Source organism: Caballeronia pedi, assembly GCF_001544915.2.
Taxonomy (GTDB): Bacteria; Pseudomonadota; Gammaproteobacteria; order Burkholderiales; family Burkholderiaceae; genus Caballeronia; species Caballeronia pedi.
The window spans coordinates 57,672-169,881 of the sequence record NZ_FCOE02000012.1 but is presented as its reverse complement, the minus strand read 5'-3'; the positions used below and the strand labels follow the sequence as shown (position 1 = coordinate 169,881).

Here is a 112,210-nt window from a genome sequence, read left to right as displayed (position 1 = left end):
AGCGTCTCCTCGGTGGCAGTTACGCGGGAACAGCCGTGCCGTACGGCACATCGCGGTTGCCGAAGCGGCGCACGCGGATGTTGGCTTGCTCGCCGTGCGCGATCATGCCTTCGATGGCGCACAGTCGCGAACAATACGAGCCGATCAGCGCGCTCGCTTCATCCGTCAGCACCTTCTGATACGTGCACGTCTTGATGAACTTGCCGACCCACAGACCACCCGTGTAGCGCGCGGCTTTGCCGGTCGGCAGGGTGTGATTCGTGCCGATGACCTTGTCGCCGTAGGCCACATTGGTGCGCGCGCCGAGGAAGAGCGCACCATAGTTCTTCATGTTCTTCAGGAAGTAATCCGGGTCGCGCGTCATCACCTGAACGTGCTCGGATGCAATGCGATCGGCTACCGCGACCATTTCTTCGAGCGTGTCCGCCACGATCACTTCGCCGTAGTCGCGCCACGAAACCCCTGCCGTGTTTGCCGTCGGCAGAATTTCGAGCAGGCGTTCGACTTCGGCGATGGTGTCCTTGGCCAATTGCAGCGAGTTCGTGAGGAGAACGGCAGGCGTGTTGAAACCGTGCTCCGCCTGACCCAGAAGGTCGGTCGCGCACAGTTCGGCATCGACGCTATCGTCGGCGATCACCAGTGTTTCAGACGGCCCTGCGATCAGATCAATGCCGATGCGACCGAACAATTGACGCTTCGCTTCCGCGACGAAGGCGTTGCCCGGTCCGACCACCATCGCGACCGGGTCGATCGTCTGCGTGCCGAGCGCCATCGCGGCGATGGCCTGGACACCGCCGAATGTGTAGATCTCGTCGGCGCCGCCGAGGTGCATGGCGGCGACCACAGCCGGATTCGGCTTGCCGCCGACCGGCGGCGATGCGGTGATGATGCGCGAAGCACCCGCCACCTTCGCCGTCACGACGCCCATGTGCGCCGATGCAACCAAGGGAAACTTTCCGCCGGGCACGTAACACGCGACGCTGTCGACCGGCATGTTCTTGTGGCCCAGCACCACGCCCGGCAATGTTTCGATTTCGACGTCACGAATCGACTCGCGTTGCGCCTGGGCGAAGTTGCGCACCTGAGCCTGCGCGAATTTGATGTCCTCGAGCTGGCCTGGAGACAGCGTGCGAACGCAGCTCGCGATTTCATCTTCCGACAGCCGGAAGCTTTCGGGCGACCAGTTGTCGAACTTCGCCGAGAGTTCTGCGACTGCTGCGTCGCCGCGTGATGCAACGTCGGCCAGGATGCCCGTTACCACGTCACGAACCTTGGCGGCGTCTTGCGACGATGCTTCTGCGCTACGACCATGCTTCAAGTATTGGATTGCCATTTGCATTTCCTTTTTGCGGGGTGACCGAGGAGCAGCGTGCGCCGGAAGTTGGAAGGCTTGCTGCGTTGGTGCAAATGTAGCGCAATTTTCTATGCAAAATTTGCGCAAATGCTCCACACTTACCCTAGACGGCCATATCCACGGCGTGAGGCATGCCTCGTCTGCACAACCTGACAATGCAAATTTATGCAAACCAATACCCGATCTGTAGTTCGCGCGAAGGCGTCGAAGGTTCGCCTTGAGGATGTCGCCGAGCGCCTCGGCATCTCGGTGTCCACGGTGTCCCGTTCACTGGCGGGACATCCGGCCATCAGTAGTGAGACCCGTAGCGCCGTGCAGGCGGTCGCTGCCGAATTGGGTTATCGAATGCCGTCACAGGGTCGGTCCACGCGCAAGTCAGCGACCAAGTTGATCGGCGTGGTCGTAGGCGCGCTGCATAACCGGTTCATGACCTTGTTGCTGACGCATCTCCATGACGCTCTACAGGAGTTCGACTACCAGATCACGCTGATGATCGACCCGATGAACGACTCGGAGAACCTGCTCGCATTTCGGCCCCTGATCGACGGCTATCTCGATGGGATGATCTTCGCCACCGCGACGCTCGACTCACCCGTGGTGGCGGAGATGCAAAGACGCGGTATTCCTCTTGTGCTCGTCGTTCGGTCTGTCGACGATGTGAGAGTCGATACGGTCGAGGTCGACAACGTTCACGCCGGCGCCCTCGCGGCCGAGCATCTTTATCAACTGGGCCATCGCCGGATCGGGCTGGTCATGGGTTCGCAGAACACGTCGACGAGCCGAGACCGCGTCAAAGGAGCCTTGCAGTGGCTCGAGGCAGCAGGCGTAGCGCCGGCATCGGTGCCATTGATTTACTGTGATTACACCAGCGAGGCGGGCTATTCCAGCGCCATCGCGATGTTGAGCGACCAGAACCGGGTCACGGGCATCGTCGCGGGAAACGACACGATCGCGCTTGGCGTGCTCGAAGCGGCCAAAAGGCAGAGTATCGCGGTGCCCCAACAGCTCTCGATCATCGGCTTCGATGACATGCCCCTGGCTGGATCGCCACTGGTCGGATTGACTTCGATCCGACAGCCCGTCGAAGCAATGGCGCGCACCGCCGCGCGCCGACTTGTCGAGCGCATTCGAGCAGGGGGGATGGGCGCACCCGTCCACGATGTGTTGCCCATCCAACTGGTCCGTCGCGATACGACGGGGCCGTTAAGCGGAAATTAATAAGCTATGCGAAAAGGCGTGCGTGCCGGTCCCTCACCGTTGCGCGTAGCGTGGAGCGGCCTTTGCATTGGCGAACCTGGGAGCCAGCGCGCGACGATCCGCTTCCCACTTTGTCCAGTCGTCGCCGTCGTGCAGCGTCGGAATGGTCACGAGTTCGCCCTGATCCAGACCGACGAGCGCGGCATCCACGAGATCGTCTGCCGTCATCGTGCTCGCGGCTTCCTTTTGCTTCGCGTAGCCCGCGACGTCCCAGAACTCGGTTGCCGTCGCTGCGGGCAGAACGGTCTGCACACGCACACCCTTGCCCGCGAGGTCGCGCTGCAGCGCATGGCCGAAGCTCAGCACGTACGACTTCGAGGCGCTGTAGACACCATTCAGCAATTCGACTGCAATGCCGACTACCGAACTGAGGTTGATGATGGTGCCCGAGCCTTTGGCGGCGAACGCGGGCGCGACCGCGTAGGTGAGGCGCGTCAACGCCGTGATATTCAGGTCGATCATCGATTCCATGGAATCGACATTGCCGTCCAGCACCGATGCCACCGAGCCGACGCCCGCATTGTTCACCAGCATCGTGATGCGCGGGTCTTCGCGCAGCATGCTTTCGATTTTCGCGAGCGCGGCCTTGTCGTTGAGATCCGCGGCAACGGTCTCGACGGAGCGGCCCGTTTCTTTCGTGAGACGCTCGGCGAGCGCGTTCAGTCGAGTCTGGTTACGCGCCACCAGAATGAGGTCGAAACCGCGCCTGGCGAGGCGGTCTGCGTAGATGGCGCCGATGCCCGCCGACGCACCCGTGACCAGCGCGAAACCTTTCGTAGAAGCAGTCATGATCGTTCCTTTGAGTGGGTTGAACCAACGGGGATGTCGGTTCATGGAGCGAATTCTGATCTTGGCTGCCTGAGACCTCAATGCCATATATGCAATGATTTAAGCCATGGCGGATGGACCGCGCGGTTGTCCGTTTCATGCTACCTTCAATGAATCAGGCCATCACACGCGTGAAATCATGCATACCGTCGGACTTCTCGTATATTCAAATTTCCAGTCGCTCGCGCTGGCCGTGGCGAGCGTCTTCGAATACGCCAACCTTCTGCGCGACGAAACTTCGTACCAGTTCAGCATCGTGTCCGAGCATGGCGGACCGATCGCTTCGTCCCAAGGGTTTTCGGTTCACAGCGAACCGCTTGCCAAAGACGGCTACGACACGATCATCGTCGCGGGCGACAACGAATGCCGCCTTCCTTCGGCCGCGTTGGTGGAATACCTTCGACAAACGCCGCGCCATTCACGACGTATTGCCTCGATCTGCACCGGAGCGTTCGTTCTGGCAGCTGCGGGTCTGCTGGAAGGCAAGCGGGCAACGACGCACTGGTTTCACGCACGTGCGTTCCAGACGCAGTATCCGAACATCCGGCTCGAAGAAGACCGCATCTACGTCGTCGACGGGCAGATGTGGACGTCGGCCGGTATGAGCGCGGGCGTGGATCTCGCCCTCGCGATCGTCGAAAACGATTTCGGGCTGGAAACCTCGCGCATGGTCGCGCGCAAACTCGTGCTTTATCAGCGACGCGGGGGCGGCCAGTCGCAGTTCTCTGCGCTGCTGGAGATGGGGGCGCGCTCGGACCGCGTGCAGATGGCGCTGACCTACGCGAGTGAAAACCTGGCGAGCGATTTGTCGGTCGAACGGTTGGCCGAAGCAGCACGGCTAAGCCCGCGTCAGTTCAGCCGTGTATTTCGTGAGGAAACGGGGCAATCGCCCGCCAAGGCGGTCGAGCGGCTTCGCGTTGAAGCCGCTCGACTGATGATGGAAACGACTCGTCATCCTATCGAGATCGTGGCGAGAGAGACCGGTTTTGGTGACCGGGAACGCATGCGTCAAGCCTTCCTGCGTGCATTCGGTCAGCCACCGCAAACCATACAGCGGGCGTCAGGTATCACGCCGCTTGCGCTTTAGGATGTCTCGCCTGGGTGCTCGCCAGGCGTCCATTCCGGGCTATAGCCCCCGAGCGCCGGGTGATACATTTCATCCCCGGAATGCTGGGTGAATTCGACGTTGAGCCGGTCTTCACGAAGGCCGAGAATTTCGATGCAATGCGCGCAAAGCGCCTTGGCCACCTTCATACGCATCGCGGGCGCCCTGCCCTTTCTGATGTCCAGCATCATGACCGCGACCGGCACGGGCGCTTCACCGGCTTCGGGAATCCGCCAGACACCTCCTTCACCCAGCTCTCGAATCGCGACGCTGATACGCCTGATGTCCACCGACATCATCCGCGCATAGGTCTCGCTCATCTTGAGTGCCAGACGTCGCTTGTCTTCCACTGAATAGTGGTCGCATACATCCAGTTGCAGGTAGGGCATGGTCGTCACACTCCTCGAAAGCCCCATTTTCGACCGGACGCGAGGCCGTTCCAATGTCACATGCGCAAGGTTTCCGGACGCTCGAGTGATCACTGTCTTCGCCAGATCGCGGGAGCGTGCGGCCTAAAATGGTGGCACCATCGTCAGCAATGTCTTCTACGATATCGAGGTAACGGGCGAAGCGAAACACAGGGGTAAGACTACCGGGCGCGTCGCAGCCGGAACTTGCGTGGCAAATCGAGCGGTAATGTGCCGTGTGGGGCCAGGAGCGGTCTGGAGCAGGTGTCGTTCCTTTGATCGATGACAACCGAGGAGAAGTCAATGGATGACGCGTATATCGGTGAAATTCGCATGTTCAGCTTCGGCTGGGCGCCCAAGGGCTGGATGCTGTGTCAAGGCCAGCCTCTGCAGATCGCGCATTTCCAGGCGCTGTTTGCATTGATTGGCAATTTCTACGGTGGCGACGGGACAAGCACGTTCCAGTTGCCGAATTTAACGCCGATGCCAGTGGCCGGAGGCGGGGCAAACGAAAAGCCCTACCCGCCGATGAACTTTGCAATCTGCATCAACGGCATTTTCCCGAGCAGGGACTAAACCTACGAGTGGCCGGCCTATGACCGGGGAAGCTCCCCAAGAGCTTCCGGTACGCTTCGAGCGATCGCCCCGACGGACGGCGGGAAGCAAGCTCAGAGGGCGGTCAGGCGGCGCTCCGGAGCATCGCCGTGATTCGCGCGGGCCGTTGCGGCGCGCGCGATCTCGAGTCGGTTGCCACCGCGCGACTTTGCGCTATAGAGCGCGCGGTCCGCGACTGCGAGAACTTTTGCCAGCGTGTCTTCCTCGGTCCCGAGGCGCGCCATCCCTATGCTCACCGTCGCCGCGATCTCCACGCCGGCAGCCGTGCGCGTGACCGTCTGCGAGAATCGACGAACAACGGCTTCGGCCAGGTCCTTCGCGCGGGCGCTTTCGTGCCCCGGCAACAGCGCGGCGAATTCTTCACCACCGATGCGCGCCAGGATCGCATCGCGTCCGAGCACGCTGCGCAGAGTCCTGGCGAACAACTTCAGCACTTCATCGCCGGCTTCGTGGCCGAAGCGGTCATTGATCGCCTTGAAGTGGTCGAGGTCGAGCGCGAGACAGGAAACCGGTGCAAAGGCGTTGCTCTCTCGGATGGCGCATGTGCCTTCTTCGAAGAACCATCGGCGGTTGCCCAAACCAGTGAGGTAATCGGTTTGCGATTCGCGTCGCAGATCGGCGTGGGCTTCATCGCGCGCGAGGCGCAGGAGCGTCATCGGCAGAATGACCGAATAGAGCACCCCTTCGTACATCGTCACCTGGCCGATGATCGCCAGCAAGTGCGGTCCGAACGATGCCGCCAGCCACGGCAGAATGGTGACCCTGAACGCGTAGAAGAGCGCGTGACCGCCCGTGACAGCCACGGCAATGTTGCGCGACTGCTTCCACTTGGAATCGCGCGTGCCGAGGAGTTCGCGCGCGGTCAGACCGCACACCACGGCGATGGGGATCGCGCTGAGGTACGCCCACATGACCGCTTCGCCACGCTTGCCCGCGATGACCCAGGCGAGCGCGAGCATCGACACGATGCTGAGGGAAATCCGGCCGTAACGGCGTCCGTTCAGGAGCGCGACGCCGTGCAGGTTCAGCAGATAGCCGGCGACGATGATGAGATTCGCCAGCGCGGCGCCCACGACGCCGGGAAGGCCGGGAACGTCATGCCGAATCGCGGCGGTGGCGCAGCCGAGCGCGAGCGTAGCGTAACCGGCCGCGAACACGCCGAGTTCGCGCCTGCGCCGTGGATATGACCGACGCTCCCAGAGCGTCAGGGCGCTGCTGGCGAGGAGCGTTCCGATTGCCAGCAGGTAAAGGGTGATGAGGTCGACACGCATGCGCTCGTTGAGCTTTCTCCCAGCCGAAGACGATCTGACATGACTCGTTTACGGCAGAGAAATCAGAAAATTGAGGAGCGCATGTCTGATTGGCGCTGACGCGTTCAACTCGATCAGGTTCGGATATTTTTTTCGCAATCGTCCCAGTAGCGCAGCGGGTCACGATGATCTGGATAACGTGAATCAAGCCAGGCTACGAGCTTGGTCCAGTCTGGATGGTTGGTACCCGTGCGCGCCGACCAGACGGAAGACCGCTCGAGGATTCGACCGTTCCCGCGATCGCGAACAAGCACGCTTCCCAACCCGTTCGAACCATTATTCTGTGACTCGATCAGATAACGCGGCAGGATCCTGAGCTCGGCATTCCTGGCCCAACCGAATAACGCCCGGACCACGCCGGATGCGTCTCGTAACTCGCAGGGGCCACTTCCAGGGCGAATCGCCGTCCAGCCTTCCGGAAATTCGGCGACAACCTCGTCCTTGCCCTCCCTCACCCACTTCACGCGCAAAGCCCGCGTCATCGCTTCGCGCATGCGAGACACCGAGTCATAGCCTTCAGGCAACTCGATCGCCACCGGGAGCGTGATCAGGTTGTCTTTCCAGAGCGCGGCTTCGCCTTCGACGCGCTTGACGACGTCGGACGCTTCCGGCCCGAAAGGATTCTCGGGACGGCTCGACGCCCTCGTGGTTGCTCCCGCAGGCAGGCCCTCGAAAAGGCGCTCAGCGTCCTGACGGGTCAGTTTCGGCTTTGCTTTGTTCATGGTCTCTTTGGGTCCTTGGCAGAAAGCGAACGCGGCTTGAGCGTGCCGCCACCGCTGCGCCCCTGGAAACGTCGTGAGCCGCCTATTTCGCGTGAGAACGATTTGCGAACTCGCGCGAGCCGCCCGCCCGGCTGTTCGACCGAACCGCCGGCCCCGTATCTTCGCCGATGGTCGAGATCGAGTGCTTGAAGATCATCTGGGATCCCGTCGTCGAATTGAGATACAGCATGTATGTATCGAATGATTGAATGTGTCCAACCAGTCTGATTCCGTTGACCAGATATATCGCGACACGCTTTCGTTCCTTTCTCAACGCATTGAGAAAGTCACCTTGTACTCCGGGTTGGTTCTGCGCCATATCAGTTTTGCCTTTGAGATTTTGATGAGTTCAAGCGCATCCGATCGTGCCCGATCTGCCAGCCCCGGCAAGCATCAGACAGCATCGGGGCCGTACCTGGCCTCTCGTTCGAGATGGATCGAAAGCAGGATCACGCGCGTGTCGGAACACGCGTACAGGATGAGATAGGCGGAGAGAACAGACTCCCGAAACTCAAACCACCGAGCCTGTGCAGCCAGCTGCTCAACTTGCCGCAGCCACGCCTGCGATGCGGCTGAAGTCACTGAATAGAATTCCGCTCGACGACCAATCTTGCGATTCTGCTCCAGGCACGCAATAAGCGAAACTATTTCGTCTTCAAGGTGCCCGGAACGTCGCGCGGCCGAAGCTTCGTCCTGAACGGACATGAACCCTTCGATGGCGTCGAGTGACTCGCCAAACGAGTCAGCGACGTCGACGATGATCATGTCTCGCCCTTGATGCGGCGCCTCTCGGCACGTTCCTGCAATGCGCGCCTGAAATCTTCGGCAGAGGAAGTCCGGCCGGCGAGTACGTCGTGCATGCCGCGTTCCGCGTCCGAGAGCATCAACAGACGGCCCCGCTCGTGGCGCTCGAGCTCATGATAATAATCGAGCTTCCTCGCGTCGACGATTGCAACGAAAGCGGAACCGTTTTTTGTCAAGACCTTCTCGGCGCCGGCGACGACGTCATCGGCCAATTCGGTCAGACGCGCCCGGGCCTCACTGATGGGCACCACATCCTGTGCGCGAATCGCCATTTTTCGTACATCCATTAACGAATTCGTTAACGCAACTTACGCGGCGCTTTTTTGCATGTCAAGCACGTTTCCCGTGAAACCAAAAGAGTGCGACCCTTAATAACATCGCGGTACGGTCGTCAGAACTTCATCGCGCAGAACGCGCCGCATCCGCCGTACAGGGCGGCGGTGCGGTCACCGCATCGTCGTGACGATGTCATTTCGCGTTCAGAGCAGACGCGGATCCTGCGCCTGAGGAACCGGCTGCCCAGGCCACGATACCGGAATGTGCAGATCCTTCAGGATCGCGGCGAGACCGGGCAGCGACGCCGGAATAGAGGGCGGCAATGGACCGGGGTTGCCGTTCGGCGGCAGAGTGATCGTGGCGATGCCGCCGCGAATGGAGGACATCGCGTCGCGATGCAGGGTGTCGGTGCGCGGCAGATCGTTGATGGTCAGCGTAGTCATGGCTGGTCTCCAAGCAAAAAAGTGAATGGCGTGAAATTCGCCACCCATTCTTCTGCATGAGGCGTGCCAATGATCTTGCAAGCCGCCGATTGCCGCTTTGCATCGAATTTATGAGCGGATACGGCGTATTTCGAAGCCGAATCCGCGCGTCTGTTCGCCTCACGCGATGGATGCGAACAACAGTCCGATCGTTCGATGTCGGCAAACGCCAGACATTTCGAGAGCCTCAGGAGAATCGTGCGCGCGTAGTGAGGCGCTCGCGAGGTCTAACGATCGTACGAATGCGCGCGACCAAAAGGCGCCGACGCGTGGCGCAGCGCATCGCGCAAGGCGACGCACTGCGTGATGCCCGAACTGCGCGCCTCTTCGAAACCGCCCTCCTCGGCGCTCACCGCGACGACGCGATGCGCGGGCGTCGCGAGCGTATGAAGCGCCATCGCATAACGCGACTCGCTTGCACCCGACGACAGAATCGATGAGAAATACGTAACACCTTCGTCGCCGAGCTTGTCGGCAATGGCGTCGTTCAGGCGCGCGGCATCGAGGTCGCTCACCAGAGCAAGCGGATAGCCGTCGTCACGCATGGTTTGCAGGAAGCGTTTGAGGGAGGCGTCATGCACGTAGTGCGCCGCCTGCTTCGTGTCCTCGCCGCCTGCGGTCCATACGGAGTCCATGTTCGCCACGATCGCGTCGATTGCCATTTGCTGTCTCCCAGATTCGTTGAATGCGTGGGTCGCCAGAGGCATGAGCGCTATTGACGACTTCGAGAGAAAAACTATAAGGTCTTGAAAATATTTGCGCTATTTAGCATTTATAACCGACCCATAAGTTTTCACTAATATGGAAGACGAGGAGCTTCCGTCAGGCGAGGTCGGAGCCACGCGACACGATGGCGTGGCGCAATTCCTGATAGCTGCGCAATCCGGCGACGCCGAGTTCGCGGCCGATACCGCTCAGGCCGAGTCCGCCCCAGCACACCTGCGGAAAGATCAGTTGCGGCGTGTTGATCCACACGAGGCCCGCGCGCAGCGCTCGGCGATAGCGGCGCGCGGCATCTTCGTCGCGCGTCGCCACGGTCGCGACGAGTCCGTACCGCGTGTCGTTGGCGAGCGCGATGGCTTCGTCGTCGGTGCGAAAGGATTTCACGCACGCGACCGGTCCGAACACCTCTTCGGTCCATAACACGTTCGCCGTATCCGGTTCCGCGATGACCACGGGCGCCATGAAAAAGCCTTCCGCGCAGGCATTTTCGAGCGCACCGCTGAACGCGATGGCCGCGCCGCCCGCGATACCCTGTTCGAGCAGCGCCTGAACGCGCTCACGCTGGGCGCGCGACACGAGCGGCCCCATCGCGACATTGCCGATGTGAGGCGGCGCGACCACGAGCGCACGCACGGCTGCTTCGAAAGCCGCGACGAACTTGCGATAGACATCGTCGTGCACGATGATGCGCGACGTGGCCGAGCACATTTGCCCCGCGTTCGTGAACGCGCCGCCTACCGCGAGCGCGACTGCATGTTCGATGTCCGCGTCGGCGCGCACGATCAGCGCGGACTTGCCGCCGAGTTCGAGCGTCAGCCGCTTCATGTCCTGCGCGGCGGCCTGCATGACCTTGCGGCCGACCGCCGTGCTGCCGGTGAACGAAATCTTGTCGACGAGCGGATGCGCCGCGAGCAGCGCGCCCACCTCGCCGCCGCCGTTCACGAGATTCACGACGCCGTCGGGCACGCCCGCCGCCGTGACGATCTCCGCGAGCCGATGCTCGACCGGTGACGTGAATTCGGACGGTTTCAGCACTGCCGTGCAGCCGGCTGCGAGCGCGGGCGCGATCTTCCACGCGGTCGTGACCATCGGGAAATTCCACGGCACGATCAGCGCGGCCACGCCGACCGCTTCGTAATGCCGTTCGCCTGTCACGGTGTCGTCGGGCAGCGCGAGCGTATCGGCGGCGAAGAGCGACGCGTCGGCGCACAGGTCCGCGTAGTAATCGAACGTGGCGATGGCGTCGCTCACATCGGTATCGGCTTCGAGCGGCGGCTTGCCGCTCACCTGCTGCTGCATCGAAGAGAGCTGCGCGCGGTTCGCCGCGAGCAGCTCGGCGATTCTGCGCAACACCTTGCCGCGCGCTACGGGCGGCTGGTTGCGCCATGCATCGAGCGCGCCGTGCGCGGCACGCACGGCGGCATCGACTTGTGCGGCATCGGCGTGTTCCTGCCAGCCGATGATCTCGCCCGTGGAAGCGTTGTGAATCGCGTTGCCTGCTTCCCGGTTCGACGCGTCGACGCGCATGCCCGCGATCGTCGCGGCGGGCAGCACGAATGAAGTGTGATTGGTCATGATCGTCCTCTCGTGGTTCATCGGTAGGCCACGCCCGGCATCACGCAGAGCATCTCGAAGGCGAGATTGGCGCCGACGAGCGCGGTCGTGCCGGCCTGATCGTAAGGCGGCGAGACCTCGACGAGATCCGCGCCCACGACGTTGAGCCCCTTCATGCCGCGCACGATTTCGAGGCCTTGCTGCACGGTCAGGCCGCCCACTTCGGGCGTGCCGGTGCCGGGTGCGAACGCGGGATCGAGCCCGTCGATATCGAAGCTCAGATACACGGGCGCGTCGCCCACGCGCGCGCGCACTTCTTCCATCAGCGGCGCGAGCGAGCGGTTCCAGCACGCTTCGGCCTGCACCACGGTGAAGCCCTGTTCGCGGCACCAGTCGAAGTCGTCGGCGTGATAGCCGGTGCCGCGCAAACCGATCTGCGTGACCTTGTCGCACTGGAGCAGGCCGTCTTCGACCGCGCGGCGAAACGGCGTGCCGTGCGCGATCTTCTCGCCGAACATCGTGTCGTTGACGTCGGCATGCGCGTCCACGTGCACCACGGCGACCTTGCCGTACTTCTTGTGCAACGCGCGCAGGATCGGCCACGCAATCGTGTGGTCGCCGCCGAGCGTAATCGGACGGCAGCCGTTCGCGACGATCGCCTCGTAAGCCGACTCGATGAGACGCATCGAGTCCTTCAGGTCATACGGGTTCGTGGCGACATCGCCCAGGTCGGCCACTTGCAGCGAATCGAAGGGCGCGGCGCGCGTCGCCATGTTGTAGGGACGCAGCAGAACGGATTCCGTGCGGATCTGGCGCGGCCCGAAGCGCGCGCCCGAGCGGTTCGACGTGCCGATATCGAGCGGCACGCCGACGAAACACGCGTCGAGGCCATCGGCGCTGGCCGCCTGCGGCAGACGCATCATCGTCGCGATGCCGCCGAAGCGCGGCATGTCGTTGCCGCCGAGCGGCTGGTTGAGTTCGCGCTGCATGGGCTTCCCGTCATCGTTATGTGGACGGGCCGATGTTAGGCGATGCCTGCGCCGCGCGAATCACGAAGTGGGAATGTTTACATCGAACCCGGTCTATGTGAATGGGCCTTCAGAGCGCCGCCAGACGGGAGCAAGTCTGGCCCCACGCGATCAGGTCGCGCTTGGTGCGCACGCCGAGTTTCGCGAACGCGCGCTTCACATACGACTCGGCCGTGCCGGTTCGCACGCCGATGATCTCCGCGGCTTCCGGCACCGTGCGGCCCGTGATGAGGTGCGCGCAGATTTCGTACTCGCGTTTGGACAGACGCACGTGGTCGGCGGCGATGCGCGCATCGAATTGCGCGAGCGGATGCAGGAACGAGGTGGGATGCGCGACACGTCGCGCGGCGCTCGTCGAGGCGTGCAGCTCCAGCAGCGGAAACAGAAATTCGCTCACCTTGCGAAAGCGGTTCATCTCGGCGAGTGTGAACGGCGGCGCATCGAGCGCGCGTTCGAGCGCGATCGAATCCTGCGCGTGCGGCGTGCCGCGCGCGAGCACGCATTCGTGCGCGATCAGCGCTTCGTCGAAGAGGCGCTGGCGAAATTCGCCGGGCGGTATCGCGCCGATGTCGCGCACCACGAGCAGCGTGCCGATCTTGCCGCGAATGCCCGCGAAGAGCGGATCGCTGTCGTAGAAGCGGTCGTAGTAGAGCGTCATGACTTCGGAGATCACGCCGCTGTCCATGCCCACGCCGCTGCTGCCGATCCATTCGCGGCGAAAGCCCGTGGGCCTGCTGTGATCGACACGCGAGCGCTCGATGTGCACGACATTGAGCGGCACGATGTCATTGAGAAACAGCGTGAGACGCGGCACGAAATCAGGTGTGCCGACCGCTTCGATCACTTGGCCGAGCGCCTTGAACGAAAGCGGAAAGTCGGCTGAATCGCGGTTGAGCGGGGGTACGTTGAGCAGCATGGCGCGCCCCAGAGAAAAGGCTGTCCGATTTTAGCCCATGCGCCGCAACGCCCGCCACACGGGGTTTCCAGCGAATATTTCGCGTGCGCTAGGTGTTTACCCCCGAATCAGGAAACACGTTTTGCCTCCCCTGAGGGGGGGCATACCGGGGCGTTCCGAGTCGGTAACTTTCCTCCACCGATTCAATTGAAAACCGACGCAATCAAGGACTCACATGAGCAAGCTGATTCAGGACATCGCGCCGCTAGGCGCAGGCATTGGCCAATTCACGAAGCTGGACTACGGCATGGACGAAAGCGACTGGCGCGCGGCGCAAGGCCAGAACGGCAACTACGTGATCGGCTGGTGGGAAGGCAAGGTCGGCGCTGTCGATTTCCCCGCGACGACCGCCGACGAAGCCGTGTGGCTCGTCGAAGGCAGGATCGCGCTGACCGACGTGAACGGCGGCCGCAAGGAGTTTGAAGCGGGACAGGGCTATCTTCTGCCGGCCGGTTTCGCGGGCCGCTGGGAAACCATCGAAGACGCGAAGAAGTTCTACATCGTGCTCGAACCGCAGCAATAACCGTCGTCGAACGCCGCCGCCCGCACGGCAGCCGAACAGGAGACCAGGCATGAACGACCGCGCCCAATTTCTCGAAGCGGAGGTGCCCGCGCCCACGCTGAGCGTCGAAGAAGCGCTCGCCCGCACGAAGCTCTTTCCCTACTGGCTCGACAATCCCGCAGAGCCGCCCGCCGAAGCCGCGCTCACGAGCGAGACGCGCGCCGATCTGCTGATCGTCGGCGGCGGCTTCACCGGCCTGTGGGCCGCGGTGCAGGCGAAGGAGCAGATGCCCGAACTCGATGTCGTGCTGATCGAAGCGGGACAGGTCGCGCATGGCGCGTCGGGACGTGCGGGCGGCATCATTTCGACCTCGGTGATGCATGGCCTGCCCAACGCCGTGCGGGTGTTTCCGAACGATATCGCCGAACTCGAGGAATTCGGGCAGCGCAATCTCGATGGCTTCGAGGAGACGCTCAGGCGCTACGACATCGACGCCGACATCGAATGGAACGGCGAGATGACGGTGGCGGTCGACCCCGATCACGTCGAGCATCTGCGGGCCGACTACGATCTGCACAAGTCCTACGGCCACGATGTCGAACTGCTCGACGCGGCGGCCACGCGCGCGCAGCTCGACTCGCCACTGTTCGCGGGTGCGCTCTGGTCGCGCAACCGCAGCGGCATCGTGCATCCGGCCAAGCTCGCGTGGGGGCTCAAGCGCGCGGCGCTCACGCTCGGCGTGCGGCTCTACGAAAACACCCCGCTGATGAGCGTGAGCGACGAAGGCGCGAGCGTCTTCGTGAAGACGCCTGCGGGCACGGTGCGCGCGACGCGCGTGCTGTTCGGTAGCGGCACCGCGAAGGTCGGCATTGCGGATATCAACCGGCGCGTGCTGCAGGTGCGCGATCACGTGCTCGCTACCGAGCCGCTCACCGACGAACAACTGTCGCGCATCGGCTGGGCGCAGCGTCAGGGCATTTACGACACGCGCACGCAGCTCAACTATTTCCGTCTCACGAAGAACAACAACATCATCTTCGGCGGCCTCGTAAGCTATCACTTCGATGGCGATCCCAATCCGCCGGGCGATCAGAACCGCGAAACGTACTACCGGCTCGCGCAGGCGTTCTACACGACCTTTCCGCAATTGAGCGACGTGCGCTTCTCGCATGCGTGGGGCGGCCCGATCGATTACTGTTCGCGCGGTTCGGTGTTCGCGAAGCGCTATCTCGGCGACAAGGCCGTGTTCGTCGCGGGCTACACGGGTTTCGGCGTGGCCGCGAGCCGCTTCGGCGCGTTCATGGGCCTGAACATCCTGTTCGATCGCGACAGCCCCGAGCGCGCGCTCGATATCGCCAGGCAAAGCCCCACGTACATTCCGCCCGAGCCGGTGCGCTGGCTGGCCGCGAAGGTGACCTTCCACGCGTTCGACGGCGCCGATGCCGAAGGCGGCTGGAAACGCGCGTGGATCAAGGGCATCAAGGCGATGGGTTTCCCCATGTGAACGCGGCGTTGCCGACGCGAGCCATCCGCATGTTTTCCAATACTTCCGATCTCGACCTGCGCCTCGTGCGCGTCTTTCTCGCCGTGGTCGACGCGCGCGGCATCACCGCCGCCGAAGCGACGCTCGGCGTGCGCCAGTCGACCATCAGCTCGCAGCTTTCCGCGCTGGAGGCGCGCATGGGCTTCAGGCTGTGCGAGCGCGGGCGCGGCGGCTTCCGGCTCACGTCGAAGGGCGAGCGCTTCGTCGCATCGGCGCGCGCGCTGATCGCCGCGACCTCGCAGTTCGTCGCGCAGGTGCGCGATATCGACCGCAAGCTCGTGGGCACCTTGTCGATCGGTCTGATCGGCCAGGCGTCGCACGTCGAGAACGCGCGGCTCGCCGAAGCGATCGGCGCGTTCCGCAAGCGCGATCAGGCCGTGCGCTTCGCGATGCACGTCGCGCCGCCGCAGGAACTCGAAGAGAGCCTCGTCAATGCGCAACTCGATCTCGCGATCGGTTACTTCTGGCATCGCGTCGCGGGGCTGTCGTACAGCCGCCTGTTCAGCGAACGGCAGGTGATCTGCTGCGGGCGCGGTCATCCGCTCTTTCATGGCGGACCGGATGTGACGCTCGACCAGTTGCGCGCGCACGACTGGATCTGGCGCAGCTATCCCGTGCCCGAGGAACTCGCGAGCATCGGCGAACGCAGGGTGACGGCCATCGCGGACAGCATCGATGCGGCCACCGTGCTGATCCTGTCGGGCAGTCATATCGGCTATCTGCCCGCGCATCACGCGCAAAGCTTCGAGCAGCGCGGCCTGATCCGCGTGCTCGGGCGTACCGCGTTCGGCTTCGACGTGCCGCTGCATCTCGCGATGAAGCGCGGCATGGCCGACCAACCGATCGTGCGCGCCTTCTGTGAAGACCTTTTCGGCGTCTATGGCACGCGGGCGCACGAGCGCGACGCCCGCGTGAAACAGCCTGAAATAGCAGTGGAAGCATGAGCATCGCCAGACATCGGCCATGCCCGATGTGAACGTTTATTCGAGTGCATCAGAGTGACCGCCACATAACGACAGTGCGGTAGCAGGCGCGACGCGCTTGACGACACCTAAAGGAGCGAGACAACATGGCTGACAGCACGAGCATCACGCAGATCGAAACCTTCGGTTTCGAGCGCATTCCCGACGCGTCGCGCTATGCGCGGCCCATCGATCTATTCCGGCTGCTGTTCGGCGGCTGCAACACGTTTTCGACATCGGTGCTCGGCAGCTTTCCGATCCTCGTCGGCCTCTCGTTCGAGGCGAGCCTGTGGGCGATCATCCTCGGCGTGCTCGCGGGCACCTGCATCCTCGCGCCGATGAGCCTGTTCGGGCCGCGCAACGGCACGAGCGATCCGGTTTCGTCGGGCGCGCACTTCGGCATTCACGGGCGGATCGTCGGCTCGTTTCTCGCGGTGCTGACCTCGGTCGCGTTCTTCTCGCTCGCGGTGTGGAGCTCGGGCGACGCGCTCGTGGGCGGCGCGCACGACATGGTGGGCCTGCCGGTCAATCCGTGGACGCTCGGCACGGCGTACATGGTGTTCGCCGTGCTCGTGCTGATCGTGTGCATCTATGGCTTTCGCTTCATGCTGTGGGTGAACAAGATCGCGGTATGGGCGGCGAGCCTCATGTTCGTGCTCGGCGCGCTCGCCTTCGCGAACGCCTTCGACATGCACTACGCGGGCACGCTCCAGCACGGCAGCGCGGGCTTCTGGGCCGCGTTCATCGGCGCGGCGCTGGTGGCGCTCAGCAATCCGGTGTCGTTCGCTTCGACGCTCGGCGACTGGGCGCGCTACATTCCGCCATCGACGCCGCGTCATCGCGTGATGGGCGCCGTGTTCGTCGCGCAGATCGCGACCTTCGTGCCGTTCTTCTTCGGCCTCGCCACCGCGACGATCATCGCGACGAAGGCGCCAAGCTACATCAGCGCGAACGACTACGTGGGCGGTCTGCTCGCCGTGTCGCCGCGCTGGTTCCTCTTGCCGATGTGCCTCATCGCGATCATCGGCGGGATGTCGACGGGCACGACCGCGCTCTACGGCACGGGCCTCGACATGTCGAGCATGTTTCCGCGCTTCCTCAACCGCGTGCGCGCGACGATGCTGATCGGCACGCTCGCTATCGGCTTCATTTTCGTCGGCCGCTTTGCGTTCAATCTCGTCGAAAGCGTGGCGACGTTCTCGACGCTCATCTGCACCTTCAGTTGCCCGTGGATGGCGATCATGGTGATCGGCTTCCTGCAGCGCCGCGGCTTCTATCTCGCCGACGATCTGCAGGTGTTCAACCGCGGCGGCCGCGGCGGCCATTACTGGTTCACGCATGGCTGGAACTGGCGCGCGATGGGCGCGTGGCTGCCGGCGGCGTTCGTCGGTCTCGCGTTCGTGAATCTGCCGGGGCAGTTCGTCGGGCCGCTCGGCGCGCTCGCGGGCGGCTGCGATCTGAGCGTGCCGGTGTCGTTCGCCGTCGGCGGCGTGCTCTATCTGGCGATGTTGTGGCGCTTTCCCGAACCCGACGCCGTGTACGGCCCGCAAGGACGCCGGTTCTTCGGCGCGCAGCAGCAGCGCGGGCGCAACGCCGCGCCGGTCGCCATGAGTTCGCGCGTGCATAACCTCGCGGGCAGTCGCGAGCAGGCCGAGTAACAGCGCAGTTCAAGACCGCAAGCGCGGCGCGCGAACGCTAAGCGCTCGCGCGTCTGCCATGCAGTCCGCCCCGTTGCGCCATAACGGCGCCAAGGCTTCGCGCCTGCTCCGCAATGATCGTGCAAAACGCGTCGGTGAAAGAACTCCCTGGCCGCAACGACGGGCGCAGCATCGCGATCGTGCGCGGCGGGATCAGTTCGATTGGTACGAACGCGAGCCCGCTCACATCGATCGACGCGGCCGTCAGACTCTCGACGATCGCACGGCCTCCAGTCGATTGAACCATGCGGCATGCCAGCGCGGAACTGGACACGCGCGCATGAATCATCGCTCCGGTGTCGGCCGATGCGAGCAGCGCCTGCAATTCAGGAATGCTTTCGAGCGCCCCCACGGTCGTCAGCGCAACGTCGTGAAGATCGGCAATGCGCAGCATGCGCCGCTTCGCGAGCGGATCATCGGAAGGCATTGCGCAGACGATTGTGGAATCGAGCAAGTGTTGCTCGATGACATTTCTCATCTCCCGGAACGGCGTGCAGATGCCCAGATCGACCTGCTGGCTCTCGACCAGATCCAGCATCTTCTCCGCGTTCTCGATGGCGACCTCCACGAAAACCTTGGGAAAGCGCGCCTGGAATGCCGCGATAGCTTCGGGCAGCAGACGTTCCGTGATCGCCGGATAGGCGCAGATGCTCAGGCGCCCGAGCGTGCCAGTGCGCAATCCGTCAGCAAGCTCGTTCAGGGCGCGCAAGCTGGCATTGGTGCGCTCGGTCTGCTCGAACAGCAGGATTGCCTCGGCCGTAGGCAGCAGCCGGCCCTTCTCGCGCTTGAACAGCCTCACGCCCAGGCTTTCTTCCAGCGCCTTGAGCTGCTTGGTCACGGCGGGCTGCGAGATGTGCATGTTCTGCGCGGCCGCGGTAAGCGTCCTGCACCGGACGACCTCATAGAGCAACTGGACCTGATGGTAGTTGAGCGTCTGCCTGGCCATGTCGTCTCCGGAATGCGCGCAATCCAAAAGCATAACCCACGGTTATGGACTCGCGTTCAAAGATGTATTGGCGCATAAGCCGATTTTTCGCTGAAATTGTATGCACACACGGATGACACGGGCTCGTCAGGAGCCGCGGAGACGACAATGCAAACGACAGCGATCGCGCAGGCCGAAAAGCCCACGAAATTCAGATGGTTCATGGTGTTCCTCGCGTTTCTCGCGATCGTCACCAATTACATGGATCGCGCGAATCTCGCGGTCGCCCTGCCGTACATGAACACGGAACTGCATCTGTCGTCGGGGCAGTCGGGGCTGATTCTCGGCGCGTTCTTCTGGACCTACGCAGCGTTTCAGATTCCGGCCGGCATGCTCGTCGACCGGTTGGGCGCAAAAGCCGTGTTCGCCGCCGCGGTCGTGTGGTGGTCGGTGTTCACGATGGCGACGGGTCTCGCGCGTGGCGCGGCCTCGCTGCTCGGTCTGCGGTTCCTGCTCGGCGTGGGCGAAGCCGGGGCCTTTCCGGCCGCCACGAAGTTCGTCGAACGCTGGTTTCCGCCGACCGAGCGCGGCCTCGCCTCCGGCATCTACGACTGCGGCGCGCGCGGCGGCACGCTCATCGCCCTGCCCATCTGCACCGCGATCATCACGGCCTACGGCTGGAAGGCGTCGTTCATCTTCACGGGCGCCGTTGGACTCGTGTGGGTCGTCGTGTGGCTCTTCGTGGCCAGCGAATTTCCCTCGCAAAGCCGCTTCGTCAACGAAGCCGAAGCAAAGCACATCGAAGAAGACGCGCCCGCCACGAAGAAGCCCGCCGTGCGCATCAAGTGGGGCCAACTTTTCACGTCCCGCGTCGTCTGGGCAATGTCGCTCGGCTTTGCCTGCCAGGGCTACGTGATCTACTTTTTCATCACCTGGTATCCCACCTACCTCGTCAAGGAGCGCGGCTTCACCCTGCTCCAGCTCGGTTTCTACGGCATCCTGCCGGGCCTCGCGGGACTCGTCGGCTCGTGGTTCGGCGGCTGGATCTCGGACCGCATCGCCGCGAGCCACTACGGCCTGAACTTCGCGCGCAAGGCCTGCATCGTCGTCGGCATGGCGTTGAGCGCGACGATCGGTCTCGCCGGAATCGTCACGCAGGCCTGGCTCGCGCTGCTGCTTCTGTCGATCGCGTTCTTTGGCGTCTCCGTCGCCACGTCGAGCATTCTCGCGCTGCCCGCCGACATCTCCACGCGCGGCGAGCGCTCCGTGGCCGGCACGGTTGCGGGTTTCCAGAACTGCGTCGCGAATCTCGCGGGCATCGCGAGTCCCGCCGTCATCGGCTTCCTGAAGGACGCGACCGGGTCGTTCACGCCGGGCCTCGTGTCGGCATCGATCGTCGCGATCATCGGGTGCCTCATCTATATCTTCGCGCTCGGGCCGATTCGCTCCGGCGTGCTGGAGCACGTCGTCGCCGACTGACGCACGGTTCGCGCATTCGTCTTTCTCATCGAGGTTTCCATGCTTTGCGATTCACCGAAAACTCCGTTTCTCGCCTTTCCCGCCGAGCCGGATCTGAGCAAGGTCGACGCGACCTTCGCCGTGCTCGGCGCGCCCTACGGCATTCCCTACGGCCCGGCGCTGCTTCATTGCGACGTCTCGAACGCGCCCGACAAGATCCGCGAGCGCAGCTTTCGTTACGGACGGCAAACCGGCCACTTCGATTTCGATCTGCAAGGCACGCTGTTCGGCGACTCGGGCGCGACGGGCGTCGACTGCGGTAACGTGCCCGGCACGCTCGACGTCGCACGCAACGCGGCGGCGGTGACATCGGCGGTCGCTGCGCTGCTCACGCGCGGCGCGATCCCGATCGTGCTCGGCGGTGACGATTCGATTCCGCCGCTCTGCGTGCGCGCCTATGAATCGCGCGGCCCGCTCAATGTGCTGCAGTTCGATGCGCACCTCGATTTCCGCGACGAAGTGAACGGCGAGCGGCACGGCTATTCGAGCCCGATCCGGCGCATCCGCGAAATGCCGTTCGTGAAACGCATCGTGCAAGTCGGCTTGCGCGGCAGCGGCAGCGCGCGTGCAAGCGATGTCGAGGACGCCTTGCGCTCGGGCAACGTGCTGGTGCCGGCGGAACTCGTGCACGACGAGGGCATCGGTGCCGTCACGAAGCATCTGGTGAACGATGCGCCGTGGTTCGTGACCTTCGATGTCGACGGGCTCGATCCGGCAATCGCGCCGGGCGTAATCGCGCCCTTGCCCGGCGGGCTGAGCTTTCATGAGGCGCGCGGCATTCTCAGGCATCTCTGCATGAAGGCGCAGTTCGCGGGCATCGATTTCGTCGAACATCATCCCGCGCTCGACGTACGGGACATGACCGCGCTGACAATCGTGCGTCTCCTGACCAACGTGATCGGACAGCACGCGCGCCGCATGGCTTCATGAGCACGACGCGGCGGCACCTCGCCGATGTTCCGGCGACACGATGGAAAAACGGCAAGGGCACGACACGCGAATTGCTCAGAGTTCCCGCGCAACATGATCCCGATGACTTCGTGCTACGCGTGAGCGTCGCCGATGTGAATGACGATGGTGCATTCTCGGTTTATCCCGGTATCGAAAGAATCCTGGCGATCCTGCGGGGTTCGGGCATGGACCTGATCGATCAATCGGACGGCGCTGTCTGGCACACGGTCGCCGGCCGGTTTTCGTCGCTCGCATTCGCGGGAGAACGACAACTACGCAACCGCCTGCTCGACGGACCGGTTCTGGATTTCAACGTCATGGTCAGACGCGATGGCGGCGTCGCGGAGCTGAGGATCGTCGATGGCTCCCGCATCGTGCCGGTTTCGACATGCCGCTTGCTCTTCGTGGCGCAGGGGTCCGCATGCGTCGTGCTCGATGACGGAAGTACGCTCGAAGTCGACGAGTCGCATTTCATCGAGCCGACTGGCGCGGCGTCCATCGCAACGACGAGCGGCTCGGTAGCGTTTCTCGTCGATTTCTCCCCGCTCGATTAAAAACGGCGCGGCGTGCCCGTCGCGGTCACGCCGAAAAATCGATTGTTCAGGCTTCGCCCCTCATCTCGCGCAGATGCTTGTAGACCGTCGCGCGTCCCATCCCCAGCACCTTGGCGACATAGTTGGCTGAGCTCTTGCCCTTGAACGCGCCCTGAGCGTGCAGCGCCTCGACGAGTTCGCGCCGGTGATCGCGCGTGAGCGAGTTGAGCGCAATCTGCCGCTCGCGGAGCCACCCGTGCAGGAAGGTGTTGATACGCTCTTGCCAATCGTCCTTGAAAAGCTCGACAGGCTGTGCCACGACGCCCGCACCGCGCAGGAAGAGATCGAGCGTGGAGCGGATGTCTTCGAAGGCTGCAATGTTGAAGTTGATGCACATCACGCCCGCCGCGTTGCCCGCATCGTCGAACAGCACCGTACTCATGCAGCGCATGCGGCGTCCGTCCCAGTTGAGCTTCTCATAGGGACCAACACGGCGTTCGCGCGCAGTTTCCTCGACTTCTTCCAGCGCCGAGTCATCGCCAATCTCGCGCTTGGAGAGATTGTTCGACAGATACGCGATCGTTTGGTCCGAGAGATCGTGAATCACCACTTCCGCATAGGGGAAGAAAAGCGTCGTGATGCTGTCCGCGATGTGCGCATAGCGCGCGAGCAGCGCTTCGCGTGCGGATTGAACGGGCGTGGGCGTCTTGCGTCGTGGCATGGAAGTAGAGATCAGTTCGGGGCCGGCGAAGGCCGATGATACCGCTAGGCCGCCGCGCGCCGCTTCATGAGATGGACATAGAGCACATGTGCGACCGCAATATCCTCGAGGCCGAGGCCGATCGAGCGGAAGAACACGGAACGCTCGTGCGAGGGCGTCGGACACGTGCCGCGCGCAAGCTCCGCAAGGTCCCCGACGACCGCATCCGGCGACCAGCCGTGACGTTCCCGGGCGATCACCATCTCGCCCGCGCTCGACGGCGTCGTCGGCCGATAGTCGCAGTAGACATCGAGCAGGCTCAGCATTGCCGGATCGATCTCGTGCGCGAGCGCGACGTTCGTGCTGATCGAGGTGACGAGCGCGGGTTTCGTGAGCGCATCGAGCGCGAGCACCGGAGTACCCGAGGATGTGCACAGCATCACGACATCCGCGTCGCGCACGCACTCGGCAGCCGAAGCCGCGACGCGCACCCGCGCGTCGAGCGCCTGCAGCGCACTCGCGCGCTCGCTGACAAGACGCGGCGAGTAGATGCGGATCTCCGACCATTCGCGTAACGGCGCGACATGCCGCAGATGCGCAAGCGCGACGCTCCCCGAGCCAATGATCGCAAGACGCTCGCTCGATACGCGCGCGAGGCGCTCGACCGCGAGCGCTGTCGTGCCCGCTGTGCGCTCGGTCGTGAGGCGAGCCGAATCGCACCACATCAGCGGCGCGCCGGTACGCATCGACATGAGCGTGGTCCAGGCAGTGACGATCGGCGCGCCCGGCTGCGCCAGATACGGCGAGAGCTTGGCGCCGAACACCTCGTGCTTCGCGAGCGCGCCGAGATAGGTGATGAAATCACCCGCGCTTTTCGGGAAAAGCGTAAGCGTCTGCGGCGGCTGCACGGCTTCGCCCTCGCCGAGCGCGGCGAACATGTCGTGGAGCGCGCCGCGGATGTCGAGCGAGGGCAACGCCAGCCGCACCTCGTCGTCGTCGACGATGAACGGCATCTGGGCGGCGCGCGCGCCATTCCCCGATTTTTCGAACAGAGAAGTCATTTGAAAGCCTCCGGTTCAGATCCGTCAGAACGGACAATTTTGTCTATTCTAGACTTTTATTTTATTTTTGTTCTATATTCCTGAAGAGCGCGTGGCGACACTCGCGCGCCTGACGCGACAGACGGTGGTTCACAAACGAACTTTGGTGACGACAATGAACTGGAAGATGATTTGCTTCGCTGGCGCGACGACCCTCGCGTTCACATTCGGTCTGGCGCATGCGCAGGCGCAGACCTTGCGATTCGGCGTCGAGGCCTCGTATCCGCCGTTCGAAAGCAAGACGCCGACGGGTCAGCTCGAGGGCTTCGACATCGATATCGGCAACGCGGTGTGCCAGCGCATCAAGATGAAGTGCGTGTGGGTGGAAAACAGCTTCGACGGGCTGATTCCCGCGTTGCAGGCGCGCAAGTTCGACGCGATCAATTCGGCGATGAACATAACGGCCAAGCGCAAGCAGGCGATCGACTTCACGCCGCCCATCTACGTCATGCCGATCCAGATGATCGCCAGGCGAGGCTCGAACCTGCTGCCGACGCCCGCAAGCCTGAAAGGCAAGTCGGTGGGCGTGTTGCAGGGTTCGACGCAGGAAGATTACGTGCGCAAGCACTGGGCGAGCGAGGGCGTGCAAATCGTGACGTATCAAAGCCAGGATCAGATCTTTGCGGATCTGTCGGCCGGGCGACTCGAAGGCGCCGTGCAGGAAGTGCAAACCGCGATCGACGGATTCCTCGCGAAGCCCGAAGGCAAGAACTTCGACTTCGCGGGCGGCGCGCTCACCGATCCTTCGACGCTTGGCGAAGGCACCGGCATCGGCTTGCGCAAGGACGATGCGGCGCTGAAGGCGAAAGTGGTCGCCGCGCTCGATTCATTGAAGAAGGACGGCACATTGAGTCAACTGTCGCAAAAGTACTTCAAACGCGACATCATTGCGAAGTAAGTACTTTATCGAGGCATCGGAATATGGCTCAGGACGCAATCGTGCTCGGTGCGGGCATCGTGGGGGTAAGCGTCGCGCTACATCTGCGGCAGCGCGGATGGCAGGTGACGCTCGTCGACCGCCAGGCGCCCGGCGAAGCAGCGAGCTTCGGTAACGCGGGGCTGATCGAGGCGTCGTCGGTCGTGCCTTATGCGTTTCCACGTGACTGGGGCACGGTGCTGAAATTCGCAATGAACCGCTCGACTGCGTTTCGTTACGACCTGCGCTCGTTGCCAGCGTACGCGCCGTGGCTCGCGCGGTTCTGGTGGGAATCGGCGCCCAAACGTCTCGCTGCCGCCGCGCACGACTTGCTCCCGCTCATCCGCAGAAGCGTGGCCGAGCACGAGGCGCTCGCCGCGCGGGCAGGTCACGCCGATCTCGTGCGGCCCACGGGCTGGCTCGAAGCTTATCGCTCGCGCGAGCAGTTCGAGCGGGAGGCGAGCGCCGCGAGACGGATCTCGACCGAATACCAGCTCGGCATGAAGGTGCTCGACGGAAGCGCGCTGCATGGACTGGAGGCGTCGCTCGAAGGCGCTTACGCGGGTGCGATTCACTGGACGGACCCACGCAGCGTGATCGATCCCGGCGCCCTGACGAAAGGCTATGCGGCGCTATTCGAGCGCGAGGGCGGACGCTTCCTGATCGGCGATGCCGCGACGCTCGAACCGTCGGGAAGTGGCTGGCGCGTGATGACCGCGAGCGGACCGGTTGAAGCGCAGTCGGCCGTGGTCGCGCTCGGCATCTGGTCCGGCGACGTGGTGCGCAAGTTCGGCTACCGAGTTCCGCTCATGGCCAAGCGCGGCTACCACATGCATTACGAGAGTAATGGACGCGCTGCGCTCGCGAGGCCGGTCGTCGACATCGAGAACGGCTATGTAGTGGCGCCGATGCGGCGTGGCCTGCGACTGACTACCGGCGTCGAGCTTGCCTGCCGGAACCGGCCACCTAACCCGCGGCAACTGGAACGCGCCGAGCGAATCGCGCGACCGGCGTTCGGCCTCGGGGCGCGCATCGACGAGTCGCCGTGGCTGGGCCTGCGGCCGTGTACGCCGGATATGCGCCCGGTGATCGGGCCTGCGGATCGCCACCCTGGGCTTTGGTTCGCGTTCGGGCACGCGCATCATGGACTTACGCTTGGTCCGGTGACGGGAAGGCTCGTCAGTGAGTTGATGAACGGGGAAGCGGGCTTCACCGATACGGCTCCCTATAGGCCAGGAAGGTTCTAGAAACCTTCCATCGACATCGGTCTGCGTGCAGCAAAGTCACTTCGCGATTCACGTCGGGCGCTTTCGTGCCCTTCGTTTCTGTGCTTGATTTCTTTTTAGATGACGCCTATCATCTAAAATATCCGATCACGCATCAAGTCGAATCATGAAGAGATCCCAGCTCGACACCGCGCAAACCCGCCGCCGCATCGTCGAAATTGCAGCCGGCGAATTCAGGACGAACGGCATCCACTCCACCGGCGTGGCCGATGTAATGGCTGCCGCCGGGCTTTCGCATGGCGGGTTCTATCGGCATTTCGGCTCGAAGGAGCATCTGGTCGCCGAAGCCTGTGAAGCGGCCATCGCGGACATCATCGGTGCGCTTGAGGCCGCAGCCGGGAAAGGCGCCGGCAAAAAAGGGTTCAAGGCTCTCGTCGATACCTACATGTCGACGTCCCACCGCGATCGTCCGGCCGGCGGCTGTCCCCTTGCGAGCATGGGCAGCGAACTCGCGCGTGCGGACGAATCCACGCGCGCGGCCGCATCTCGCGGCTTCGACGAGTTCGTCGACATGCTGGCAAAGCGCATCCGAAGTCCGGACGGAGAGACCAGCCGTTCGAAGGCTGCGTTTGCGCTATCGGCCATGATCGGCGCGCTCACCATGTCCCGAATCATTGCTGACCCCGAGGCGTCCGCATCGCTGCTGGAAGACGTCAGGCAACACATCGCTGCGATTTGAGCCTCGCGGGCAGTCTCAGACTGAAAAGTTCGCACCGAAATGTGCATATACACACTCTTGCATCGAGACCAAACCCGGATCGCGACGATACCGGCCACGGGGCAAACCGCTTTCCGCACTCTCGCGGGTGCATCCACTCATCGATTGGAGGCTTCGTCATGCAACAACGCAAATTCCTGATCACCGGTGCGACTGGAAAAACCGGCGTTCATACAGTCAACAACCTTCTCGCGGCCGGACATGCCGTGCGCGCGATGGTTCGCACGGAAGACGAGCGCAGCGCGGCGCTTCGTGCGGCGGGCGCCGAAGTCATCGTGGGCGATCTGCTCAAGCATGACGATCTGATTCGCGCCGCCTCGGGCGTGTCGGGCGCGTACCTCTGCTACCCGGTGCGTCCCGGATTCATTCAGGGAACGGCGTACTTTGCGGATGCGGCGCGGCGCGCCGGTCTGGAAGTCGTCGTGGAGATGTCGCAGATCTCCGCCCGTGAAGATTCGAAGAGCAACGCCGCCCGCGATCACTGGATCGCGGAACGCGTTCTCGACTGGTCGGGCGTGCCGACTGTGCATATCCGCCCGACGTTCTTCTCTGAATGGCTGGTTTTCCCGTGGGTGCGCGATACGATCGTCAAGGAAGGGAAGATCGCTCTTCCCTATGGCAACGGACGTCACGCTCCGATCGCAGCAGAGGATCAGGCTCGCTTCATCGCCGCGGTGCTGACGCAGCCGTCCGGCCACATTGGCAAGACTTACGAACTCTGCGGACCCGTGCAGCTCGACTATCACGAAATCGCGGACAGGATCAGCCAGGTCATCGACAGGAAAATCACGTATAGCCCGGACACGCTCGACGGATATCGCGAGCATCTGCGGAACTACGATCTTCCCGAGTTCACGATCCAGCATTTCATCGAAGTAGCCATCGACTACCGGAACGGCGTGTTCGAAGGCGTCGATGACGTCATCGAACGGATCACGGGAAAGGCGCCGCAGACCGTCGAGGAATTCGTTCGCGCGAACCGGCGAGTCTTCGGCGCTGGCATCGATTGACGACAGGCCCGGGACGCAGCACGTGCTCATGCGCCATCACAACTGAAAGCGGTCCCGTGTCGTCACGTAATCGCTCGCGCCGAAGCGACCTACCGGAAAGTAATGCTCCAGGCGGACGCGCCACGTATCGATATCGATGAGTTCGTCACGCGCATGCAGCGTCAGCACGCGGCCGATGAAGATGTGGCGGCTCGCCGTTTCGAGCGTCTCCCACAGCGCGCACTCGAACGCGACGGGCGCCTCTGCAATGCGCGGCGGCTTCACGCGCGTCGAGGCAAGCGCGCTCAAACCCACTTGTTCGAGCTCGGAAACATCCGCAGCGAAGCGTTCGCCGCAGCGATGCATCTGCTGCGCGATGGCTTCATCGGCGAGATGTACGACGAACTCCCTTTCACGCGGGACATTCACCGCAGTGTCTTTCAACGTGCCGTCGGCCAGCCGGTTGATGCTGATCATGACGATCGGCGGCTCTTCGCCCAGCATGTTGAACATCGAGAACGGCGCGGCGTTGACGGTCCCGTCCACGCCGAGCGTAGTGACGAGAGCAATGGGCCGTGGCACGATGAGACTCGCCATCAGCTTGTAACGCTTGTACTCAGTAATCCTTTCGAAATCGATTTCCATATCACTCCACTGCGGTTCGTCGTGTGGGATCGAGGCCGAGGAGATGCGCGAGCCCGTTTGCGCCCGGCATGCGCGATGTCTCGATGCGCGCCTCGAGGCTGTGCAGATGCGCCATCATGTGCGTGATCGCGCCCACGGCATCGCGCGTTTCGAGACAATCGAGGATGACAGTGTGCTCATCGTGCTCGCACGGCGCGTTGCCGACCGGCTCGTAAGCGCCGACGATCAGCGAGCAGCGAGAGATCAGTTCGCTGAGATAGCGCTCGAGGATCGCATTGCCCGCGAGCGCCGCGATACGCAGATGAAACGCGCTCGCAAGCCGCGCCCACGATGGCTGATCGAAGCGATGCATCGCCTCGTGTTCCTCGTCGAGCTGTCCGCGCAACGCGGCGATATCGGCGGCGCTCGCGCGCTGCGCCGCGAGTTCGACGAGCGCGCGCTCGACCGCACGCCGCGCCTCGAAGATCGCGCGCGTCTCCTCGCGGGTCGGCTGCGCGATCACCGCGCCCTTGTTCGGACGCAGCACGACGATGCCGTCGTAAGCGAGCCTTTCGAGCGCGCGCCGCACGACCGCGCGACCCACACCGAAGAGCGCGCATAGTTCGGGCTCGGGCAGTTTCGTGCCGGGCGTGAGCCTGCGATTCAGCACGCCTTCGAAGATCGACCGGTAGATGCGCGCGTCCGCGCTCTCCTTCCCGCTGTTCATGCGGCCTGCACCGGAACGGGCACGGCTTCGTCGGCATGACGCGCGATCGCGCCGGGCGTCGTCAGCCAGATGTCCTCGCGCGCCGCCGCGATATGCGCGAGCGCGCGTCGCAGATGCCGCAACCGATACGGTTGCCCGACGATATACGGATGCAGCGCAATGCCCATCACGAGCGCCTGCGGCGTGCGCGCGCGCTGCGTCTGTTCGAGCATCTCGTCGAACTGATCGATGATCATGTCCGCGAAGTCGCGCATGTCCATCTGACGCGCCATGATCATCGGCAGGTCGTTCAGCTCCTGCGGATAGGGAATCGACCAGAGCGGGCCGCCGCGCGTGTTCATGCGCACGGGCCGGTCGTCGTGACACCAGTTGAGCGTGTAACGGTAACCCGTCTCGGCGAGCAGGTCCGGCGTGCGATGCGATTCGGAGATCCACGGCGAGAGCCATCCCGAAGGCGCTGCGCCGGAACGTTCGAGGATGCGCGCGCGGCAGTGCGCGAGCAACGCGCGTTCGCCGTCCTCGTCGAGATCGCTCTGACGCCGCGCGTTCGTGTGACCGTGCGCGATGAGTTCGTCGCCGCGCGCGGCGCATGCTTCGACGAGCTCGGGACAGTGATCGTAGAGCGAGGTGTTGATGAGCGTTCCCGCGGGCAGGTCGAGTGCATCGAACAGTTCGATGCAGCGCCACGCGCCCACGCGATTGCCGTACTCGCGCCAGCTGAAATTGAGCACGTCGGGATGCGGCGACAGCGGCCCGAGCGCCGCGCCCAGCCCCTCGCCGAACACGAAGTGTTCGAGGTTGAAACCGAGATAGACCGCGAGGCCCGCGCCGTTTGGCCAGCGATAACCATCGCTTTCGTGGATCGGGCGATAGTCGAAACGTCCATGCGTCTTCAACGGATCGAAGTCGTTCATTGTCGAATGTGATGAACCGGTTTGGTTAGGTCATGCCCCATGGCGGACGTGATCCGCACCTCGATCGCACACGTCGAACACCTGCAAACGCAGACGATCGGGGTCCGCGATCGTGTGCAATATGCGCGCCAATTCGTCGGCACCTGCTGTCAGCGCACCGTGCAGCGTTCCTCATCGCGCGCCTCGAATGCGCGGCCGGGCACGAATGGCATATGTCTTGCAATGGCTTGCCCGCTGCATTCAATCAGCCTCCTCAACAGGACAAGCCTTCATGGTTCAACCGGCATCCACGGTGGTTCGAGCGAGCCCGGCCGATATCGAGCTCGTGCATGTTTCGAAGCGCTATGGCGATGCGCTCGCTGTCGACGCCATCGATCTGCGCATTCCCGGCGGAGCGTATTGCTGTCTGCTCGGGCCGTCCGGCTGCGGCAAGACGTCGACCCTGCGCATGATCGCGGGCCACGAGTGGGTATCCGAAGGCGATGTGCTGATCGGCGGGCGCAATGTCACGCGCGAGCAGCCGGTCGCGCGCGGCACGGCCATGGTGTTTCAGAGCTACGCGCTCTTCCCGCATCTCTCGGCGCTCGACAACGTCGCGTTCAGTCTCAAGGTGCGCGGCGTCGCGAAGGAAGCGCGCAGGAAGCGCGCGGGCGAACTGCTCGAACTCGTCGCGATGTCGTCCTACGCGAACCGCAAGCCTGCGCAGCTTTCGGGCGGACAGCAACAGCGCATCGCGCTTGCGCGCGCGCTGCTCAACGAGCCGCGCTGCCTGCTGCTCGACGAGCCGCTCTCCGCGCTCGATCCGTTCCTGCGCGTGCAGATGCGCGCCGAACTCAAGCGCTGGCAGAAGGAGCTCGGCATCACCTTCGTGCACGTCACGCATTCGCAGGAGGAAGCGATGGCGCTCGCGGATCTCGTCGTCGTGATGAGCCACGGTCATATCGAGCAGAGCGGCACGCCTTTCGACGTATTCAATCGGCCGCGCACGGAATTCGTCGCGCGCTTTCTGGGCGGCCATAACGTGCTCGGTTCCAGCGGGCGGCTTTTCACGGTGCGAGCCGATCATCTGCGCATCGCGCCGCAGGGCGTCGCGCCCGGCACGAGCGCCGGCGACAGCGGTCTTCTGCGCATCGGCGGACTCGCATGCACGGTGCGCGAAGCCGAGTATCAGGGCACGCATCTGCGCATGACGCTCGATCCGCTCGACGGTTCGTCCGAGCTCGTCTCGATGATCAGTGACGCCGACTACGATGCGCAACGCGCCGGCCCCGGCGCGCGCGTGACGGTATGGTGGGACGAGCAGAACGCGCATCCGCTCGCCGCGTGAACTCAGGCATTCACAACTTCAAATTCGAGGAGAGTCCATGAACGACGAACAAGCCAACGCACGCGATGCAGACACCACGAACGCAGGAATTTCACGCCGCACTTTCATCAAGGGCGCGGTCGCGGCGGCGGGCATCGCCGGGTTTCCCTACGTGCACGCGCAGGAGAAGATCACGCTGCGCTATCTCGGCACCGCGGTAAACCAGAGCGCGGAGATCGCGAAGAAGTTCAAGGAAGATACGGGCATCGAGATTCAATACATTCCGGTCACGACCGACGATGTGACCAAGCGCATCATCACGCAACCGAATTCGTTCGATATCGTCGATACCGAATACTTCTCGCTCAAGAAGCTGATTCCCGCCGGCACGCTCGCGGGCATGGACGCGAAGCGCATCAGGCTCGCTGACAAGATCACGCCCGTCTTGACCAAAGGAGAGGTGAACGGCAAGAAGATCGGCGATCAGGGCACCGCACCGAAGAAAGTGATGTTTCTCAAGGGCGCGCGCTCGACCGAATTCAGCACGACACCCACCGAATGGATGACGCTCATCCCCACGACGTACAACGCGGACACGCTCGGCATCCGCCCGGATCTGATCTCGCGGCCCGTGACGACATGGGCCGACCTGCTCAACCCGCAGTTCAAGGGAAAAGCGGCGCTGCTCAACATTCCGGCCATCGGCATCATGGATGCGGCCATGGCGATCGAGGCGACGGGTCAGGTCAAGTACGGCGACAAGGGCAACATGACGAAGGCGGAGATCGACCAGACCATCAGGATGCTGATCGAAGCGAAGCGCGCCGGACAGTTCCGTGCGTTCTGGCGCGACTTCAACGAGAGCGTGAACCTGATGGCCTCGGGCGAAGTGGTGATCCAGTCGATGTGGTCGCCCGCCGTCACCAAGGTCCGCACGATGGGCATCGCGTGCAAGTTCCAGCCGCTCAAGGAAGGCTATCGCTCGTGGGCCTCGGGCTTCGGCTTTCCGCGTTCGCTGCAGGGCAGGAAACTGGATGCCGCGTATGAATTCGTCAACTGGTTCCAGGACGGCTGGGCGGGCGCGTATCTGATGCGCCAGGGTTATTACCCCGGCGTGACCGAAACGGCCAAGTCGCACATGCAGGCTTACGAGTGGGACTACTGGATGGAAGGCAAGCCCGCCGCGCAGGACATCAAGGCGCCCGACGGCCAGCTGCTTGAGAAAGCCGGCAGCGTGCGCGACGGCGGCGCGTACAACCAGCGCATGGGGGCGATCGCCTGCTGGAACGCGGTGATGGACGAGAACATCTACATGGTCCAGAAATGGAACGAGTTCATCGCCGCATAAGGGAGCGCCGCTCACGATGGCTTCGGTCGAATATCTCCAGCAGGCGACGCAAACACCGGTGCGTCACCGGCGCGTGAGCGCGTGGCTGCAAGCGACGCCCCTCACGCTGACCTTCCTGCTGTTCTTCATCGTGCCGCTCGTGATCACGCTGATCGTGAGCTTCTGGGACTTCAACGAATATCAGATCATCCCGGCGTTCACGCTGAAGAACTATGCGGCAATATTGGACGGCTGCGGTTCGTTCACGGATGTCTGCGTAACCTTCAAGACCTACTGGTCGACACTCAGGTTCTGCGCGATCGTGTGGGCCGTGACGCTCGTGCTCGGCTTCACGATCGCGTACTTCCTCGCCTTTCATGTGCGCACCACCGCGATGCAGACCGTGCTGTTCCTCGTCTGCACGATTCCGTTCTGGACCTCGAACGTGATCCGCATGATCTCGTGGATTCCGCTTCTCGGGCGCAACGGACTGGTGAATCAGGCGCTGATGTCGGCGCATCTCGTCGACCGGCCGATCGAATGGCTGCTGTACTCGAACTTCTCGGTCGTGCTCGCGTTCGTGCATCTCTACACGTTCTTCATGATCGTGCCGATCTTCAACGCGATGATGCGCATCGACCGTGCGCTGCTCGAAGCGGCGCGCGACGCCGGCGCAAGCGGCTGGCAGGTCATCCGCGACGTGGTGCTGCCGCTGTCGAAGACGGGCATCGTGATCGGCTCGATCTTCGTCGTCACCATCGTAATGGGCGACTTTCTCACCGTCGGCGTGATGGGCGGACAGCAAATCGCCTCGGTGGGCAAGATCATCCAGGTGCAGACGGGCTATCTGCAGTTTCCCGCCGCCGCGGCCAACGCGATCATCCTGCTCGCCGTCGTGCTGATGATCGTATGGGCACTGACGCGCGCCGTCGATATCAGAAAGGAGTTGTGACATGGCGGGTGCAATCGCGCATCGGGAACATCGGCCCGCGAGCTTCTACTGGCTCGCGCTCATCTTCGGGCTGTTCGTGCTGTTCCTGTACGGGCCGGTCATCACGATCTTCATTCTGTCCTTCCAGGGTCCGGAAGGCGGTCTCACCTTCCCGATGCGCGGCGTCTCGCTGCACTGGTTCGCCGCCTTGCGCGACGGCGTCGGCGATATCGACATCTGGGCCGCGTTCGCACGCTCCGTCAAGCTCGCGCTCGCGGTGACGGTCCTGACGGTGCTGTTCTCACTGAGCGCGGGCCTTGCGTTCAGGCGGCGCTTTCGCGGCGATACCGCGGTGTTCTACGTTTCCGTGGCGAGCCTCATCATGCCGTCTATCATCGTATCGCTCGGTATTGGCCTCACCTTTCGCCTGCTCGACACGCTCATCAAATATCTGTCGAACGAATGGGGCTTTCAGTCGTTCGCGGATAGCTGGACCACGTCGATGGGTCTCTTCACCTCGGCGCTCGGCGCGCATCTCACGTGGACGCTGCCGTTCGGCCTGCTCGTGATGTTCGCGGTCTTCAACCGTTTCAATCCGGCGTACGAGGAAGCGGCGCGCGATCTCGGCGCTTCGCCGTGGCAGTCGTTCAGGCATGTGGTGCTGCCGATCATCGGGCCTTCGGTGATCGGCGTCGGCATGTTCGGCTTCACGCTGTCGTGGGACGAGATCGCGCGCACCTCGCAGGCGATAGGCGATCAGAACACGCTGCCGCTCGAATTGCAGGGCCTGACGACATCGGTGACGACGCCCGTCATCTACGCGCTCGGCACGGTGACGACGCTGATGTCGCTTGCGGTAATGGTCGCCGGCCTGCTGATCGTGAGATCGATTGCCAGGCGCCGAAAGCTCGTCAACTGAAGGGCCTACGTCAGTTCGAGCACACGCTCCCCGGCGAGGAACGCGCGCACCAGTTCATGCGCCTGCGCCTTGTGCGCGCATTGCCATGAAGGCGCGAGCATGTCGGTATCGAACATCCGCGAGATCGTGTACGCATTCGACTTATGAAAATAGGCGAGGCTCACGAGCGTCACGTACAGATGCAGCGGATCGATGCCGCGACGCAAGGTGCCCGCGGTCTCGCCGCGCCGGATCAGCGTGCGCAGCTTGTCGAGCACGGGCGATGACATCGCCTGGATCACTTTCGAGCGCTTCAGGAAACGTGCGCGATTCAGGTTCTCCCACGACAGCAGGCACAGCAATTCCGGATGCGCCGCGAAATGGCCTTCGGTGAAATCGTAGAGTTGCAGGATGCCGGCCGTGGGATCGACGGTACGCACGTCGAGCGTTACTGCGAGTTCCGCTTCGCGCAGCCGCGCGAGCACATGTTCGAGCACTTCGACATAAAGCGCTTCCTTGCCGCCGAAATAGTGATAGATCATGCGGATGTTCACCTTCGCGCGGTTCGCGATGGTCTCGACGCGCGCACCGCTGAAGCCCTTGTCGGCGAACTCCCTGATGGCGATCCTGAAGATGCGCTCGCGCGTCTTGGCGGCGAGCTGCTGGCGGCGTGTGGGCTCGTCTTTCTTGTTCTTCGCGGGAACAGCGGTACGTGGCATGAATTCGATCGATGAGTTGAACACGGCGCGACGAAACACGATGGTACTCCGTCGCATCGCCGCCGCTAGCGTTTGAACGGCTGCGTGAGCGCGGGCGGCGCGGTCTGCCGGCCGATCAGGCCTGCTACCGCCACCAGCGCGAGCAGGTACGGCAGCATGATGAGCAGCGCCGTCGGCACGTGCAGGCCGAACATCGGCAATTGGAACTGCATCGCAGTGGCCGCGCCGAACAACAGGCACGCAAGCGCCGTGCGGCCGATCTTCCAGTTGCCGAAGATGATCGCCGCGATCGCGAGATAGCCCGTCCCGTTCGTCATGCCTTCGGTGAACGTGTGAATGTCGCCGATGGAAATGAAGCAGCCCGCCGCCGCCGACATCACGCCCGAGAACAACACCGCGCCGTAGCGGATGCGCGCGACTGGCAGGCCCGACTGATCGACCGCACGCGGCGCGACGCCCGTTGCGTGCAGCGCAACGCCGAGCGCCGTGCGGCGCATGACGACCGAGGTGGCGAGCAGCACCGCGAGCCCCGCATACAGCAACCAGACCTGCCCGAACACGGGTTCACCGACCAGCGGCAATTGGCCCAGCACGGGAGGCGACCAGTGCGCGAGTCCCGGAATCGCGGCGCTCGATCGTTCACCGAAGATCTCGCGATAAGCGAGCGTCGTGCCGCCGAGCGCGAGAATGTTAATGCCGATGCCCGTCACGATCTGGTTCGCGCGCAAGGTCACGCTCAGGAAAGCCTGCAGCAGCGCGAGCGGAATCACGCCGAGCATGCCGCACAGCAGGCCGATCGACGGGCTGCCGGTGAGCCATGAAAACGTCGCGCCGAGAAATGCGCCGGTGAGCATCATGCCTTCGACGCTCATGTTGAGCACGCCCGCGCGCTCGCTCACGAGCTCGCCGGTTGCGGCAAGCAGCATCGGCGCGCAGAGACGAATGGATGCGCCCGCGAAGACCGCGAGAAGTTCAAGATTCATCGCCGTGTTTCTCCCCGGTCGAGCCACAACGCGCCGCCCGCGAGCGCGATCGTGACGATGCCCTGCACGATCAGCACGAGCGCCGAAGGCACCTGCGCGACCATCTCCATGTTGATGCCGCCCGAGCGCAGAAAGCCGAACAGCAGCGCCGCGGCGAACACGCCGGTGATCGATCCGCGCGCGAGCAGGCCGACCACGAGCCCGTCGAAGCCATAGCCCGACGAAAAACCCGCCTTGAGCGAGTATTGATCGCCTTGCAGCATCAGCGCGCCGGCGAGTCCGCTGAACGCGCCCGCGAGCGCGAGCGCACCGACCAGCGATGACGCGATCGGCAAGCCCGCGCGTTTCGCCGCGATGGCGTTCAGCCCGGCGGCACGCAGCGCGAGACCGAAGCGCGTACGCGTGAGCAGAATGGCCGATGCAACCGCGAGCACGATCGTCACCGGCAGGCCGATGTTCAGGCTCATGCCGCTCGCGGCGAGGATCGCGGGCAGCTTGGTTGGATCGGGGATTTCGAGCGATTCGGGCAGAGTGGCGCCGGTCGTCATCGGCTGGCGCAGCAGCGCTTCGCTCTGCACGCACCAGTAGAGCAGCCATACCGCGATGAACGAGAGCAGCAACGTGCTGATCACTTCGTTGGTGCCGGCCTTCGCCTTCAGCACGCCGGGCACGCCACCCCAGATCGCGCCCGCCGCAGCCGCGCACAGCATCGGCACCATGAACGCCAGGCCGAACGGCAGATGCGCGCAACCGCCATAGAGACTCATCGCGGTCGCAACCATGCCGCCGATCGCGAGTTGCCCTTCCCCGCCGACGTTCGTGAGCTTCGCTCGATTCGCGATCACGAAGCCCGTGCCGACGAGTGCGAACGCGAGGCTGCGATTGATCGACGCGCCGATCGCGTACGGCGAGCCCCATGCGCCATCGGCGAACGCGGCGAGCGCATCGGCGATGGAAACGTGCATCAGCGCGATCAACGCGAGCGCGGCGAACATCGCGAAAGCGACGGCCGCCGCGATCACGCATGCCACGCGCAATTGCGGCCAGCGCGCGCGCCAGCGTTGCGTGCCAGGCGTGGACGCGAGCGGTGTTTGCAGCTTCATGTGGGGATTCATGCAGTTTCTCCTGCGCCCGCCATCCACGCGCCGATGCGTCCGCGATTGCCCGCTTCGGGCGTGCACGTGCCCATGATGCGGCCGCGATACAGCACGACGATGCGATCGGCGACGCTCATCAGCTCGTCGAGTTCGGAGGAAATAAGCAGCACGCCCACGCCGCGATCGCGCGCCGCGCGGATGTGCGAATACACGGCGGCGACCGCGCCGACATCGAGACCGCGCGTCGGCTGCGCGGCGAGCAGAAAAATCAGCGGATCGAGCGTCAGTTCGCGCGCGAGCACCGCCTTTTGCTGATTGCCGCCCGAAAGGCCGCCGAACAGCGCATCGGGACTGCTCGCGCGCACGTCGAAACGCTGCATCAGTTCGAGCGCTGCGCTGCGCATCGCACGGCGCTTCAGAAAGCCTCCGCGCGTATAGCGATCGAGATGATTGAGCAGCAGATTGTCGGCGAGACTCATCCCGGTGACGCAGCCGACCGCGTGCCGATCCTCCGGCACGATGCCGACGCCCGCGTGCGTCAGTTCGCGCGGACTCGCCTGAGTCATGTCGCGGCCCGCGATGAAAAAGCGCCCCGCCGATGCGTTCGACATGCCCGCGAGCACCGCGCCGAGTTCGCTCTGACCATTGCCCTCCACACCCGCAATGCCGACGATCTCCCCGCGATTCACGACGAGCGTGCAGTCCGCGAGCCGTGTCACGCCTTCGGCATCGCGCGCGCTCAGGCCATCGATTTGCAGCACTTCGTCCTGCAGCGGGCGCGAATACGGCGAAGCGCTCTTGACGAGCGAGAGCCGCGCGGCGAGATCGTCGGGCGTGTCGTCGCCTTCGCGATGGATCATTGCGTGGACGAGCCTGTCGATCTCGGTCGCGGGCGACGCCGAACGCGCCACCACGCGCCCCGATTGCAGCACGGTCGCATGCGTGGCGATGCGGCTGATCTCCTTGAGCTTGTGCGTGACGAGCACGACGGCGCAGCCGCGTCTCGCCACGCGTTCGCATGTATCGAGCAGCGCGGCGATCTCGGCGGGCAACAGCACGGCGGTGGGTTCGTCGAGCAGCAATAGACGCGGCTCGCGCATCAGGCACTTCACGATCTCCACGCGCTGCCGCTCGCCGACCGACAGATCCGCGACCTTCGCATCGAGCGCCAGTTCGAGCCCGACGCTCGCGAGCACATCGCCCACACGCTGCGTCTCGCGCGGACGATTCAGCCATCCGCGCGCCTGCCCGAGCAGCAGATTGTCGAGCACGCTGGCATCGTCGACGAGACTGAAATGCTGATGCACCATCGCGATGCCGTGCGCGAGCGCCTCACGCGGATTGCGCGGACGGTACGGCGTGCCGTTCACGCGCATGGCACCGGAGTCCGGCTGATGCACGCCGAAGATCACGTTGCACAGCGTCGACTTGCCCGCGCCGTTTTCTCCGAGCAGGCAATGCACGTCGCCCGGCATCAGGTCCAGCGAGACGCCCTCGAGTGCGGTGAACGTGCCGAAGCGCTTGCCGATATCGTTCAGCGAGAGAATCGGCGCGGCTTCGGGCAGCGGAGAAGGCAGCGCGCTCATCCCTCGGACACCTTGATCTTGCCGCTCTGGATGTCGTCTTCGATCTGCTTGAGCTTCGCGTCCATCGCGGGCGTCGACTTGCAGACGACCATGCCCGACGCCTTCGGTCCCATCGCGAGGCCGAACGCCTTGTAGCCGGGCTGCCACTGCCCTTTCTCCAGTTGCTCGATCGCGTATTGCGCCTGATAACCCACGCCCGTGATGCTGTACGCGATATACAACGGATCGCTTCCGCAACGGTCCGTATAACTGCCGATGACGTGCGTATTCTTTTCCTTTGCCGCCTGTTCGAGCCCGCGCAGGCCGAGGTTCAGGATGTGATAGTGAACGTCGGCGCCTTGCGCGATGGCCGCGGCCGTCGCCTCGCGCGACTTCGCGACGTTGTCGAAGTCGCCGGTATAGCTCTCGAAGTACTTCACCTTCGGATTCACGTAGCGCGCGCCGTTGCCGAACTCCTTGCCCGCATTGACGATCGAAGGAATCTCCATGCCGCCGACATAACTCACCGCGCCGTTCTTCGACAGCATCGCGGCGGCGGCGCCCGCGACGAACGCGATCTCGGCCTGCTTCACGTCGTAGCCCGCGACGTTCGGCGGCATGTTTTCGCCCTTGTTGCCGCCGACGACCGAGAACTTCACGTTCGGAAAGCGCTTGGCGATCTTGAGCACGGCCGCCTGCGTCTGTCCGCCGATGCCGATCACGAGCTGATTCTTCGTCGCGAGATTCGTGAGCGCCTGCTCCATGTCCGCGTAGTTGATGTTCTCGATGATCTGCGTCTTGAGCTTCGGCCCGAACTCCTTCTGCGCCGCGAGCACGCCGTCGTAGCCCGATTCCATCCATCCCTTGTCCGTCTTCGATCCTGGAATCAGCACGCCGACACGCATCGCGTCATCGGCGGCGTAAGCATCGGAGAGAAAGAACGCGGGCGCGGCGAGCGCGACGACACCGGCCGTCACGACGAGGCGCGACACGAGACGACGGCGCAATTTTTCGTGAGAAGCCTGTTGCAAGCTCAACATCACTGGCACTCCTTTTGCGTTGACTTTCGGTAAGTAGGTTATTCATGACTGAAACGCTGATTGCAACTTCGATGCCAATTCGCCTTCAGTGCGATGAAGAACCGCTTCCTCGATGCCACGCAGAACGCCTACGGATGACGCGCTTGCGCCGCGTCTCCGATGCACTCGTACGCCATTGATCCAACGCTTCGGAGAACCCGATGGACCACGCTTCAAACCCAGACCGGACAAAGCCGGGCGGCCCGCTCGGCGCCTTTGCGCAGACCCGCTGGCACGCCACGGATGCGCTCGTCGACATGGCCGTGCAAGCGCCCGCGCCGCGCATTGCGATACTCGATTCGGAGCCACAGAAGGTACGCTTCGACATCGAAAAAGCGGCGCTCGTCATCATCGACATGCAGAACGACTTCTGCACCAAAGGCGGGTGGGTGGACCATATCGGGGGCGATTACGGTGCGGACCGCGCGCCGATTGCACCACTGCAGCGCCTGCTGCCGATCGCGCGAAAGAGCGGCGTGCCGGTGATCTGGGTCAACTGGGGCAACCGGCCTGATCTCGCCAACATGCCGCCGAACCAGCTTCATCTGTACAAGCCGAAAGGCACGGGCATCGGGCTCGGCGAACCGCTGCCGGAGCACGGCGCGCGCGTGCTCGAAAAGGACTCGTGGGCGGCCGCCGTCGTCGATGAACTAGAGATCGCGCCGCAGGACATTCGCGTGGACAAGTACCGCATCAGCGGCTTCTGGGACACACCGCTCGACAGCATCCTGCGCAATCTCGGCGCGCGCACGCTTTTCTTCGCGGGCGTGAACACCGATCAATGCGTGATGCACACGCTCACCGACGCCAACTTCCTCGGCTACGGCTGCGTGATGCTGACCGACTGCTGCGCGAGCTCATCGCCCGCGTTCTGCACCGAGGCGAGCATCTGGAACGTGAAGAAGTGCTATGGCTTCGTCGCGGACTCGCACCAGTTCGCCGATGCGCTGAGGGGAGCGAATCAATGAACGCCTTCGTTCCCGGCTCGCGCGTGCACGTCGCCGCAACTTCGGGCGGTGTGCTCGATGGCCTTCGCTTTGCCGTCAAGGATCTGATCGACGTGGCCGGCGTCACGACGGGCGGCGGCAATCCCGACTGGCTCGCCACGCACGAACCCGCCGCGCATCATGCGCCTTGTGTCGCGAAACTGCTGGCCGCCGGCGCGAGCGTGGACGGCAAGACCATCACCGATGAACTCGCCTACAGCCTCGAAGGCGTGAACGCGCATTACGGCACACCGGTCAATCCGCGCTGGCCGCATGCGTTGCCGGGTGGATCGTCGAGCGGTTCGGCATCGGCGGTCGCAAATGGCGATGTCGACTTCGCGCTCGGCACCGATACCGGCGGCTCGGTGCGCGTGCCCGCCGCGTTCTGCGGGCTATGGGGTATCCGCCCCACGCACGACGCCGCCGCGCTCGACGGCGTGCTGCCCTTCGCGCCCTGCTTCGATACGGTGGGCTGGTTCGCGCGTTCGGGCGAGCTGCTCGCGCGCGTCGCCGACACAATGCTCGATGACGTCGCCGCACTCGACGCGCCCGCATCGTTCGTGCTCTTCAAGGAAGCATTCGATACGCGCGCCGAACGCGAGCCGGACGATGCGCGACGCCTGCGCGAACTGTCGATGGTGCATGACGAGATCGATATCTTTTCAGGTGATCGCGCACGCTGGCTGCACGTGTATCAGCATTTGCAGGACGATGCCATTCGCGCCTCGCTCGGCGCGTGGATCGATGCACATGCACCGCGCTTCGGCGCGGACATCGCAACGCGTTTTGCGCGGATGAAGTCGCTCGACGACGCGGAAGTCGAACGCTGCCGCATCCTGCGCACGACGCTTGCCGCGCACGTCGAAAGCATCGTGAACCAGGCGCTCATCGTGCTGCCGACGACGCCACGCGCGCTGCTGGCCATCGATGAATCGCCCGAAGGCATCGGTGCGTTTTACCGCGATGCGCTCACGATGAACTCGGTCGCCGCGTTCGCCGGTCTGCCGCAGGTCACGGTACCCGTCGCGAACGAAGCCGGCGGGCCGCTCGCGTTGTCGTTCATCGGTCCGCGCGGGACCGATCGCGCGTTGATCGCGCGTGTGCGTCAACTCTTCCCCACTCTTTCGTGAGCATGAACGCCATGTCTTCTTCCCCCGACGCCGCGCTCGACGCCTACGCCGACGCCGCGCTCGCGCTGCATTTCCCTACACTTACCGATGAAGCCGCCGCGCGCGTGAAAGCGCAGTTCGCGCGCATCGCGCAGCTTGCCGCGCCCGTGCTGGCGTATTGCGTCGATGCGTGCGACGAACCCGCGCCGGTGTATCGCCCATGACCGCACACGCTCGTTTTCCGGATGACGCGCTGGCCATCGCCCGCGCCTATGCCGACGGCGCATTCAGCGCACGCGCACTGATCGAAGCGACGCTCGCGCGGATCGATGCACACGATGCGCAAGTCAATGCGTTCACGGCCGTTACGCGCGAACGTGCGCTCATCGCAGCCGACACGCTCGATGCACAGCGTGCGCGAGGCGACAGCTTGCCGCCGCTGGCGGGCGTGCCGTTTGCCGCCAAAAATCTCTTCGATATCGAAGGCATCGCGACGATCGCCGGATCGCGCGTGCTCGCGAACGCACCGCCCGCCACGCACGATGCGACGCTCGTCGCGCGCCTCGTCGCACAGGGCGCGATTCTCGTCGGCGCGCTCAACATGGACGAATTCGCGTATGGCTTCACGACCGAAAATCATCACGCGGGGCCGTGCCGCAATCCGCACGATTTGACGCGTTCGGCGGGCGGATCGTCGGGCGGCAGCGCGGCGGCGGTCGCGGCGGGCTTCGTGCCCGTCACACTCGGCACCGACACGAACGGTTCGGTGCGCGTGCCCGCGTCGCTGTGCGGCGTGTTCGGTGTGAAGCCGACCTATGGACGCCTGTCGCGGCACGGCACGTATCCGTTCGTCGCGAGCCTCGATCACATGGGCGCGTTCGCCCGCAATGTCGACGATCTTGCCGCCATCTACGATGCCTTGCAGTGCGCCGATCCGCTCGATCCGGCGTGCGCGCAGCGCCCGTTCGAAGCAGCGAATGCGATGCACGGCGCATTGCGCGTGGCGCGCCTGGGCGGCTATTTCGACGATCACGCAAACGACGATGCACGCGCGGCATCGCTTGCGGCGGCGGAGGCGCTGGGCGCGTCGCAGACGGTTCGCTATCCCGATGCCGAAGCGGCGCGCGGCGCGGCGTTTCTCATCACTGCAGCGGAAGGCGGCCAGTTGCACATGGAGAATCTGCGTACGCGTTACGACGAGCGCGAACCGCTGTCGCGCGACCGGCTGATTGCGGGCGCGCTTTTGCCGGCCGCGTGGATCGTGCAGGCGCAGCGCGTGCGCGCGGCTTTGCGAATGCGCGTGCTCGAACTGTTCGAACACTACGACGTGCTCGTCGCGCCCGCCACGCCGATGGTCGCGCCTCGTATCGGCGACGAGTTCATGGACATCAACGGTGAGCGCCTCGCCGTGCGGCCCAATCTCGGCTTGCTGACGCAGCCGGTGTCGTGCCTCGGCCTGCCGGTCGTCGCCGTGCCGATGCGTACGCAGAGCGGCCTGCCGATCGCCGTGCAACTGATCGCACCGCCGTGGCGTGAGGATCTGGCATTCGAAGCCGCGCGCAGACTCGAAGCGGCGCAGGTCGCGCATTGTCCGCCGCCGCCATCGTTCGACGAGGCGTTGCTTTCTTCAGGAGCGGATGCATGATCGAGATCAACCGGCCAGACGTGCTCGCCGAAGTCGACGCGGCCTTCGACGCCTACGAGCACGCGCTCGTCACCAACGACGTCGCCGTGCTCGATACGCTGTTCTTCGACTCGCCGCACACGCTGCGCTACGGCGCAACCGAAAACCTCTACGGCTACGACGCGATTCGCGCGTTTCGCGCCGCGCGGCCCGGCCAGGGCCTCGCGCGATTGATCACGGCGCGCGTCGTGACGACATACGGCGACGCTTTCGCCGTCGCCAATATCGAGTTCCGGCGCGATGGCGAACCGCGCATCGGCAGACAGAGCCAGACGTGGGTGAAGATGCCGGACGGCTGGCGCGTGGTAAGCGCGCATGTGAGCTGGATGGGCGCGTAGACGGTGTGCTGTCTGTTGAGAAGGTGCGCTGGTGGCTTGTCGAGGGCATCTTCAAGACGGAGCACCGAGCATTGCGAACGGCTGTTGCTCCTTCGGCTCATCCCTTGCCGAGCGGCGGCCGACTCGGGAAGCCGGCCACGTTGCTCAGCTGGGCCAGCTCATTGGCCGCCTCTCGCAGGAGAACCGAGTACGCGTGAATCTTCTCGACCGTCAGCCGCGCACGCGGACCCGCCAGGCTGATGACGCCGACACAACGCGAGCCGCTGACAACCGGCGTCGCGACCGCCGCCATGCGCGGCGCAAAGACCTCGTCGATCATCGCGTAGCCGCGTACACGCGCGGCGTGCAGGAAACCCAGCAGTGCCTTTAGTGTCGTCGGCGCATTGGGGCCGAACTCGTTCGGCTGTCCGAAGCCCTGCTTCAGGACGAGCGCGGCCGCTTGTTCATCGGTCATCGTCATGAGCCACGCGTGTCCGGTCGATGTGCAGGAAAGCCGTGCCGCCTGGCCCATGTCGGGATCGTAACGAAAGCCGGTGCGCTGTCCGTCCGCCTTGCCCACCCAGATGATCGCTTCACCGTCGACCAGCGACAGCCGCGCCAGCTCGCCCGTGCGCGCCGCGACGCGTTCGATGATCGGCTGGGCGATATCCGCGAGGCCGGTCAGACTCAAGAATTCCAGGCCGTTGGACGTCATGCGCATCGTCAGGATGTAGCGGCTGTGATCGGTCAATTGCCTCACGTAACCGCTCTCGACGAGCTCGGCGAGCACACGATGGCACGAGCTGCGCGGAATGCCCAAGGCATCCGCGATTTCGACCAGTCCCGCGCCTTCACCCTGAGACGCGAGGAAATCGAGCATTCTCAAGCCATTCTTGAGCGACATGATCGATCTAATTTCATGATATGAAATGCAGTTCCGGTGCGGAACGCCATGCGTTCGGAGCGCAAACAATAGCATCTGTTCGCCAAAAGACGCGAACGTTACGACATACCGAGATCCAGGAGACACCCATGTCAGTCATCGCTGACCCAAACCTTGCCGCGGGCGAACGATCCGCACAGGCTCACCAGATGGCGCGTCGCGCGGTGGCGGGCGCCACCGTCGGCACCGCGCTGGAATGGTTCGACTTCGCGTTGTACGGCGTCGTCGCTGCCACGATTTTCCCGAAGCTGTTCTTTCCGTCGCTCGATCCGACCGCCTCGCTGCTCGCGTCGCTGGCGAGTTTTTGGGCGGGGCTCGCCGCTCGTCCGCTCGGCGCGGTGATCTGCGGCATGCTCGGCGACCGCTGGGGACGCCGCAACCTGATGCTCGTTACGGTCTCGGTGATGGGCGCGTCGTCGTTCCTGATGGGGCTGCTTCCCACGTACCAGCAAGTCGGTATTCTTGCGCCGACGTTACTAGTCTCGCTGCGCATCATTCAGGGCTTCGCGCTCGGCGGGGAATCGACGGGCGCGCAACTGATGGCGGTCGAACACGCGTCCGCGACGAAACGCGGGCTGTATTCGGGCCTGCTCGGCATCTGCTCGCCGCTCAGCCAGATCCTCGCCAATTTCGCCCTCTTTGCGTTGTCCGGTCTGCTGTCGGCCGACGATTTCGAATCGTTCGGATGGAGAATCCCGTTCCTCGCGAGCTTCGTGCTCGTGCTGCTGGGCATCTATATCCGCATGAAAGTCAGCGAGACGCCGGCCTTCGAGGCGCTCAAGAAGAAAGGCGAAGGCGCGCGCGCAGCGAACCCGCTCGGCATCGTCTTCAAGTTTCACTGGCGCACCGCGCTGCGCCTGACGCTGTTCTTCTGCGGCCCGGCGGCGCTGTTCTACCTGATCGTGGTGTTCTCGCTCAGCTATCTGACCAAGAACCTCGGCGTGCCCAAACAGACCGGCTTCATGCTGTTGATGGTCGCCAATGTCTGCGCCATCGTCGGCGCGCTGGCAGGCGGCTATCTGAGCGACCGGATCGGGCGTAAGGGCGCACTGCTGATCGGCTCGTTCTGCACGCTGATCTGCTGCCTGATCTACTTTCCGATCCTTAACCAGCACTCGGTCGTCATGACGATGGCCGTGATGGGCGCCTTCCTCGGCTTCACGCAGTTCCAGAGCGGCATCCAGCCCGTGTGGTTCGCCGAGTCCTTCCCGACCGAGGCGCGTTACACGGGGTCCGCGCTGTCTTATTCGGGCGCCAACCTGCTCACCGGCGGGCCGATGCCGATCGTCGCCGTGGCGCTGCTCAACGCCTTTCATGGTTCACCGTGGGCGATCGTGGCGGTCTGCGGCTCGCTGAACCTGCTCTCCTTCCTCATGATCGCGACGTCGCGGGAAACCAGAGGCACGGCCCTCGAACGTAGCGCTACACATTAAGACCATGACTCGCAAACTCTACATTCTCAATGGCTCCAACCTGAACATGCTGGGTTTGAGGGAGCCTCACCTTTACGGCACCACCACGCTAAAGGATATCGAACAGAACTGTCTCACGCTGGCCGAGGATCTCAAGTTCGACTGCGTTTTCCGTCAGACCAACAGCGAGAGCCAACTGATCGACTGGATTCAGGAAGCGTTCCTGCAGGATGCGGCGCTGATCATCAACCCGGCCGGCTTTTCTTTTGGACGGATTCCCGTGCTCGACGCGGTCAAGCTGATCCGCCGTCCGGTGGTGGAAGTACACATCACGAACATTCACCGGCGCTCCGAGGAGTACCGTCACTCGACTATCTCGGTGGCCGCCACCGCGGTGATCTGCGGGGCTGGCGCGAACGGCTACTCGTTGGCGATTCGCTCGGTTGACGACCTCTGGAACAGTCAGAGTTAGCGGCGCGTCTCCCTCTCAGTGCGCTGCGTGCCTGACCTGAGCGGAGGCCTGTTCGAGGTCCGTCCACGCCGGCTGATCAGGCGCATATCGCGCCCGAATGTAGGCCGCGAGTTCGGCCATCTGTCTATCATCATAGACATCGCCGAAGCCGGGCATGTACCCAAGCTCGGCCGTGGCCGGACTGTCGATGCCATTGTGAAGCACATGCAGCAGGTTGTCGGGCCGGTTCTGCGCCACGCTGGTATTGAGGCCCATCAGCGGTCTCACGCCCAGATGCCCGACCCCGCCCGATGCCGCGTGGCAAACCGCGCATGCCGTCTCGAAGGTCTGCCGCCCGCGCTCCAGGCCCATGACGCTGACCACATCGGCGCCATCCGACTGCTTCTTTGCCGCGCTGGCGGCGGCCGCCTCGTCGACCTGCGGCGACAAAGACGTGATGTAGTGAGCGATCGCTCTTACATCGGACTCCGGAAGTTCGGACAGTCCGGTCACGACCGGACCCATCGGGCCCGCTGCCACACCATGCTCTTTCGAGAACCCCGTGCGAAGGTAGTCGAAGAGCGCCTTCTCGGTCCACGGAACGGGTCCGCGATGGCCCACCAAAGCCGGCGCATCCCAGCCTTCCGCCTCGCCGCCGGCCAGATACGCCAGACCGCCCTTCTCCGCGCCCAGCCGGTTGCGCGGTGTGTGACACGCGCCGCAATGCGCCGCGCCATCGACGAGATATTTGCCGCGATTCCACATCGCCGATTTCGATGCATCGGGCCTGAACGCGCTGTCGTCATGAAACAGCCAGTTCCATCCGGCGACGGTTGGGCGCAGGTTCATCGGAAAAGGCAGGCTCGTCTTCGGCGGTGCGTGCTTCACCGGCGGCTGCGACATCAGATATGCGTAGAGCGCCAGCATGTCCGGCTCGCTCATCTTCGCGAAAGCCGTATAGGGGAACGCGGGATAAAGATGCGTGCCGTCCCGCGCGATACCCTTGCGCATGGCGCGCTCGAACGCCGCATACGACCAGAGGCCGATGCCCGTCTCCGCGTCCGGCGTGATGTTGGTCGAGTAGATGGTGCCGAACGGCGTTTCGAGCGCGAAACCGCCGGCATTCTTCTGTCCGCCCGGCGCCGTATGACAGACCGCGCAGTCGCCGGCCAGGGCGATTTGCCGGCCTCGTTCGAGCGTCGCCGCGCTCCATGTCGACGCACCGACACTGCCCGGCGCGATAGGCGCAATCTCTGGCGGCCCCGGAATGATCGCGCACGCAAGACCGACGAGGCCCCCGATGAATCCGGCGATGCCGCCTCCGGCGAGCAGCTTTTTGATACGGCCGGGACGCGGCGCGGCCACGCCGTGATGAACGGGCTGCGGCGGCTGCGCGCCAGCCAGTTTCGCCTGAAGCTGCTGCGAATCGAACGGCGGTTGCCTGAAACGCACGCCGGTGGCATCGAAGATCGCGTTCGCGATGGCGGCGACCGCCGGCGCGGCGGCCCGCTGCGCGCCCGGTATCGGCAACGCATCCGGCTTGCCTTGCGCGCTCAAGGACGCCGGGCCGATAGCCGCCGCGATCTCGAACGACATCGGTGCGGACGCGGCAGCTTCGTCATGCGCGGGTCGCGCATTCGACGCGTGGCCGAGCGCCAGCGACACCGCGCTCTCGACGAGCGTATGCGGCACGCCGTGCAAAACCGGCAGGCTGGCGGAGCCTTCGCCATATCCGGCGACGACGCGGCGCACCGCGACATCCCCGGTCTGCCGATGCACATCGATATCCACGACCCACGCGGACCAGTTCGCCTCGCCTTCCCGCTCGCCGTCCATCGCGAAACCCCGGCCGCTGAGCCACTGCGAACCTGCGTCGGTGCGCGCCTTGCGTCCCCACGCGGCGCGTTCCGTGACCATCCGGACGACTTCGCGCGCGCCCGCATCCTCATCCCCGTCGAGATGACGCAGGCGCAATTCGACGGGATCGAGCGCAAGCTCGCTCGCCGTCTCGTCCATGAAGGACTCGCGCGCGAACACGTGCGCGTGCTCGGGAAGGGCGCGCGCCGGGCCGTCGAACATCAGCGAGGCGTGCGCGTGACGGTACAGCATGCTGTGCGGCGACGCGGGTTGCCAGTCCGGCTGGAACAGACCCTGTCCCGATGCGCCCGCCGACCCGTCCAGCGACACGCGGTATCGATAGCTTCGCAGCACGCCCGACGGTGTCGCATCGACGCTCACTTCCAGCGAGGCGAGACAGGCCTCCTGGCCGGCCGGCCAGCGATAGGTGTGCGTGCGGTGCGTCGTCGGCTCCTGGCCAGCGGTCCCGGCGTGCGGCGGCGCATCCGCGATGCCCACGCTATCGCTCGTTTTACTGTTCATCTTGCTGCTGAAGGTAGCGAGCGGCCCGGCGCACCGCGTTCATGATTTCGATGTGCGTTCCGCATCTGCACAGGTTGTAGCGCAACGCGTCGCGGATTTCGTCGTCGCCGGGAACGGCATTGCGTTCGAGCAGCACCTTGGTGCTCATGATCATGCCGTTCAGACAGTAGCCGCACTGGGCCGCCTGTTCCTCGATGAACGCGCGTTGAATGAAGTGCAGATTGTCCGGCGTCCCGAGTCCTTCGAGCGTCACGATATCGCGGCCGGTCGCGGCAACCGCGGGCACGACGCAGGCGCGCGTCGCGTGGCCATCGACGATCACCGTGCATGCGCCGCATTGCCCGAGCCCGCAGCCGAATTTCGGTCCGTTCAACTCGAAATCGTTGCGCAGGACCGTGAGCAACGGAGCATCCGACGCCACGAACGCGATGGTGCGCGTGTGCCCGTTCACGCGCAGCGTGACGGGACCATCGACCGGGCGTGGATGAGACATGACATGAACCCCGCAAAGGAAGCGGCGAACGCCAAAAGCAGCGCACGCCGGAAACATTCGATGCTAGCCCGCCCCGCCCCCGAAGGCGAGGCAGTCAAAAAACTCACGCCTCGGCGGGCACCGTGTCCTTCTGCGGCGAGACGAGCGGAATCTCGTACACGTCGTAGCCGAAGCACCAGGCCGGATCCTCGTTGGTGCGCAGCCAGGTGTTGTTGTGCGATACGAGCTGGACTTTCGAGGCGCGCGTGGACCGGTTGGCTTCGTAAAGCGCGAACGCATTCGTGTAGTCGGACACGCCGACTTCATCGAGACAGCGCGTGAGCATCGCCGCATCCTCGATCGCCATCGCGGCGCCCTGCGCCATGTGCGGCTTCATCGGATGGCAGGCATCGCCCAGCAGGACCATGCGGCCACGGCTCCAGAGCGGCAGCGGATCGCGTTCGAGCAGCGGCCACTTGGAGATGGACGGCGAGACATCGATCAGATGCTGGATGTCGGGATGCCAGCCCGCGAACGCTTCCTTCATCTCTTCGCGGCTGCTCTCCATGAACGGCACGCCCGCCGGCCATTCCTTCTGCGGCACGCCGGTCACGTAGTAATACTCGTCGTGCTGCTCGGTGACGTAGTAAACCATCATGTGACGGTCGCCCGACCACCACTTCACGCACGCGTCATACGGCTTGTTATTCAGCAACGACGCCGGAAACACCGCGCGATGCGCGACCCAGCCGGTGTACTTGGGCGGCTCCGCGCCCAGCAGATGATCGCGGATCTTCGAATTGACGCCATCCGCGCCGATCACGATGTCGGCCGTCTCCACGGAGCCATCGGCGAAAGTCATGCGCACTTCATTGCCGGTATCTTCGACCGAACTCAGCTTCTTGCCGAACCGCACGACGCCCGGGCTGCTCGCCTGCGTCAGCAGCGCGTGGAAGTCACCGCGATGCACGGTCAGATAGCTCGCGCCGTAGTTCTTCACGGCAAAGTCGCCCAGCGGAATCTGCGACATGATTTCCGACGTCTTGCCATCCCGGCTGTACCAGTAGTCGGGGTGCGATCCCATCTTGTTGAGCGCGTCTTCACAGCCGATACGGCGCATCACCTTCATCATGTTCGGCCCGACGTGGATGCCCGCGCCCAGCCGCGAGAATGCTTGCGCCTGCTCGTACAGGACGACGTCGTAGCCGCTCTTCTCCAGCAATGCGGCAGCGGTCGCGCCGCCGAGTCCAGCGCCGATGACGGCAATGCGGGCTTTGCTCATGGAAATCTCCTGATCGATGTGTGCCCGTGGTGTCACGCGATGACATCCAGCGAGCTGAGTGACGGTGTGATTTATAGCGTACACACTCAATATCACGAAAACAAGCGGAAATATTTCAGAGAACGCGAAACGCCCCTTCATAGGGCGAAAAGACCGTTATACATAGGGAAAATACTGACGCTATCGATGCACTAAGGTTTTTTCTCGGGTTGTCGTTTTATAACGTACACGCTAGACTTTGATGCAATTCCCCTCACCGGTCAGGAGTATCCATGTTCAAGACCTATCGCATCGGCCAGATCGTGCCGAGTTCCAACACGACGATGGAAACCGAGATTCCCGCGATGCTGCGCCTGCGCGAAGCCATCCGGCCCGAGCGCTTCACGTTCCATTCGAGCCGCATGCGCATGAAAAAGGTCGTCAAGGAGGAACTGGCCGCGATGGACGCCGAATCGGACCGCTGCGCGATCGAACTGTCGGATGCGCGCGTCGACGTGCTGGGTTACGCCTGCCTCGTCGCCATCATGGCGATGGGCCGCGGCTATCACCGCGTCTCGCAAGAGCGCCTGACGAAGCACACCACCGAGAACGGCGCTCACGCGCCCGTGCTCACCAGCGCAGGCGCACTCGTCGATGCACTGAAAGTGATCGGCGCGAAGCGGATCGTGGTCGTCGCTCCGTATATGAAGCCGCTGACGGAGCTCGTTGTGGATTACATCGGCAGCGAAGGCTACGAAGTCATCGACTGGCGGGCGCTCGAGATTCCCGACAACCTCGAAGTCGGGCGTCATGACCCGTCGCGGTTGCCGGACATCGTCTCGAAGATGAAGTATCAGGACGCCGATGCCATCGTGCTCTCGGCGTGCGTCCAGATGCCATCCCTGCCCGCGGTGGCAAAGGTCGAAGCGATGACCGGCAAGCCCGTCATCACGGCCGCCATCGCCACCACCTACGCGATGCTGCGTCATCTCGATCTGGAGCCCATCGTTCCCGGCGCGGGCGCGCTGCTGTCCGGCGCGTATTGAGCCGCCCGGCAACTTTTGCGGAGCCACACCATGTCATCCACGTTTCTTCACGGCGGCAATGTGTTCGCCAACGGCATTCGCCAGCATTACCTGCGCTATGGACCCGGCGCAAGCAGCGCGGGCGAGCGTTCGACGCGGCCGGCCATCGTCCTGATTCCGGGCATCACGAGTCCGGCGATCACCTGGGGCTTCGTCGGCGAAGTCCTCGGGAGCCGCTTCGATACCTATATTCTGGATGTGCGCGGGCGCGGCCTTTCATCGGCATCGGATACGCTCGACTACAGTCTCGACGCGCAAGCCGACGACGTCGTCGCGTTCGTCGAGGCGCTGGGCCTCGACGCCTTCAGTCTCCTCGGCCACTCGATGGGCGCACGCATCGCCGCGCGCGCGGCCGGACGCATCGAGCGCGGGCTCAGGATGGTCGTGCTGGTCGATCCGCCCGCGTCCGGTCCGGGGCGCCGTCCCTATCCTTCGCAGTTGCCGTGGTACGTCGATTCGATGGCGCTCGCGCGCAAGGGCATGGACGCGCAAGCCATGAGCCAGTTCTGTCCGACGTGGACCTTCGAGCAGCGCCAGTTGCGCGCGGAATGGCTGCATACGTGCGATGAACGCGCCGTGCTGGCATCGTTCAAGGGCTTTCATGAAGACGACTTCTTCGCCGATGCAGCGCGCCTGAACGTGCCGTCGCTTCTCGTCACCGCCGAGCGCGGCGATGTGGTCCGGCCGGAAGACGTCGCCGAATTGCAGCGCGCCACGCCTTCGATGCTGCACACGCGCGTGCCGGATGCGGGCCACATGATCCCGTGGGACAACGAAGCCGGCTTCTATGCGGCGCTGGGCGATTTCCTCGGCGCGCCCGTGTCCCTGAGCAAGCCTGCGTGAGCGCACCGCACATTCTTTGGAGATGACGATGGCTATCAGCGACTATCAACTCATCGAAGCGTGGAAGGAAGTGCTCACGCTCTCGAAGCTCGAACGCGGTCAGACGGTCACCATTCTGACGAGCGCCGGCACGCATCCTCAGACCTTGTCGTGCGCGCTCATCGCAACGCAGTCGATGGGCGCGATCGTGAACCGGCTGGACTTGCCGCCCATCAACGGCGAGAAGGGTTTCAGCCGCGATTCGCTCGCGTATCTCGGCACGACGCCGCTCACCGGCAATCAGGCGGCGATCGCCGCGCTCAAGAATAGCGATCTCGTGCTGGACCTGATGACCTTGTTGTTCTCGCCGGAGCAGCACGAAATCCTGCAGTCGGGCACGAAGATCCTGCTCGCGGTGGAGCCGCCCGAAGTGCTCGTGCGCCTCGTGCCGACGCTCGCGGACCGCACCCGCGTGCTCGCCGCGACCGCGCGCATCAAGGCGGCGCGTCAGATGCACGTGCAATCCGACGCGGGCACGGACTTCACCTGCCCGATGGGTAATTTTCCCGCCATCGCCGAATACGGTTTCGTCGATGAACCCGGCCGCTGGGATCACTGGCCGAGCGGCTTCGCGCTGACGTTTCCGAACGACAGGACCGCGCACGGCAAGATCGTCATCGACCGGGGCGATATTCTGCTGCCGCAAAAGCACTACGTCAGCGAGCCGATCACGCTCACGGTGGAGGGCGGCTATGCGGTGCGCATCGAAGGCGGCACGGATGCGGCGCTGCTGCGCGACTACATGGAAACCTTCGACGATCCCGAAGGCTATGCGATCTCGCACATCGGCTGGGGACTGCAACCGCGCGCACGCTGGTCGACGCTCGGCCTCTACGATCGCGAAGCCACCATCGGCATGGACGCGCGCGCGTTCGAGGGCAACTTTCTGTTCTCGCTCGGACCGAACAACGAAGGCGGCGGCGATCGCACCACGACCTGCCATATCGACATCCCGCTGCGCCATTGCACCGTCTCTCTCGACAACGAAGTCGTCGTCCGCGATGGCCGCGTGCTCGACGCCAACCACGCATAAAGGCACGACATGAACGATCTCACCCAGCATGCGGAAGCGCATGTCTACCGGCAACAGGGCTTCGGCACGCCGATGGCGCCTAAGGGCCGGGTCGCCCTGCTGATCGTGGACCTCGTGGTTGGCTTCGCCGACCCCGCGGTCTTCGGCGGCGGCAATATCCCGCAGGCGATCGAGCGCACGAAGCAGGCGCTCAAGGCCGCGCGCGAGAACGGCTGGCCCGTCGCGCACAGCCGCATCGTCTACGCGGCCGACGGCAGCGACGATAACGTCTTCTCGCTGAAAGTCCCCGGCATGGCGACGCTCACCGAGGACAATCCCAACAGCGCCATCGTCGAGGAACTGACGCCGGCAAAGGGCGAACTGGTGGTTCGCAAGACGGTTCCGTCGGCATTTTTCGGCACGCAACTGACGCCCTGGCTCGCGCAGCAAGGCATCCAGACGCTGCTGGTGGCGGGCGCCGTGACGAGCGGCTGCGTGCGTGCGAGCGTCGTCGACGCCATGTCGTTCGGCTTCCGTCCGTTCGTGCTGTCGGACTGCGTCGGCGATCGCGCGCAGGCGCCGCACGAAGCGAGTCTCTTCGACATGGCGCAGAAATACGCGACCGTGCTGCCGCTGTCCGATGCGCTCGCGGCGATCTCGGCAGCCGAAGCCGAAGCGCGGTAGTGTAGGAAATGGGGCGTGGACCGCTTCGGCCGTTCACGCGCCGAAAAATGCCCGCATGAATGACGAGGAAGAACGTGAATCGCGCCGATCTGCTTGCCCGAAACGGCCGCCTGGCCATCATTCGCCAGCCGCTCAGCCCGGTCGCTCCCGCGCGGGGCCAGCCGGGAAGCCCTTCGACCTTCGTGCCGGATGTGCCTGAGGTGTTCGTGGCCGTTCTCGACGACGAAAGCATCCTCGCGTTCAACGGGCATGTGGATCTGGGCACGGGCATTCGCACGTCGCTGGCGCAGATCGTGGCGGAAGAGCTCGACGTTCCCGCCGAACGCGTTCGCATGATCCTCGGTTCGACCGCCGCGACGCCGAACCAGGGGCCGACCATCGCCAGCGCCACGATCCAGATATCGGCGGTTCCGCTTCGCTGCGCGGCGGCGCAGGCACGCCTCGCGCTCCTCGACCTTGCCGCGCAACGCATGGACGTCGCCATCGAGCGCCTGACGACGGCGAACGGACGTGTGTTCCTCGAAGATGCCGATGCCGCCGGCGGCTGCACCTTCGGCGCGCTGGTGAAAGACCGGCAGATCACAGCCGAACTGGACACGCAGGTCAAGACGAAAGACCCGGCCGACTATCGGCTCATCGGCCGTTCGTCGAGACGTGTCGATGTGCCTGCCAAAGCCACCGGCCAGCTGACCTTCGTGCACGACGTGCGCGTGCCCGGCATGCTGCATGGCCGCGTGGTGCGCCCGCCTTACAGCGGCATCGACTCGGGGCCGTTCGTCGGCCGGTCCCTGATTTCGGTCGATGAATCTTCCGTCGCCGATATCCCCGGACTTCGCGCGGTGGTCGTCGTCGGCGATTTCGTGGGCGTCGTGGCCGAGCGCGAGGAGTTCGCGGCGCGCGCCGCGCGCAGACTCAAGGTGCAATGGCGCGAAACGCCGCCCCTGACGCCGATGGACGATATCGGGCAAGCCATCTCGAATGCGCCAGCGACGCGCCGGCTGCTGCTCGAAGAAGGCGATGTAGAACGCGTGCGCGACGCGACGGGCACCACGACCCTTTCGCGCACTTACGTGTGGCCTTATCAGATGCACGGGTCCATCGGGCCATCGTGCGCGGTCGCGGACTACCGCGAGCCCGGCGACGGACGCATCACGGTCTGGTCCGGCACGCAGAATCCGGTTTCGTTGCGGCATGACCTCGCGAAGCTCGTCGGACGCAGCGAGGCCGACTTCGACATCGAACGCATGGAAGCGGCCGGATGCTACGGCCGCAACTGCGCGGACGATGTCTGCGGCGATGCGCTCCTGCTCTCACGCGCGGCCGGGCATCCGGTGCGGGTCCAGTTAACGCGCCAGGACGAGCACCTTTGGGAACCCAAGGGCACCGGCCAGGTGATGCAGGTCACGGGCACGGTCACGGACGGCGGCGAACTCATCGGCTACGACTTCTCGACGCGCTATCCGTCGAACGATGCGCCGCTGCTCGCCCTGCTGCTGAGCGGTGTTCAGCCGGCCGTTTCCGGTGTGTTCGAAATGGGCGACCGCACGGCTGTGTCGCCCTACGAGTCGCCCAACCGGCGTTTCGTCTGCGAGGATCTGGCGTCGATCGTGCGCGCGTCGTGGCTGCGCGGCGTCTCGGCGCTGCCCAATTCCTTCGCCCACGACGCTTTCGCCGATGAATGCGCGGCGCTGACGGGCGCCGACCCGCTCGAGTATCGCATCCGGCATCTGAGGGACGATCGCGCGATCGACCTGCTGCGCGCCGTCGCTCAGCGCGCTGGCTGGCAGGCTCGGCCAAAGCGTATCGAGACGCACGGCCGCCTCGTGCGCGGACGAGGCATCGCCTACGCGCGCTATGTGCATAGCCGCTTCCCCGGCTTCGGCGCGGCGTGGGCTGCGTGGATCGTCGATCTCGTGGTCGACAGGTTGAGCGGCGAGATCACGGTCGAGCGCGTCGTAATCGGGCAGGACACGGGCACGATGATCAACCCGGATGGCGTGCGTCACCAGATTCACGGCAACGTGATCCAGGTGCTGAGCCGTTCGTTGAAAGAGCGCGTGCGGTTCAGCGAAGGCAAGACGGCTGCGCGCGACTGGTCGAGCTACCCGATATTGACGTTCGCCGAGGTGCCCGCGATCGACGTGGTGCTCATGCCCCGGCAAGGCGAACCGCCGATGGGCGCGGGCGAATCCGCTTCGGTGCCCGGCCCCGCCGCGCTGGCCAACGCTATTTTCGATGCAACCGGCGTGCGATTCTTCGCTCCGCCGTACACGCCGGACGTCATCCGCGCCGGTCTGGACAAAGCCGGGCGGCGCTATGCGTCGAACGAGGACGCTCGCACGGTTTCCTCATAACGAGCTGTCCGCGGCGATCAGCTTTCGTCGAGGTCGAGCATCTTGCGCAGCAGGTATTGCAGCGCCACCCGCTCGCCCGGATTGAGCTTGCCGTAGGTGCGCTCCGTGACCTGCGTGGCGAACGGCACGGTCGCGTCGATCAGCTTTTCTCCCTGCGGCGTGGCGTTCACCACCAGCTTGCGGCCATCCGTCGGGTCCGGCACGACGTTCACCAGCGCGCGCGCCTTCAGGCGATCGACGACGCCACGGATCGTCGCCTGGTCGATCGCCGTCGTCTTGACGATGTCATTGAGCGAACATCCCCTGCTCTCCTTGACGGCGGACAACGCCACGAACTGCGCGGCCGTCAGCTGCGAATCGGGAATCGCCTCCTGAAAGATCGCGACGTGGCGCTGATAGGCACGACGCAACAGGTGACCGATCTGGTCATGAAAGTCGTAATCGTCGTTTGGGAGCGACATATCCGGAGAGGCGGTTTCCAAAGAGTGATGCGCGCGGCGACGCGCTTGCAGGGCTTCCATTTTAACGGACCGACTCCGAAGCAAGATTCGATGATCGACGACGCCTGCACGGAGATGGTGCCGGCGATTGTCGTCCCAGGTGCATATTTGAGCGTATACGCTTAATATCCGTGCACAGACCGGTTTCATCCATGGGGTTTTACCCGTGTCGTGACGAACTCCAGTATTGCGCAAATAATTGCGCTACGAAGCACAAACACGTAATTTTCCGGCTCGCTTCCTGCCGCCCGGACCACAAACGGCTCTAAGGGTAATTTCTAGCGTGTACGCTTGTATTTTGACATGCTATACAGGATCCTGTGGACGCAAAACACATGTTTTCGTCAAGGAATCTTCACCTAACCAGGGCCGCCCCATGTCAACTGTTCAATCTGGCGTCAGCGTCGCGTCGAGAGACACGCATCAAGAGCTATACCGGAAGGTCACGATTCGCCTCATCACGCTGTTCTGCCTGTGCTATTTCGCGGCGTACCTGGACCGCGTGAACATCGGTCTGGCAAAGCTGCAGATGCTCGACGCGCTGAAGTTCAGCGATGCCGTCTACGGCCTCGGCGCCGGTCTGTTCTTCGTGGGCTACGTGCTGTTCGAAGTCCCGAGCAATCTCATCCTTCAGCGGGTGGGCGCGAAGTTCTGGATTGCGCGCATCATGATCACGTGGGGTCTGTTGTCGGGCGCGACGATGTTCGTGCATACGCCGATGCAGTTCTACATCGTGCGATTCCTGCTGGGCGTGGCCGAAGCAGGCTTCCTGCCGGGCGTGCTGCTCTACCTCACGCAGTGGTATCCGGATGCGCGGCGTGCACGGATCGTGGCGCTGTTCATGGTCGGCCTGCCGATGTCGAGCATGGTCGGCAGCCCGATCTCCGGCTGGATCATGCGCTTCTTCGATGGAACGCATGGACTCGGCGGCTGGCAATGGCTCTTTCTGCTCGAAGCACTGCCTTCCATCCTGCTGGGTTTCGCAGTGCTGCGCTGGCTGCCGAACACCATCGAATCGGCGAAGTGGCTGACCGATGATGAAAAGAGGACGCTGCGCGCGGAACTCGCCGAAGAAGGGGCGGAGCACAAGAGCCACAAGCTGAGCGAAGCCTTCTCCAACCGCAAAGTGTGGTCGCTCGGGCTCATCGACCTGTGCGTGCTGCTCGGCCTGTACGCCGTGAGCTTCTGGCTACCGACCATTCTTCGCGACACGGGCGTAACGGACTCGTATCACATCGGCTGGCTGATGGTCATTCCGAACGCCGCCGCTGTCGTCGGCACTTTGCTCTGCGGTTCGAGCTCGGACCGGGCGCGCGAGCGGCGGTGGCATATCGTCGTGCCGTTCGCCGTGGCGGCCACCGCACTGGTGATCGCCGGGGCGACGACACCGAGTACGGCGATGACGGTTCTGCTGTTCTCGCTCGTGAATGCAGGCGCCGCGGCAGCGATGCCCGTGGTATGGGCGCTTCCTTCGACGTTTCTTCGCGGGACAGCGGCGGCCGGAGGCATTGCTTTCGCGTGCTCGATTGCGAATGTGGGCGGATTCGGCAGCACGTATCTCATCGGCTATCTTCGCGACACGTTCCACACGCAAAGCGCCGGTCTCTACGCGTTTGCCGCGTTCATTCTGTTCGGTTGCGCGCTGGCGCTCGCATTCCCGAAGAAGCTGGTCAATCGTTGATTCACTGCGCTCGAAGCAGGTGGCGCGACGTGAGTCGCGCCATCGGAATCCCGAACCGCGTCGTGTCGATGGCGTGAACAGATCACGCGTGCGCTGACCCGCGCTACTCCTTCGCTCTCTGCGCAACATGCGCTATCCGGTCCCGCACGACGCCGATCGCCTGCTTGAGGGCGTACACGTCCTGAAAATATCGATAAGGAATCCGAATCCGGCTCGCGTTCGCGTCGATGTTTTCGATCTCTTCGCTCCATTGCGCAATCTGCGAGCGGGTCGGGTCGCTGCTGCTCCACACTTCGTCTTCCAGTGCCTTGATCTCGCGATACCAGACCACGAGCCGCTTTTTCATGCGCGCTTCGAGCAGGCGCGGCAATGCCTGCAGCAAACCGATCAGAAGCGCGGCGAACGGCACGAGGATCAGCAGCCGTCGTTCGATCAGACTCGCGAGCCAGAACGGCAGAGTGCGGTACAGGAACGGCTGGCCGGATTTGAAGTAGCGAACGCTTTCGTCGGAAATCGGGAATTCATCCGTGTTCGTGTTCGGGAAGGTGCCGAGCGGCGTGAAGTAATCTTCGCGACCGTGAACGATGCGCGCCGCATCGAGCAGCAGATAGACGAGCGCCGGATGCAGCGGGCCTTTCGATACCAGCAGCGCCGTCGCCGCGAGCAGCGTGACGTCGGTGCGCGGCAGATCTTCAGCGACACTCGCCGACGCGCGCGGCAGAATGATTTTCGAAAGCGACGGGATCTTCTGGACCAGCGCATCGGCCTGCGCGAAACTCATCAACTTCAGGCGACTGTTCAGCAGGGTCTTCTGCATGTCGGCGTCGGGCCTGCCTATGAAGAACGCCGCGTCGATCTGGCCGCTTTCGAGACCCTGATAAGCCGCCGGCGCATCCATTTGCAGCAGTGTCGAATTCTGGCTCGTGATGCCGCTATAGCCGAGCAATGACTGCGCAACGTTGAGCAGGCCGCTGCCGGACACGCCCATCGAAATCTTCTTGCCGCGCAGTTGCGAGAGCCGGTCGACCGTGGTCTCACCGCGATAGAACACCCAGATCGGTTCGTATGACACTGCGGCAATCGTCTGCAGATTGTCGGTCTCTTTCGGACGCGTGGTGCCCGACTGGATGAAACCGATGTCGTAGACGCTCTTCGGGTCTCTCAGCCGATCGTAATTTTGTACCGAGCCGGAAGAATCGCGGATATCGAGCTTGATGCCGGCGCGCTTCAGGATGGGCGCGTAGCGATCGGCAAAGCCACGATAAATGCCGTTGTCCGCACCGCTCGTCATGACTATGGTGCGCTGGAACGCGGGCTCGACCATGATCGCCATCGCCCACCCGAACGCGGCCAGCACAGCGATCAGGCCGATGATCAGAAGGCGCCGCCTTGCCCGGCTCATGGGGGTTTTCTGGCTGCGCTGCAGCGCTGGATTGTGTCTGGGCATCGTTACCCGGCCTGCCAGGTCTCACCGCGAAGGATCGCGGCACGCGCGGATCAGGCACTGGGGGAAAATGTCTACGATACCAAGGATCATGAAGGCGGGAGGGAAGGGGCGCTTCATCAGTCGCGTCACGCGCATTCCATCACCTGCTCCGCACAACGCAGAATCCCTTTGATCAGGCGTTCCCTCGGCGATGTCCGGTGCCAGAGCAAGCCAAAGCGCCGGGGCTCCGTCTTCATCGGCAGCGTGATCTTCGCGATGGCAAGTTTCGTCGTCAAAGGCGAAACGATGTCCGGTGCGAGCGACACGCCGAGACCCCTGTCGACCATCATCGCGATTGCCATCAGCGAGTTGAGCTCGAACAACTCGTGCGGCACGATCTTCGCCGCGCGCAGATACTGATCCGCCTGTTTGCCCCCGCCGAGCGACCGGTCGTACCGAATGAACGGCTCACGACGCAGTAGCTCATGCGGCTCCTCGGCCGCCAGCTTCGAGTGTGCAAGAACGACGATCGGCTCCTCGCGCAACAGATGCCATTGATATGCCTTGGGCAACGCGAATGCCGGATGAAGGCAGATCGCCACGTCGAGATCGCGCTCGATCGCCTGAATCTGCTGCGCGATGGCGGCCGGCGTTACGCCGACCCGGCGCGCGGCCTCGGCCATCGATCCGCTATCGACGACGAGCAGCAGATTGGAGAGGAAAGCGACGTCCATATCAGCTCGGTCGCGGCGGCCATCGCGCTGTATCTGCTCGGCGTGCTGAGTCATCAGTTGTTCGGCTGGCCCCGCGCCCGTCGTGATGCTCGTGCTCGTGGTCGCGGCGCAGTTGTTCCAGGTGGTATCGCCGCGCGTGCGGGGCGGCGCGCGCTTCATGTATGGCTTCTTTTCGAGTGCGGTCACCTATCCGCTCATGTTCGCGATCAGTGTCGCGATGGCGGAGCTGTCACGGTGATGACTGCGCTTGCTGTCTTTGCTTACTTGCGCTGGCTATCCGCGCGATTTATCGCACGGATACACCGATCAACCAGCGATCGCCCGAACTCGCCGCGACGCCGCACGCATTCGTCGATGCTTCTGCTTTTCCAGCCATTGCAGCGATTCGAGCACGACCGGGTGAGGAACCTCGTCGAACGAGGCGCTGCGAATGAGCGCCTCACTAGCGGCAATATCGTTGAACTGGCCAAGCTTGTTCTGCACGGACGTCAACTTCTTGATGGTGCGACCGTGTCCGCCCTTGATAACGGGTTGAAAGAACTCCAGCAGATATCTCAGCTTCTTGCCCGCCTTGCGAACGTCGTGGAGATCTTCTTCGTGAGCGGTCTCGCTGCGTGCTGCGCGCCTGCTCCGCTTGCGAAGCGCGCGCTGCGCCAGGCGAACGCGTTCCTCAGCGAACGCTTGAATCGGAAGATCGCTGCAACGCGACTGCAAGGTCGTTTGCGCGCGCAGCAGGACATCGTTCAGGAACGCCTCGACTTCGTCGCTCCTGATCATCGCCTGACTGTGCGCCACCGCCTGTGCGCGTTTCTCGCGTGCGGCCGCCACGAGCAATTCGATCGATGCGCGCGACTCCTGGGCAGCTTTCAGGAGATCGCCAGCGATGTCCCAGTCGCGCGTTCCGCCCGCCACCGCAGCGAGACGCTTGAATTCTTCGACGGCTTGCGCAGTAGCCTCTTCTCCGAGCCAGGGGGAATACGCCCAGAACAAGGCGCGAAGCTTTCTGAACGCGACGCGGAGTTGATGAAAGCCTTCGGCATCGCTTGTCGTGGACAGCGCTTTCGCCCTTTGAACCGCCTCAGCGACCACCGGTGTAGCGAGAAACGAAAATGTACTGGCGATCGTGCTCTGTCTTGTCAGCAATGAACCTGCAGGCAGCCGTTCATTCCTGAAGAGCGTCTTCGGACGCGGCAAGGGCCAGTCACCATCCATATCCATTCAAACCTCGGGTCGGGCAGCAGATATATTTTGCCCAGACCATAACACAGCAGCTTTGCGTCTCGCGAGATAAAGTCACACAACCGTCTTCAAAGTGCAATCTTCACCGGCGCGATCTTCCAGATTTGCTCGCAGTATTCGCGGATTGCACGATCCGACGAGAACTTGCCCGAGTACGCGGTATTCAGGATCGACATGCGAGTCCAGCGGCGCGGGTCCTGCCAGGCGGCGCTGACATCGTGCTGACGCGCGACGTATTCGGCATAATCGGCGAGGACGAGAAAAGGATCCGCGTGCAGCAGATTCTCGACCAGTGGACGGAACACATCCCGGTCACCCCGCGAGAAATGTCCACTGCCGATCATTTCCAGCGCTTCATGCAATTCCTGATTTCCATCGACGAAACTGGCCGGCCGATAGCCGTCTCCCTTCACGCGTTCGACTTCATCGGCGCTCAGGCCGAACAGGAAGAAGTTATCGTCGCCCGCTTCCTCGCGGATTTCGACGTTCGCGCCATCCAGCGTGCCGATGGTCAACGCGCCGTTCATCATGAACTTCATGTTGCCGGTGCCCGATGCTTCCTTGCCAGCCGTTGAAATCTGCTCGGAGAGATCAGCCGCCGGATAGATGAAGTGCGCGTTTTTCACATTGAAATCCGGAAAGAACACGACCTTCAGACGCCCCTTCACCACTGGATCGTCATTGACGACTTCAGCGATGCCATTGATCAGCCGAATGATCAGCTTGGCCATGGCATAGCCAGGCGCGGCCTTGCCGCCGAATACGAAGCAGCGCGGCGTCAGTGCGAGTTCCGGATCGCGACGCAGACGCTGATATAGCGTCACGATATAGAGCGCGTTCAGATGCTGTCGCTTGTATTCGTGAATCCGCTTGACCTGAATGTCGAACAAGGCGGACGAGTCGACGATGATGCCCGTCGCGTTCCGAATCTGCGCCGCAAGGGTCTGCTTGTTGTCCTGCTTCACGCCGCGCCAGCGGTCCTGAAACGCGACGTCATCGGCATATTGATCGAGTGCGCGCAGCTTGCCGAGATCGGTGCGCCAGGCGTCGCCCAGCGTCTCGTCGAGCAGCGCGGCAAGGCCCGGATTGCCGAGCATCAGAAAGCGGCGCGGTGTGACGCCGTTGGTCACGTTATGAAAACGCTCGGGCCACATCTGCGCGAAATCGCGCAACACGGTTTCTTCGAGCAGCTTCGAATGCAACGCGGCCACGCCATTGACCGCATGACTGCCGATGGTCGCCAGATTCGCCATGCGCACACGCCTCGCGCCGTGCTCGTCGATCAGCGACATGCGCGCAAGACGGGCGTCATCGCCGGGGAATCGTCGCCGGACTTCGTCGAGGAAGCGGCTGTTGATCTCGTAGATGATGTCCAGCAGGCGCGGCAGCAAGCTCTGGAACAGCGGCAGGCCCCACGTCTCGAGCGCCTCGGGCAACAACGTGTGATTCGTATAGGCGAGCGTGCGGCGTGTGATGTCCCACGCCGCGTCCCAGGGCACCTGCCGTTCGTCGATCAGCAGACGCATGAGTTCGGCGACCGCGATCGACGGATGCGTGTCGTTCATCTGCGCGGTGAACATGTCTGGCAGACGGGCGATCGGCTCGCCCTTGAGCGCGAGCAGACGCAACATGTCCTGCAACGAACACGATACGAAGAAGTATTGCTGCGCGAGCCGCAGCCGCTTGCCCGCTTCCGGCTCGTCATTCGGATAGAGCACCTTCGACAGCGTCTCGGATTGCACCTTCTCGTGCACCGCCTCGTAGTAGTCGCCGGCGTTGAAATCCTGAAGGTCGAAGGACTCGACCGCCTCGCTCTTCCAAAGCCTCAACGTGTTGCAGGTATTGACGCGATAACCGGTGATCGGCGTATCGCAGGCGACGCCCTTGACCGTATAAGCCGGAACCCATCGTACGCGGTAGCGGCCTTGCACATCGGTTTCGCTCTCCGTGTGGCCGCCCAGCTTTACGTAGAAGGCAACGTCCGGCCGCTGGATTTCCCATGGATTGCCCTTCTGCAGCCATTTATCGGTGACTTCGACTTGCCAGCCCTCGCGAATTTCCTGATCGAAGATGCCGAACTCATATCGGATGCCATAGCCGATGGCAGGAATCTCGAGCGTCGAAAGGGAGTCGAGATAGCATGCTGCGAGACGCCCGAGTCCGCCGTTGCCCAAACCCGGTTCTTCTTCGATCGCCAGCAACGCGTCGAGATCCAGCCCCAGCGCGTCCAGCGCCGCGCGCGTGCTGCTCTCGATACCGAGATTGATCAGGTTGTTCCCGAGTTGCGGCCCGATGAGAAATTCCGCCGACAGATAGCAGGCGACCTTCGCATCGCGCGCGACATAGGTGTGTGTGGTCGCGACCCTGCGCGTCATCATGCGGTCACGGACCGTGTAGGCAAGCGCCATGTACCAGTCGTGCGGCGTCGCGATTTCCGGATAGCGGGCCTGCAGACAGATCAGGTTATCGACGATGTCGCGCTTCAACGCTTCGACGCCCAGACCGCTGCGGGCCGGTTCGGCGCCAATCATCGAATTCAAGTCAGGCTTGTCGTTCATGATCTATCCCTGTTCGCGGTGTGCGATCAGGAAGCATGGTCCGCTTGTGTGTCGATCGGTTGACAGCAAGCGAGTGACAGACTTGAATGCGGCGCCTCGATCACGGTTCGATGAAACTTTTATGTCAGACGGCCCAGTTTGTTACGCTCACCTGCAAATTATTCGATGGCAAGTTCAACCGGTTTTGTAATAGCATTGCTGCGCGCATCGCGCGTGAACAAGAGACGAGGCATCGGCATTTAGAAAAAAACGCGGAGTTCAAACTTGAAGAAACGCGCCACTGTCATCTGTCGCAAAGGCAGACGGATTTTGCTCGTTGCAAGGGAATCCAAATGGGCGCTTCCGGGCGGAATGCTCAAGCGTGGCGAGCATCTGGCCGATGCCGCGCTCCGCGAGCTCAAGGAAGAAACGCGACTGTCCGGCAAGTCGGCGAAATACCTCTTCGACTTCAAGAGCAAGCAGAAACATCACCACGTCTTTTACTGCGACATTTCGAACCGCGCCAAACCGCGTCCCAACAACGAAATATCCAAGTGTCGCTGGGTGGAGCTGGACGAGATGCGGCGGCTCCTGACGAGCACGCCAACCGACGACATCGTGCGGCTGGCGAGTCAAAAGCGAAAGAACGGTCGGGGGAAATAGTGCAAGTGCTGCGTTCGAGTTTCGGAGCTCACTTGATGTTCTGACTCCAGTAAGCCTCGATCTGCTTGACGAGCGCAGCAGGCAACGACACGTAGTGCTCGGCATCGGCGTCGGCCTGCCCTTCGTTGAGCGCCCATCTGAAGAAATCCAGCACGGCTTTGGATGCTGCCGGGTCCTTCGCCTCTCTCGGCACGAGAACGAACACCACGCCGGCTATCGGCCATGCGTTTTCGCCGGGCGCATCCGTGACGATCTGATAGAAGTCTGGCCGGTCGTTCCAATCCGCTGCTGCTGCGGCCGCGCTGAAGGTAGCTCGTGACGGCTGCACGAAAGCCCCGCTTCGGTTCTGCACGGCCGTATAGGCCAGATTCCGCTGCAGTGCGTAAGTCAGCTCGACGTAACCGATCGACCCCTCCACGTTCCTGATGTACGTCGCGACCCCATCGTTGCCGGTAGCGCCGACGCCGGTCGGCCACTTGACCGTCGTGCCGGCACCCACACTGCCCTTCCAGGAAGCGCTGCTCTGCGAGAGGAAGCTCACCCAGTTGAAGGTGGTGCCGGAGCTTTCGTTCCGATGCACGACGACGATCTTGAGATTCGGAAGCGTGACGCCGGGATTGAGCGAGACGATAGCCGGATCATTCCAGTTGACGATCTTGCCAAGGTAAATGTCGGCGAGCAGCGGCCCGGACAGGCGAATCTGCCCCGCACCAACGCCCGGAAGATTCACGACGGGCACCACACCGCCAATCACGACAGGAAACTGGGCCAACCCCGCCGCCCGCAGCTCGTCGGGCGCAAGCGGCATATCCGAGGCGCCGAAGGTCACTCTAGCGGCCTTGATCTGTCGAACGCCGTTTCCTGAGCCGGTGGGCTGGTAATCGACACGCTGACCCGTCTTCGTATGGTATGTGGCCGCCCATTTCAGCAATAGCGGATAAACGAAGGTAGAGCCGGCGCCGGTAATCTCCGCGGAAAACGCAGCGACCGCATGGCACGCGGAGACGCAAAATACGACGGCAACCAGCAGCCGCTTCGAAATAGTCAGTCTTGTTTTCATTGTTCAGAACTCCTCGGCGTGCCTTGCAAGGTACGGGACGACGCAGTTCCGCAACGTGATGGCGCGCGATTGCCGTCGCGCGCTCGAGTTGCTGTCTCTGATCTTAGGATGTGCGGGCGATTTTCCCAATGTCGAGCGATGCAATTGCAGTCCGGCAGCCGAGCGGATTCGCCAAGCAACGGTGGACGGACCGTGCAGCGTGCAACGCCGCACAAAATGGTCTTCCCGCCGGAAATCACGAAATTCGACCCAGGGTTCAACGGCGAAAGAAACCGTATATACTGTTTCTTTCGCCACGAGGAAGGGATAATGAGCACACCCAAAACCGAACCGTCCAGCAAAAAGGCCTTCAACTTTCCGAAGAGCACCGTGGCGAAGAAAAGATCGCTGCCCGTAAAGGCGGAAAGTAACACTGAGGAGATCGTCACCGCCTCCACCGCAGTAAAGAAGGCAACAAAGGCGAGCGTGGCAAAGAAGGCAGCGGGAGGGCGGAAGTCGAGAACAGGCACGCAGAAGGACGAGACAATCGCCGCACAGCCGGCAACGAGTGCCCCCGAATCATCAGCTTCCACAGGCGCTGTCAAAACCAAACGCACGAAGAAAGAGAAAGTCGTGCGCGACAGCTTCACCATGCCCAAGGCGGATTACGCGAAGATTGCGTCGCTCAAGAAAAAGTGTCTCGACAACGGCCTGCGTGTGAAGAAGAGTGAGTTGTTGCGTGCCGCGCTTGCCATGCTGGACGCCGCGACGGACAAACGAATCGTCGCCGCAATCAAATCGCTCGAAACGGTCAAGACTGGACGCCCTGCAAGCGCGTAACGCTCGATGAGGGCCGGCGTCAGTCATCCCGACGGATCAGGGTTGCCGTTTGCCGCGTTTGCCAGCTGGCTTTTGCACGTTGAATGGATTTCCACTGGACAAGCCTGTGCCTCTGTCCGCGGCCACAGCGCGCCGCGCCGCAGGCTTGCGCTTGTTCTCTCCAGTTTGCATCGGCGGTTTTTGCATGGCGCCAGACGCAGCTTGCGGCACTTTCGGCTTCTTGGGCTTTTTCGGTTTCTTGATGATCTGGCCCGTCGCGCTGGTTTGCGGCACTCGATGTTCGGCTTCGAAACCCGGCTCTTCCTCGCGGGGCAGCGTTTGCCGGATCAGCGCTTCGATCGCAGCCAGTTGCGGCGCTTCGTCGGCACACACGAGGGACACCGCCACGCCGCTGGCGCCCGCGCGGCCGGTACGGCCAATACGGTGCACATAGTCTTGCGCGACGATCGGCAGATCGACGTTGATCACCAGCGGCAGGTCATCGATATCCAGCCCGCGCGCCGCCACATCGGTGGCTACCAGCATCTGTACTTCGCCTGACTTGAAGCGCTCGAGGGCACGCAGGCGCGCGGGCTGAGGTTTGTCGCCGTGGATGGTGTCGACCGCGTAGCCCGCTTCATCCAGCATGGCCGCGAGGTAATCCACGCCCTTGCGCGTTTTGACGAACACGAGGGCGTGCGTCCAGTCGTTCTCGGCGACGAGGTGCATGAAGAGATCAGGCTTGTTCTTTTTATCCACCGGCACCACCCATTGCCTGATCTTGCTGGCCGTGGCATTGGGTGGGCTGACGCTGATATTGACGGGGTCGCGCAGGATGCTCGCCGCCATGGCGCGGATATCATCGGTAAACGTGGCGGAGAACAGCAGGGTCTGGCGCTGAGCGGGCAACGCAGCAAAGACCGCGTTGAGTTCGCGCGCAAAGCCCAGATCGAGCATGCGGTCGGCTTCATCCAGAACCAGCGTTTGTACTCGATCGAACTGCACTGCGTTCTGGCGATTGAGGTCCAGCAAGCGGCCCGGCGTGGCGACGAGCACATCCACGCCTTTGCGCAACTTCATCATCTGCGGGTTGATACTCACACCGCCGTAGGCGGCCAGAAAGCGCAAGTCGAGGCCATTGCCGTATTCGATAAAGCTTTGCAGCACCTGTTCGGCCAGTTCACGCGTGGGCACCAGCACCAGAACACGCGCGCGATTGCTTGACACCGCCGGACCGTGTTGCACCAGCCGTTGCAACAACGGCAGCGCAAAACCCGCCGTTTTGCCAGTGCCGGTCTGTGCCGCAGCCATGACGTCCCTGCCACTGCATACGGCAGGAATCGCCTTGGTCTGCACCGGCGTAGGTGTCCGGTAGTTGAGGTCCTGCAAATTGCGCAGTAGCGGATCGATCAGGCCAAGCGAGGCAAAAGACATGCGCGTGTTCCGGGCTAAAACCGCAATTCTAGCGGTTGCACCGCGCTGATTGCACCGCGCAGATCAGTGATCGAAAAACGCGAGGTGCTGCAAATCGCCGGTGCGGAAGCGGTCACAATCGATCGACCGAAAAGCTCGAGGTTTTCAGCACCAACCGTGGTATCGCATACTACAATTGTTGGGCGCAATCCCCAAATTGCTGCGCGTGCATATACAGGGAGCCAGAATGACTCGACTGTTACTCCGCATCGCCACGGTCGGCATTGCCCTTACCGCACTTCCTTGCACGCTGAACGCAGCGACAGTCGACAATGATCCGGCGAGCACCATCCGCTCTTCTCTGGAACAATGGCGCGTAGATTTCAATGGACGGCGTGCCGAGCATATCTGCGAGCTTTTCGCCCCTGACCTTCGTTACGATTTCTATGGCGCGCCCGAGCGGACCTATCCGTTGCTATGCGCCCGTCTGCGCCACGCGCTGGCCGACACTACGCAATCGCTTCGTTACGATCTCAAGATCAAGGAGATCATCGTCTCCGGTGACCTCGCGATCGTGCGCCTGACATGGAGATCGACTCTTGCCAGGAACGGCAAACAGGAGTCGAACGATGAGACGGGTCTCGATGTATTCGGCCGCCAGCCCGACGGAAGCTGGAAGATCATCCGTTACATTGCGTACCCTGAGAAAGATTGAGTTCACCAGGCTCGATTCGCCATCAGCAGCAGCGTTTCGCCATCCTGCACGACAGTCCCCCGTTGATTCACCACGCTCAGCCTGAGCGTCGCGATCCCCCGGTCGACGCGTTTCGTCACGCGCTTGCCGACGACCTCGATCTCGACCTGAATCCGGTCGCCGATAAGAAGCGGCGACCGGAACGACCAGTTCCAGCTCAAGGTCGCCAGCGCGCTCATGCGGACCGGCGAGCGCGTCTTCAGGCCATCGGTGAGTGCGAGGCCGAGCAGTCCGTGCGCGATCCGGCCGGGAAATCCCGCCTGCTGCGCAGCGACGTCGTCGAGATGAATGTCGTACATGTCGCCCGACACACCGGCGAAATTGACGATGTGCGTTTCCGTCACCGTCATGCCGGACGTGGCGAAATGATCGCCTACTTCGAGGTCGTTCAGGTCATACATGCCCGGCTCGAGCAAACGGCCCCGCCGCACGGAATCACCTTCGTTCTGCAGTTGCGTCATATCCCCTCTCTCTCCTTGACTGTCCCGATTCATCCGTCTTCAACAAACTGATTGCAATCTCTGCGCGCACACCGAAAGCAGTTCGTCCGGCTGCACCTTCCACCAGCGGTCACGCGAGAACAGCTCGACTTCCACCATGCCGTCGTATCCCGCTTGCTCCATCCGGTGACGAAAGTGCCTCAGATCCACGACGCCATCGCCCATCATGCCGCGGTCCAGCAACATGTCCTGCGTGTCGGCGAGCCAGTCCGAGACGTGATAAGCAAGTATCCGGCGCGCGCGGCCCGCATCGGCGATGGACTCGGCAAGCAACGGGTCCCACCAGCAGTGATAGATATCGATGGCGATACCCAGCATCGACGGATCGTCTGGCGCGATCGTCTCGCACAGCGCGAGCGCCTGGCCAATGGTGTTGACGACCGAACGGCCCGCCGCGTACATCGGATGCAGAGGTTCGATCGCGAGCGCAATCCGCAGCTTCCGGGCCTCCGCGAGCAACTGCGCGATGCCTTCCTCGACCTGCATTCGCGCGCCTGCGAGATCACGCGAGCCCGCACTCACGCCGCCCACGACCATCACGAAACAGCGTGCGTCGAGTTCCGCCGCGTCGTGCAGCGCCTGGATGTTGCTGTCGATGCTCGCGCGCCGCTCCGCACGCGTCGCGCCGGTCAGATACGTCGAGCGGCAGTAGCCGCTTACCGTGAGTTGCAGCGCCCGAAGCTGACGCGCCACCGCCGACGCCCCTATCGCCTCGACCTCATGCCGCCACGGCGCCACGCCGCCGAAGCCCGCGCGCGCTATGCGCTCGAGCGTGACATCGAGCGGCTCGCGATGCCCGAGCGTCGCGGTATTGATCGCGCATCGATGCAGTCTGTTCTCCAGCGATTCCATGCGGGTCTCCTCGTCGACGGTCACAGCCCGAACGTTTGCATGACGAGCCGCATGCGCTGCACCGCGAGATCGGGATCGCGCAACAGATTCGCCCCATCGGCGAGACGGAAAACATCGGCCAGATAAAGCGGCGGACGCGCACCGTGGTGTCCGCCGGGCATGAAGAAATGCGGCTGAAATCCGTTCAGGTAGGCGAGAAAAACCACGCCCGTCTTGTAGTACTGCGTCGGCGCGCGAAAGATGTGACGCGAGAGCGCCACGGTGGGCTGCAATACGCGCTCGTAGCGCGCGAGATCGCCGGCGGCGAGTGCGGCGAGCGCCTGGGAAGCGGCCGGCGCGATCGCATCGAAGATGCCGAGCAGCGCGTGGGAATAGCCTTGCTCATCGCCCTTGATGAGCGACGGATAGTTGAAATCGTCACCGGTGTACATCCTGACGTCTGCCGGAAGGCGGCGCCGGAACGCAATCTCGCGGGTATCGTCGAGCAGCGAGATCTTGATGCCGTCGATCTTGCACGCGTTCTCCCCGATGACGGCGAGGCACGTGTCCGCTGCTTCGTCGAGATTCTCGCTGCCCCAGTAGCCCGCGAGCGCCGGATCGAACATGTCGCCGAGCCAGTGCAGGATCACGGGCTCTTCGCACATCGCGAGCACTTCGCGGTACACGCGCAGATAGTCATCGCGATGCCGCGCCACGCGGGCCAGCGCGCGGCTCGCCATCAGGATCACCCGGCTGCCGGTTCGCTGAATCGCTTCGAGTTGCATGGCGTAGGCGCGGATGACGTCGTCGCACGAAACGGCCTGATGCGCGGGCAAATGATCGGTGCCGCAACCCGACGCGATGCGCGCACCGGGCAGATCGCGCGTTTCCCGCATCGTGCGCTCGACGAGCTCGCGCGCCGTTTCCCACGTGAGGCCCATGCCGCGCTGCGCGGTATCCATCGCTTCTGCGATGCCGAGCCCCTGGCCGATCAGATAACGCCGGTATTCGATGGTGCGCGCCCAGTCGAGCGCGAGGGGCTGATTCAGCTCGCCGCTACGAAGCGGATCGGCCACGACGTGCGCCGCCGAATACGCGATGCGGTTGAAGGGCGCACCCGCCGGCGCGCCGCCGATCGGGTCGCCTTTGAGCGTGTAGTTTTCGAACGCGCCGGAAGCGGTCGGAAGAACGATATACATGGCAGTGAAGGCGAAAGGTGTCGGTTGCGCGGCGTCGCTCAGACGCGCGCGTCGGAAAAGCACGAAAACGTTGCGGGCATGTCGATGCCGAAGAAATTCGCGAACGCCGCGAGTTGTCCTTCGATCATCGGGCGTCCGTTGGTCGCGCGGCAGCCGCACTGCCGCGCGTGTTTCAGGAGCGGCGTTTCGGCGGGCGTCATGATGATGTCGACGACCTGCAACGCCGCGGGAAGCGCGCCGAAGGACGCCGGCATGCCGTCGCCCGGCTTCATTCCGACGGGCGAACAGTTGACGAGCAGATCCACGCCCGCGACGCTGGCCGGATCGACATCGACCTGCGCCGCGCAATCGGGATAAAAGCGCTTCAGACGCGCCGACAGCTCCTCGGCCAGCTCGCGCCGCGGATCGCTCAACGCGATGCCCGCCGCGCCCGCCTCGGCCAGCGCATGCGCCACGGCCGCGCCCGCGCCGCCCGCGCCGAGTTGCTTCACGCGTCTGCCGCGCACGTCGAAGCCGAGCCGCGTCAGTCCCTGCACGAGGCCGGTTCCGTCGAACAGGTCGCCGAACCACGTGCCATCCGGCTGTCGACGCATGACGTTGAGCGCGCCGACGCGGCGAGCCGCGTCGGACATCGCGTCGACCATCGACATCGCCCGGACCTTGTGCGGCACGGTGACGACGAGGCCGTCTAGGTTGTCGAGCGCCTGCAGCCCGGCGACGGTCGGCTCGAACACGTTCACCGGTATATCGAACGGCAGGCAGACGGCATTGACGCCGCCGGCGTCGAAGAGCGCGTTCATCAGTTGCGGCGTCTTCACCTGAGTCACCGGATTGCCGACGATGCCGAAGAGCCGCGTGAGTCCGTCGATGCGTTCGGCGTGCGGTTCGCGCCTCATTGCTGACGCTCCGCGAACGCGGCCAGACGCGGATGCCGCGGCCAGCCTTGCGACGCCATCGCGGCATCGAGACCCATCGGCTCGGGACGGAACAGGCGCGCGTCCATCAGCTTGAGATCGGGCGAGATGACCGGCCGGAACGCCATATGCGCAAGCACGTCGCGTTCGAGATCGATGCCGGGCGCGATCTCGATGAGTTCGAGCGCGCCCTCGATCGCGCGAAACACCGCGCGCTCGGTGACGAACAGCGTGGTCTGATTGCGTTCCTGCGCAAACGGTCCGCTATACGAAACCTGCTGAAGTTTCGACACGAACTTGCGATGCGCGCCTTCCTTCAGGATCTGCAGCTCGCCGCCTTCGCACGCGACCTGAAGGCTGCCCGCGGTGAACGTGCCGCCGAACACCATCTTGCGCGCGTTCTGGCTGATGTTGATGAAGCCTCCGACGCCGATCAGCTTGTTGGCGAAGCGGCTGATGTTGACGCTGCCCTGCGCGTCGATCTCCACTGCCGAGAGAAACGCAATGTCGATGCCGCCGCCATCGTAGAAATCGAACTGATACGGCATGTCGACGATCGCGCTGTAATTGCGCGCGGCGCCGGCGTCCAGTCCCGCGGCGGGCGCGCCGCCGATCAGCCCCTGTTCGTTGGTGAGCACGATGTGATGCAGCACGTCTTCTTCCGCCGCGACCAGCCCGATGCCGGTGCACACGCCCGAGCCCACGTTGCATACCGCGCCGACGCGCAGTTCCATCGCGAGACGCCGCGCGATGATCTTGCGTTCGTCGAGCGGCAGACGCGGAAAGCCGCCGAGCGGAATGCGCATCTCGCCGGTGAACGCCGGATCATGCGCCGTCTGATAGGTCACCGGCTGATCGGGCTGAACGACGACCGCATCGACGAGCATGCCGGGAATCTTCACCGTCTTGGCGGGCAAGGTGCCGCGTTTCGCGAGCCGCTTGACCTGCACGATCACGAGGCCGCCGTTGCGTCTGGTCGCCTGGGCCATCGAAAGCATGTCGCCGAACACGGCCTCCTGTTCCATCGATACGTTGCCGTCCTCGTCGGCCGTCGTGCCGCGCAGGAACGCGACGTCCACCTCGAACGGCTTGTAGAACAGCCACTCGCGGCCTTCGATCTCGATCAGGCTCACGAGCTTGTCGTCGCTCGGCGCGCCCTGAAGGCCGCCGTCGTTGCGCGGGTCCACGAAGGTATGCAGACCGACATGGCTGACGAGCCCCGGCCGGCCCGCCGCCATCTCGCGCGTGAGTTGCGAGAGCGCGCCCTGCGGCAGCGTCCACGCTTCGATCTCCTTGTTCAGCGCCATTTGCGCGAGCGCCGGCGAATCGACCAGCGTGCCGCACACCACGCGCTTGAGCAGACCCGCGTGCGCGAGACGGGACGCGCCGCGCTCACCGCGATCGCCGAGACCGACCGGATGCACCGAAGTCAGCCGGCGCGGCTCGCCCTGCGCGAGAAAACGCCGTTCGAGCGCCTCGATCAACGCCTCCGGCACGGCGTGTCCGCTTCCCGATCCGCCGATCATCAAGGTGTCGCCGTCTTTCAGCAGGGATGCAGCCTGGTCGGCGGTCAAGATTTGCATGATCTCTACTCCGTTTCTGTCTGTGTTCGCTTGCGCGATGCGCCTGCCCGGCGCATCGCGATCTCTCTCAACTTGCTGCCGTGCGCGACTCGCTGAACACGGGCTGATCGTCCCGATGACGCGAGAGTTGCTTGCCGAGCAGCGCCGCGATCAGCGTGAGCAGGCAGAAGACGGCGAGGAACATCATCACGTAGGTAGGCTTGCCGTTCGCATAGGCGACGAGCGCCGTGGCGATGAAGGGCGTCGGTCCGCCGATGAGCGCGCCGGAGAATTCCCGGCACATCGCAATGCCCGAGAAGCGGTACTGCGTCGGAAACAGATTCGAGAGAAACGCGCCCTGCGCGCCGCAGGTGCAGCCCCAGCTTATGCCGTAGACCGCGCTCATCGCGATGGTGGCGAGCACGACGTTCTTCGAATCGATCGCCTGGAACAGCGGCCACACGAGCGCGAGCGCGATCAGCGCGCCAACCGCGAAAATGTTGCCGCTGCCGTACTTGTCGGCGAGCATGCCGCCGACGGGCGCGCAAAACAGCGAGAAGCCCAGCGCGATGATCAGGACAACGAGACTGTCCGACTTCGCCATGCCGACCGTGTTGGTCATGTAGCTCAGCGCAAAGGTGTTGAGCACGTAGCTGAGCGCCTGATGGCCGCCCATCGCGAAGAAGCCGCACAGCAGCTCGCGCCGGCTGTTGCGAAACAGGTCCGCGACGGGCACCTTCTCCGCTTTGGCCTTCGCGCTCGCCTTCTCCATCGCAGCGACGTATTCGGGCGTTTCGTCGAGTTTCGAACGGATGTAGATCGCGACACCGAACAGCCCGAGCGACAGCAGGAACGGCACGCGCCACGCCCAGGTGAAGAGGATGTCTTCCGGCACGTACGAGATCATCAGGAAGGTTGCGATCGCGATCATCACGCCGAAGTTGGTGGCGGCGTTCGGAATCGAGGTGAAGAACGCGCGCCGGCTCGGCGGCGTGTACTCGGCGATCAGCGTGATCGCGCCGGCCAGTTCGGCGCCCGCGCCGAAGCCCTGCATCATGCGCAGCAGCACCAAAAGGATCGGTGCGAGCACGCCGACCTGCTGCCAGGTCGGCAAGATGCCCAACCCCACCGTGGCCACGCCCATGATCGTCACGCAAAATATCAGCGCCGGCTTGCGCCCGTACTTGTCGCCGATATGGGAAATGACGATGCCGCCGAGCGGCCGGATGATGAAGCCCACCGCGAATGTCGCGAAAGCGGCCAGCGTGCCGGCCAGCGACGACAAGTGCGGAAAGAACAGTTTGTTGATGATGAGGCCCGACGCCGCGGCATAGAGGCCGTAGTCGTACCACTCGATGATGGTGCCGAGCGTCGACGCGAACACGGCGCGTCGGATGTTCCTGCGTTCTGCTTTCTGCGCATGTGCTGATTGCATGGCGCTGTCTCCTGCTTCTGTTTTGATTGTGCGCGACACCGCGTTGCTGCGGTGTCCGTTGACGGAAATCCGCTCGTCGCGTGTGACGGGCGGCACGGCTCGCTCGATCAGGATCGGCTCGTGCGGCTGCCGAATGCGTTGGCGCCCTCCTCGTAATTGCCCGAAGCGAAGCAGAGCGACGTCAGCTCGTTCTCGTAGCGAATGCCCTGATCGACGCTCATCGAGAGCGAGGCGCGCACGGCGGCCTTGACCGACTGCGTCGCGATCGGGCTGAATTCGGCCATCCTGCGGCACAGCGCCATCGCGGTTTCGACGACGGCCGCATCCTCGACCACCATCTCGACCAGACCGATACTGTGCGCCTCGTTCGCATCGATCGTGTCGCCCGTCAGCAGAAGGCGCATGGCCTGTCCATAACCGACGAGGCGCGGCAGCATCTGCGAAGCGCCGCCGCCGCCCACCCAGCCGCGCACCACTTCGGGCGCGCCGAACTTCGCGCTCTGGCCGGCTACGCGAACGTCGGCGCCGAGCATCATTTCGAGGCCGCCGCCGAGCACCCATCCCTTCAATGCCGCGACGACCGGCTTCGTGAAGTCGCGAATCACCATCGCGTAATCGGTCCGGGCGCGAAATTCCCATGCCGTGCGATACGTCTTCAGCGTGTTCAGATCGCTTCCGGCGCTGAATGCGCGTTCACCTTCGCCGCGCAGCAGCACGGCGCGAATCGCGTCGTCGCGCTCGATGTCCTGGCGGATGCCGAGCAGCGTCTGCGTCATCTCGGGCGTCATCGCGTTCATCTTCTCCGGGCGGTTGATGACGATCTCAGCCACCGCGCCGTGTTTGCGCACCATCACGTGTTCCTGCATTTCGCCTCCTGTTTTTTTCGCCTGCGAGCGCAGTCGTGTCCCATTCGAGTTTTCCCTTATACTTACTTACTAGTAAGTAGCTTTATCGGGACATTAACACCATCGCCGGGCGTGAGGCAACGAAATTTTGAGGACCAGGCAAATGGCACGCGCGCAGACGTTTGCGGGACAATGGAAGGCACGATCGACGCACGGGCGTCGTGTAAAATCAGCCGCGCAAAAGTGCCGGATCAATGAGCGCGGCGCACGCCGGCCGACACAATCCGCATTCGATGCTTCGCCCCGCATGAGGCCAAGTTCCCACTCCGATCCTCGCCGAGGTGAAACGTTGAGCCAGAACGACAAAACCGACAAAACCCCTTCCGCGCCGAAGAAGTCCGCGATGTACGACAGCATCAAGGAGCTGGCCAAGAAGCTGCTGGTCGCGCACGGCTATCACAAGACGACGTTCGGCGTGATCGCCAAGGAACTGGGCATCACCACGACCAACATCCATTATCACTTCGGCAACAAGAACAGCCTCGTCGAGGAAGTGGTGAAGGACTACGTGGCCGGAGCCATCGCGGGGCAGAAAAATATCTGGCTCGACGAGACCCTGTCGCTTCAGGAAAAAGTGCAGGCGGAAATCGCGTATAACCGCACGCTCTACCGCAAATACAATCCCGGCGGCCGGACGCGCAAGCCGTGGAGCCTGATCGGACGCCTGCGTCTCGAAGGCGATGTCCTGAACGACGAGGCCCGCGCCGCGCTCGCGGGTTTCACGACCGAAATCCAGGGGGCGATCGAAAGCGCCGTCGAACACGCGAGCCGCACCGGCGAACTGAAACGCGATACGCCGAAAGAAGACCTGATCTTTCTGCTGACTCATCTGGTCGACAGCCTGTCGGTGTTCGCGCAGGACGCGGGCGGCTTCGAGCGCGTCGAGCAGTTCATGAATTCGTTCTCGCGCGTGGTGCTGGCGAAATACACCCATCCGAAATAAGTCCGACGACCCGAAAGCATCATTGTGCTCTGGACAATTAGATCGATCTACTTTATTGTCGCCTGACGGAGACAATGTATGAACGAGACCGGCTTCAATATCGCCGTGGTGGGCGCGGGCATGGCATCCGCGCCGCATCTGGCGAGCCTGCTTGAACTGCAGGATCGCGTGACCGTGCGCCACGTCGTCGCGCGTTCCGAAGCGCGCGCGAGCGCTTTCGCCAGCCGATTACCGCATGCGCGCGTGACGCTTGATCTCGACACCGCGCTGGAAGACGAACACGTCGACGGCGTGCTGCTGCTGACGCCACCGAACACGCATCTCGAACTCGGCGCGAAGATCGCGGCGGCGGGCAAACATCTGCTGGTCGAAAAGCCGATCGATGTCACGACTTCCCGCGCGCGCGAACTCGTCGCGGCATGCGAGCAGCGCGGCATCGTCGCGGCGGCGGTACTGCAGCACCGCACGCGCGACGCGTCGCGCAGGCTGCGCCAACTACTCGACGCGCGCGCGCTCGGCGAGATCCACAGCGCGAGCGTCGCCGTGCCGTGGTGGCGTCCGCAATCCTATTACGACGAACCCGGACGTGGCACCCTCGCCCGCGACGGCGGCGGCGTGCTGATGACACAGGCCATCCACACGCTGGACCTGTTTCTGTGGCTGGTCGGCCGCCCGGACGAAGTCTTTGCGTACGCGATAACCAGCCGCGCGCACAGCATGGAATGCGAGGACACCGTGGCGGGGGTGATGAAATATCGAAGCGGTTGCGTCGCGTCGCTGCACGCCAGCACAGCGATCTACCCGGGCTTTGCCGAACGCATCGAAATCAGCGGCAGCAACGGCAGCGCCACGCTCAGCGGCGGCAGGCTCATCGTGCACTACATGGACGGCTCCGTGCTCGATGAAGGGGAAACGGCTTCGCTCGGTTCGGGCGCGAACCCGATGGCCTTCTCTCATCACGCGCACCAGGCTGTCATCGCCAATTTCGTCGATGCCGCCGCGCGCAAGGCCGAACCTGTCGCCTCGCTGCAGAGCGCGCTCGATGTCCATCTGTTGATCGACGCGCTGATCGCGTCGTCCGCCGCTCGCCAACCCATGCCCGTCTGACCGGAAGCGGGGCCTCGCGTCGGATTCGGATACACTCCGGGCATACGACTCACAGACCGTTCCAATGACCCGCGGCAAATCAGGTTCTCCCGTCACACTGCTGGATATCGCCAACGATCTCGGCCTGTCACGGGCAACGGTCTCGCTCGTGCTGCGCAACAGCCCGCGCATCTCCGAAGCCACGCGGGAGCGCGTGCTGGAAGCCTTCAAGCGCAAAGGCTACGTCTACAACCGCCATGCGGCGGGCATGCGCAGCAATCAGACGAACACCGTCGGCGTCGTCGTCAACGACCTTGCCAATCCCTACTTCACGATGCTGGTGCGGGCCATCGAAGCGAGCCTCAGCACGCAGGGCGTCATGACGCTGCTCGGCAACACCGACGAATCCCTCGAACGGCAGAGCCGCTTTCTCGACACCGTGCGGCAGCACAACATCGACGGGCTCATCGTCTGCCCGACCGAATCGACCACCACTGCGCAGATGCGTCAGGTGCTTGCGTGGGGCATTCCGTGCGTGTTCGCTTCTCGCTACGTCAGCGGGCTGCAGGCCGATTACGTCGGCGTGGACAATCGCCGCGGCATGGAGCTCGCGACATCGCATCTGATCTCGCTGGGCCATCGACGCATCGCGATGATCGGCGGCATCATGCGCGCCTCCACCGGCAGTGATCGGGCCGAAGGCTATCGCGAGGCGCTGCGCGCCGCGAAGATCAAGCTCGACGAACGGCTGCTCGTGCCCTCGCCGCTGACGCGCTTCGACGGCAAGCGCATCATCACCGAACTGCTTCGCCTGAAGAATCCGCCGACGGCCGTCGTGTGCGGCAACGATATCGTCGCGTTCGGCGTGATGCTCGGACTACGCGCGCACGGCATCGAGCCCGGCGCCGACTTCGGCGTCGTGGGCTTCGACGACGTTCCCGAAGCCGCGCTCTGGGAGCCCCCGCTCACCACGGTCCAGGTCTTGCAGGACGACATCGGCCGAACGGCTGCCGACCTGCTGCTCAAGCGCATGAAGGAACCGTCGCGCACCCCCACGCGCATCGTCTCGGAGCCCGTGCTGGTCATACGCGGCACCTGCGGCGCGCGCAAATAACCGTTCAAGCCCCGACGACGACCGGTTCGGGTTTCCCTTAGCAAAATCCGCTTGCACCGTTCCGGCGCTGCTTTTACCCTATAGTAGATCGATCTAACAAACTTCCGCAGCCTGATTCGACAGCAGATGCGGCCAGTTCTGGTCGCCTTTTTCGTGCACCTTCGTCGCAGTTCAATATGGGCACAGGAACCATAGGAATCCGATATATGCGTGACTACCTCCTCTCTCGCCGCAAGATGCTGATGCTCACCGCTGCTTCCGCGGCCGCGGGATGCCTGCCGCGCCTGGCCAGTGCGCAAAGCCAGACGATCCGCATCGGCGATGTCGTCGACCGCCACAACCCCGAAGTCATCACCGAGAACGTGATGGCCAGGCGATTGAAGGAAACGACCGGCTTCGACGCCAGAGTGTTTCCGGATGGCGTCCTCGGCTCGCACACCCGCATGAACGAGCAGCTGCGCAACGGCACGCTGGAGGTCACGGTCACGAACGTGGCGGACCTCGAAGGCTACGACAAGCGTCTGGGCCTGTTCGCCATGCCGTTCGCGTTTCCCGACCGCAAGTCGCTTTTCGCGGCGCAGGACGGCCCGCTCGGCAAGGCGTATGCCGGCATCCTCGACAATCTCGGTTTCGTGCTGTTGGGCTGGTTCGACTCGGGTTTGCGCAGCGTGTACAACCGCACGCGTCCCATCAATGAACCCGGCGATCTGAAGGGACTCAAGATCCGCACGCAGGGCAACCAGATCATGATCGCGACGTTCAACCAGCTCGGCGCGCAGGCGACGCCGCTGGATACGACCCAGATCTACTCCGCGTTGCAGCAGGGCGTCGTCGACGGCGCCGAGAATTCGGTCACCTTTTTCGTGCAGCAGCACCATAGCGAAGTGGCCAAGTACTACTCGTACACCAATCACTTCTTTTCGATCGATCCGATGCTGGCCAGCAAGAAGTGGTTCGATGCACTCGACCCCAAGAAGCAGGACGCCGTGAAGGAAGCCGCCGCACAGGCTCAGCAGCACGAGCGGGACTTGTGGCTTGCTTCGGATGCCAAATATCTGGCCGAAGCCAAAAAGTCCGGCGTCGCGTTCAACGACGCGAACCTTCCGGCGTTCCAGGCAGCGGTCAAGCCGGTCTACACGAAGTACCGCTCGAACTTCGCCGAGCTGGCCAGCTACCTGCCCGCTCTCGGATAACCAGCCACAGGGTCCCCCCGACATGAAACCCGAATCGCATTCGCGCGTGGCCCGGGACAGCATCAACAACGCTGCGGTGTTTCGCGTGCTCGCGAGCGCCGAAGACATGCTGATCGCGGTTCTGGTCTTTGCGATCTTCTGCGTCGTGCTGGCGGGCATTCTGTCCCGCTTCGTCTTCCACGTCTCCCTGTCGTGGAACATCGAGGTCAGCGTCACCCTGATGATCTGGATGACCTTCATCGGCATCGCGGTCGGGGTGCGCGACCGCGTGCACGTCGCCTTCGAGCTGTTCGAAGACAGACTGAGCGGCCGCTGGCTCGCGCTGGCGTCCTTCGTCCAGATGCTGTTGATGGGCTTCCTGCTCGTCGCGCTGGCGTGGGGCGGCTGGCAGTTCACGCAGCTCGGACTCGACCAGATCACGCCGAGCGGCATCCCGCAATGGATCTCGTTCGCCGCCATCCCGGCGGGCAGCGCGCTGGGACTCCTGCACCTGCTGGTCAACGCCTGGGACCTGGCGGCCAGCGCGGGCCTCGACGCCCGCGCGCCGCAGGGCCACAGCCATACCGGGACGAGGACGCAATGATTCTGACCGTCGGACTACTCGCGCTGTTCGTGCTCGTCGGCGCTCCGATCATCGCGTCGCTGGGCGCGGTGGGCACCATCGACGGCCTGCTCAACGGCCTGCCGCTGACCAACATCGCCCAGGCGATGTATCACGGCGTGGACTCGTTCACGCTGCTCGCCGTACCGCTTTTCATCCTCGCCGGCGAGATTCTGTTTCACTCGGGCTCGGCGGGCCGCCTGGTCAGTTTCATGAACCTGCTGGTGGGACGCGTGCCGGGCGGACTGGGTGTCTCCGCCGTCGCCTCGACGATGGTGTTCTCCGGACTCAGCGGTTCGGTCAACGCCGACGCCGCCGCGATCAGTTCGGCCATGCTCCCTTCGATGGAGAAGGCCGGCTACCGCAAGGAATGGGCCTCAGCGATCATCGCGGCCGCAGCCGGAACCGGGATTCTGATCCCGCCGTCGATCACCATCATCGTGCTGGCGACCGTCGCGAACATGTCGGTCACGAAGCTGTTCCTCGCGGCGACGCTGCCCGCGTTCCTGGTCGGCGTCACGAAGATGTTCATCATCATGTACCGGGCGCGCTCGGAGCCGCCGGTGGCGCCGGTCCACTTCAGCCTGCGCGAACTGGGCCACGCCTTCGTGCTCGCCATTCCCGCGCTGGGCGCACCGGTCATCATCCTGGGCGGGATCTTCATGGGTTTCTTCACGGCGACCGAGTCCGCGGCGGCGGCGGTGGCCTACGTGACGATCATCACCCTGCTCCAGCGCTCGATCCCGCATCGGGCGTGGTCCGGCATCCTGATCAAGGCGGGCCGCACCAGCGCGATCGTGCTTTCGCTGGTCGGGGTCGCGCAGATTCTCGGCTACATGCTCGCCTACAACTCGGTGGGCGAGCAGGTCGCCGAGTTCGCGTCGCAACTGACCGGCAACAAGTTCGTCTTCACGGTGTTCATCGTGGTGGTGTTCTGGCTGCTGGGCGCCCTGCTCGACGGCATTCCCGCGCTCATCCTGCTGATTCCGCTGTTCCTGCCGATCGCGCAGGACGCCGGCTTCAGCGACGTCCATTTCGCGATCCTGGCCATCGCCATCGTCGGCATCTCGCTCGTGACGCCGCCGATCGGCACAGCCTGCTTCATCGTCACCGGCGTCGCCAACATCAGGATGGTGAATCTGGTGCGGCCGATGCTGCCTTTCATGGCCATCATGTTCGTGACCATCCTGCTGCTGGCCTTCGTGCCGGCGTTCTCCGAATGGCTACCTCATCTTCTGTACTAGCGCCGCGGCACGCACGGCCGCTCGCGCTGGTCACGGGCGCTGGCCGCGGCATCGGCGCGAGCATCGCGGTCGAGCTGGCGCAGCGCGGCTTCGACCTCGCCCTCGTCGATATCGATGACGGCGGCGCACGCGAAACCCTGGCCGCCGTGGAGTCGCACGGCGTGCGTGCGCGCTTCTACCGGCACGATCTGGCCGATAGCGCCGCGCACCGCGGGCTGGTCGAAGGCATCGTCTCGGGCTGCGGGCCGATCGCCTGTCTGATCAACAACGCCGGCGTGTCCGCCGAGCAGCGCGGCGACCTGCTGGAGCTGGGCGAACAGTCGTATGACCGGGTCATCGACATCAACATGCGGGGAACCTTCTTCTTCACGCAGGCCGTGGCGCGCCACATGGCCGCAACCACGAGCGACGAGGCGCGCAGCATCGTCACGGTCTCGTCGGTCAGCGCCGAACTGGCGTCGACGGAGCGCGGCGAATACTGCATGTCGAAGGCCGGACTGGGCATGCTCACCAAGCTGTTCGCGCTGCGCCTCGCGCCGCTCTCCATCGCCGTGTTCGAAGTGCGGCCCGGCATCATCCGCACGCCGATGACGGAAACCGTCGCCGCGCGCTACGACGAACGCATCGCCGACGGCGTCGTTCCGATGCGGCGCTGGGGCGTTCCGCACGATGTCGCCTCGGCCGTGGCGGCGCTGGCCTCGGGGCAGATGGCGTTCGCCACGGGCAGCGTGCTCAACATCGACGGCGCGCTGTCCGTCCCGCGCCTGTGAGCCTCTGGAACGGCACGCTCGACTTCGCGATGCTGGCCGCTATTTTCTGACCTCATGAACATACTTTTCGAACGCACTCACCAACGATCCTTCGGCACCTGGCCGCTGAACGGGCGGCAACTGCTGAACGCCCTGCAAAACGCCATCGAGACCGGCTACCGCGCCATCGACACCGCGCAGCTCTACGACAACGAAACCGGCGTCGGTTCGTCGCTGCGGGCGATCGGCATTCCGCGCCGCGAGTTGTGCATCACGACCAAGATCGCGCCCGCCAACGATTCCGACGAACGTTTCATGCCCTCGCTGCGTGAGAGCCTGGAGAAGCTGAAGATCGATCAGGCCGACGTACTGTTGCTGCACTGGCCGCCGGCCGACGGCGACGTCGCGCCTTCGGTGCGGCGGCTGGAGCAGGCGGCGCGTGCGGGCCTGACGCGCCATATCGGCGTCAGCAACTTCACCGCCGCGATGATGCGCGCCGCCAGAGCCGCGACTGCGCTGCCGCTCGTCACCAATCAGGTCGAGTTTCATCCGCTGCTGAACCAGCGCGTGTTGCTGGACACGGCCAGCGAGACCGGCATTCCGCTCTCGTCCTACTGCTCGGTCGCGCGCGGCGAGATCTTCAACTATCCGCTTTTCGGCGAGATCGGCGCGCGCTACGGCAAGTCGGCCGCGCAAGTGGCGCTGCGCTGGATTCTTCAGCAAGGCGTCCCGATCAACACCATGTCGACGCAGCGCAGGAACATCGAGGCCAATTTCGACGTGATGGACTTCACGCTGTCGAGCATCGACATGCATCGCATCGACGCGCTGACCGGCACGAATTACCGCATCGTCAATCGCGAACGAGTTCCGCTTGCGCCCGAGTTCGACTGATAAGGATAACTTCATGAGCCACCCTCTGCTGTTCGATGAAATCGAACCCGGCCTCGCCTTCACGACATCGGGCATCGTCGTCACCGAGAGTCACGTCGTGCAGTTCGCCGGCATCTCGGGCGACTTCTTCGACGTCCACATGGACGACGAATTCGCGCGCGGCGTCGGCTTTCCCGGCCGCGTCGCGCATGGTCTTCTGTGCCTCGCGATGGTCGACGGCCTGAAGAACCGCGCGGCGACGCGTTTCGCCGCGGTCGCGACGCTGGAGTGGACGTATCGCTTTCACAAGCCGGTGCTGATCGGCGACAGGATCCAGGGGCGCATCCGCGTGCTGGACAAGCGTCCGACGCGCCAGTCCGAGCGCGGCATCGTGCGTTTGCAGGTCGAAGTACACAACCAGGACGACGTGCTGATCCAGGACGGACTCAACGTGCTGATGGTCCGGGCAGGCTAGAACGCGAACCGGAGATATCGATGAATTTCACGCTGAACGATACGCAGAGAATGATGATCGAGACCGCGCGCCGCTTCGTCCAGACGGAGTTGCAGCCTCTCGAACAGCAGGTGGAGGACGAAGGCGCGCTCGCGCCCGAGATCGCCCGTAGCCTGCAGGCGCGGGCCCGGGCGCTCGGCCTGTACGCGGTCAACATGCCCGCGGGGTTGGGCGGCGGCGGACTGAGCACGATCGACTCGATGCTGTGCGAGGAGCAGTTCGGCCACAGTTCCGACATCCTCGTGCGGCGCGCCTTCGGCAACGTCTACGACGCGCTGCTGGCCTGCGAGGGCGAACAGATCGAACGCTGGCTGAAACCCGCGATCCAGGGCGAGCGGACCTGCGGCCTCGCGATCACCGAAACCGGCGCGGGCTCGGACGCCCAAAGCATCAAGACCACGGCGCGCAAGACCGCGTCCGGCTGGGTGCTGAACGGCGGCAAGCACTTCATCAGCGACGCGCAATGGAGCGATTTCTTTCTGGTCTCGGCCCGCACCGGCGAAAAGGAGATTTCGCTCTTCGCGGTCGACAAGAACCTGCCCGGCTTCACCGTCGGCCGCGACCAGCAGATGATGGGGCTGCGCGGCACGCCCCATCACGAGCTGTTTTTCGACGACGTCCCGCTGGAGCCGATGGCCCTGATCGGCCGCCAGGGCGACGGCTTCAGGCTGGCGATGAACATGCTCGGCCGCGTGCGCCTCGCGCTGATCGGGGCGCGCGGCATCGGCAAGGCTGCGCATGTGCTCGAAATGATGATCGACTACGCCGGCGACCGGCGGCAGTTCGGCGCTCGCATCGGCGACTTCCAGATGATCCAGCAGCTCATCGCCGACAGCGTGATGGAAGTCAATGCGGCGCGGCTGATGCTGCTCAACACCGCCGGCATGATGGACGCGGGACAGGACGCGCGCGACTGGATTTCCATGGTCAAGGTGCAGGCCTCCGAGACGCTGGGCCGCGTGGTCGACCGCGCGGTGCAGGTGTTCGGCGGCATGGGCTTCTGCAAGGAGCTGGCCATCGAGCGCTATTACCGCGATGCCCGCGTCTACCGCATCTTCGACGGCACTTCGGAGATCCATCGCGGCATCATCGCCCGCAATGCGCTCAAGCGCGGCGCGGCCCTGTTCGATCTGCATCGCTAGGCGGAAATCCGGCATGAGCAAAGTCATCACGGCCGAAGCGGCGGCCCGGCTGGTGCGAAGCGGCGATATCGTCAGCATCAGTTCCTCCAGCGCGCTCGGCTGCCCCGACAGGATTCTCGCGGCCATCGGCGAGCGTTTCGAGCGCGAGGGACAGCCGCGCAACCTCACCACCCTGAACCCGATCGCTGCGGGCGACATGTACGGCGTCAAGGGCATCGATCATCTCGCCCGGCCGGGTCTGCTCGCGCGCACGCTCGCGGGCTCGTATCCGAGCGGCCCGTCGTCGCTGCCCATGCCGGATGTGTGGCGCATGATCGTCGAGAATCAGGTCGAGGCCTACAACATTCCGAGCGGCATCCTGTTCGACATGCATCGCGACGCCGCCGCCAAACGTCCCGGCGTGCTGACCAGGGTCGGCATGGGTACGTTCGTCGATCCCGACCTGCAGGGCTGCGCGATGAACGCCGCGGCGGCGGCGCGGCCGGTCGTGCGCAAGGTGTCGTTCGACGGCGAAGACTGGCTCTACTTCCCGGCGATCGCGCCGCGTGTGGCCATCATCCGCGCGACCACGGCCGACGAAGCGGGCAATCTCGGCTACGAACACGAAGGCGCGCTGCTGGGCGGCATCGATCAGGCGCTGGCCGCGCGCAACAACGGCGGCATCGTGATCGCCCAGGTCAAGCGCGTGGTGAAGTCCGGCACGCTGCGGCCCCACGACGTGCGCGTGCCCTGCAATCTGGTCGATTACGTCGTCGTCGATCCGGACCAGTGGCAGACCACCCAGACGCCCTACGACCCGGCCATCAGCGGCGAAATCACGCTGCCGATGGATGCATTCGAGCCGACGCCGTGGGGACCGGAGAAGGTCATCGCCCGGCGCGCGGCGATGGAACTCGCCCATGGGTACGCAGCCAATCTGGGCTTCGGCATCTCCGCCAACGTGCCGCGCGTGCTGCTGGAGGAAGGCCTGCACGGCGAAGTGACCTGGGCCATCGAACAGGGCGCGGTCGGCGGCATGCCGCTGCTGGGGTTCGCGTTCGGCTGCGCCTCCAATGCGGACGCGATCGTCGCCTCGCCGCATCAGTTCACCTATTTTCAGGGCGGCGGCTTCGACATCGCGCTGCTTTCCTTCCTGCAAGTCGATGCCGACGGCAGCGTGAATGTCTCCCGGCTTGCCTCGAAACCCTACCTTACCGCCGGGTGCGGCGGCTTCGTCGACATCACCGCCCACGCGCGCCGCATCGTTTTTTCGGGCTTCTTCACCGCCGGCGCACAACTGGAAGCCGGCGGCGGCAGGCTCGCCATCCTCAGGGAAGGCCGCACGCGCAAGTTCGTGCAGACGGCCGAGCAGATCACGTTCAGTGGCCGCGTCGGGCGCGAGCGCGGCCAGCGCGTGACCTATGTCACCGAACGCTGTGTGATCGATCTTCTCGATGACGGGCTGACAGTGCGCGAAATCGCTCCCGGCGTGGACTTGCAGCGCGACATCCTCGATCAGGCCGAAATCGCGTTGAAAGTCGCCCCGGATCTTCGGCAGATGGATGCGGCGCTCTTTACCGACGCGCCCTTCGGACTCCGACTCAAACCCCGCGAAAACCGCCATGACTGATCGCTTCATTTCCATCGTCCACGATTCCGATGTCGCCATCGTCACGTTGGATCGGCCGGCCAAACTCAATGCGCTGACCCCCGGCATGCTGGATCAACTGGAACATGCGGCCCGCGAACTCGAGGCCGACGCTTCAACGCGCGTGGTCATCCTGACGGGCAGCGGCGCGAAGGCGTTCTGCGTCGGCGCCGACATTAACGAGTGGGCCGCGCTCGAGCCGCTGGACATGTGGCGCCGCTGGGTTCGCCGAGGCCACCAGGTCTTCGACCAGTGGGCGCGGCTGCGTCAGCCCGTGATCGCGGCGATCAACGGCCATGCCTTCGGAGGCGGACTGGAGCTCGCGATCACCGCCGACGTGCGCATCGCGGCCGAAAGCGCCACGTTCGCGCTGCCGGAGGCCTCGATCGCGACGTGCCCCGGCTGGTCGGGCACACAGCGGCTGGTGCGGCTCATCGGCGCGAGCCGCGCCAAGTATCTGGCCCTGAGCGGCGCGCGCGTGACAGCCGCCGACGCGCAGGCGTGCGGCCTCGTGCATGAAGTCGCGCCGCAAGCGCGTGTGCTGGAACGCGCGCATCGACTGGCATTGGAGATGGCGGCGCGCGCGCCGGTATCGCTGCAATTGACCAAGCAGCTGATCAATGCGGCCAGCGGCGAGGAAACCGGCTCGACACTGGAAGCGATGGCAGGCGCGCTCGCGGCCAGCACCGAGGACGCGGCGGAGGGCATCCGCAGCTTTCAGGAAAAGCGGCCGCCGGTCTACGCCGGACGCTGAGGACGTCGCGTCATCAATATCCGATTCTGAGCGGCTCCGGATGATCGCGCGTGATCACGATTTTCGCGGCGGCCGGGTAGGCCATTTCCGTGATCGGGGTCGCGTATTGCGTGCAGGTGGACGGGTTCGAACCGAGTCTAGAGCGGGCCACCAGGGATTGCTCCGGACCCGCGGCGGCGATGTACACCGTGACCTCGCTGCCTTGCCTGAACGGAATCGCGATCCTCGGCCCCCAAGCCGACTCGATGATGGGGTCTCCGGTGCAATCGGTCGATGTGTATTCGCCCCCTGATATGGCGAGCCATTCGAAGTCGGTCGCGGAGAAGTGATAGCTCGCATCCTGCACCCGCGTGAGCGGCACGATCGTGGTCGCGTCGCCGACCGTGAAGGCGACGCCGCTATTGGCGCTGAATTGCGTGAGATCGCCGATCACGCGGCCGTTCGCATCGAAGACTCTCACCGGTCGATACTTCTCGCCGTGCGAGTCATCGCCGGCGAGCGATGCAACTGCGTAGAGCGCGAACAAGGCTCCGGTCAGCCAGCGTTTCATATCGGCCTCCATGATGGACACGCCCGCGTCGCGTCAATAGGCGATGCGCAAGGGTTCGGGATGACGCTGCGTCAGCGGATAGGTGCTCCTGACCGCCCAATACAGCGCGCCCTCGTCATACTGGCTCGCGCTGCACGAGGTCGCGCCCGAATCATCCGTCTGCCTCGTCGAAAATACGTGCACGTTGCCCGAATATCCGTCGACGGCGACATAGACCGTTACGTCGACCCCGTCCCTGACTGCGATCGCCGGCGTGGGACTGTTGGAATACGGAACGAGCACGCCACCGCTGCAGTCGGTGGATGCGTAACCCGGCGACTGCGCCGTGACCCATTGGTACTCCGAGGCCGAGTATTGCAAGGGTCCGGCGCGCTTGTGATCGACCGTCACGAAGATGGGCCTGCCGTCTATCGCGATATACACGCCGTTGACGCCGCCGAGATATTCGAGCGGCCCCACCGCCCTTCCCTGTGCGTCGTACACCATGGGCAGACGCGGCTCGTCGGGCCGCTCGCGCCCCGGATGATCGCGCTCGCCCGCGAGACTCAGGCTCGCGCACATGGCGAGAACGGCAACGAGGATTCGACACATCACGTTTCTCCGTCGATGCGGTCATCAATAGCCGATGCTCAGCGGCTCAGGATAATGCGCCGTCAGCGGATAGTTCGTCTCCGCCGTGAATGCGGGCACAGGCGCGGTCGAAGGCGGCACATGACCGATGACCGGAGGCGGCGTGCATCGGGTTCCGTCGAAGACCGCGACGATCTGAGCCGGCGTCGAGACTGTATCGCCCGCGATCAGCAGCGTGACGTCGGCGCCGTTTCTCGTCGCGATCGACGGCCTCGGACCGCTGCCAGGCGCGATGATCGGCGAACCGCTGCAATCGGTGGTCGAGTAGTTGAACGGCCCGAACGTCCACCACTGGAATTTCGACGAATCGGTCTTGTCGGCGATGCGCAGCCACGTCACCGCCGCGAATACGATCGCACCGTTGATGTCGAGATAGACGCCGTCATAACCGTGATACGACGCAAGCCGTCCGACAGGCTTGCCGTGCGCATCGAACACTTTGAGGACGCGGTGATCGTCGTGCCGCCGCCGGTCCTGTCCGTTGTCCGCATCGGCGTGCAGCGACATCGCGCTCATGAACAACCAGACCGCGAGAAGAAGCGCGCGACGCATGAGCATCTCCTTCGACCGACAGCGGCCGCACCGCTTGCGGCCTGAATCCGTCTGCTCAAAGAGGATAGGTTCGCGATCCTGTCATTGCAAGGATCATCGGCGCCGGCGCCGCTTTCGTGCCGGATCACTCCGGCACGGCCATGCCGGACGATACGACATACCGCGACCTGCGCCGCTGCAAACCGAGCAGGCATGCGAGCGATACGGCCGCGAGCGAGCTATAGAAGAGCGCGAGCGGCCACCACTGCCCCGGCCACGCATGCGCGAGCACGGTGCCGATGAGCGGCGTGAGGCCGCCCGCGAGCGCCGCGCACGTCTGATACGACAGCGAGATCGCGGAGTAGCGATAGCGCACGTCGAACGCATCGGTCATCAGCCCGGCCATCACCGCGTACGAACCGGACATGCACATCACTGCGATGCCAATGCCGATGACGATGGCAACGGGACGTCCGGTCGACACCAGCATGAACATCGGATACGGCGAGAGCATGGCGAGACCCGCCGCCCAGGCCAGGAACCGCACTTGCCCGATGCGTTGCGCGAGCCATCCGGAGATGAGCTGGTTGAAGAAGTGGACGAACGCGACCACGAAAAGACAATCCAGAATAAGTGCGCGATCGAGTCCGAGCGTCTCGGTCGTGAAGCTGAGCATGAAGGTATTGACGAACCACGCGCCCGCCACGCCGATCACGTTCGCGCCGAGGCACAGCAGCACCGTGCCCCACGCGTGGCGCACTACGTCGAGTATCGGCAGACGCGCGGGCTGCGCGCGCTTTGCGGCGGCTGCGAATTCGGGCGATTCGGACACGCCCGAGCGAATGAAGACGCCGACGACAAGCAGCACTGCGCTGGCGAGGAACGGCAGGCGCCAGCCCCAGTCCATCATCTGCTCGCGCGGCAGATGTCCGATCGTCCGGAACGCGAGCAAGGCGAGAATCAGACCCGCCGGGCTGCCGAGTTGCGCGAACGAAGCGAGAAACGTTCGCCTGTTCTTCGGCGCATGCTCGCCCGCCATCAGCACGGCGCCGCCCCATTCACCGCCGATCGCCACGCCCTGTGCCACGCGCAGCGCGACCAGCAGCACCGGCGCGAGCGCGCCGGCACTGGCGTAAGTCGGCAGAAATCCGATGCCGACCGTGCCGAGCCCCATGATCGCGAGCGTCGCGACGAGCGCCTTCTTTCTGCCGATGCGATCGCCCAGATGCCCGAACACGAGCCCGCCGAACGGACGCGCGAAGAAGCCGACCGCGAACGTGCCGAACGATGCGAGCGTGGCGTAGAACGCATCGCCTTGCGGAAAGAACAGCTTGCTGAACACGAGCGCCGACGCCGTGGCGTAGATATAGAAGTCGTACCATTCGATCGTCGTGCCGACGAACGCGGCGAAGGCGGCGCGGCCCGGCTGACGCGCCGGACTGCCCTGAACATGGCTCTGCATGAACGTCTCCTGATGATATTGGCCGGTCTGGATCGCCGGCTTCTCTTGAAGTCGAGTGAAGGGAAATCAGCCTTTCAGCACGCCCGCATCGAACAGGCGCTGCTGGGTCGCCGCATCGATGCCGAGTTCATCGAGGACGGCGCGCGTATCGCCGCCGAGCGTGGGCGGTGGCGTTCGATACGTCGCGGGCGTGCGCGAAAGCTTGATCGGCGTGCCGGTGCCGCGATACGCGCCCATTTCGACGATCAACTCGCGATGCAGCGTATGCGGATGCTTCGCGACGGCGTCGACGGTCTGCACGGGGCCGCACGGCACGCCCGCACGAATCAGCTGGGCCGCGAGCGGCTCGCAGTCGTGCTGCTTCAAAAGGTCTTCGAGCACGTCCTTGAGCGCCTCGCGATGCGCGCAACGGCTCTTGTTATCGATGAAGCGCGCATCGTGCGCGAGCTGCTCCGCATTCAGATGCGCGACGAGCTTCGCGAACTGCCGGTCATTGCCGACGGCGAGAAAGATCGGCGCCGTCGCGGTCCGATAGCTGTCGTACGGCGTGATGTTCGGATGCGCATTGCCGCTGCGCTGCGGCGTGCGCCCGTTGCCGAAGAAATTCGGCAGATGCGGATGCAGCAGCGAGACGCCGCAGTCGTAGAGCGCGATGTCGAGCGACTGCCCGCGGCCGCTCTTCTCACGCTCGGCGAGCGCCAGCAGAATGCCCGCGAGCGCGTTGAGTCCCGTCACCATATCGACCACCGGAAGACCGACGCGCAGCGCCGGTCCGTCGCGTTCGCCGTTGACGCTCATCAGCCCCGTGATCGCCTGAATCGCTGCGTCGTAGCCGGGCAGTCCGCCGAGCGGGCCATCGGGACCGAAGCCGGAAATCGCGCAATGAATCAGGCGCGGAAAGCGCGCGGCGAGCGTGTCGTAACCCATGCCCCAACGCTCCAGCGTCCCCGGCTTGAAGTTTTCGACGAGCACGTCCGCGCCTTCGAGCAACTGCCACAGTACAGCGCGCCCTTCCTCGCGGGACAGGTCGACGCAGATCCCCTTCTTGTTGCGATTGACGCCCACGAAATACGATGCGGTTTCGCCCACGAACGGCGGCCCCCATTCGCGCGTTTCGTCGCCGCCCGGCGGTTCGAGTTTGATGACCTGCGCGCCGTGATCGGCGAGCGACTGCGTGCAATACGGACCGCCGAGCACGCGGCTCAGGTCGATGACACGCAGCCCCTGCAAGGCGCCTGCCACGCGCGTCGTGCTCATCGTGCACCTCCGTCGTGTGCAGGCGTGATCGACATCGCTTCGGCGAGGCTTACCGGCGTTTCATCGACGAGCTTGCGAAGCAGCGCTGCATGCAGTCGCACATCCGTGGGCGCTAGCGGATCGCGCGGCATGAGCTTGTGCGCGATCACGAGATGCGCAAGCGCGAGCCGGCGATGATCCGGCGCGACGCGGGCCGCTTCCGTCGCCATGAACACGGCCGTGGTCGCGTGATAGAGAGCGCTCGCGGCTTCCCGCACGCTTTCATCGCGGCCGCATTCGGCCACGCTGTCGAGCGCGGCGCTCGCCCGCCCGAACACGTCACGCAGCAAGGCGACGGTTTGCGGCGGCAAGGCGGCATCGTCGAGTTGCGCATTCAGGTACTGACCGAGCGATTCGAGCGCGCCTTCACGCCGCGTCGCGCGCGCGACGTCCAGCGCAACGATATTGCTCGTGCCTTCCCAGATAGAGCCGAGATGCGAATCACGCACGAGTCGCGGGTCCGCCCATTCTTCGATGTAACCCACGCCGCCGCGCACTTCCATCGCATCGCCGGTGACCTTGCGGGCATCGCGGCACGCGCGGAACTTCACCAGCGGCGTGAGGATGCGCACGCACTTCGCCGCGAGCGCATCGCCGCGATCGGCGCGGGGCAGCAGAGCAGCGATCTGCATGAACATGGAGCGCGCCTGCTCGGCTGGCAGCATCATCTTCAGCAACTGGCGCTGCATCAGCGGCATCTCGATCAGCTTGCGACCGAACGCCGAGCGATTGCGCGCAACGTGCAGCGCCTCGGTCAGCGCGCGGCGCATCAGCCCCGCCGCGCGCACGCCGTTCGACAGACGCGACATGTTGATCATGTCCGCCATCTGATGAAAGCCGCGCCCCACTTCACCGATCAGATATGCGTCGGCGCCCTCCAGCACGATCTCGCCGCTCGCCATGGAACGGCTGCCGAGCTTGTCCTTCAGCCGCACGATGCGATACGCGTTGTGCGTGCCGTCGTCGCGCACCTTCGGCAGCAGGAAGAGTGCGAGTCCCCTGATGCCGTCGGGCGCATCGTCCGGACGCGCGAGGACCATCGCGAGGTCGGCATCTGGGTTCGAGCAGAACCATTTGTCGCCGTACAGCTTCCATGCTTCCTGCCCGCTCGCATCGACGCTGCGGGTCGCGCGCGTCACCGTGCGTCCGGTATCGGAACCGGCTGCCTGCTCGGTCATGAACATCGCGCCCTGAAAGAGCGTGTCGAAGTCCTGCGATGCAAGCATCGGCAGATAACGATCGACCAGTTCGCGCGAACCGAACTTGCGCAGCGTGCGGGTGAGCGAATCGGTCATGCTCACCGGGCAGCAGAGGCCGAACTCGGCCTGCACGAAGAGGAAAGTGAGCGCGTACTTGACGAGCGGCGGCGGCGCGTCGCTGCGATGACTCATCGATGCGAGGCCGAGTTCGCTATACGCAACGCGTTCGAGCGCGACATAGTCCGGATGCTTCTCGATACGCTGAATCGCTTCGCCCGCGCGCGTGCGCTGCATCAGCACGGGCGGATGATGGTCGGCGCTGGTGGCCCAGATATCGAGTTGGTCGGACGCGCGCTGTCCCAGATCGGCGAGACGGCCCTGCACGCTTTCATACGTGGTTTCGCCGAGAAAGCTTCTGAGCAACGGTCCGAACGACGGATCGCTCGTGAACAAATTGATGCCGCGACTGTCGGGAATATTCGACGTCGCGGGCGCGTTCGTGCGCTCCGGCATGGGCTGTCTCCTGGTTTATCGTGCGGCGCGCCGGCACCGCATCGTTCTGGGAGTCAGACTACGTTTCGCATCGATAACGGTCCAATACAATCGATGGCACGTGCGATAACATGAACTTATCGTACGCGGGAGGCATCAGCATGGAACTGAGGCAATTGAGGTACTTCGTGGCGGTTGCGGAGGAGCTGCATTTCGGGCGCGCGGCGCGCCGGCTCTTCATTTCGCAACCGGCGCTGAGCTTCGACATTCGCCGCTTCGAGGAACAGCTCGGCGTAAAGCTGCTGGAGCGCTCCAACAAGGCCGTGGCCCTGACCAACGCCGGCCAGGTGCTGCTGGGCGAAGCGCGCCAGCTATTGCAGCAGGCGGAGGACGTCGCCACGCTCACGATGCAATCGGCGCACGGGCTCGTCGGGCGGCTTCGCATCGGCTTCGTGAATTCCATGCTGTATCGCGGCCTGCCCGAGGCGGTGCAGAAGTTCGAAGCGGAGCATGCGGCGGTCGAAATCGTGCTCAAGGAAATGAACACGGCGGAACAGGTGCGCGCCTTGCAGCAATTGCAGATCGATATGGGCTTTGCGCACTGGGGGCATTTTCCCGCCGAGATCGAAACGCAAACGTGGATGTCGGAGGCGTTTCTGTGTTGTCTGCCCGCGAATCACAAGCTGGCGAAGAAGCGTCGCATCGACCTTCGTCAGCTCGCGCACGAGCCGTTCATTCTGTTTCCGCGCGGCGTGTCGCCGCATTATCACGATCAGATCATCGCGACCTGCGTGGAGGCGGGGTTCAGCCCGAGAATCAGGCACGAAGCGCGCCTGTGGCAAACCGTGGTGACGATGGTCGAATTTCAGATGGGCGTGGCGCTGGTTCCGCAAGCGCTCGCGCGCACCGATTCCCGGCGGGCGGTCTTCGTGCCGCTCGCGCGCAATCCGTTTTCATCGCAGATCTTGCGGCTCACGCGCGCGGGGAGCCAGCTGGATCTGGCGCAGAGTTTTCTCGCCGCGCTACGGCCCGAATGATCGATGCAGGCTCGACACCAGGCGCCAACCCGCACGCACGCGTGCATCTGTCGTGGACATGATCCACGCTACAAAAAACGTTCGCTCCTGCTAGCGCGACGACGGAGCGGACGGCGGAAGCCCGAAGTGCGTTTTGACGTCTCTCACGCCCGGTACATTCTCGGCTGCGACGCGGATTGCGTTGCCTTCTTCCGAACCGACGACCGGTCCCCAGAGATGCACGGTTCCGTTTTCGACGGTGACGTTTTCCCGCGCGAGCGCCCAAGGGTGGTCCTTCATGGCCGCGAGCACGTCTTCGCGGATCGCGTTGTCGCCGCTCTCCGCCTCGGTGGACACGTCGGGCGCCATGGTCACGAGCGCGCGAATCAGGTTGGCCCGGCTCACCACGCCGACGACCTTGCCGTCGCGCATGACCGGCACGCGCTTGATACGGCGACGATCGAGCAACTCGGCGATATCGGCGACGGGACATGTTTCAGTCACCGTCGAGACGTCGGTCGTCATGACATCCTTGACCTTCCTCCCGTGTTCCTTCACATACTGGCTCGCGAGTTCAGTCGTGGACGCAGCGAGTTCGAGCCACCACGAGCTCTGTCTGACGCCAGTGCCGATCTCCGCGCGACGCATCAGGTCACCCTCCGTGACCATGCCGAGCAGTTTGCCGGACGCATCGACCACAGGCATGCCGCTAATGCCGGCGAACACCATCATCCCCGCAGCGTGCCGTATGGACATGTCCGGACTGGCCGTGATGATGGAAGTCGTCATGATGTCGGAAGCTCGCACGTTCATCTCCTTCAGGCAGGTCAGGAATGCCGCTGTGGTCACAGTATGCGAACTCCAAAGTGAATTCAAGAAACTGGACGCGTGCCCGTCCAGGAGACTTTAAGTACCAACTTACGCAAAGCCTCGATGAAATCGAGCGTCGCAAGCAATACGGACCGTGCTACTTGAATTTCGCGTTGGTGCGTGATATCGACTCTATATTGAAGGTTCATCGAAAGCTGCAATCCACAGCGGCAGCGCTCAGCATCCTCGCGACGACGCGACGACTCGTGCGCGGCGCAACGCCGCGAGAAACCACGCGACATACATTCCGATGCACGATCATTGAATGGAGACGTCGTTATGAGCAAGCACTCCAGGAGCGACACGCCGCAACAGCCTGTTGCCGAGGCCGATGAACTTCGACTCGTCGATGCATGGTGGCGCGCGTGCAATTACCTGTCGGCGGGCATGATCTTTCTCATCGAGAATCCGCTTCTACGCGAGCCGCTCAAATCCGAACATGTCAAGCAGCGCCTGCTCGGCCACTGGGGCGCGAGCCCCGCGCTCTCGTTCGTGTGGGCGCATCTGAACCGCGTGATCAAGCGCGACGATCTCGACGTGATCTTCATGGCGGGACCCGGTCATGGCGCGCCCGGCGTGCTCGGCCCCGCCTATCTGGAAGGCACCTATTCAGAGGTGTATCCGGACAAGAGCGAAGATGCCGAAGGCATGCAGAAGTTCTTCAAGCAGTTCTCTTTTCCCGGCCATATCGGCTCGCATGTGACGCCGGAAACGCCGGGCTCCATTCATGAAGGCGGTGAGCTTGGCTATAGCCTCTCGCACGCCTATGGAGCGGCACTGGACAATCCCGGGTTGATCGTCGCGTGCGTGGTCGGCGACGGCGAGGCGGAGACCGGCCCGCTCGCGACGGCCTGGCACTCGAACAAGTTCATCAATCCCGCGCGCGACGGCGCCGTGCTGCCGATCCTGAACCTGAACGGCTACAAGATCGCCAATCCGACGATCCTCGCGCGCATCAGTCATGACGAACTGGAGGCGTTGTTCGTCGGCTATGGCTATCGGCCTTATTTCGTCGAGGGATCGGATCCCGCCGAGATGCATCGAAAGATGGCCGAAACGCTCGATGCCGCGACCGCCCGGATTCGCGCGATCTGGGACGAAGCGCGCAACGGCAAGGACGTCGAGCGGCCGCGCTGGCCGATGATCGTCCTGCGCACGCCGAAAGGCTGGACCGGGCCGAAGGAAATCAACGGCCACAAGGTCGAGGGTTCGTGGCGCGCGCATCAGGTGCCGTTCTCCGACGTGCATAACAATCCCGCGAATCTCGCGGTGCTCGAACGCTGGATGCAAAGCTACAAGCCCGAAGAACTGTTCGGCGACGACGGCCGGTTGCGCGCCGAGATTCGGGCGCTCGCGCCCACCGGCACGCGACGCATGAGCGCGAATCCCCACACGAACGGCGGCGTGCTGCGCAAGGAACTGAAGCTTCCCGACTTCCGCGCCTATGCCGTCGATGTCGGTCAGGCCGGCAGGATCCAGCATGAGAACACGCGTCCGCTCGGCGCGTTCCTGCGCGACGTCATGCGTTGCAACATGGACCGGTTCCGCGTGTTCGGCCCGGACGAGACGGCGTCGAATCGCCTTCAGGCCATCTATGAAGTCAGCAAGAAAGTCTGGATGGCCGATCTCCTTCCGGAAGACGCGGACGGCGGCGAGTTGTCGCGCGATGGCCGCGTCATGGAAATGCTCTCCGAGCACACGCTGCTCGGCTGGCTCGAAGGCTATCTGCTGTCCGGGCGACACGGCTTCTTTCATACGTACGAAGCATTCGCGCATGTCATCGATTCGATGTTCAATCAGCATGCGAAATGGCTCGACATCTGCAAGAACCATGTGCCGTGGCGCGCGTCGGTTTCGTCGGAAACCATCCTGCTTTCCTCCACCGTATGGCGGCAGGATCACAATGGCTTTTCGCATCAGGACCCGGGCTTCATCGATCTCGTCACCAACAAGAGCCCGTCGGTGACGCGCGTGTATCTGCCGCCGGACGCCAACACGCTGCTCGTCGTGGCCGACCAGTGCCTGCGTTCGAGCGATTGCATCAACGTGATTGTCGCGGACAAGCAGAAGCATTTGCAGTTCACGACCATCGACGAAGCGATCGTTCACTGCGCGAAGGGCATCGGCGTGTGGCGCCGAGCGAGCAACGACGAGCACGACGAACCCGACGTGGTCATGGCGTCCTGCGGCGACGTAGCCACGCAGGAAGCGCTCGCCGCGACCGCCATACTCCGCGAGCGTCTGCCGGAGCTCAAGGTGCGCTTCGTGAACGTAGTCGATCTCTTCAAGATGCAGCCCAACACGGAACATCCGCATGGATCGAGCGTGCGCAATTTCGAGAGCCTGTTCACCATAGACAAGCCCGTGATCTTCAATTTCCACGGCTATCCGTGGCTGATCCACAGGCTCGCCTACCGGTTCCGCAATCACGAGAATCTGCATGTGCGCGGTTACAAGGAGAAGGGCAACATCAATACGCCGCTCGAACTGGCGATCCTCAATCAGGTCGATCGTTTCAATCTCGTGATCGATGTACTCGATCGTGTGCCGCGCCTGCGCGGCAGAACCGCGCATCTGAGGGAGGACATGAAGAACGCGGTCATCTCTCATCTGGATTACGCGCACACGCACGGCACCGACAAGCCGGAAATCGCGGAATGGGTGTGGCCGTTTTGATAACCGAACGGGGGTGGTCATGACGACGCGCAGTGGATGGCTCCTGAGCGCGAGTCTCGTCGTCTTGCTGGCAGGCTGCCCCTCGAAACAACAGGATCAGCCGGCTCAGACTCAGGCCGCGTTGGCGCCTGCTCAGGCTTCAGCAGCAGTCGCGGCGCCTGCTTCCGTCGCCGCTCCGGCGTCTGCAACGGTCCCCGCCTCCGTTGCGGCTTTGCCCCCGCTGCCCGCTTCCACGGCGCAGCCTGCGGCCCAGCAATATCCGCCAGAGGAACTCGAGGCGCTGGTCGCGCCGATCGCGCTCTATCCTGATTCGCTGTTGTCACAGGTGCTGATGGCATCGACGTATCCGCTGGAAATCGTACATGCGGCGCGTTGGGTCAAATCGAATCCGAACGTGAAGGGCGACGCCGCAGTGAAGGCTGTGCAGGATCAGACATGGGACGTCAGCGTGAAATCGCTGGTGGCGTTCCCTCAGGTGCTCGTTCCCATGAACGACAAGCTGGACTGGACCCAGCGACTCGGCGATGCGTTTCTCGCTCAGCCCAACGACGTGCTGGCCGCCGTGCAGCGTCTGAGGGTTCGCGCGCAGGATACCGGCCATCTGAAGTCGACACCGCAGCAGAAAGTGAGTGTCGAGGCACGTCCGGCTGCGAGCCAGACCGGCCAGCCGGGTCAGGCGCCGTCCGCGCAGAATATCGTGCGCATCGAACCGGCCAACCCGCAGGTCATCTATGTGCCCTCCTACAATCCGACCGTCGTGTATGGCGCCTGGCCCGCCCCCGCCTACCCGCCGACGTACTGGCCGCCCCCGCCGGCCTACTACCCCGGCGCCGCCCTTGCGAGCGGATTTGCATGGGGCGTGGGCATCGCCGCGGCGGGCGCGATCTTCAGCGATTGCAACTGGAACAACAACGACGTCAACGTCAACATCAACAAGGCGACGAACATCGATCGCAACTTCGACCGCACCAAGGTCGAGGGCGGCAAGTGGCAACATGACGCGCGGCATCGCCAGGGCGTTTCCTATCGCGACAACGCTACGCGCGACAAGTACTCACGCGGCGTGCAAGGCGCCGATGCCCGGCGCGATTATCGCGGACGCAACGGCGCTGCGCCCGAGCGCGTGAGCGCGCCCGATCGGACGGCGGCACGCAATCAGGCGGCTACTCGGCCCGCTCGCGCCAACAACGCAAACGTCGCCAATCGCGCCGACGCCGGCAATCGCGCGCATGCGCAAAATCGTCAGGCAACGGCGGGCAATCGGGCGCAGACGGCGAACCGCAATGCGGCGGCGGGCAATCGCCCTCAGACCGCCCATCGGCCGGCTCAAACGCCGGATCGCGCTCAATCGCACGCCCGCGGCGGCGCGGCGAGTGCGCAGGCAGGCGCCAGAGGGACACACGCTGGCGGCGCGCGCGACACCGCATTTCAGGGTGTCGGCGGCGGCGGCGCGGCGCAACGCGATTTCAACCGTGGGCAGTCGAGCTTCCAGTCATCGAACTTTCACCGTGGCGGCGGCGGTGGGGGCGCGCGCGGTGGCGGCGGCGGTGCGCGCGGCGGCGGACGGCGCTGAGGAGAGCGAACATGAAGAGACTATCGGAGCTTGGCGCGCGCCTCGCCGTGGCCGGAAGCACGATGACCGTCGCGCTCGCGCTCGCCGTCGTTCCGGTTCCGGCGATGAGCGCGCAGAAGTTCTTCACGACGCCCGAAGCGGCGATGAACGCCTTCGGCACCGCCGTCGCCGGCAACGACGAAGGCGAACTCAGGGCTTTGCTGGGCGCCGACTTCCGCGACGTGATTCCTTCGGTCGGCGCCGAGTTGCGCAGCAAGTTCCTGACCGCATGGCAGACTTCCCACGCGATTCAGACGACCGACAATGACCACGCGCGGATCGCCGTCGGCAACGACGGCTGGACGCTGCCGATCCCGCTCGTGAAAACGCAGCGAGGCTGGGAATTCGACATGCGCGCCGGCGCCGACGAGATGCGCCTTCGGCAGATCGGACGCAACGAGCTTGCCGTGATCCAGACGATGCTCGCGATCTACGATGCGCAACGCGACTACGCATCGAAGTATCACGACGGCAACAAGGTCTACGTCTATGCAGACAGGTTCGCCAGCAGCAACGGCAAACATGACGGACTGTATTGGCCGACCAGCGCCGATCAAGAGCCGAGCCCGCTCGGTCCGGCCTTCATGACGGCCGGTGCTCGCGCCCGATCGGAGTCCGGCTACTACGGCTATCACTACAAGTTGCTGCGCGCTCAGGGGCCTCATGCGCCGGGTGGCGCATACGACTACATGGTCAACGGCCGTCTGTTCGGCGGCTTTGCGGTGGTCGCGTGGCCAGCCCATTATGGCGAAACGGGCATCAAGAGCTTCATGGTCAGCCACGACGGACAGGTCTATGAGCGCGATCTCGGCCCGGACGGCGACAAAAAGGTGCAGGCGATGAAGTCATTCGATCCCGGACCGGGATGGGAGAAGGTCTCGAATTGAAGCTCAGTCGAATGTAGGATTCACAACCGAGATCGTCAGGTCCGACGGTATCCCGTTACCCTGATACCAGCCTTTCTTCCACACCGGGTTCGTAGTGGTGATCGTTCCCGCCACGATGTAGCCACTCGGTGCCATGCCGCCCACGTTGAACGGGCCATCGATCAGACTGTTGTCGATATGGTTCGTGATCTGAATATCGACGGTCTTGGCCACCGGCCCCGCGAGCGATCCCAGATCGACCTGGATGCCGGGACCGGCGCAGCCCAGCGTCTTCGGGCTGACGATCCTGATCGCCCGGAACACCGCCGTGTTGTCATTCGGTTCGATGTCGAGCCCCGCTCCCGGCGCCGTTCCACCGATGTTCTGCCAGACCGGGTGGTCGAAGTTGATGGTGTCGCCCGAAATGATCGACACGCCCTGACGACGACAGCCATCCGCGAGATGGTTGCTGACCGTGACGCCCTTGCTCGTCACGCCGTCGACGGAATAGCTGTTGGCGATATAGATACCGTCACCCCAGCAGTCGATGGTCGTCGGCGATGTAATCGTGATGTTCGAGCTGCCTGCGATCGAAATGCCCATGCCCCACTCTCCGGTCGTCGCTGCATTGAGCGACTTGCTGCCGTCGAGGTGCGGCGATTCGATGTTCACGTTGCTTACATCCCAGACGCGCATCATCTGATACGAGTCGGTATTGTGAGCCAGCAGCTTGATCGACGCGCCTTGTGCGAAGCGGATATGCGTGTTCGAGCGCAGCGTGAGGCCCGTGCTGTCGATGCGGCTTTGTCCGGTGATCAGGAGAATCTGCCCGACCGATCCATCGATCGCGGCCTGCAGTGCGACGCGGTCGTTCGTGGTTCCGTCGCCCTTCACGCCGAAGGATGTGTCCTTCAGGACGCCGTTCGGGCTGGTGTCGCTTGGATTGGGCATGCCGGTGTCGGTGCCCGGACTGGTGTCGCTCGCGCCTTGTGAACCTGTGGCCGCACCCGGACCGGTACCGCTCCCGCCCTGCGATCCGGTAGTCGTGCCCGAACTCGTCCTGTTCGACGAACCGGCCGCAGTCGATGAATTCGCGCCGCCGCCCCCGCCACAAGCGGCCAGTACGAGCGAGCCGGCGCCGAAGACGAGCGTCGAAACGATTTTTCGACGCATCGTGCTGGGAATATCGGAGCGTGTCGAGGCCATCGAGAATTCCCTCGTGCGCGAATGTTGGAGTCAAATTGATTTGCGCCTCACGAAGATGAGGCGACAGGCGACGAGCGGACCGTTTCGGCGCTTGATTGGTTTACGGCGAAAGAATCGAATTCCTTAGCAAAAGGACGTGAATAGCCGCCTTGAAACTATCGAATTGATTTTAGGGCCGACCGCCGGGCAGGGCACTTCAAAAGTCTCCACAACGTATTTTCATTTTTGGAAATTGTGGATACGCGAGGCGCGGCTCAGAGCGTCACGAGGACCACCAGACCGCGTGGCGCCGCGCTCCCGAGTGTCACATGGGCGCCGATACGCTGCGCGATCGTCCCGACTATCGACAGTCCGAGTCCTGATCCATCCACTTCGCTGCCCAGCACGCGATAGAACGGATCGAACACGCGCGAACGCTCCTCGGGTGCGATGCCTGGGCCCGTGTCCTCGATCCGGATCCATGGCTTTCCTGCCGTGGTTCCCGTCGAGAGATCCACGCGGCCTCCTTGCGGCGTGTAGCGAATGGCGTTGTCGACCAGATTCTTGATCATGATCGTCAGGTCCGCCTGCGGCGCATCCACGTACACGTCCTGGACGCTGGACACCCCTATATCGATCGCCTTCGCTTCCGCAAGCGGCATGAGATCCTCAAGGATGTTGCGAAACACCTCCTGAACGCGCAGGTTCGAGATTTCCGCCGACGCACGGTTTTGCAGACGCGCAAGGGTCAGCAATTGAGTGAGCAGGGATCGCGAACGCGCGAGACCGCGCCGTACCGCACCGAGGCGCTCGCGTGCGCCGTCGGACAACTCGCACTCGTTCAGCCGCTCGACTTGCAAGGACAGCGCCGTCAGTGGCGAGCGAAGCTCGTGGGCCGCGTCGGCGACGAATCTGCGTTGCAGTGCGAACGATGTCTCCACCCGCGCCAACAGCCGGTTTATCGCAACGACGAACGGGACAATTTCGCTCGGCAACGTCGCGCTCGAAAGCGGCGAAAGATCGTGTTCGGGACGTGTGTCGAGATCGACGGATATCGCCGCCAGCGGCCGGAACATATGCCGCAGGATCAGATGCAAGGCCGCGATCAACACGATTGCCAGCGCCGCGAACGGCATGACGGTGGCGAGCGCGCTATTGCGCGCGATCTCGTCGCGTCCGACGGTCTGCTGACCGATCACGACGCGCGCTCCGTGCGGAAGCGTCTTGACGACGAGACGCCAGGACACGCCGCCGACGATCGCGCTTTGAAGTCCATCGGGCAACGCGGCGGGGACGGCGAGCGGCTTCGGCTCGTCGATGGTCTGTATCACGAGCCTCGATTCGTGATCGGCGCCCGCGACGTTTGCAAGCGCCTCGCGCTTCATCACGTCCAGCGTGGCGGGCGTCACGAGCGCGGAAATCTGCAGGAGCTGGCCGTCCTGCAACTCGTTTGCCTCGTGAAACGCCACCTTGAATGCAATGGCGCCGCCGATGGTCGCAAACGCGACGATCAACATCGACAGCCAGGCGGACAGCCTGAACTGCAGCGAACGCGTCATGTTTGCCTGGAAACCATCCAGCCGACTCCACGAACGTTCTTGATGGCGTCGACGCCGAGCTTCTTGCGCAACGAGTGAATCAGAAACTCCACGGCATTGCTTTCGACTTCTTCGTTCCAGCCGTAGATGCGGTCTTCCAGATCCGCACGCGACAGAATCGCGCCCGGCCGGATCATCAGCGCCTGCATGAGCGCGAATTCGCGGCTGGAAAGGCGGATCAGGGCGCCACCCGAACAGGCTTCGCGAGTCGCCGGGTTCAGCGTGAGCACGCCGTTGGTCATGACCGGCGCAGCCTGCCCTCCGCGCCGGCGAATCACGGCTCGCATGCGCGCGAGCAACTCGGCGATTTCGAAGGGCTTGATGAGGTAATCGTCGGCGCCTTCATCCAGCCCGCGAATGCGGTCCTCGATCGAATCGCGCGCCGTGATGACGATGAGCGGCACCGGTTGATCCCCGCGGCGTACGGTGCGCAGCACCTCGAAGCCGTCGGCGCCCGGGAGGCCGAGGTCGAGGAGAATCGCATCGTAGACGTGCGTCATGAGGCTCGTCAGCGCGAGCTTGCCGTCGCGCACCCAATCCACGGCGTAGCTGCAATCCTTCAACGCATCGTGAACGGACTCCCCGATCATGCGGTCGTCTTCGACCAGCAACACCCTCATACGCGCCTCCCCGTCGTCCTTCGCTGCGATCCGGGAGGTTAGTCGAAGTATCCTTATGAGACGCTTAGGAAGCGGGACGCGCGTTCCTGACGTGCGCGATGTCCGGGGCGACATCGCGCACGGATCATCTTACTGATAGAAATTGAGCGTCAGCATCGCCGAACGTCCGGGCGCCCAGGTCGCATAGATCGGGTACGCGCTCGAATAGTATTTGCGATCGAAGATGTTGTTCACGTTCAACTGCAAGTCGACGCTCTTCGCGACGTGATAGGTCGCCATTGCATCGAAGCGCGCGTAGCCGGGCGTCCACTTGAGCACCGTCGGCGAAACCGACGCATACGACTTGCTCGCGATGATCGCGCCCGCGCCGACCTTCAGCTTCGGCGAGACGTCGTAGAACGACCAGAGCGTGAAGTTGTGCTTGGGCACCATCACCATCGGCAGACCGGACGACGCCGCGCTGGCCGCGCCCGCATCGACGGTGATCGCATCGAGATACGAATAGCCGCCGAAGATGCTCCACTTGCCCGTGGCGTTGCCGGCCGTGCCGACTTCCACGCCGCGCACGCGCTGATGGCCCGCGTTGATCGTGCCGCCCAGACCGTCGCTTACGCGCGCGTTGGTCTTGTCGGTCTGAAACAGCGCGAGGTTCATCGACAGGCGATCGAGTACGTCCCACTTCGCGCCGACTTCGATGTTGCGGCTGCGCTCCGGCGACAGATCCTGATTCGTGGCCGTGAGCTGGTCCGTGCCACCGCCGAGACCCGCATTCGCGCCCGGCGGGTTCGCGGACGTGCCATACGACGTGTACAGGCTCACTGTCGGCAGCAGCTTGTACACGAGGCCGAGTTGATAGCTGAAGAGATTCGAGTTGTTGGTCAGGTCCTTCGCGCCGGCCTGCGTCGACGTGACGTCGAAACGGTCGAAGCGCGCGCCCGCATTGAAGAGCCAGCGGTCCGTGATCTTCACGCTATCGAACAGATATGCGGATGCCGTATTGGTCTGCGTGTGCGTCGCCGCGCCGGGAAAGCCCCTGTCGCCATTGAGCAGCACGCTGCCGAGCCACGGATTGTCCGGATTCCATGCGTTGACCGGCGTGCAGTTGTACGCGACCGAACACGGACCGCCCGTGCGGATATTGTTCCCTGCACTATCGGTGACGAGATAGCCTTCATAGAGGCTGTGCTCGTGGCTGAACTCGACGCCGCCCGTCATCGTGTGCTGCATGCCGAGGAGTGTGGCCTTGCCGGTCAGCTCGGTCTGGTTCGTGATGCTGTTGGTCGCGTACTTGCCGCTCTTCGCCTGCAGACTGAGAATGTTCGACGTCGGGCTCGTCAACTGCGGATTGGTCGCGATGTAGTCGAGCGTGGAGCGGCCGAACATCGTCGTGTTCCTGAGCTTCAGATTGTCGTTGAAACGATGCTCGACGCGCACTTCGCCCGTGTCGGTCTGTCCATAGCGATAGTCGCGGTTGTTGAAACCGTAGAACTGGCCGCGCTCGCTGTTGATCGGTGTGCCGCCCGTCGAGCGGAAAGGCACGCTGAAGTCGGGCATGTCGTAGCTGTTCAGATGGTAGTAGCTGAACGTGACCGTCGTCGGGCTGTTCAGGCCGAACGCCACCGAGGGCGCCACGCCCCAGCGCTTGCTGTACACGTTGTTGCGGCCCGGCTGATTCGCATCGAAGCCCATCGCGTTGAAACGGAACGCGCTGTCGTCGGCGAACTTCTGGTTCACATCGAGCGTGAGGCGCTTGTACGCATCGGTCCCGATGCCCGCGCTGCCGCTGATGAAGTTCTCGTTCTTCGGCATCTTCGTTTCGATGTCGATGGAACCGCCGACCGCACCGCGCCCCGCATAGACGGAATCCGGCCCCTTGATCACCGTGATGCTCTCGATATCGAACGTCTCGCGGTTCTGCACGCCCGAGTCGCGGATGCCGTCGACGAAAATCGAATTGCGCGATTCGAACCCGCGAATCACAGGCCGGTCCGCCGAAGGATTCGCTGCCGCATCGCCGCCGAGGAACGTGATGCCGGGAACGGTCTTGAGCGCATCGGCGAAAGTCGTCGCGTTGGTCTCCTTGATGAGTTCCTCGGGAATGACCGTGATCGAACGCGGCGTGTCGAGCAGCGGCGCGGTGAATTTATACGATGGCAATTCCTTCGTCTGCAGGTCCGACTGAACCGCCGCCGCATTCACCTGGACCGCGGGCAGCGATTGCGCCGACGGGTCGCTGGCGTTCGGCGCAGACGCCGACTGCGCGACGGCCTGGGACGGAACGAGAAAACTTGCGCAATAAAGGGCACCGACGGACGCGAGCAGGCGCGTCCGCGTCTTTAACAAAGCGGGCATGGTGACAGAGTGAAGAAGGATGAAGCTCCACGTTGCATGGAGCGGACAGGGCGCGAATCGGATCGCGTTTAGAAATGGTTAATGAGAATCATCCTCAACAACCGAGATCGGATTGTAATGTTTATTTACAAACGTGTAAATGTCTTCGGCGCCGGACTGCTGAGATGCCCGTCAGATAAGGCGAAACGGCAACATTGAAAGCTTGCGCTAAGTAAACAAGCTTTCGAATATGAGATAATGAGAATGATTCTTATTGTCTACTCAAGGGCCGCCCATCATCACGCGACGACTTGCCCTTGCCCTTTCCCTCACTAAGCGACCGCTAAGTAATCCCCATCAGAGTGCCTCCTGAGTCGACGCTGGTTCAATCTCAAGGAGAGGTCTCTGATGTCCATATCCAATCGAACGTATCTCATCCAGGCAGCGAACAAGGTCCCGGAAGTGACGATCGCGTTCTGGCTGATCAAGATACTGTCGACGACCGTCGGCGAAACGGGCGCCGACTATCTCGCCGTCAATGTCGGGCTGGGCATGCTCATCACCGACGCGATCACGGCCGCGCTTCTCGCCATCGCCCTCGGCTTGCAGTTGCACTTTCGAAGACTGGTCCCGTGGGCTTACTGGCTCACCGTGGTGCTGATCAGCGTCGCGGGCACGCAAATCACCGATGCGCTGACCGATGGCGCCGGCGTCAGCCTGTATCTGAGCACCGCCTGCTTCGGCGCGCTGCTGGCGATCGTTTTCTGGCTCTGGTATCGCAGCGAGCGAACCTTGTCGATCCAGCATATCGATACCCGGCCGCGCGAGATCTTCTACTGGGTGGCGATTCTTTGCACGTTCGCGTTGGGCACCGCGGCAGGCGATCTGGCGACGGAAGCATTGGGACTGGGATTTTCATGGGGCGTCGTGGTCTTCGGCGGACTCATCGCGCTCACTGCGGCGGCTGCGTATTTCGGTGCGAACCGCGTACTCGCCTTCTGGATCGCCTATATCCTCACGCGCCCGCTGGGCGCTTCACTCGGCGATCTGCTCTCGCAGTCACGTACGTATGGCGGCGTCGGGCTCGGCGCGGTCTATACGAGCGTGGCGTTTCTCACGGCGATCGTCGCACTGGTGATTTTCGTCAGTATTCGCAAGCCGACGGCCAAAGCATCGCCCTCGGCGCACATCTAGTCTTTAACGGGAGAGTCGAGCATGAAAGCAAATTGGCTATTGGTCACTGGCGTCAGCGCTGTCATCGGCGCAGCGGCGTTCCTTACTTCGTTCTCGCCTTCGGGCTTCGAGCTGGTTGCCTCGGTACAGGCCGCATCGAAGCTTGGAGACCTGTCTGCGTTTCGCGGCATCGTCGTGGACACAGTGGCGAAGGTCGATAAGAACGATCTCGCTGGCGCCAAAACTCGCATCAAGGATCTTGAAACGTCGTGGGACGAAGCCGAACCCGCTCTCAAGCCCCGAGCCGCATCGGACTGGCATACAGTCGATAAGGCGATCGATCGCGCGCTGGAGACGTTGCGAGCCAAAGCGCCCGAACAGGCGGCCTGCAAGAAGGCATTGGCGGATCTGCTTGCAACGATGGACAAGCTCGGAGCATAGGCAACGACCTGCGCTGCTGCACGGCCGGCCACGGCCTCATGACAATCAAAAGCCAAAGGCGGAATGCATATGGATACGTTGTTGCTCGTCAAAGCCGCGCTCATGGGAATCGTCGAAGGGTTGACGGAGTTTCTGCCCATCTCGTCGACCGGTCACCTGATCCTCGCTGGATCGCTGCTCCACTTCACCAGCGAGAAAGCCAAGGTATTCGACATCGCGATCCAGACGGGCGCCATCTTCGCCGTGATCCTGTTCTACTGGCGTCGTCTCGTCGACACCACCGCCGCGCTCGGCGATTCCTCGCGTGCGCGGCGTTTCGTGTCGAACGTGCTGATTGCGTTTTTGCCTGCGGTGGTGATCGGTCTTCTGGCAGGCAAGGCGGTCAAGGCGCATCTCTTCACCCCGACGGTCGTGGCCACCTCCTTCATCGCCGGCGCGGTGGTAATCCTGTGGGCCGAGCGCCGGCCCAAAAGCGTGGTGCGCGTCTTCACCGTCGACGACATGTCGCCGTTCGATGCGCTCAAGGTCGGTCTCCTGCAATGTCTCGCGCTCGTGCCGGGCGTCAGCCGTTCGGGGTCGACCATCATCGGCGGCATGCTGGTCGGGCTGAGCCGAAACGCGGCGACCGAGTTCAGTTTCTTTCTTGCGATTCCAACGCTCATCGGCGCGGGCGCGTACAGCCTCTTCAAGGAACGTCATCTGCTCTCGGCGGCCGACGCGCCTTTGTTCGCCGTCGGATTGATCTTCTCGTTCCTGAGCGCATGGGTGTGCGTGCGCTGGCTGCTGCGCTACGTTGCCACGCATGACTTCGTGCCGTTCGCCTGGTATCGGATCGCGTTCGGCATCGCCGTGCTGGTGACGGCGCATTTCGGCTGGGTCAACTGGGCCGACTGACGCGTCACCACACGGCCGACGCAGATTACAGGATTGTCATTTGACCGTCAGTATCGGGTAAGTCGGCGACCCGCACACTCCACTGCGTTGCGCAATCAAAGAACCCGCGTGTCCGAGCGCCGGGTAACAACCGTGGATACGTACAGTGTGGATCGTTCGACTGGCCCTTCGTCGGCCCTATACCTTCATCGTTCTGGCGCTGCTGCTGTTCATGATCGGCCCGCTCGCGATCCTGCGCACGCCGACCGATATCTTCCCCAACATCGATATTCCGGTAGTCAGCATCGTCTGGTCCTATAACGGCTTTTCCGCCGAGGACATGGCGCGGCGCATCACGACCAACTATGAGCGCGCGCTGACTTCGGATATCGAGAACATCGAGCACGTGGAGTCGCAGTCGCTCAACGGCGTGTCGATCATCAAGATCTTTTTTCATCCCGGCGCGGACATCAATCGCGCGGTGGCGCAGGCGACGTCCAGCTCGGCGTCGATTTTGCGCGTCCTGCCGCCGGGCACCCTGCCGCCCAATATCATCACGTATAACGCGTCCACCGTGCCCATCCTGCAACTGGGTCTGACCAGTGCGACGCTGCCGGAACAATCGCTGTACGACCTCGGCAACAGTTTCGTTCGCACACAGCTCGCCACCGTGCAGGGTGCGGCCGTGCCGCTGCCCTATGGCGGCAAGATTCGCCAGATCATGATCGATATCGATCCGCGCAAGCTGCAGGCGAGAAACCTCTCGCCGAGCGATATCGTCAACGCGGTGAACGTGCAGAACCTGATCCTGCCGGGCGGCACCGCGAAGATCGGCACGCGCGAATACAACGTCCAGATGAACGGCAGCACAGAGAGCGTCGCCGCGCTCAACGATCTTCCCATCGAGGCGGTCAACGGCGGCGTGGTCTATCTGCGCGACGTCGCCCAGGTGCGCGACGGCTATGCGCCGCAAACCAACATCGTGCGCAGCGACGGCAAGCGCGCCGCGCTGCTGACCGTCGAAAAGACCGGCAGCACCTCCACGCTGACGATCATCCAGCAGATCAAGTCGATGCTGCCCACGATCTCGGCCGGCTTGCCCAAGGCGCTGCATATCGTGCCGCTCGCGGATCAGTCGGTGTTCGTCAAGTCCGCGATTCTCGGCGTGGTGCGCGAGGCGCTGATCGCCGCGTGCCTGACCGCGATGATGATCCTGCTCTTTCTCGGCAGCTGGCGCGCGACGCTCATCATCGCGGTGACCATTCCGCTGTCGGTCATCGCTTCGCTGCTGGCGCTGTCTGCGCTCGGCGAAACCATCAACATCATGACGCTCGGCGGGCTCGCGCTCGCCGTCGGCATTCTGGTCGACGATGCGACTGTCGCGATCGAAAACATCACGCATCATCTGGAGAACGGCGCGCCGCTTGCGGATGCCATTCTCAACGGCTCCGGCGAGATCGCCGTACCCACGTTCGTATCGACGCTTTCGATCTGCATCGTGTTCGCGCCGATGTTCATGCTTTCGGGCGTGGCGCGCTATCTGTTCGTGCCGATGGCCGAGGCAGTCGTGTTCGCCATGTGCGCTTCGTACTTCTTCTCGCGCACGCTGATTCCCACACTCGCCATGTACCTGCTCAAGGCCCGCGCGAAACATGCGCCGGCGGGGCGGTTCGCGTTTCTGTCGCGCTGGCAGGCGGGCTTCGAGCATCGCTTCGAAGCTGTGCGCCTGCGCTACAAGGCCGCGTTGACGCGCAACACGGGCAGGCCGCGCACCGTCGTCATGGTCTTCGCGCTCTTC

Annotated in this window: 108 protein-coding genes (1 of these 108 running past the window's edge); 55 read left to right on the top strand and 53 right to left on the bottom strand. The window is 63.7% G+C overall.

Translation table 11 applies throughout. The annotated features are described in order from the left end of the window. Window positions 1–19 precede the first annotated feature (19 nt). A complete protein-coding gene (gene hisD, locus AWB80_RS19935) occupies window positions 20–1,333 on the bottom strand; it encodes a histidinol dehydrogenase (RefSeq protein WP_061176375.1) in 1,314 nt (437 codons plus the stop codon). Between the two features lie 186 nt (window positions 1,334–1,519). Between hisD and AWB80_RS19930 the strand changes: the two genes are divergently transcribed. Beyond that, entirely contained in the window at window positions 1,520–2,572 is a 1,053-nt protein-coding gene (locus tag AWB80_RS19930; RefSeq protein ID WP_061176374.1) for a LacI family DNA-binding transcriptional regulator, read from the top strand. A 33-nt stretch (window positions 2,573–2,605) separates the two neighbouring features. On the opposite strand, the gene AWB80_RS19925 is transcribed toward AWB80_RS19930, so the two are convergent. Then, window positions 2,606–3,400 carry an SDR family NAD(P)-dependent oxidoreductase gene (locus AWB80_RS19925; protein WP_061176373.1) on the bottom strand — a complete coding sequence of 265 codons (795 nt, stop codon included), beginning with the start codon at window positions 3,398–3,400 and terminating at the stop codon, window positions 2,606–2,608. Window positions 3,401–3,578: 178 nt separating this feature from the next. Between AWB80_RS19925 and AWB80_RS19920 the strand changes: the two genes are divergently transcribed. Continuing rightward, window positions 3,579–4,526, top strand: a complete 948-nt coding sequence (locus AWB80_RS19920) for a GlxA family transcriptional regulator (protein ID WP_061176372.1) — start codon at window positions 3,579–3,581, stop codon at window positions 4,524–4,526. On the opposite strand, the gene AWB80_RS19915 is transcribed toward AWB80_RS19920, so the two are convergent. Then, the gene (locus tag AWB80_RS19915; protein WP_061176371.1) at window positions 4,523–4,933 is read right to left on the bottom strand and encodes a tautomerase family protein; all 411 of its coding nucleotides are present in this window, start codon (window positions 4,931–4,933) and stop codon (window positions 4,523–4,525) included. The genes AWB80_RS19920 and AWB80_RS19915 overlap by 4 nt on opposite strands. 321 nt (window positions 4,934–5,254) lie before the next feature. Here AWB80_RS19915 and AWB80_RS19910 point away from each other — a divergent pair, with 321 nt between their 5' ends. Then, window positions 5,255–5,527 carry a phage tail protein gene (locus tag AWB80_RS19910; protein WP_087131426.1) on the top strand — a complete coding sequence of 91 codons (273 nt, stop codon included), beginning with the start codon at window positions 5,255–5,257 and terminating at the stop codon, window positions 5,525–5,527. A 92-nt stretch (window positions 5,528–5,619) separates the two neighbouring features. On the opposite strand, the gene AWB80_RS19905 is transcribed toward AWB80_RS19910, so the two are convergent. The 10 genes from AWB80_RS19905 to AWB80_RS19860 all read right to left on the bottom strand — a co-directional run bounded on the left by AWB80_RS19905 (window position 5,620) and on the right by AWB80_RS19860 (window position 13,420). Next, a complete protein-coding gene (locus AWB80_RS19905) occupies window positions 5,620–6,837 on the bottom strand; it encodes a GGDEF domain-containing protein (RefSeq protein WP_061176369.1) in 1,218 nt (405 codons plus the stop codon). Window positions 6,838–6,950: 113 nt separating this feature from the next. After that, window positions 6,951–7,598 (bottom strand): hypothetical protein, encoded by a 648-nt coding sequence (locus AWB80_RS19900; protein ID WP_061176368.1) that lies wholly within the window; start codon window positions 7,596–7,598, stop codon window positions 6,951–6,953. An 82-nt stretch (window positions 7,599–7,680) separates the two neighbouring features. Then, on the bottom strand, window positions 7,681–7,956 hold the full coding sequence (hfq, locus tag AWB80_RS19895; RefSeq protein ID WP_087131420.1) for an RNA chaperone Hfq: 276 nt from the start codon (window positions 7,954–7,956) through the stop codon (window positions 7,681–7,683). A 74-nt stretch (window positions 7,957–8,030) separates the two neighbouring features. Then, window positions 8,031–8,402: a hypothetical protein gene (locus tag AWB80_RS19890; RefSeq protein WP_061176367.1), complete on the bottom strand. Its 372-nt coding sequence runs from the start codon at window positions 8,400–8,402 to the stop codon at window positions 8,031–8,033. Continuing rightward, window positions 8,399–8,713: a type II toxin-antitoxin system prevent-host-death family antitoxin gene (locus AWB80_RS19885; RefSeq protein WP_061176366.1), complete on the bottom strand. Its 315-nt coding sequence runs from the start codon at window positions 8,711–8,713 to the stop codon at window positions 8,399–8,401. Before AWB80_RS19885 ends, AWB80_RS19890 begins: the two co-directional genes overlap by 4 nt. A gap of 207 nt (window positions 8,714–8,920) precedes the next feature. Continuing rightward, on the bottom strand, window positions 8,921–9,160 hold the full coding sequence (locus AWB80_RS19880) for a hypothetical protein (protein WP_061176365.1): 240 nt from the start codon (window positions 9,158–9,160) through the stop codon (window positions 8,921–8,923). 266 nt (window positions 9,161–9,426) lie between these two features. Then, window positions 9,427–9,861, bottom strand: a complete 435-nt coding sequence (locus tag AWB80_RS19875) for a hypothetical protein (RefSeq protein WP_061176364.1) — start codon at window positions 9,859–9,861, stop codon at window positions 9,427–9,429. Window positions 9,862–10,021: 160 nt separating this feature from the next. After that, complete coding sequence (locus AWB80_RS19870) at window positions 10,022–11,497, bottom strand: aldehyde dehydrogenase family protein (protein WP_087131425.1); 1,476 nt, start codon at window positions 11,495–11,497, stop codon at window positions 10,022–10,024. A 17-nt stretch (window positions 11,498–11,514) separates the two neighbouring features. After that, window positions 11,515–12,465: an agmatinase gene (gene speB, locus AWB80_RS19865; protein ID WP_061176362.1), complete on the bottom strand. Its 951-nt coding sequence runs from the start codon at window positions 12,463–12,465 to the stop codon at window positions 11,515–11,517. Window positions 12,466–12,574: 109 nt separating this feature from the next. Continuing rightward, window positions 12,575–13,420, bottom strand: a complete 846-nt coding sequence (locus AWB80_RS19860) for a helix-turn-helix domain-containing protein (protein WP_061176361.1) — start codon at window positions 13,418–13,420, stop codon at window positions 12,575–12,577. A 214-nt stretch (window positions 13,421–13,634) separates the two neighbouring features. Here AWB80_RS19860 and AWB80_RS19855 point away from each other — a divergent pair, with 214 nt between their 5' ends. The 4 genes from AWB80_RS19855 to AWB80_RS19840 all read left to right on the top strand — a co-directional run bounded on the left by AWB80_RS19855 (window position 13,635) and on the right by AWB80_RS19840 (window position 18,124). After that, window positions 13,635–13,982 carry a cupin domain-containing protein gene (locus tag AWB80_RS19855; protein ID WP_061176360.1) on the top strand — a complete coding sequence of 116 codons (348 nt, stop codon included), beginning with the start codon at window positions 13,635–13,637 and terminating at the stop codon, window positions 13,980–13,982. Between the two features lie 49 nt (window positions 13,983–14,031). Next, the gene (locus AWB80_RS19850) at window positions 14,032–15,465 is read left to right on the top strand and encodes an NAD(P)/FAD-dependent oxidoreductase (protein WP_061176359.1); all 1,434 of its coding nucleotides are present in this window, start codon (window positions 14,032–14,034) and stop codon (window positions 15,463–15,465) included. A 29-nt stretch (window positions 15,466–15,494) separates the two neighbouring features. Continuing rightward, window positions 15,495–16,448, top strand: a complete 954-nt coding sequence (locus AWB80_RS19845; protein ID WP_061176428.1) for a LysR family transcriptional regulator — start codon at window positions 15,495–15,497, stop codon at window positions 16,446–16,448. A gap of 125 nt (window positions 16,449–16,573) precedes the next feature. After that, on the top strand, window positions 16,574–18,124 hold the full coding sequence (locus tag AWB80_RS19840) for a purine-cytosine permease family protein (RefSeq protein ID WP_061176358.1): 1,551 nt from the start codon (window positions 16,574–16,576) through the stop codon (window positions 18,122–18,124). 37 nt (window positions 18,125–18,161) lie between these two features. Here AWB80_RS19840 and AWB80_RS19835 read toward each other — a convergent pair whose 3' ends face one another. Next, entirely contained in the window at window positions 18,162–19,109 is a 948-nt protein-coding gene (locus tag AWB80_RS19835) for a LysR family transcriptional regulator (RefSeq protein ID WP_061176427.1), read from the bottom strand. A gap of 147 nt (window positions 19,110–19,256) precedes the next feature. On the opposite strand from AWB80_RS19835, the gene AWB80_RS19830 reads away from it, so the two are divergent. From AWB80_RS19830 to AWB80_RS19820, 3 genes are read left to right on the top strand one after another with little or no spacing between them, the layout of a single operon-like run. Then, the gene (locus AWB80_RS19830) at window positions 19,257–20,567 is read left to right on the top strand and encodes an MFS transporter (protein WP_061176357.1); all 1,311 of its coding nucleotides are present in this window, start codon (window positions 19,257–19,259) and stop codon (window positions 20,565–20,567) included. A gap of 39 nt (window positions 20,568–20,606) precedes the next feature. Beyond that, a complete protein-coding gene (locus AWB80_RS19825) occupies window positions 20,607–21,536 on the top strand; it encodes an agmatinase (protein WP_061176356.1) in 930 nt (309 codons plus the stop codon). Continuing rightward, entirely contained in the window at window positions 21,533–22,111 is a 579-nt protein-coding gene (locus AWB80_RS19820) for a HutD/Ves family protein (RefSeq protein WP_061176355.1), read from the top strand. Before AWB80_RS19825 ends, AWB80_RS19820 begins: the two co-directional genes overlap by 4 nt. A 46-nt stretch (window positions 22,112–22,157) precedes the next feature. Here AWB80_RS19820 and AWB80_RS19815 read toward each other — a convergent pair whose 3' ends face one another. Together AWB80_RS19815 and AWB80_RS19810 are read right to left on the bottom strand one after the other, a co-directional pair. Next, window positions 22,158–22,811, bottom strand: a complete 654-nt coding sequence (locus tag AWB80_RS19815; protein WP_061176354.1) for a helix-turn-helix transcriptional regulator — start codon at window positions 22,809–22,811, stop codon at window positions 22,158–22,160. A 44-nt stretch (window positions 22,812–22,855) separates the two neighbouring features. Further along, window positions 22,856–23,851, bottom strand: coding sequence for an ornithine cyclodeaminase family protein (locus AWB80_RS19810; RefSeq protein ID WP_087131419.1), 996 nt, complete (start codon window positions 23,849–23,851; stop codon window positions 22,856–22,858). Window positions 23,852–24,005: 154 nt separating this feature from the next. On the opposite strand from AWB80_RS19810, the gene AWB80_RS19805 reads away from it, so the two are divergent. The 4 genes from AWB80_RS19805 to AWB80_RS19790 all read left to right on the top strand — a co-directional run bounded on the left by AWB80_RS19805 (window position 24,006) and on the right by AWB80_RS19790 (window position 27,820). Beyond that, a complete protein-coding gene (locus AWB80_RS19805) occupies window positions 24,006–24,788 on the top strand; it encodes an ABC transporter substrate-binding protein (protein ID WP_061176425.1) in 783 nt (260 codons plus the stop codon). A 23-nt stretch (window positions 24,789–24,811) separates the two neighbouring features. Continuing rightward, on the top strand, window positions 24,812–26,053 hold the full coding sequence (locus tag AWB80_RS19800; protein WP_061176353.1) for an NAD(P)/FAD-dependent oxidoreductase: 1,242 nt from the start codon (window positions 24,812–24,814) through the stop codon (window positions 26,051–26,053). A gap of 145 nt (window positions 26,054–26,198) precedes the next feature. Beyond that, window positions 26,199–26,771, top strand: coding sequence for a TetR/AcrR family transcriptional regulator (locus tag AWB80_RS19795; RefSeq protein WP_061176352.1), 573 nt, complete (start codon window positions 26,199–26,201; stop codon window positions 26,769–26,771). Between the two features lie 158 nt (window positions 26,772–26,929). Next, on the top strand, window positions 26,930–27,820 hold the full coding sequence (locus AWB80_RS19790) for an NAD(P)H-binding protein (RefSeq protein ID WP_061176351.1): 891 nt from the start codon (window positions 26,930–26,932) through the stop codon (window positions 27,818–27,820). 36 nt (window positions 27,821–27,856) lie between these two features. On the opposite strand, the gene AWB80_RS19785 is transcribed toward AWB80_RS19790, so the two are convergent. The 3 genes from AWB80_RS19785 to AWB80_RS19775 are packed head-to-tail and all read right to left on the bottom strand — an operon-like array spanning window position 27,857 to window position 30,064. After that, entirely contained in the window at window positions 27,857–28,444 is a 588-nt protein-coding gene (locus AWB80_RS19785; protein ID WP_061176350.1) for a flavin reductase family protein, read from the bottom strand. 1 nt (window position 28,445) lies between these two features. Continuing rightward, complete coding sequence (locus AWB80_RS19780) at window positions 28,446–29,150, bottom strand: GntR family transcriptional regulator (RefSeq protein WP_061176349.1); 705 nt, start codon at window positions 29,148–29,150, stop codon at window positions 28,446–28,448. Beyond that, complete coding sequence (locus tag AWB80_RS19775) at window positions 29,147–30,064, bottom strand: polysaccharide deacetylase family protein (RefSeq protein ID WP_061176348.1); 918 nt, start codon at window positions 30,062–30,064, stop codon at window positions 29,147–29,149. Before AWB80_RS19775 ends, AWB80_RS19780 begins: the two co-directional genes overlap by 4 nt. 271 nt (window positions 30,065–30,335) lie before the next feature. On the opposite strand from AWB80_RS19775, the gene AWB80_RS19770 reads away from it, so the two are divergent. From AWB80_RS19770 to AWB80_RS19755, 4 genes are read left to right on the top strand one after another with little or no spacing between them, the layout of a single operon-like run. After that, entirely contained in the window at window positions 30,336–31,391 is a 1,056-nt protein-coding gene (locus AWB80_RS19770; RefSeq protein ID WP_061176347.1) for an ABC transporter ATP-binding protein, read from the top strand. A gap of 37 nt (window positions 31,392–31,428) precedes the next feature. Continuing rightward, the gene (locus AWB80_RS19765) at window positions 31,429–32,718 is read left to right on the top strand and encodes an ABC transporter substrate-binding protein (protein WP_061176346.1); all 1,290 of its coding nucleotides are present in this window, start codon (window positions 31,429–31,431) and stop codon (window positions 32,716–32,718) included. A gap of 16 nt (window positions 32,719–32,734) precedes the next feature. Then, the gene (locus tag AWB80_RS19760; RefSeq protein ID WP_061176345.1) at window positions 32,735–33,649 is read left to right on the top strand and encodes an ABC transporter permease; all 915 of its coding nucleotides are present in this window, start codon (window positions 32,735–32,737) and stop codon (window positions 33,647–33,649) included. A 1-nt stretch (window position 33,650) separates the two neighbouring features. Continuing rightward, window positions 33,651–34,547, top strand: a complete 897-nt coding sequence (locus tag AWB80_RS19755) for an ABC transporter permease (protein ID WP_061176344.1) — start codon at window positions 33,651–33,653, stop codon at window positions 34,545–34,547. Between the two features lie 5 nt (window positions 34,548–34,552). On the opposite strand, the gene AWB80_RS19750 is transcribed toward AWB80_RS19755, so the two are convergent. From AWB80_RS19750 to AWB80_RS19730, 5 genes are all read right to left on the bottom strand, one after another. Beyond that, on the bottom strand, window positions 34,553–35,245 hold the full coding sequence (locus AWB80_RS19750; RefSeq protein WP_061176424.1) for a TetR family transcriptional regulator: 693 nt from the start codon (window positions 35,243–35,245) through the stop codon (window positions 34,553–34,555). 65 nt (window positions 35,246–35,310) lie between these two features. Beyond that, a complete protein-coding gene (locus AWB80_RS19745) occupies window positions 35,311–36,228 on the bottom strand; it encodes an ABC transporter permease (RefSeq protein WP_061176343.1) in 918 nt (305 codons plus the stop codon). Continuing rightward, window positions 36,225–37,343, bottom strand: coding sequence for an ABC transporter permease (locus AWB80_RS19740; protein ID WP_061176342.1), 1,119 nt, complete (start codon window positions 37,341–37,343; stop codon window positions 36,225–36,227). The genes AWB80_RS19745 and AWB80_RS19740 overlap by 4 nt, the downstream gene beginning before the upstream one ends. Then, window positions 37,340–38,911, bottom strand: coding sequence for an ABC transporter ATP-binding protein (locus tag AWB80_RS19735; protein WP_061176341.1), 1,572 nt, complete (start codon window positions 38,909–38,911; stop codon window positions 37,340–37,342). The genes AWB80_RS19740 and AWB80_RS19735 overlap by 4 nt, the downstream gene beginning before the upstream one ends. Next, window positions 38,908–39,933 carry a BMP family protein gene (locus AWB80_RS19730; protein WP_061176340.1) on the bottom strand — a complete coding sequence of 342 codons (1,026 nt, stop codon included), beginning with the start codon at window positions 39,931–39,933 and terminating at the stop codon, window positions 38,908–38,910. The genes AWB80_RS19735 and AWB80_RS19730 overlap by 4 nt, the downstream gene beginning before the upstream one ends. A gap of 197 nt (window positions 39,934–40,130) precedes the next feature. Here AWB80_RS19730 and AWB80_RS19725 point away from each other — a divergent pair, with 197 nt between their 5' ends. Genes AWB80_RS19725 through hpxZ form a run of 5 tightly spaced genes read left to right on the top strand, consistent with a single transcriptional unit; the run spans window position 40,131 to window position 44,086 of the window. Beyond that, on the top strand, window positions 40,131–40,937 hold the full coding sequence (locus AWB80_RS19725) for a cysteine hydrolase family protein (protein ID WP_061176339.1): 807 nt from the start codon (window positions 40,131–40,133) through the stop codon (window positions 40,935–40,937). Next, window positions 40,934–42,085, top strand: coding sequence for an amidase (locus tag AWB80_RS19720; protein ID WP_061176338.1), 1,152 nt, complete (start codon window positions 40,934–40,936; stop codon window positions 42,083–42,085). Before AWB80_RS19725 ends, AWB80_RS19720 begins: the two co-directional genes overlap by 4 nt. 11 nt (window positions 42,086–42,096) lie before the next feature. After that, complete coding sequence (locus AWB80_RS19715) at window positions 42,097–42,288, top strand: AtzG-like protein (protein ID WP_061176423.1); 192 nt, start codon at window positions 42,097–42,099, stop codon at window positions 42,286–42,288. Continuing rightward, complete coding sequence (locus tag AWB80_RS19710; RefSeq protein ID WP_061176337.1) at window positions 42,285–43,709, top strand: AtzE family amidohydrolase; 1,425 nt, start codon at window positions 42,285–42,287, stop codon at window positions 43,707–43,709. Before AWB80_RS19715 ends, AWB80_RS19710 begins: the two co-directional genes overlap by 4 nt. Beyond that, on the top strand, window positions 43,706–44,086 hold the full coding sequence (gene hpxZ / locus AWB80_RS19705) for an oxalurate catabolism protein HpxZ (protein ID WP_061176336.1): 381 nt from the start codon (window positions 43,706–43,708) through the stop codon (window positions 44,084–44,086). The genes AWB80_RS19710 and hpxZ overlap by 4 nt, the downstream gene beginning before the upstream one ends. A gap of 97 nt (window positions 44,087–44,183) precedes the next feature. Here hpxZ and AWB80_RS19700 read toward each other — a convergent pair whose 3' ends face one another. After that, on the bottom strand, window positions 44,184–44,969 hold the full coding sequence (locus AWB80_RS19700; protein WP_061176335.1) for an IclR family transcriptional regulator: 786 nt from the start codon (window positions 44,967–44,969) through the stop codon (window positions 44,184–44,186). A gap of 188 nt (window positions 44,970–45,157) precedes the next feature. Between AWB80_RS19700 and AWB80_RS19695 the strand changes: the two genes are divergently transcribed. Next, entirely contained in the window at window positions 45,158–46,441 is a 1,284-nt protein-coding gene (locus AWB80_RS19695; protein ID WP_061176334.1) for an MFS transporter, read from the top strand. 4 nt (window positions 46,442–46,445) lie between these two features. After that, entirely contained in the window at window positions 46,446–46,892 is a 447-nt protein-coding gene (locus AWB80_RS19690; protein ID WP_061176333.1) for a type II 3-dehydroquinate dehydratase, read from the top strand. Between the two features lie 15 nt (window positions 46,893–46,907). On the opposite strand, the gene AWB80_RS19685 is transcribed toward AWB80_RS19690, so the two are convergent. The 3 genes from AWB80_RS19685 to AWB80_RS19675 all read right to left on the bottom strand — a co-directional run bounded on the left by AWB80_RS19685 (window position 46,908) and on the right by AWB80_RS19675 (window position 51,004). Continuing rightward, window positions 46,908–49,250 carry a c-type cytochrome gene (locus AWB80_RS19685; RefSeq protein WP_061176332.1) on the bottom strand — a complete coding sequence of 781 codons (2,343 nt, stop codon included), beginning with the start codon at window positions 49,248–49,250 and terminating at the stop codon, window positions 46,908–46,910. Continuing rightward, the gene (locus tag AWB80_RS19680) at window positions 49,240–49,743 is read right to left on the bottom strand and encodes a (2Fe-2S)-binding protein (RefSeq protein WP_061176331.1); all 504 of its coding nucleotides are present in this window, start codon (window positions 49,741–49,743) and stop codon (window positions 49,240–49,242) included. Before AWB80_RS19680 ends, AWB80_RS19685 begins: the two co-directional genes overlap by 11 nt. A 103-nt stretch (window positions 49,744–49,846) precedes the next feature. Then, window positions 49,847–51,004 (bottom strand): FAD-dependent monooxygenase, encoded by a 1,158-nt coding sequence (locus tag AWB80_RS19675; RefSeq protein WP_061176330.1) that lies wholly within the window; start codon window positions 51,002–51,004, stop codon window positions 49,847–49,849. A gap of 272 nt (window positions 51,005–51,276) precedes the next feature. On the opposite strand from AWB80_RS19675, the gene AWB80_RS19670 reads away from it, so the two are divergent. The 5 genes from AWB80_RS19670 to AWB80_RS19650 all read left to right on the top strand — a co-directional run bounded on the left by AWB80_RS19670 (window position 51,277) and on the right by AWB80_RS19650 (window position 57,000). Next, window positions 51,277–52,029, top strand: coding sequence for a maleate cis-trans isomerase family protein (locus tag AWB80_RS19670; RefSeq protein WP_061176329.1), 753 nt, complete (start codon window positions 51,277–51,279; stop codon window positions 52,027–52,029). Between the two features lie 30 nt (window positions 52,030–52,059). Beyond that, the gene (locus AWB80_RS19665; protein WP_061176328.1) at window positions 52,060–52,911 is read left to right on the top strand and encodes an alpha/beta fold hydrolase; all 852 of its coding nucleotides are present in this window, start codon (window positions 52,060–52,062) and stop codon (window positions 52,909–52,911) included. A 28-nt stretch (window positions 52,912–52,939) separates the two neighbouring features. Continuing rightward, a complete protein-coding gene (locus AWB80_RS19660; RefSeq protein ID WP_061176422.1) occupies window positions 52,940–53,983 on the top strand; it encodes a 2,5-dihydroxypyridine 5,6-dioxygenase NicX family protein in 1,044 nt (347 codons plus the stop codon). A gap of 9 nt (window positions 53,984–53,992) precedes the next feature. Continuing rightward, window positions 53,993–54,646 carry an isochorismatase family protein gene (locus tag AWB80_RS19655; RefSeq protein WP_061176327.1) on the top strand — a complete coding sequence of 218 codons (654 nt, stop codon included), beginning with the start codon at window positions 53,993–53,995 and terminating at the stop codon, window positions 54,644–54,646. A gap of 74 nt (window positions 54,647–54,720) precedes the next feature. Continuing rightward, a complete protein-coding gene (locus AWB80_RS19650; RefSeq protein WP_061176421.1) occupies window positions 54,721–57,000 on the top strand; it encodes a xanthine dehydrogenase family protein molybdopterin-binding subunit in 2,280 nt (759 codons plus the stop codon). 17 nt (window positions 57,001–57,017) lie between these two features. Here the strand turns inward: AWB80_RS19650 and AWB80_RS19645 are convergent, their stop codons facing one another. Then, the gene (locus AWB80_RS19645; protein ID WP_061176326.1) at window positions 57,018–57,461 is read right to left on the bottom strand and encodes a MarR family winged helix-turn-helix transcriptional regulator; all 444 of its coding nucleotides are present in this window, start codon (window positions 57,459–57,461) and stop codon (window positions 57,018–57,020) included. Between the two features lie 415 nt (window positions 57,462–57,876). On the opposite strand from AWB80_RS19645, the gene AWB80_RS19640 reads away from it, so the two are divergent. Next, entirely contained in the window at window positions 57,877–59,181 is a 1,305-nt protein-coding gene (locus AWB80_RS19640; protein ID WP_061176325.1) for an MFS transporter, read from the top strand. A 103-nt stretch (window positions 59,182–59,284) separates the two neighbouring features. Here AWB80_RS19640 and AWB80_RS19635 read toward each other — a convergent pair whose 3' ends face one another. Both AWB80_RS19635 and AWB80_RS19630 read right to left on the bottom strand, forming a co-directional pair. Next, a complete protein-coding gene (locus AWB80_RS19635) occupies window positions 59,285–60,583 on the bottom strand; it encodes a TAXI family TRAP transporter solute-binding subunit (RefSeq protein WP_061176324.1) in 1,299 nt (432 codons plus the stop codon). Between the two features lie 170 nt (window positions 60,584–60,753). Continuing rightward, on the bottom strand, window positions 60,754–61,341 hold the full coding sequence (locus AWB80_RS19630) for a LysR substrate-binding domain-containing protein (RefSeq protein WP_061176420.1): 588 nt from the start codon (window positions 61,339–61,341) through the stop codon (window positions 60,754–60,756). An 85-nt stretch (window positions 61,342–61,426) separates the two neighbouring features. Between AWB80_RS19630 and AWB80_RS44945 the strand changes: the two genes are divergently transcribed. After that, entirely contained in the window at window positions 61,427–61,579 is a 153-nt protein-coding gene (locus AWB80_RS44945; RefSeq protein ID WP_244206615.1) for a 2-hydroxycarboxylate transporter family protein, read from the top strand. 68 nt (window positions 61,580–61,647) lie between these two features. On the opposite strand, the gene AWB80_RS19620 is transcribed toward AWB80_RS44945, so the two are convergent. Together AWB80_RS19620 and AWB80_RS19615 are read right to left on the bottom strand one after the other, a co-directional pair. Next, window positions 61,648–62,559, bottom strand: coding sequence for a CHAD domain-containing protein (locus AWB80_RS19620; protein ID WP_061176323.1), 912 nt, complete (start codon window positions 62,557–62,559; stop codon window positions 61,648–61,650). Between the two features lie 89 nt (window positions 62,560–62,648). Further along, complete coding sequence (locus tag AWB80_RS19615; RefSeq protein ID WP_061176322.1) at window positions 62,649–65,138, bottom strand: glycogen/starch/alpha-glucan phosphorylase; 2,490 nt, start codon at window positions 65,136–65,138, stop codon at window positions 62,649–62,651. Between the two features lie 264 nt (window positions 65,139–65,402). Between AWB80_RS19615 and AWB80_RS19610 the strand changes: the two genes are divergently transcribed. Then, window positions 65,403–65,780 (top strand): NUDIX hydrolase, encoded by a 378-nt coding sequence (locus tag AWB80_RS19610; RefSeq protein ID WP_061176321.1) that lies wholly within the window; start codon window positions 65,403–65,405, stop codon window positions 65,778–65,780. Between the two features lie 28 nt (window positions 65,781–65,808). Here AWB80_RS19610 and pstS read toward each other — a convergent pair whose 3' ends face one another. Next, on the bottom strand, window positions 65,809–66,840 hold the full coding sequence (gene pstS / locus AWB80_RS19605) for a phosphate ABC transporter substrate-binding protein PstS (protein ID WP_087131417.1): 1,032 nt from the start codon (window positions 66,838–66,840) through the stop codon (window positions 65,809–65,811). Between the two features lie 309 nt (window positions 66,841–67,149). Here pstS and AWB80_RS19600 point away from each other — a divergent pair, with 309 nt between their 5' ends. Then, window positions 67,150–67,659, top strand: a complete 510-nt coding sequence (locus AWB80_RS19600; RefSeq protein WP_061176418.1) for a hypothetical protein — start codon at window positions 67,150–67,152, stop codon at window positions 67,657–67,659. A gap of 36 nt (window positions 67,660–67,695) precedes the next feature. Here AWB80_RS19600 and AWB80_RS19595 read toward each other — a convergent pair whose 3' ends face one another. Further along, window positions 67,696–69,072 carry a DEAD/DEAH box helicase gene (locus tag AWB80_RS19595; protein ID WP_061176320.1) on the bottom strand — a complete coding sequence of 459 codons (1,377 nt, stop codon included), beginning with the start codon at window positions 69,070–69,072 and terminating at the stop codon, window positions 67,696–67,698. Between the two features lie 226 nt (window positions 69,073–69,298). Between AWB80_RS19595 and AWB80_RS19590 the strand changes: the two genes are divergently transcribed. Beyond that, entirely contained in the window at window positions 69,299–69,766 is a 468-nt protein-coding gene (locus AWB80_RS19590; protein ID WP_061176319.1) for a YybH family protein, read from the top strand. 2 nt (window positions 69,767–69,768) lie between these two features. Here AWB80_RS19590 and AWB80_RS19585 read toward each other — a convergent pair whose 3' ends face one another. From AWB80_RS19585 to AWB80_RS19555, 7 genes are all read right to left on the bottom strand, one after another. After that, entirely contained in the window at window positions 69,769–70,266 is a 498-nt protein-coding gene (locus AWB80_RS19585; protein WP_061176318.1) for a MaoC family dehydratase, read from the bottom strand. Window positions 70,267–70,305: 39 nt separating this feature from the next. Next, window positions 70,306–71,157, bottom strand: a complete 852-nt coding sequence (locus AWB80_RS19580; protein WP_061176317.1) for a sugar phosphate isomerase/epimerase family protein — start codon at window positions 71,155–71,157, stop codon at window positions 70,306–70,308. A 20-nt stretch (window positions 71,158–71,177) separates the two neighbouring features. Then, on the bottom strand, window positions 71,178–72,335 hold the full coding sequence (locus AWB80_RS19575) for a dihydrodipicolinate synthase family protein (protein WP_061176417.1): 1,158 nt from the start codon (window positions 72,333–72,335) through the stop codon (window positions 71,178–71,180). Window positions 72,336–72,373: 38 nt separating this feature from the next. Next, complete coding sequence (locus tag AWB80_RS19570; RefSeq protein WP_061176316.1) at window positions 72,374–73,231, bottom strand: shikimate dehydrogenase family protein; 858 nt, start codon at window positions 73,229–73,231, stop codon at window positions 72,374–72,376. Continuing rightward, complete coding sequence (locus tag AWB80_RS19565) at window positions 73,228–74,832, bottom strand: acyl CoA:acetate/3-ketoacid CoA transferase (protein WP_061176315.1); 1,605 nt, start codon at window positions 74,830–74,832, stop codon at window positions 73,228–73,230. Before AWB80_RS19565 ends, AWB80_RS19570 begins: the two co-directional genes overlap by 4 nt. Before the next feature lie 67 nt (window positions 74,833–74,899). After that, complete coding sequence (locus AWB80_RS19560; RefSeq protein WP_061176314.1) at window positions 74,900–76,246, bottom strand: MFS transporter; 1,347 nt, start codon at window positions 76,244–76,246, stop codon at window positions 74,900–74,902. Between the two features lie 107 nt (window positions 76,247–76,353). After that, window positions 76,354–77,112: an enoyl-CoA hydratase/isomerase family protein gene (locus AWB80_RS19555; RefSeq protein ID WP_061176313.1), complete on the bottom strand. Its 759-nt coding sequence runs from the start codon at window positions 77,110–77,112 to the stop codon at window positions 76,354–76,356. 328 nt (window positions 77,113–77,440) lie between these two features. Between AWB80_RS19555 and AWB80_RS19550 the strand changes: the two genes are divergently transcribed. The 12 genes from AWB80_RS19550 to AWB80_RS19495 all read left to right on the top strand — a co-directional run bounded on the left by AWB80_RS19550 (window position 77,441) and on the right by AWB80_RS19495 (window position 88,991). Then, window positions 77,441–78,094, top strand: coding sequence for a TetR/AcrR family transcriptional regulator (locus AWB80_RS19550; protein WP_087131416.1), 654 nt, complete (start codon window positions 77,441–77,443; stop codon window positions 78,092–78,094). A 78-nt stretch (window positions 78,095–78,172) separates the two neighbouring features. Beyond that, window positions 78,173–79,201 carry a Gfo/Idh/MocA family protein gene (locus AWB80_RS19545; protein ID WP_061176312.1) on the top strand — a complete coding sequence of 343 codons (1,029 nt, stop codon included), beginning with the start codon at window positions 78,173–78,175 and terminating at the stop codon, window positions 79,199–79,201. Between the two features lie 64 nt (window positions 79,202–79,265). Further along, window positions 79,266–80,294 carry a LacI family DNA-binding transcriptional regulator gene (locus AWB80_RS19540; protein ID WP_061176311.1) on the top strand — a complete coding sequence of 343 codons (1,029 nt, stop codon included), beginning with the start codon at window positions 79,266–79,268 and terminating at the stop codon, window positions 80,292–80,294. 206 nt (window positions 80,295–80,500) lie between these two features. Continuing rightward, window positions 80,501–81,487 carry a TRAP transporter substrate-binding protein gene (locus tag AWB80_RS19535; RefSeq protein WP_061176310.1) on the top strand — a complete coding sequence of 329 codons (987 nt, stop codon included), beginning with the start codon at window positions 80,501–80,503 and terminating at the stop codon, window positions 81,485–81,487. Between the two features lie 22 nt (window positions 81,488–81,509). Next, window positions 81,510–82,070, top strand: a complete 561-nt coding sequence (locus AWB80_RS19530) for a TRAP transporter small permease (protein ID WP_061176309.1) — start codon at window positions 81,510–81,512, stop codon at window positions 82,068–82,070. Further along, on the top strand, window positions 82,067–83,332 hold the full coding sequence (locus AWB80_RS19525) for a TRAP transporter large permease (protein ID WP_061176308.1): 1,266 nt from the start codon (window positions 82,067–82,069) through the stop codon (window positions 83,330–83,332). Before AWB80_RS19530 ends, AWB80_RS19525 begins: the two co-directional genes overlap by 4 nt. Beyond that, a complete protein-coding gene (locus tag AWB80_RS19520; protein WP_061176307.1) occupies window positions 83,308–84,102 on the top strand; it encodes a 3-ketoacyl-ACP reductase in 795 nt (264 codons plus the stop codon). The genes AWB80_RS19525 and AWB80_RS19520 overlap by 25 nt, the downstream gene beginning before the upstream one ends. A 54-nt stretch (window positions 84,103–84,156) precedes the next feature. Next, on the top strand, window positions 84,157–84,975 hold the full coding sequence (locus AWB80_RS19515; protein ID WP_061176306.1) for an aldo/keto reductase: 819 nt from the start codon (window positions 84,157–84,159) through the stop codon (window positions 84,973–84,975). 13 nt (window positions 84,976–84,988) lie between these two features. Beyond that, entirely contained in the window at window positions 84,989–85,429 is a 441-nt protein-coding gene (locus tag AWB80_RS19510) for a MaoC family dehydratase (protein WP_061176305.1), read from the top strand. Window positions 85,430–85,449: 20 nt separating this feature from the next. Then, on the top strand, window positions 85,450–86,610 hold the full coding sequence (locus tag AWB80_RS19505) for an acyl-CoA dehydrogenase family protein (RefSeq protein WP_061176304.1): 1,161 nt from the start codon (window positions 85,450–85,452) through the stop codon (window positions 86,608–86,610). A gap of 13 nt (window positions 86,611–86,623) precedes the next feature. Beyond that, window positions 86,624–88,219, top strand: coding sequence for an acyl CoA:acetate/3-ketoacid CoA transferase (locus AWB80_RS19500; RefSeq protein ID WP_061176303.1), 1,596 nt, complete (start codon window positions 86,624–86,626; stop codon window positions 88,217–88,219). After that, window positions 88,212–88,991: an enoyl-CoA hydratase/isomerase family protein gene (locus AWB80_RS19495; protein ID WP_061176302.1), complete on the top strand. Its 780-nt coding sequence runs from the start codon at window positions 88,212–88,214 to the stop codon at window positions 88,989–88,991. Before AWB80_RS19500 ends, AWB80_RS19495 begins: the two co-directional genes overlap by 8 nt. Window positions 88,992–89,004: 13 nt before the next feature. Here the strand turns inward: AWB80_RS19495 and AWB80_RS19490 are convergent, their stop codons facing one another. From AWB80_RS19490 to AWB80_RS19465, 6 genes are all read right to left on the bottom strand, one after another. Then, window positions 89,005–89,541, bottom strand: a complete 537-nt coding sequence (locus AWB80_RS19490; protein ID WP_061176415.1) for a hypothetical protein — start codon at window positions 89,539–89,541, stop codon at window positions 89,005–89,007. A gap of 33 nt (window positions 89,542–89,574) precedes the next feature. Beyond that, complete coding sequence (locus tag AWB80_RS19485; protein ID WP_061176301.1) at window positions 89,575–90,132, bottom strand: hypothetical protein; 558 nt, start codon at window positions 90,130–90,132, stop codon at window positions 89,575–89,577. Window positions 90,133–90,156: 24 nt separating this feature from the next. Next, the gene (locus AWB80_RS19480) at window positions 90,157–90,723 is read right to left on the bottom strand and encodes a hypothetical protein (protein ID WP_061176414.1); all 567 of its coding nucleotides are present in this window, start codon (window positions 90,721–90,723) and stop codon (window positions 90,157–90,159) included. 124 nt (window positions 90,724–90,847) lie between these two features. Then, window positions 90,848–92,164, bottom strand: a complete 1,317-nt coding sequence (locus AWB80_RS19475; protein ID WP_061176300.1) for an MFS transporter — start codon at window positions 92,162–92,164, stop codon at window positions 90,848–90,850. A gap of 66 nt (window positions 92,165–92,230) precedes the next feature. Next, window positions 92,231–93,421 (bottom strand): CaiB/BaiF CoA transferase family protein, encoded by a 1,191-nt coding sequence (locus AWB80_RS19470; protein ID WP_061176299.1) that lies wholly within the window; start codon window positions 93,419–93,421, stop codon window positions 92,231–92,233. Continuing rightward, complete coding sequence (locus tag AWB80_RS19465; protein ID WP_061176298.1) at window positions 93,418–95,172, bottom strand: acyl-CoA dehydrogenase family protein; 1,755 nt, start codon at window positions 95,170–95,172, stop codon at window positions 93,418–93,420. The genes AWB80_RS19470 and AWB80_RS19465 overlap by 4 nt, the downstream gene beginning before the upstream one ends. Before the next feature lie 140 nt (window positions 95,173–95,312). Here AWB80_RS19465 and AWB80_RS19460 point away from each other — a divergent pair, with 140 nt between their 5' ends. Beyond that, the gene (locus AWB80_RS19460) at window positions 95,313–96,188 is read left to right on the top strand and encodes a LysR family transcriptional regulator (RefSeq protein ID WP_061176413.1); all 876 of its coding nucleotides are present in this window, start codon (window positions 95,313–95,315) and stop codon (window positions 96,186–96,188) included. A 90-nt stretch (window positions 96,189–96,278) separates the two neighbouring features. Here AWB80_RS19460 and AWB80_RS19455 read toward each other — a convergent pair whose 3' ends face one another. Further along, window positions 96,279–96,980, bottom strand: coding sequence for a CBS domain-containing protein (locus AWB80_RS19455; protein ID WP_425266870.1), 702 nt, complete (start codon window positions 96,978–96,980; stop codon window positions 96,279–96,281). A gap of 336 nt (window positions 96,981–97,316) precedes the next feature. Here AWB80_RS19455 and AWB80_RS19450 point away from each other — a divergent pair, with 336 nt between their 5' ends. From AWB80_RS19450 to AWB80_RS19440, 3 genes are read left to right on the top strand one after another with little or no spacing between them, the layout of a single operon-like run. Continuing rightward, window positions 97,317–99,713, top strand: coding sequence for a phosphoketolase family protein (locus AWB80_RS19450; RefSeq protein ID WP_061176297.1), 2,397 nt, complete (start codon window positions 97,317–97,319; stop codon window positions 99,711–99,713). A 19-nt stretch (window positions 99,714–99,732) separates the two neighbouring features. Then, the gene (locus tag AWB80_RS19445) at window positions 99,733–101,286 is read left to right on the top strand and encodes a DUF3300 domain-containing protein (RefSeq protein WP_087131414.1); all 1,554 of its coding nucleotides are present in this window, start codon (window positions 99,733–99,735) and stop codon (window positions 101,284–101,286) included. 11 nt (window positions 101,287–101,297) lie between these two features. Continuing rightward, on the top strand, window positions 101,298–102,212 hold the full coding sequence (locus tag AWB80_RS19440) for a DUF2950 domain-containing protein (protein ID WP_061176296.1): 915 nt from the start codon (window positions 101,298–101,300) through the stop codon (window positions 102,210–102,212). A 3-nt stretch (window positions 102,213–102,215) separates the two neighbouring features. Here AWB80_RS19440 and AWB80_RS19435 read toward each other — a convergent pair whose 3' ends face one another. The 4 genes from AWB80_RS19435 to AWB80_RS19420 form a co-directional block, all read right to left on the bottom strand. Continuing rightward, entirely contained in the window at window positions 102,216–103,397 is a 1,182-nt protein-coding gene (locus AWB80_RS19435) for a glycoside hydrolase family protein (protein ID WP_061176295.1), read from the bottom strand. Between the two features lie 254 nt (window positions 103,398–103,651). Next, window positions 103,652–104,935, bottom strand: a complete 1,284-nt coding sequence (locus AWB80_RS19430) for an ATP-binding protein (RefSeq protein WP_061176294.1) — start codon at window positions 104,933–104,935, stop codon at window positions 103,652–103,654. Continuing rightward, window positions 104,932–105,594, bottom strand: coding sequence for a response regulator transcription factor (locus tag AWB80_RS19425; RefSeq protein ID WP_061176293.1), 663 nt, complete (start codon window positions 105,592–105,594; stop codon window positions 104,932–104,934). Before AWB80_RS19425 ends, AWB80_RS19430 begins: the two co-directional genes overlap by 4 nt. Before the next feature lie 129 nt (window positions 105,595–105,723). Continuing rightward, window positions 105,724–107,946: a TonB-dependent receptor gene (locus tag AWB80_RS19420; RefSeq protein ID WP_061176292.1), complete on the bottom strand. Its 2,223-nt coding sequence runs from the start codon at window positions 107,944–107,946 to the stop codon at window positions 105,724–105,726. A 387-nt stretch (window positions 107,947–108,333) separates the two neighbouring features. Between AWB80_RS19420 and AWB80_RS19415 the strand changes: the two genes are divergently transcribed. The 4 genes from AWB80_RS19415 to AWB80_RS19400 all read left to right on the top strand — a co-directional run. Further along, window positions 108,334–109,119, top strand: coding sequence for a COG4705 family protein (locus tag AWB80_RS19415; protein WP_061176291.1), 786 nt, complete (start codon window positions 108,334–108,336; stop codon window positions 109,117–109,119). Between the two features lie 21 nt (window positions 109,120–109,140). Further along, on the top strand, window positions 109,141–109,539 hold the full coding sequence (locus AWB80_RS19410) for a hypothetical protein (protein WP_061176290.1): 399 nt from the start codon (window positions 109,141–109,143) through the stop codon (window positions 109,537–109,539). 69 nt (window positions 109,540–109,608) lie between these two features. After that, complete coding sequence (locus AWB80_RS19405) at window positions 109,609–110,433, top strand: undecaprenyl-diphosphate phosphatase (RefSeq protein WP_061176289.1); 825 nt, start codon at window positions 109,609–109,611, stop codon at window positions 110,431–110,433. 145 nt (window positions 110,434–110,578) lie between these two features. Further along, a protein-coding gene (locus tag AWB80_RS19400) for an efflux RND transporter permease subunit (protein ID WP_061176288.1) crosses the window boundary here: on the top strand, window positions 110,579–112,210 show its 5' portion. The gene runs 1,560 nt beyond the window's last position; 1,632 of the gene's 3,192 nt are visible here — the first part of the coding sequence; the start codon lies at window positions 110,579–110,581; its stop codon lies off the right edge, out of view.

Bases quoted from the DNA above. Each gene is read 5' to 3' on its own strand.
- hisD (WP_061176375.1), bottom strand. From the start codon at position 1,333: ATGGCAATCCAATACTTGAAGCATGGTCGTAGCGCAGAAGCATCGTCG.
- AWB80_RS19930 (WP_061176374.1), top strand. From the start codon at position 1,520: ATGCAAACCAATACCCGATCTGTAGTTCGCGCGAAGGCGTCGAAGGTT.
- AWB80_RS19925 (WP_061176373.1), bottom strand. From the start codon at position 3,400: ATGACTGCTTCTACGAAAGGTTTCGCGCTGGTCACGGGTGCGTCGGCG.
- AWB80_RS19920 (WP_061176372.1), top strand. From the start codon at position 3,579: ATGCATACCGTCGGACTTCTCGTATATTCAAATTTCCAGTCGCTCGCG.
- AWB80_RS19915 (WP_061176371.1), bottom strand. From the start codon at position 4,933: ATGCCCTACCTGCAACTGGATGTATGCGACCACTATTCAGTGGAAGAC.
- AWB80_RS19910 (WP_087131426.1), top strand. From the start codon at position 5,255: ATGGATGACGCGTATATCGGTGAAATTCGCATGTTCAGCTTCGGCTGG.
- AWB80_RS19905 (WP_061176369.1), bottom strand. From the start codon at position 6,837: ATGCGTGTCGACCTCATCACCCTTTACCTGCTGGCAATCGGAACGCTC.
- AWB80_RS19900 (WP_061176368.1), bottom strand. From the start codon at position 7,598: ATGAACAAAGCAAAGCCGAAACTGACCCGTCAGGACGCTGAGCGCCTT.
- hfq (WP_087131420.1), bottom strand. From the start codon at position 7,956: ATGGCGCAGAACCAACCCGGAGTACAAGGTGACTTTCTCAATGCGTTG.
- AWB80_RS19890 (WP_061176367.1), bottom strand. From the start codon at position 8,402: ATGATCATCGTCGACGTCGCTGACTCGTTTGGCGAGTCACTCGACGCC.
- AWB80_RS19885 (WP_061176366.1), bottom strand. From the start codon at position 8,713: ATGGCGATTCGCGCACAGGATGTGGTGCCCATCAGTGAGGCCCGGGCG.
- AWB80_RS19880 (WP_061176365.1), bottom strand. From the start codon at position 9,160: ATGACTACGCTGACCATCAACGATCTGCCGCGCACCGACACCCTGCAT.
- AWB80_RS19875 (WP_061176364.1), bottom strand. From the start codon at position 9,861: ATGGCAATCGACGCGATCGTGGCGAACATGGACTCCGTATGGACCGCA.
- AWB80_RS19870 (WP_087131425.1), bottom strand. From the start codon at position 11,497: ATGACCAATCACACTTCATTCGTGCTGCCCGCCGCGACGATCGCGGGC.
- speB (WP_061176362.1), bottom strand. From the start codon at position 12,465: ATGCAGCGCGAACTCAACCAGCCGCTCGGCGGCAACGACATGCCGCGC.
- AWB80_RS19860 (WP_061176361.1), bottom strand. From the start codon at position 13,420: ATGCTGCTCAACGTACCCCCGCTCAACCGCGATTCAGCCGACTTTCCG.
- AWB80_RS19855 (WP_061176360.1), top strand. From the start codon at position 13,635: ATGAGCAAGCTGATTCAGGACATCGCGCCGCTAGGCGCAGGCATTGGC.
- AWB80_RS19850 (WP_061176359.1), top strand. From the start codon at position 14,032: ATGAACGACCGCGCCCAATTTCTCGAAGCGGAGGTGCCCGCGCCCACG.
- AWB80_RS19845 (WP_061176428.1), top strand. From the start codon at position 15,495: ATGTTTTCCAATACTTCCGATCTCGACCTGCGCCTCGTGCGCGTCTTT.
- AWB80_RS19840 (WP_061176358.1), top strand. From the start codon at position 16,574: ATGGCTGACAGCACGAGCATCACGCAGATCGAAACCTTCGGTTTCGAG.
- AWB80_RS19835 (WP_061176427.1), bottom strand. From the start codon at position 19,109: ATGGCCAGGCAGACGCTCAACTACCATCAGGTCCAGTTGCTCTATGAG.
- AWB80_RS19830 (WP_061176357.1), top strand. From the start codon at position 19,257: ATGCAAACGACAGCGATCGCGCAGGCCGAAAAGCCCACGAAATTCAGA.
- AWB80_RS19825 (WP_061176356.1), top strand. From the start codon at position 20,607: ATGCTTTGCGATTCACCGAAAACTCCGTTTCTCGCCTTTCCCGCCGAG.
- AWB80_RS19820 (WP_061176355.1), top strand. From the start codon at position 21,533: ATGAGCACGACGCGGCGGCACCTCGCCGATGTTCCGGCGACACGATGG.
- AWB80_RS19815 (WP_061176354.1), bottom strand. From the start codon at position 22,811: ATGCCACGACGCAAGACGCCCACGCCCGTTCAATCCGCACGCGAAGCG.
- AWB80_RS19810 (WP_087131419.1), bottom strand. From the start codon at position 23,851: ATGACTTCTCTGTTCGAAAAATCGGGGAATGGCGCGCGCGCCGCCCAG.
- AWB80_RS19805 (WP_061176425.1), top strand. From the start codon at position 24,006: ATGAACTGGAAGATGATTTGCTTCGCTGGCGCGACGACCCTCGCGTTC.
- AWB80_RS19800 (WP_061176353.1), top strand. From the start codon at position 24,812: ATGGCTCAGGACGCAATCGTGCTCGGTGCGGGCATCGTGGGGGTAAGC.
- AWB80_RS19795 (WP_061176352.1), top strand. From the start codon at position 26,199: ATGAAGAGATCCCAGCTCGACACCGCGCAAACCCGCCGCCGCATCGTC.
- AWB80_RS19790 (WP_061176351.1), top strand. From the start codon at position 26,930: ATGCAACAACGCAAATTCCTGATCACCGGTGCGACTGGAAAAACCGGC.
- AWB80_RS19785 (WP_061176350.1), bottom strand. From the start codon at position 28,444: ATGGAAATCGATTTCGAAAGGATTACTGAGTACAAGCGTTACAAGCTG.
- AWB80_RS19780 (WP_061176349.1), bottom strand. From the start codon at position 29,150: ATGAACAGCGGGAAGGAGAGCGCGGACGCGCGCATCTACCGGTCGATC.
- AWB80_RS19775 (WP_061176348.1), bottom strand. From the start codon at position 30,064: ATGAACGACTTCGATCCGTTGAAGACGCATGGACGTTTCGACTATCGC.
- AWB80_RS19770 (WP_061176347.1), top strand. From the start codon at position 30,336: ATGGTTCAACCGGCATCCACGGTGGTTCGAGCGAGCCCGGCCGATATC.
- AWB80_RS19765 (WP_061176346.1), top strand. From the start codon at position 31,429: ATGAACGACGAACAAGCCAACGCACGCGATGCAGACACCACGAACGCA.
- AWB80_RS19760 (WP_061176345.1), top strand. From the start codon at position 32,735: ATGGCTTCGGTCGAATATCTCCAGCAGGCGACGCAAACACCGGTGCGT.
- AWB80_RS19755 (WP_061176344.1), top strand. From the start codon at position 33,651: ATGGCGGGTGCAATCGCGCATCGGGAACATCGGCCCGCGAGCTTCTAC.
- AWB80_RS19750 (WP_061176424.1), bottom strand. From the start codon at position 35,245: ATGCCACGTACCGCTGTTCCCGCGAAGAACAAGAAAGACGAGCCCACA.
- AWB80_RS19745 (WP_061176343.1), bottom strand. From the start codon at position 36,228: ATGAATCTTGAACTTCTCGCGGTCTTCGCGGGCGCATCCATTCGTCTC.
- AWB80_RS19740 (WP_061176342.1), bottom strand. From the start codon at position 37,343: ATGAATCCCCACATGAAGCTGCAAACACCGCTCGCGTCCACGCCTGGC.
- AWB80_RS19735 (WP_061176341.1), bottom strand. From the start codon at position 38,911: ATGAGCGCGCTGCCTTCTCCGCTGCCCGAAGCCGCGCCGATTCTCTCG.
- AWB80_RS19725 (WP_061176339.1), top strand. From the start codon at position 40,131: ATGGACCACGCTTCAAACCCAGACCGGACAAAGCCGGGCGGCCCGCTC.
- AWB80_RS19720 (WP_061176338.1), top strand. From the start codon at position 40,934: ATGAACGCCTTCGTTCCCGGCTCGCGCGTGCACGTCGCCGCAACTTCG.
- AWB80_RS19715 (WP_061176423.1), top strand. From the start codon at position 42,097: ATGTCTTCTTCCCCCGACGCCGCGCTCGACGCCTACGCCGACGCCGCG.
- AWB80_RS19710 (WP_061176337.1), top strand. From the start codon at position 42,285: ATGACCGCACACGCTCGTTTTCCGGATGACGCGCTGGCCATCGCCCGC.
- hpxZ (WP_061176336.1), top strand. From the start codon at position 43,706: ATGATCGAGATCAACCGGCCAGACGTGCTCGCCGAAGTCGACGCGGCC.
- AWB80_RS19700 (WP_061176335.1), bottom strand. From the start codon at position 44,969: ATGTCGCTCAAGAATGGCTTGAGAATGCTCGATTTCCTCGCGTCTCAG.
- AWB80_RS19695 (WP_061176334.1), top strand. From the start codon at position 45,158: ATGGCGCGTCGCGCGGTGGCGGGCGCCACCGTCGGCACCGCGCTGGAA.
- AWB80_RS19690 (WP_061176333.1), top strand. From the start codon at position 46,446: ATGACTCGCAAACTCTACATTCTCAATGGCTCCAACCTGAACATGCTG.
- AWB80_RS19685 (WP_061176332.1), bottom strand. From the start codon at position 49,250: ATGAACAGTAAAACGAGCGATAGCGTGGGCATCGCGGATGCGCCGCCG.
- AWB80_RS19680 (WP_061176331.1), bottom strand. From the start codon at position 49,743: ATGTCTCATCCACGCCCGGTCGATGGTCCCGTCACGCTGCGCGTGAAC.
- AWB80_RS19675 (WP_061176330.1), bottom strand. From the start codon at position 51,004: ATGAGCAAAGCCCGCATTGCCGTCATCGGCGCTGGACTCGGCGGCGCG.
- AWB80_RS19670 (WP_061176329.1), top strand. From the start codon at position 51,277: ATGTTCAAGACCTATCGCATCGGCCAGATCGTGCCGAGTTCCAACACG.
- AWB80_RS19665 (WP_061176328.1), top strand. From the start codon at position 52,060: ATGTCATCCACGTTTCTTCACGGCGGCAATGTGTTCGCCAACGGCATT.
- AWB80_RS19660 (WP_061176422.1), top strand. From the start codon at position 52,940: ATGGCTATCAGCGACTATCAACTCATCGAAGCGTGGAAGGAAGTGCTC.
- AWB80_RS19655 (WP_061176327.1), top strand. From the start codon at position 53,993: ATGAACGATCTCACCCAGCATGCGGAAGCGCATGTCTACCGGCAACAG.
- AWB80_RS19645 (WP_061176326.1), bottom strand. From the start codon at position 57,461: ATGTCGCTCCCAAACGACGATTACGACTTTCATGACCAGATCGGTCAC.
- AWB80_RS19640 (WP_061176325.1), top strand. From the start codon at position 57,877: ATGTCAACTGTTCAATCTGGCGTCAGCGTCGCGTCGAGAGACACGCAT.
- AWB80_RS19635 (WP_061176324.1), bottom strand. From the start codon at position 60,583: ATGAGCCGGGCAAGGCGGCGCCTTCTGATCATCGGCCTGATCGCTGTG.
- AWB80_RS19630 (WP_061176420.1), bottom strand. From the start codon at position 61,341: ATGGACGTCGCTTTCCTCTCCAATCTGCTGCTCGTCGTCGATAGCGGA.
- AWB80_RS44945 (WP_244206615.1), top strand. From the start codon at position 61,427: ATGCTCGTGCTCGTGGTCGCGGCGCAGTTGTTCCAGGTGGTATCGCCG.
- AWB80_RS19620 (WP_061176323.1), bottom strand. From the start codon at position 62,559: ATGGATATGGATGGTGACTGGCCCTTGCCGCGTCCGAAGACGCTCTTC.
- AWB80_RS19615 (WP_061176322.1), bottom strand. From the start codon at position 65,138: ATGAACGACAAGCCTGACTTGAATTCGATGATTGGCGCCGAACCGGCC.
- pstS (WP_087131417.1), bottom strand. From the start codon at position 66,840: ATGAAAACAAGACTGACTATTTCGAAGCGGCTGCTGGTTGCCGTCGTA.
- AWB80_RS19600 (WP_061176418.1), top strand. From the start codon at position 67,150: ATGAGCACACCCAAAACCGAACCGTCCAGCAAAAAGGCCTTCAACTTT.
- AWB80_RS19595 (WP_061176320.1), bottom strand. From the start codon at position 69,072: ATGTCTTTTGCCTCGCTTGGCCTGATCGATCCGCTACTGCGCAATTTG.
- AWB80_RS19590 (WP_061176319.1), top strand. From the start codon at position 69,299: ATGACTCGACTGTTACTCCGCATCGCCACGGTCGGCATTGCCCTTACC.
- AWB80_RS19585 (WP_061176318.1), bottom strand. From the start codon at position 70,266: ATGACGCAACTGCAGAACGAAGGTGATTCCGTGCGGCGGGGCCGTTTG.
- AWB80_RS19580 (WP_061176317.1), bottom strand. From the start codon at position 71,157: ATGGAATCGCTGGAGAACAGACTGCATCGATGCGCGATCAATACCGCG.
- AWB80_RS19575 (WP_061176417.1), bottom strand. From the start codon at position 72,335: ATGTATATCGTTCTTCCGACCGCTTCCGGCGCGTTCGAAAACTACACG.
- AWB80_RS19570 (WP_061176316.1), bottom strand. From the start codon at position 73,231: ATGAGGCGCGAACCGCACGCCGAACGCATCGACGGACTCACGCGGCTC.
- AWB80_RS19565 (WP_061176315.1), bottom strand. From the start codon at position 74,832: ATGCAAATCTTGACCGCCGACCAGGCTGCATCCCTGCTGAAAGACGGC.
- AWB80_RS19560 (WP_061176314.1), bottom strand. From the start codon at position 76,246: ATGCAATCAGCACATGCGCAGAAAGCAGAACGCAGGAACATCCGACGC.
- AWB80_RS19555 (WP_061176313.1), bottom strand. From the start codon at position 77,112: ATGCAGGAACACGTGATGGTGCGCAAACACGGCGCGGTGGCTGAGATC.
- AWB80_RS19545 (WP_061176312.1), top strand. From the start codon at position 78,173: ATGAACGAGACCGGCTTCAATATCGCCGTGGTGGGCGCGGGCATGGCA.
- AWB80_RS19540 (WP_061176311.1), top strand. From the start codon at position 79,266: ATGACCCGCGGCAAATCAGGTTCTCCCGTCACACTGCTGGATATCGCC.
- AWB80_RS19535 (WP_061176310.1), top strand. From the start codon at position 80,501: ATGCGTGACTACCTCCTCTCTCGCCGCAAGATGCTGATGCTCACCGCT.
- AWB80_RS19530 (WP_061176309.1), top strand. From the start codon at position 81,510: ATGAAACCCGAATCGCATTCGCGCGTGGCCCGGGACAGCATCAACAAC.
- AWB80_RS19525 (WP_061176308.1), top strand. From the start codon at position 82,067: ATGATTCTGACCGTCGGACTACTCGCGCTGTTCGTGCTCGTCGGCGCT.
- AWB80_RS19520 (WP_061176307.1), top strand. From the start codon at position 83,308: ATGGCTACCTCATCTTCTGTACTAGCGCCGCGGCACGCACGGCCGCTC.
- AWB80_RS19515 (WP_061176306.1), top strand. From the start codon at position 84,157: ATGAACATACTTTTCGAACGCACTCACCAACGATCCTTCGGCACCTGG.
- AWB80_RS19510 (WP_061176305.1), top strand. From the start codon at position 84,989: ATGAGCCACCCTCTGCTGTTCGATGAAATCGAACCCGGCCTCGCCTTC.
- AWB80_RS19505 (WP_061176304.1), top strand. From the start codon at position 85,450: ATGAATTTCACGCTGAACGATACGCAGAGAATGATGATCGAGACCGCG.
- AWB80_RS19500 (WP_061176303.1), top strand. From the start codon at position 86,624: ATGAGCAAAGTCATCACGGCCGAAGCGGCGGCCCGGCTGGTGCGAAGC.
- AWB80_RS19495 (WP_061176302.1), top strand. From the start codon at position 88,212: ATGACTGATCGCTTCATTTCCATCGTCCACGATTCCGATGTCGCCATC.
- AWB80_RS19490 (WP_061176415.1), bottom strand. From the start codon at position 89,541: ATGAAACGCTGGCTGACCGGAGCCTTGTTCGCGCTCTACGCAGTTGCA.
- AWB80_RS19485 (WP_061176301.1), bottom strand. From the start codon at position 90,132: ATGTGTCGAATCCTCGTTGCCGTTCTCGCCATGTGCGCGAGCCTGAGT.
- AWB80_RS19480 (WP_061176414.1), bottom strand. From the start codon at position 90,723: ATGCGTCGCGCGCTTCTTCTCGCGGTCTGGTTGTTCATGAGCGCGATG.
- AWB80_RS19475 (WP_061176300.1), bottom strand. From the start codon at position 92,164: ATGCAGAGCCATGTTCAGGGCAGTCCGGCGCGTCAGCCGGGCCGCGCC.
- AWB80_RS19470 (WP_061176299.1), bottom strand. From the start codon at position 93,421: ATGAGCACGACGCGCGTGGCAGGCGCCTTGCAGGGGCTGCGTGTCATC.
- AWB80_RS19465 (WP_061176298.1), bottom strand. From the start codon at position 95,172: ATGCCGGAGCGCACGAACGCGCCCGCGACGTCGAATATTCCCGACAGT.
- AWB80_RS19460 (WP_061176413.1), top strand. From the start codon at position 95,313: ATGGAACTGAGGCAATTGAGGTACTTCGTGGCGGTTGCGGAGGAGCTG.
- AWB80_RS19455 (WP_425266870.1), bottom strand. From the start codon at position 96,980: ATGAACGTGCGAGCTTCCGACATCATGACGACTTCCATCATCACGGCC.
- AWB80_RS19450 (WP_061176297.1), top strand. From the start codon at position 97,317: ATGAGCAAGCACTCCAGGAGCGACACGCCGCAACAGCCTGTTGCCGAG.
- AWB80_RS19445 (WP_087131414.1), top strand. From the start codon at position 99,733: ATGACGACGCGCAGTGGATGGCTCCTGAGCGCGAGTCTCGTCGTCTTG.
- AWB80_RS19440 (WP_061176296.1), top strand. From the start codon at position 101,298: ATGAAGAGACTATCGGAGCTTGGCGCGCGCCTCGCCGTGGCCGGAAGC.
- AWB80_RS19435 (WP_061176295.1), bottom strand. From the start codon at position 103,397: ATGGCCTCGACACGCTCCGATATTCCCAGCACGATGCGTCGAAAAATC.
- AWB80_RS19430 (WP_061176294.1), bottom strand. From the start codon at position 104,935: ATGACGCGTTCGCTGCAGTTCAGGCTGTCCGCCTGGCTGTCGATGTTG.
- AWB80_RS19425 (WP_061176293.1), bottom strand. From the start codon at position 105,594: ATGAGGGTGTTGCTGGTCGAAGACGACCGCATGATCGGGGAGTCCGTT.
- AWB80_RS19420 (WP_061176292.1), bottom strand. From the start codon at position 107,946: ATGCCCGCTTTGTTAAAGACGCGGACGCGCCTGCTCGCGTCCGTCGGT.
- AWB80_RS19415 (WP_061176291.1), top strand. From the start codon at position 108,334: ATGTCCATATCCAATCGAACGTATCTCATCCAGGCAGCGAACAAGGTC.
- AWB80_RS19410 (WP_061176290.1), top strand. From the start codon at position 109,141: ATGAAAGCAAATTGGCTATTGGTCACTGGCGTCAGCGCTGTCATCGGC.
- AWB80_RS19405 (WP_061176289.1), top strand. From the start codon at position 109,609: ATGGATACGTTGTTGCTCGTCAAAGCCGCGCTCATGGGAATCGTCGAA.